At 67.5% G+C, this 115,343-nt stretch carries 83 protein-coding genes and 2 tRNA genes (2 of these 85 only partly in view); 38 read left to right on the top strand and 47 right to left on the bottom strand.

Annotated features, from left to right (window positions below):
• The 6 genes from EIK80_RS06555 to EIK80_RS06530 form a co-directional block, all read left to right on the top strand.
• Window positions 1-716, top strand: the 3' portion of a protein-coding gene (locus tag EIK80_RS06555; RefSeq protein WP_125156172.1) for an SDR family NAD(P)-dependent oxidoreductase. The gene continues 169 nt to the left of window position 1, outside the view; 716 of the gene's 885 nt are visible here — the last part of the coding sequence; its start codon lies off the left edge, out of view; its stop codon occupies window positions 714-716.
• A 48-nt stretch (window positions 717-764) separates the two neighbouring features.
• Window positions 765-1,985, top strand: coding sequence for an acetyl-CoA acetyltransferase (locus tag EIK80_RS06550; RefSeq protein ID WP_125156171.1), 1,221 nt, complete (start codon window positions 765-767; stop codon window positions 1,983-1,985).
• A gap of 2 nt (window positions 1,986-1,987) precedes the next feature.
• A complete protein-coding gene (locus EIK80_RS06545) occupies window positions 1,988-3,772 on the top strand; it encodes an AMP-binding protein (protein WP_125156170.1) in 1,785 nt (594 codons plus the stop codon).
• Window positions 3,773-3,866: 94 nt separating this feature from the next.
• The gene (locus EIK80_RS06540; protein WP_125156169.1) at window positions 3,867-4,676 is read left to right on the top strand and encodes a DUF1295 domain-containing protein; all 810 of its coding nucleotides are present in this window, start codon (window positions 3,867-3,869) and stop codon (window positions 4,674-4,676) included.
• Window positions 4,646-5,620 carry a nitronate monooxygenase family protein gene (locus tag EIK80_RS06535; RefSeq protein ID WP_233586460.1) on the top strand — a complete coding sequence of 325 codons (975 nt, stop codon included), beginning with the start codon at window positions 4,646-4,648 and terminating at the stop codon, window positions 5,618-5,620. The genes EIK80_RS06540 and EIK80_RS06535 overlap by 31 nt, the downstream gene beginning before the upstream one ends.
• 59 nt (window positions 5,621-5,679) lie before the next feature.
• Window positions 5,680-6,639 carry a helix-turn-helix domain-containing protein gene (locus EIK80_RS06530; RefSeq protein ID WP_125156168.1) on the top strand — a complete coding sequence of 320 codons (960 nt, stop codon included), beginning with the start codon at window positions 5,680-5,682 and terminating at the stop codon, window positions 6,637-6,639.
• Here EIK80_RS06530 and EIK80_RS06525 read toward each other — a convergent pair.
• The 3 genes from EIK80_RS06525 to EIK80_RS06515 all read right to left on the bottom strand — a co-directional run bounded on the left by EIK80_RS06525 (window position 6,636) and on the right by EIK80_RS06515 (window position 9,941).
• Window positions 6,636-7,067, bottom strand: a complete 432-nt coding sequence (locus EIK80_RS06525) for a limonene-1,2-epoxide hydrolase family protein (protein ID WP_125156167.1) — start codon at window positions 7,065-7,067, stop codon at window positions 6,636-6,638. The two genes, EIK80_RS06530 and EIK80_RS06525, sit on opposite strands and share 4 nt — an antisense overlap.
• 80 nt (window positions 7,068-7,147) lie before the next feature.
• Entirely contained in the window at window positions 7,148-7,579 is a 432-nt protein-coding gene (locus tag EIK80_RS06520; protein WP_125156166.1) for a nuclear transport factor 2 family protein, read from the bottom strand.
• A 58-nt stretch (window positions 7,580-7,637) separates the two neighbouring features.
• A complete protein-coding gene (locus EIK80_RS06515) occupies window positions 7,638-9,941 on the bottom strand; it encodes a TonB-dependent receptor (protein ID WP_125156165.1) in 2,304 nt (767 codons plus the stop codon).
• Between the two features lie 450 nt (window positions 9,942-10,391).
• On the opposite strand from EIK80_RS06515, the gene EIK80_RS06510 reads away from it, so the two are divergent.
• Window positions 10,392-10,802, top strand: a complete 411-nt coding sequence (locus tag EIK80_RS06510; RefSeq protein ID WP_125156164.1) for a limonene-1,2-epoxide hydrolase family protein — start codon at window positions 10,392-10,394, stop codon at window positions 10,800-10,802.
• A gap of 96 nt (window positions 10,803-10,898) precedes the next feature.
• Here the strand turns inward: EIK80_RS06510 and EIK80_RS06505 are convergent, their stop codons facing one another.
• From EIK80_RS06505 to EIK80_RS06495, 3 genes are read right to left on the bottom strand one after another with little or no spacing between them, the layout of a single operon-like run.
• On the bottom strand, window positions 10,899-11,300 hold the full coding sequence (locus EIK80_RS06505) for a nuclear transport factor 2 family protein (protein WP_125156163.1): 402 nt from the start codon (window positions 11,298-11,300) through the stop codon (window positions 10,899-10,901).
• A gap of 9 nt (window positions 11,301-11,309) precedes the next feature.
• Window positions 11,310-12,068, bottom strand: a complete 759-nt coding sequence (locus EIK80_RS06500; RefSeq protein ID WP_125156162.1) for an SDR family oxidoreductase — start codon at window positions 12,066-12,068, stop codon at window positions 11,310-11,312.
• A 16-nt stretch (window positions 12,069-12,084) separates the two neighbouring features.
• Window positions 12,085-13,563 (bottom strand): carotenoid oxygenase family protein, encoded by a 1,479-nt coding sequence (locus EIK80_RS06495; RefSeq protein WP_125156161.1) that lies wholly within the window; start codon window positions 13,561-13,563, stop codon window positions 12,085-12,087.
• Window positions 13,564-13,687: 124 nt separating this feature from the next.
• Here EIK80_RS06495 and EIK80_RS06490 point away from each other — a divergent pair, with 124 nt between their 5' ends.
• Entirely contained in the window at window positions 13,688-14,143 is a 456-nt protein-coding gene (locus EIK80_RS06490) for an SgcJ/EcaC family oxidoreductase (RefSeq protein WP_125156160.1), read from the top strand.
• 33 nt (window positions 14,144-14,176) lie between these two features.
• On the opposite strand, the gene EIK80_RS06485 is transcribed toward EIK80_RS06490, so the two are convergent.
• From EIK80_RS06485 to EIK80_RS06465, 5 genes are all read right to left on the bottom strand, one after another.
• Window positions 14,177-15,385 (bottom strand): acetyl-CoA C-acyltransferase, encoded by a 1,209-nt coding sequence (locus EIK80_RS06485; protein ID WP_125156159.1) that lies wholly within the window; start codon window positions 15,383-15,385, stop codon window positions 14,177-14,179.
• A gap of 192 nt (window positions 15,386-15,577) precedes the next feature.
• The gene (locus EIK80_RS06480; RefSeq protein ID WP_125156158.1) at window positions 15,578-17,887 is read right to left on the bottom strand and encodes a xanthine dehydrogenase family protein molybdopterin-binding subunit; all 2,310 of its coding nucleotides are present in this window, start codon (window positions 17,885-17,887) and stop codon (window positions 15,578-15,580) included.
• Window positions 17,884-18,372: a (2Fe-2S)-binding protein gene (locus tag EIK80_RS06475; RefSeq protein WP_125156157.1), complete on the bottom strand. Its 489-nt coding sequence runs from the start codon at window positions 18,370-18,372 to the stop codon at window positions 17,884-17,886. The genes EIK80_RS06480 and EIK80_RS06475 overlap by 4 nt, the downstream gene beginning before the upstream one ends.
• 7 nt (window positions 18,373-18,379) lie before the next feature.
• A complete protein-coding gene (locus EIK80_RS06470; RefSeq protein ID WP_125156156.1) occupies window positions 18,380-19,669 on the bottom strand; it encodes a cytochrome c in 1,290 nt (429 codons plus the stop codon).
• A 190-nt stretch (window positions 19,670-19,859) separates the two neighbouring features.
• Complete coding sequence (locus EIK80_RS06465; protein WP_125156155.1) at window positions 19,860-21,137, bottom strand: glycerate kinase; 1,278 nt, start codon at window positions 21,135-21,137, stop codon at window positions 19,860-19,862.
• 183 nt (window positions 21,138-21,320) lie between these two features.
• Between EIK80_RS06465 and EIK80_RS06460 the strand changes: the two genes are divergently transcribed.
• The 3 genes from EIK80_RS06460 to EIK80_RS06450 all read left to right on the top strand — a co-directional run bounded on the left by EIK80_RS06460 (window position 21,321) and on the right by EIK80_RS06450 (window position 26,833).
• Window positions 21,321-22,526 (top strand): helix-turn-helix domain-containing protein, encoded by a 1,206-nt coding sequence (locus EIK80_RS06460; RefSeq protein WP_125156154.1) that lies wholly within the window; start codon window positions 21,321-21,323, stop codon window positions 22,524-22,526.
• Between the two features lie 244 nt (window positions 22,527-22,770).
• Window positions 22,771-24,981: a TonB-dependent receptor gene (locus tag EIK80_RS06455; RefSeq protein ID WP_199743402.1), complete on the top strand. Its 2,211-nt coding sequence runs from the start codon at window positions 22,771-22,773 to the stop codon at window positions 24,979-24,981.
• Between the two features lie 61 nt (window positions 24,982-25,042).
• On the top strand, window positions 25,043-26,833 hold the full coding sequence (locus tag EIK80_RS06450; RefSeq protein WP_125156152.1) for an alkaline phosphatase: 1,791 nt from the start codon (window positions 25,043-25,045) through the stop codon (window positions 26,831-26,833).
• Window positions 26,834-26,893: 60 nt separating this feature from the next.
• Here the strand turns inward: EIK80_RS06450 and EIK80_RS06445 are convergent, their stop codons facing one another.
• From EIK80_RS06445 to EIK80_RS06420, 6 genes are all read right to left on the bottom strand, one after another.
• A complete protein-coding gene (locus EIK80_RS06445; protein ID WP_125156151.1) occupies window positions 26,894-28,522 on the bottom strand; it encodes an ABC-F family ATP-binding cassette domain-containing protein in 1,629 nt (542 codons plus the stop codon).
• Between the two features lie 129 nt (window positions 28,523-28,651).
• Complete coding sequence (locus tag EIK80_RS06440) at window positions 28,652-29,536, bottom strand: alpha/beta hydrolase (protein WP_125156150.1); 885 nt, start codon at window positions 29,534-29,536, stop codon at window positions 28,652-28,654.
• Window positions 29,537-29,550: 14 nt separating this feature from the next.
• Window positions 29,551-30,303, bottom strand: a complete 753-nt coding sequence (locus EIK80_RS06435; protein ID WP_125156149.1) for an SDR family NAD(P)-dependent oxidoreductase — start codon at window positions 30,301-30,303, stop codon at window positions 29,551-29,553.
• Complete coding sequence (locus EIK80_RS06430) at window positions 30,303-31,604, bottom strand: MFS transporter (protein ID WP_233586458.1); 1,302 nt, start codon at window positions 31,602-31,604, stop codon at window positions 30,303-30,305. The genes EIK80_RS06435 and EIK80_RS06430 overlap by 1 nt, the downstream gene beginning before the upstream one ends.
• Window positions 31,605-31,612: 8 nt before the next feature.
• Window positions 31,613-33,775: an alginate lyase family protein gene (locus EIK80_RS06425; RefSeq protein WP_125156147.1), complete on the bottom strand. Its 2,163-nt coding sequence runs from the start codon at window positions 33,773-33,775 to the stop codon at window positions 31,613-31,615.
• Between the two features lie 7 nt (window positions 33,776-33,782).
• Entirely contained in the window at window positions 33,783-35,969 is a 2,187-nt protein-coding gene (locus EIK80_RS06420; RefSeq protein ID WP_158624643.1) for a polysaccharide lyase 6 family protein, read from the bottom strand.
• A gap of 384 nt (window positions 35,970-36,353) precedes the next feature.
• Between EIK80_RS06420 and EIK80_RS06415 the strand changes: the two genes are divergently transcribed.
• From EIK80_RS06415 to EIK80_RS06405, 3 genes are all read left to right on the top strand, one after another.
• Complete coding sequence (locus EIK80_RS06415; RefSeq protein WP_125156145.1) at window positions 36,354-39,692, top strand: TonB-dependent receptor domain-containing protein; 3,339 nt, start codon at window positions 36,354-36,356, stop codon at window positions 39,690-39,692.
• A 124-nt stretch (window positions 39,693-39,816) separates the two neighbouring features.
• Window positions 39,817-40,560 carry a FadR/GntR family transcriptional regulator gene (locus EIK80_RS06410; RefSeq protein WP_125156144.1) on the top strand — a complete coding sequence of 248 codons (744 nt, stop codon included), beginning with the start codon at window positions 39,817-39,819 and terminating at the stop codon, window positions 40,558-40,560.
• A gap of 68 nt (window positions 40,561-40,628) precedes the next feature.
• A complete protein-coding gene (locus EIK80_RS06405) occupies window positions 40,629-42,578 on the top strand; it encodes a sialate O-acetylesterase (protein ID WP_125156143.1) in 1,950 nt (649 codons plus the stop codon).
• Between the two features lie 82 nt (window positions 42,579-42,660).
• Here the strand turns inward: EIK80_RS06405 and EIK80_RS06400 are convergent.
• Window positions 42,661-42,750, bottom strand: a tRNA-Ser gene (locus tag EIK80_RS06400).
• 152 nt (window positions 42,751-42,902) lie between these two features.
• Between EIK80_RS06400 and msrA the strand changes: the two genes are divergently transcribed.
• Complete coding sequence (msrA, locus tag EIK80_RS06395) at window positions 42,903-43,568, top strand: peptide-methionine (S)-S-oxide reductase MsrA (RefSeq protein ID WP_125156142.1); 666 nt, start codon at window positions 42,903-42,905, stop codon at window positions 43,566-43,568.
• Window positions 43,568-43,918, top strand: a complete 351-nt coding sequence (locus EIK80_RS06390; protein WP_125156141.1) for an MmcQ/YjbR family DNA-binding protein — start codon at window positions 43,568-43,570, stop codon at window positions 43,916-43,918. The genes msrA and EIK80_RS06390 overlap by 1 nt, the downstream gene beginning before the upstream one ends.
• On the opposite strand, the gene EIK80_RS06385 is transcribed toward EIK80_RS06390, so the two are convergent.
• Window positions 43,884-44,558: a TetR/AcrR family transcriptional regulator gene (locus EIK80_RS06385; protein ID WP_125156140.1), complete on the bottom strand. Its 675-nt coding sequence runs from the start codon at window positions 44,556-44,558 to the stop codon at window positions 43,884-43,886. The two genes, EIK80_RS06390 and EIK80_RS06385, sit on opposite strands and share 35 nt — an antisense overlap.
• A gap of 367 nt (window positions 44,559-44,925) precedes the next feature.
• On the opposite strand from EIK80_RS06385, the gene EIK80_RS06375 reads away from it, so the two are divergent.
• The 3 genes from EIK80_RS06375 (at window position 44,926) to EIK80_RS06365 (ending at window position 50,185) form a co-directional block, all read left to right on the top strand.
• Window positions 44,926-47,427, top strand: a complete 2,502-nt coding sequence (locus tag EIK80_RS06375) for a TonB-dependent receptor (protein ID WP_125156138.1) — start codon at window positions 44,926-44,928, stop codon at window positions 47,425-47,427.
• Between the two features lie 146 nt (window positions 47,428-47,573).
• Entirely contained in the window at window positions 47,574-49,445 is a 1,872-nt protein-coding gene (locus EIK80_RS06370; protein ID WP_125156137.1) for a glycoside hydrolase family 2 protein, read from the top strand.
• 158 nt (window positions 49,446-49,603) lie between these two features.
• A complete protein-coding gene (locus tag EIK80_RS06365) occupies window positions 49,604-50,185 on the top strand; it encodes a helix-turn-helix domain-containing protein (protein WP_158624642.1) in 582 nt (193 codons plus the stop codon).
• A 257-nt stretch (window positions 50,186-50,442) separates the two neighbouring features.
• On the opposite strand, the gene EIK80_RS06360 is transcribed toward EIK80_RS06365, so the two are convergent.
• A complete protein-coding gene (locus EIK80_RS06360; RefSeq protein ID WP_125156135.1) occupies window positions 50,443-52,017 on the bottom strand; it encodes a PAS domain S-box protein in 1,575 nt (524 codons plus the stop codon).
• A gap of 63 nt (window positions 52,018-52,080) precedes the next feature.
• Here EIK80_RS06360 and EIK80_RS06355 point away from each other — a divergent pair, with 63 nt between their 5' ends.
• Together EIK80_RS06355 and EIK80_RS06350 are read left to right on the top strand one after the other, a co-directional pair.
• Entirely contained in the window at window positions 52,081-52,704 is a 624-nt protein-coding gene (locus EIK80_RS06355; RefSeq protein ID WP_125156134.1) for a response regulator transcription factor, read from the top strand.
• Between the two features lie 119 nt (window positions 52,705-52,823).
• On the top strand, window positions 52,824-53,192 hold the full coding sequence (locus tag EIK80_RS06350) for a response regulator (RefSeq protein WP_125156133.1): 369 nt from the start codon (window positions 52,824-52,826) through the stop codon (window positions 53,190-53,192).
• Here EIK80_RS06350 and EIK80_RS06345 read toward each other — a convergent pair whose 3' ends face one another.
• The 6 genes from EIK80_RS06345 to manD all read right to left on the bottom strand — a co-directional run bounded on the left by EIK80_RS06345 (window position 53,193) and on the right by manD (window position 59,492).
• Window positions 53,193-54,080, bottom strand: coding sequence for a TauD/TfdA family dioxygenase (locus EIK80_RS06345; RefSeq protein WP_125156132.1), 888 nt, complete (start codon window positions 54,078-54,080; stop codon window positions 53,193-53,195).
• A gap of 53 nt (window positions 54,081-54,133) precedes the next feature.
• Complete coding sequence (locus EIK80_RS06340; protein WP_125156131.1) at window positions 54,134-55,765, bottom strand: glycoside hydrolase family 43 protein; 1,632 nt, start codon at window positions 55,763-55,765, stop codon at window positions 54,134-54,136.
• Entirely contained in the window at window positions 55,762-56,991 is a 1,230-nt protein-coding gene (locus tag EIK80_RS06335; RefSeq protein ID WP_125156627.1) for an MFS transporter, read from the bottom strand. The genes EIK80_RS06340 and EIK80_RS06335 overlap by 4 nt, the downstream gene beginning before the upstream one ends.
• A 139-nt stretch (window positions 56,992-57,130) precedes the next feature.
• Entirely contained in the window at window positions 57,131-57,655 is a 525-nt protein-coding gene (locus tag EIK80_RS06330; protein WP_125156130.1) for a low affinity iron permease family protein, read from the bottom strand.
• A gap of 33 nt (window positions 57,656-57,688) precedes the next feature.
• Entirely contained in the window at window positions 57,689-57,946 is a 258-nt protein-coding gene (locus EIK80_RS06325; RefSeq protein WP_199743401.1) for a hypothetical protein, read from the bottom strand.
• A gap of 334 nt (window positions 57,947-58,280) precedes the next feature.
• The gene (manD, locus tag EIK80_RS06320; RefSeq protein WP_125156129.1) at window positions 58,281-59,492 is read right to left on the bottom strand and encodes a D-mannonate dehydratase ManD; all 1,212 of its coding nucleotides are present in this window, start codon (window positions 59,490-59,492) and stop codon (window positions 58,281-58,283) included.
• A 175-nt stretch (window positions 59,493-59,667) separates the two neighbouring features.
• Here manD and EIK80_RS06315 point away from each other — a divergent pair, with 175 nt between their 5' ends.
• Entirely contained in the window at window positions 59,668-60,432 is a 765-nt protein-coding gene (locus EIK80_RS06315) for a FadR/GntR family transcriptional regulator (RefSeq protein WP_125156128.1), read from the top strand.
• Between the two features lie 6 nt (window positions 60,433-60,438).
• Here the strand turns inward: EIK80_RS06315 and EIK80_RS06310 are convergent, their stop codons facing one another.
• Window positions 60,439-61,740, bottom strand: coding sequence for an alginate lyase family protein (locus EIK80_RS06310; RefSeq protein WP_125156626.1), 1,302 nt, complete (start codon window positions 61,738-61,740; stop codon window positions 60,439-60,441).
• A 211-nt stretch (window positions 61,741-61,951) separates the two neighbouring features.
• Between EIK80_RS06310 and EIK80_RS06305 the strand changes: the two genes are divergently transcribed.
• The 3 genes from EIK80_RS06305 to EIK80_RS06295 all read left to right on the top strand — a co-directional run bounded on the left by EIK80_RS06305 (window position 61,952) and on the right by EIK80_RS06295 (window position 69,331).
• Window positions 61,952-63,115, top strand: coding sequence for a glycoside hydrolase family 105 protein (locus EIK80_RS06305; protein ID WP_125156127.1), 1,164 nt, complete (start codon window positions 61,952-61,954; stop codon window positions 63,113-63,115).
• 449 nt (window positions 63,116-63,564) lie between these two features.
• Entirely contained in the window at window positions 63,565-66,357 is a 2,793-nt protein-coding gene (locus EIK80_RS06300; protein WP_125156126.1) for a TonB-dependent receptor, read from the top strand.
• Between the two features lie 220 nt (window positions 66,358-66,577).
• Complete coding sequence (locus tag EIK80_RS06295) at window positions 66,578-69,331, top strand: M14 metallopeptidase family protein (RefSeq protein ID WP_199743400.1); 2,754 nt, start codon at window positions 66,578-66,580, stop codon at window positions 69,329-69,331.
• A 326-nt stretch (window positions 69,332-69,657) separates the two neighbouring features.
• Here the strand turns inward: EIK80_RS06295 and ggt are convergent, their stop codons facing one another.
• The 5 genes from ggt to EIK80_RS06270 form a co-directional block, all read right to left on the bottom strand.
• Window positions 69,658-71,415 (bottom strand): gamma-glutamyltransferase, encoded by a 1,758-nt coding sequence (gene ggt, locus EIK80_RS06290; protein ID WP_199743421.1) that lies wholly within the window; start codon window positions 71,413-71,415, stop codon window positions 69,658-69,660.
• Window positions 71,416-71,467: 52 nt separating this feature from the next.
• Complete coding sequence (locus EIK80_RS06285) at window positions 71,468-74,725, bottom strand: TonB-dependent receptor (RefSeq protein ID WP_125156123.1); 3,258 nt, start codon at window positions 74,723-74,725, stop codon at window positions 71,468-71,470.
• 119 nt (window positions 74,726-74,844) lie between these two features.
• Window positions 74,845-75,846 carry a FecR domain-containing protein gene (locus tag EIK80_RS06280; protein ID WP_125156122.1) on the bottom strand — a complete coding sequence of 334 codons (1,002 nt, stop codon included), beginning with the start codon at window positions 75,844-75,846 and terminating at the stop codon, window positions 74,845-74,847.
• Window positions 75,810-76,403 (bottom strand): RNA polymerase sigma factor, encoded by a 594-nt coding sequence (locus EIK80_RS06275; RefSeq protein WP_199743399.1) that lies wholly within the window; start codon window positions 76,401-76,403, stop codon window positions 75,810-75,812. Before EIK80_RS06275 ends, EIK80_RS06280 begins: the two co-directional genes overlap by 37 nt.
• Window positions 76,404-76,490: 87 nt before the next feature.
• Window positions 76,491-78,155 carry an MFS transporter gene (locus EIK80_RS06270; RefSeq protein WP_125156120.1) on the bottom strand — a complete coding sequence of 555 codons (1,665 nt, stop codon included), beginning with the start codon at window positions 78,153-78,155 and terminating at the stop codon, window positions 76,491-76,493.
• Between the two features lie 203 nt (window positions 78,156-78,358).
• On the opposite strand from EIK80_RS06270, the gene EIK80_RS06265 reads away from it, so the two are divergent.
• Window positions 78,359-78,976, top strand: a complete 618-nt coding sequence (locus EIK80_RS06265) for a peptidylprolyl isomerase (protein WP_370450199.1) — start codon at window positions 78,359-78,361, stop codon at window positions 78,974-78,976.
• 40 nt (window positions 78,977-79,016) lie between these two features.
• On the opposite strand, the gene EIK80_RS06260 is transcribed toward EIK80_RS06265, so the two are convergent.
• The 3 genes from EIK80_RS06260 to EIK80_RS06250 form a co-directional block, all read right to left on the bottom strand.
• Window positions 79,017-80,567 (bottom strand): tryptophan halogenase family protein, encoded by a 1,551-nt coding sequence (locus tag EIK80_RS06260; RefSeq protein WP_125156118.1) that lies wholly within the window; start codon window positions 80,565-80,567, stop codon window positions 79,017-79,019.
• Between the two features lie 9 nt (window positions 80,568-80,576).
• On the bottom strand, window positions 80,577-82,097 hold the full coding sequence (locus EIK80_RS06255; protein WP_125156117.1) for a tryptophan halogenase family protein: 1,521 nt from the start codon (window positions 82,095-82,097) through the stop codon (window positions 80,577-80,579).
• 165 nt (window positions 82,098-82,262) lie between these two features.
• On the bottom strand, window positions 82,263-85,343 hold the full coding sequence (locus EIK80_RS06250) for a TonB-dependent receptor (RefSeq protein ID WP_125156116.1): 3,081 nt from the start codon (window positions 85,341-85,343) through the stop codon (window positions 82,263-82,265).
• Window positions 85,344-85,993: 650 nt separating this feature from the next.
• Between EIK80_RS06250 and EIK80_RS06245 the strand changes: the two genes are divergently transcribed.
• Window positions 85,994-87,037: a LacI family DNA-binding transcriptional regulator gene (locus EIK80_RS06245; RefSeq protein ID WP_125156115.1), complete on the top strand. Its 1,044-nt coding sequence runs from the start codon at window positions 85,994-85,996 to the stop codon at window positions 87,035-87,037.
• 62 nt (window positions 87,038-87,099) lie between these two features.
• Window positions 87,100-89,382, top strand: a complete 2,283-nt coding sequence (locus tag EIK80_RS06240; RefSeq protein ID WP_125156114.1) for a beta-glucosidase — start codon at window positions 87,100-87,102, stop codon at window positions 89,380-89,382.
• 82 nt (window positions 89,383-89,464) lie between these two features.
• Here the strand turns inward: EIK80_RS06240 and EIK80_RS06235 are convergent, their stop codons facing one another.
• The 3 genes from EIK80_RS06235 to EIK80_RS06225 all read right to left on the bottom strand — a co-directional run bounded on the left by EIK80_RS06235 (window position 89,465) and on the right by EIK80_RS06225 (window position 93,609).
• The gene (locus EIK80_RS06235) at window positions 89,465-91,057 is read right to left on the bottom strand and encodes a fatty acid--CoA ligase (RefSeq protein ID WP_125156113.1); all 1,593 of its coding nucleotides are present in this window, start codon (window positions 91,055-91,057) and stop codon (window positions 89,465-89,467) included.
• Between the two features lie 93 nt (window positions 91,058-91,150).
• The gene (locus EIK80_RS06230) at window positions 91,151-91,867 is read right to left on the bottom strand and encodes a copper resistance protein B (protein ID WP_125156625.1); all 717 of its coding nucleotides are present in this window, start codon (window positions 91,865-91,867) and stop codon (window positions 91,151-91,153) included.
• Window positions 91,868-91,923: 56 nt separating this feature from the next.
• On the bottom strand, window positions 91,924-93,609 hold the full coding sequence (locus EIK80_RS06225; RefSeq protein WP_125156112.1) for a copper resistance system multicopper oxidase: 1,686 nt from the start codon (window positions 93,607-93,609) through the stop codon (window positions 91,924-91,926).
• A 63-nt stretch (window positions 93,610-93,672) separates the two neighbouring features.
• Between EIK80_RS06225 and ybaK the strand changes: the two genes are divergently transcribed.
• Both ybaK and EIK80_RS06215 read left to right on the top strand, forming a co-directional pair.
• On the top strand, window positions 93,673-94,149 hold the full coding sequence (gene ybaK / locus EIK80_RS06220; protein ID WP_125156111.1) for a Cys-tRNA(Pro) deacylase: 477 nt from the start codon (window positions 93,673-93,675) through the stop codon (window positions 94,147-94,149).
• Between the two features lie 50 nt (window positions 94,150-94,199).
• Window positions 94,200-94,276 (top strand) — tRNA-Met (locus EIK80_RS06215).
• A gap of 176 nt (window positions 94,277-94,452) precedes the next feature.
• Here EIK80_RS06215 and EIK80_RS06210 read toward each other — a convergent pair.
• Window positions 94,453-95,286 (bottom strand): SDR family NAD(P)-dependent oxidoreductase, encoded by an 834-nt coding sequence (locus EIK80_RS06210; RefSeq protein WP_125156110.1) that lies wholly within the window; start codon window positions 95,284-95,286, stop codon window positions 94,453-94,455.
• Window positions 95,287-95,384: 98 nt separating this feature from the next.
• On the opposite strand from EIK80_RS06210, the gene EIK80_RS06205 reads away from it, so the two are divergent.
• The 5 genes from EIK80_RS06205 (at window position 95,385) to EIK80_RS06185 (ending at window position 102,910) form a co-directional block, all read left to right on the top strand.
• Window positions 95,385-96,308, top strand: coding sequence for a LysR family transcriptional regulator (locus tag EIK80_RS06205; protein ID WP_125156109.1), 924 nt, complete (start codon window positions 95,385-95,387; stop codon window positions 96,306-96,308).
• Window positions 96,309-96,452: 144 nt separating this feature from the next.
• Window positions 96,453-97,088 carry a sigma-70 family RNA polymerase sigma factor gene (locus EIK80_RS06200; RefSeq protein WP_125156108.1) on the top strand — a complete coding sequence of 212 codons (636 nt, stop codon included), beginning with the start codon at window positions 96,453-96,455 and terminating at the stop codon, window positions 97,086-97,088.
• Complete coding sequence (locus EIK80_RS06195; protein WP_125156107.1) at window positions 97,024-97,959, top strand: FecR domain-containing protein; 936 nt, start codon at window positions 97,024-97,026, stop codon at window positions 97,957-97,959. Before EIK80_RS06200 ends, EIK80_RS06195 begins: the two co-directional genes overlap by 65 nt.
• 101 nt (window positions 97,960-98,060) lie before the next feature.
• Complete coding sequence (locus tag EIK80_RS06190) at window positions 98,061-101,339, top strand: TonB-dependent receptor (RefSeq protein ID WP_125156106.1); 3,279 nt, start codon at window positions 98,061-98,063, stop codon at window positions 101,337-101,339.
• 2 nt (window positions 101,340-101,341) lie between these two features.
• Window positions 101,342-102,910, top strand: coding sequence for an alkaline phosphatase (locus EIK80_RS06185; RefSeq protein WP_125156105.1), 1,569 nt, complete (start codon window positions 101,342-101,344; stop codon window positions 102,908-102,910).
• A gap of 139 nt (window positions 102,911-103,049) precedes the next feature.
• On the opposite strand, the gene EIK80_RS06180 is transcribed toward EIK80_RS06185, so the two are convergent.
• The 4 genes from EIK80_RS06180 to EIK80_RS06165 form a co-directional block, all read right to left on the bottom strand.
• A complete protein-coding gene (locus tag EIK80_RS06180; RefSeq protein WP_125156104.1) occupies window positions 103,050-104,186 on the bottom strand; it encodes a glycerophosphodiester phosphodiesterase family protein in 1,137 nt (378 codons plus the stop codon).
• Between the two features lie 14 nt (window positions 104,187-104,200).
• Complete coding sequence (locus EIK80_RS06175) at window positions 104,201-106,981, bottom strand: TonB-dependent receptor (RefSeq protein ID WP_199743398.1); 2,781 nt, start codon at window positions 106,979-106,981, stop codon at window positions 104,201-104,203.
• 83 nt (window positions 106,982-107,064) lie between these two features.
• On the bottom strand, window positions 107,065-108,006 hold the full coding sequence (locus tag EIK80_RS06170) for a DUF4880 domain-containing protein (protein ID WP_125156103.1): 942 nt from the start codon (window positions 108,004-108,006) through the stop codon (window positions 107,065-107,067).
• Window positions 108,007-108,083: 77 nt separating this feature from the next.
• A complete protein-coding gene (locus EIK80_RS06165; RefSeq protein ID WP_125156102.1) occupies window positions 108,084-108,668 on the bottom strand; it encodes an RNA polymerase sigma factor in 585 nt (194 codons plus the stop codon).
• 194 nt (window positions 108,669-108,862) lie between these two features.
• Here EIK80_RS06165 and EIK80_RS06160 point away from each other — a divergent pair, with 194 nt between their 5' ends.
• Window positions 108,863-109,276, top strand: coding sequence for a GFA family protein (locus tag EIK80_RS06160; protein ID WP_125156101.1), 414 nt, complete (start codon window positions 108,863-108,865; stop codon window positions 109,274-109,276).
• A gap of 24 nt (window positions 109,277-109,300) precedes the next feature.
• Here EIK80_RS06160 and EIK80_RS06155 read toward each other — a convergent pair whose 3' ends face one another.
• The 4 genes from EIK80_RS06155 to EIK80_RS06140 form a co-directional block, all read right to left on the bottom strand.
• Window positions 109,301-110,413, bottom strand: a complete 1,113-nt coding sequence (locus tag EIK80_RS06155) for a hypothetical protein (protein ID WP_125156100.1) — start codon at window positions 110,411-110,413, stop codon at window positions 109,301-109,303.
• A gap of 116 nt (window positions 110,414-110,529) precedes the next feature.
• Window positions 110,530-111,069 (bottom strand): DUF1993 family protein, encoded by a 540-nt coding sequence (locus EIK80_RS06150; RefSeq protein WP_125156099.1) that lies wholly within the window; start codon window positions 111,067-111,069, stop codon window positions 110,530-110,532.
• A gap of 43 nt (window positions 111,070-111,112) precedes the next feature.
• A complete protein-coding gene (gene hutC, locus EIK80_RS06145; RefSeq protein WP_125156098.1) occupies window positions 111,113-111,820 on the bottom strand; it encodes a histidine utilization repressor in 708 nt (235 codons plus the stop codon).
• A complete protein-coding gene (locus EIK80_RS06140; RefSeq protein ID WP_125156097.1) occupies window positions 111,817-113,193 on the bottom strand; it encodes a formimidoylglutamate deiminase in 1,377 nt (458 codons plus the stop codon). The genes hutC and EIK80_RS06140 overlap by 4 nt, the downstream gene beginning before the upstream one ends.
• Window positions 113,194-113,277: 84 nt before the next feature.
• Between EIK80_RS06140 and hutI the strand changes: the two genes are divergently transcribed.
• Both hutI and hutH read left to right on the top strand, forming a co-directional pair.
• Window positions 113,278-114,483 (top strand): imidazolonepropionase, encoded by a 1,206-nt coding sequence (hutI, locus tag EIK80_RS06135; RefSeq protein WP_125156096.1) that lies wholly within the window; start codon window positions 113,278-113,280, stop codon window positions 114,481-114,483.
• Window positions 114,468-115,343, top strand: partial view of a histidine ammonia-lyase gene (hutH, locus tag EIK80_RS06130; RefSeq protein WP_125156095.1) — the 5' portion only. It continues 666 nt past the right edge of the window; the window shows 876 of its 1,542 coding nt (coding positions 1-876); it begins with the start codon at window positions 114,468-114,470; its stop codon lies off the right edge, out of view. The genes hutI and hutH overlap by 16 nt, the downstream gene beginning before the upstream one ends.

The following is a 115,343-nucleotide window of genomic DNA, read 5'->3' as shown; positions in this document are numbered from 1 at the left end:
ACGAGATCCAGGCCCTCGGCGGCCGGGCGGTCGCCGACTTTGGCGAGGCCGAGAACCCCGAGACCGGGCGAGCCCTGGTCGACAGGGCGCTGGACGCCTTCGGTCGCCTCGACGCCATCGTTTCGAACGCCGGCGTGCCCCAGACCTGCCGCCTGCACCGCCAAAGCCCCGAAGCCTTCCAGTCGATTTTCGACATCAACTTCCAGGGGGCGCTGAGCCTCGTTCAGGCCGCCTGGCCGGTGCTGTCGGCAACGGGTTCTGGCCGTATCGTGCTGAGCGCCTCGTCGGCGGGGCTCTATGGCGGCGACGGCATGGCGGCCTACGCCTCGTCGAAGGCGGCGCTGATCGGACTGGTCCGGGGCCTGGCGGTCGAGGGCCGTCCGCGCGGCCTGCGGATCAACGCCATCGCCCCCTACGCGGCCACCGCCATGACCACGCCGCACCTGAGCAGCGCCCTGGCGCGTCGCATGGATCCATCCGACGTGGCCCCGCTGGTGTCCTGGCTGGTCAGCGAGGCCTGCGACGTGTCGGGCCAGACCCTGGTCTCCGGCGGCGGACGCCTGCGCGCGGCCTATTCGGTGGAGGGGCCGCCTGTGGCGCTCGACGACGACATCGGCGCGGCGGTGACCCGCGCCCTCACGGCCGAGCCGCGAGAAACCTATGGCGACGCCCACGCGGCCTTCGCCGCCTTCATGGACGAGCGGCCGACGGCCTGAACCCACAACAATCGGCGGCCCGCGAGCCGCCCCGGCGAGGAGACGAACATGGTCTACATACTTGGCGGCTGGCAGGCGGATTTCGCCGATAACTGGGCCCGAAAGGGCATGGACCTGGCCGACGCTTTCAGCCAGGTCGTCGGCAAGGGCCTCGACAGCGTTGGCCTGGATCCGAAGGACATCGAGACCGGACACGTCGGCAACTTCGTCGGCGAGCTGTTCGCCCGCCAGGGCCTGCTGGGCGGCTTCTTCGGCCTGGTGCATCCCGACTTCGACGGCCTGCCGACCGCGCGCCACGAGGCCGCCTGCGCTTCGGGCAGCGTCGCCATCCTCGCGGCCACCGCCGAGATCGAGGCCGGCCGCTACGACCTGGCCTGCGTGGTCGGGCTGGAGCAGATGCGCAATGTCGGCGGCCAGACGGCGGCCGAGTATCTGGGCGCGGCCGCCTGGACCGGTCACGAGTTTGGCGACGCCACCTATGTCTGGCCCCGGGCCTTCTCGGATCTGGCCGAGGAATACGAGCGCCGCTACGGCCTGAAGTACGAGCACCTGATGCGGATCGCGGAGATCAACTTCGCCAACGCCAAGCGCAATCCCAACGCCCAGACCCGGCAGTGGGCCTTCAACGAAAAGAGCTTCACCGCCGACGACGAGGCCAATCCGGTGGTCGAGGGCCGCACGCGCAAGCAGGACTGCGGCCAGGTCACCGACGGCTCGGCCGTGATCTTCCTGGCCTCGGAAAAGCGCGCCGCCGCGTACGCGGCCAAGCGCGGGATCCCGCTGGAAAGCCTGCCCCGGATCAAGGGCTGGGGCCACCGCTCGGCGCCGATCTCCTACTCGGCCAAGGTCCGCGCCAGCGCCGACCAGGACTACGTCTTTCCCCAGGTGCGCCGCGCCATTGAGGACGCCCGCCGCCGTGCCGGCGTCTCCGACCTCGGCCAGGTCGACGTGGTCGAGACCCACGACTGCTTCACCACCACCGAATACATGGCCATCGACCATCTGGGCCTGACCGCGCCAGGCGAGGCCTGGAAGGCGATCGAGGCCGGCGACATCGAGATCGGCGGCCGCCTGCCGATCAACCCCTCCGGCGGCCTGATCGGCCTGGGCCACCCCGTCGGCGCCACGGGCGTGCGCATGGCGCTGGACGCCTTCAAGCAGGTCACGGGCCAGGCCGGCGACTACCAGGTCGAGGGCGCCAAGACCTGCCAGACGCTCAATATCGGCGGCTCGACGACCACGACCGTCAGCCTGGTCGTCGGAGTCTGACCATGGACCAAGCCGTGCTCGACAAGACGCTGGCGCCGTTCCGCCCCGCCGAGCTGATGCCGATCGACCTGGACGTGACGCATCGCGACGATGGCGCGATCCTGATCGCCTCGCGCATCCCGCTGGCGGCGTACAACGCCAACCTGCCCGGAGCCTTCGCCGAGCGCGCGGCGACCAGCGGCGACAAGCCCGCCTTGGCCTTCCGCGAGGGCGAGGCCTGGCGCTACGTCTCCTATGCCGGCCTCAAGCGCGACATGGACGCGGCGACGCAGTGGCTGTTGGGCGCGCCCGCCGGGCCGGTGCTGATCCTGGCCCCGAACAGCGCCGCCTTCGCGGTGATGACCTTCGCCGCCCAGGCCTCAGGACGCGCGGTGTGTCCGGTCAGCGTCACCTACGCCGCGCTGGGCGGGGACTTCGGCCGGCTGGCCCACGTCATCACCAAGGTTCGCCCGGCCGTGATCTTCGCCGAGGACACTCGCGCCAGCGCGGCGGCGCTGCAGCACCTGGACCTGGGCGAGGCGGTGATCGTCACCACCAACCCTGACCAGCTCTCCAAGCCCTCGATCGCCTATGCCGACCTTCTGGCCACGGCGCCGACGCCGGCGGTGGCGGCCAGCATTGCGGCGCTGAAGCCCGACGACCGCGCGGCGCTGATGCTGACCTCCGGCTCGACCGGCCTGCCCAAGGTGGTGCCGATCACCTTCCGGAACCTGGCCGCCAACAGCATCCAATGCATGCAAACCATCGGCAAGGCGGCCGGCTGGGACAATGTCATGCTGGACTGGCTGCCCTGGCACCACGCCGCCGGGGCCTTCGTCCTGCGCGCCACCCTGCTGGAAGGCGGGACGCTGCATGTCGACGAGGGCAAGCCCGTACCGGGCCTGTTCGACGCCTCGGTGCGGAATCTTCGCGACGTCTCGGTCCGCTACTTCAACAATGTGCCCCTGGGCTACGCCATGCTGGCCGACGCCCTGGAGCAGGACGCCGTGCTGCGGAAGACCTTCTTCAAGGACATGCGCCTGATGCTCTACGGCGGCGCGGGCCTGTCCCAGACGGTCTATGACCGCATCCAGGCCATGGCCGTGCGCGAGACCGGCCATCGGATCATGATGACCAGCGGCTACGGCATGACCGAGACCGTTTCGGCCTTCATGGTTATCCACTTCGAGACCGACAAGGTGGGCCTAGGCCTGCCAGCGCCGGGCTCGCTGGTGAAGCTGCAGCCCGTCGGCGACCGCTACGAGGTCCGGGTCAAGGGTCCCCAGGTCACGGCCGGTTATCTGGACGAACCGGAGAAGACGGCGGCGGCCTTCGACGAGGAAGGCTTCTACCGCACCGGGGATCTCGCCCTGTTCCACGACCCCGGCGATCCGGCCCAAGGCCTGGTGTTCGCCGGTCGCGCGGCCGAGGAGTTCAAGCTCTCAAGCGGGACCTGGGTCTATGGCGGCGCGCTTCGCGACGGCCTGCTGAAGGCGCTGTCGCCGCATGTCACCGATCTGGTCCTGTGCGACGACGGCCGGCCCTATCTGGGGGTAATGCTGTGGGCCAAGCCCGACGCGCCGCGCGCGCTTCTCGAGGAAGGCCTGGCGGTCTTCAACCGGAGCCAGTCCGGCGGCGCGGCCCGCGTGCGCCGGGCCCTGGTGCTGCGCGAGCCGCCCAGCCCCAACGCCCACGAGATCTCCGACAAGGGCACCATCAACCGCCGGGCGGTCATCGACCGTCGGGCCGCCGAGGTCGACCGCCTGTTCGCCGACGATCCCGACGCCGAGGTGATGGTCGTTTCCTGACAAAACCGGCGGCGCGGGCCAGATGTCGCGCCGCCAATCACTTTCATAAAAAGATGCGAATGGCGCGCCGCGGCGCGCCGAACGGGGGAAGGCGATGCCTGACTATATTCTCATTCCGCTGGTGAACGCCGGGGTGATCCTGGCCGTGTTCGTGGCCGCCTGGGCCATCTGCGTGGCGATGCGCGACGTTACACCCGTCGACAGCCTGTGGGGCCTGGGCATGGGCGTCGTGGCGGTCGCGACCTACCTGCAGACCGGCGGCGGCACGCAGCGGCGGATGGTGATGACCGGAATCTGCGTCGCCTGGGCCCTGCGCCTGGGCGGCTACATGCTGTGGCGCTGGCGCGACCACGGCCCCGACGGCCGCTATGTGCGGATGCTGGCCAAGGCCAAGGAGGAACGCGGCTGGGGCTTCGCCCATGCCGCCTTCCGCATGGTGTTCATGCTGCAGATGCCGCTGCTGTGGATGGTCTGTCTGCCCGTCCAGTTGGGCCAGATCGCCGACACCCCGACGCAACTGGGCGTCCTGGGCCTTGTCGGCGCGGGCCTCGCGATATTCGGCCTGCTGTTCGAGAGCCTGGCCGACTGGCAATTGGTGCGGTTCAAGAAGAGCCCCGACAACGCCGGCAAGGTGATGGACAGGGGCCTGTGGCGCTACACGCGTCACCCCAACTATTTCGGCGACGCCTGCGTCTGGTGGGGCCTGTTCCTGATCGCGGCCGAGACGCAGCTAGGCCTGGTCTCGATCATCGGCCCGATCTGGCTGGTCTTCACCCTGACCCGCTGGAGCGGCGTTCCGACCGTCGAGGGCCGCATGCGCCGCCGCAAGCCCGACTATGAGGACTATATGCGCCGCACCTCGGGCTTCTTCCCATGGCCGCCCAAGCCGGCCAAGGCGGACTGAGCATGGTGCTGCCCCCTCACCTCCTCGATCGCCTGAAGGTTCCGGCGATCGCCGCGCCGATGTTCCTGGTCTCAGGGACCGACATGGTGCTGGCCGCTTGCCGGGCCGGGATCATCGGCTCCTTCCCCGCCAACAACGCCCGGACTCTGGACGACCTCGACGCCTGGATGAGCCTGATCGGCCGCGCGCTGCCGGCCGAGGCGCCGCCGTGGGCGATCAACATCATGGTCCACCGCTCCTACGCCCGGAAGGACGAGGAGCTGGAACTGGTGCTCAAGCACAGGCCGCCGATCGTCATCACCGCCCTGGGCGCGCCCACCGGCGTGGTCGACGCGATCCACGGCTATGGCGGCCTGGTCTTCGCCGACGTCAATTCGCTGACCCACGCCGAGAAGGCGGCGGCGGCCGGCGTCGACGGCCTGATCCTGGTTGCCTCGGGCGCCGGCGGCCACACCGGCCCGATCTCCGGCTTCGCCTTCGCGCCGGCGGTGCGCGAAATGTTCGACGGGACCCTCGTTCTGGGCGGCGGGATCGGCAGCGGCCGCGCGATCCTGGCGGCCCAGGCGTTGGGGGCGGACCTGGCCTATCTGGGCACCCGCCTGATCGCCTGCGCCGAGAGCATGGCCCAGCCGGCGTACAAGCAGATGCTGATCGAGGCGCGGGCCGAGGACATCGTCGCCTCCGCGGCCCTGACCGGCATCCCGGCCAACTGGCTGCGCCAGAGCCTGCTGGCGGCCGGCTACGATCCCGCTTCACTGACCGGCCGCGCCGAGATCCAGCTGGGCCGCCCCGAGGACTCGGCCAAGCGCTGGCGCGACGTCTGGGCCGCCGGCCACGGCGTCGGCGAGGTCAAGGCGATCGAGCCACTGGCCGCAATCGTCGAGTCCCTGGCCGCCGACTATGAACGCGCCCGCGCGACAGTGGGCGCCGGCCGGCGAGCTTGATAGAGAGGGCGGCGCGATGGCTATCGACCTTCCGCCGCCCTCGCCAGATACGGGACCTCATGGCCGAAGACAGTCCGCCGGAAACGATCTCCCCGCGCCCGCTGAACCAGTTGGTGCAGGCCAATTCGGCCACGCGGGCCCTGAACGTGGTGGGGGATCGCTGGACGCTGATGATCCTCTACCTGGCCTTCCAGCGGGTCCGGCGGTTCGACGATTTCCAGGCGCGCATCGGCCTGGCGCGCAGCCTGTTGACCGATCGGCTCAAGCGCCTGCAGGCGGCCGGCGTCATGGTCCGCACGCCCTATGCCGAGCGCCCGAACTGGTTCGAGTACCGGCTGACCGAGATGGGCCGCGACCTCTATAGCGTGGCGCTGGCCATCATCGGCTGGGAGAAGCGCTGGTTCTACGACCCGGCCAATCCCGGCCACCGCCTAGTTCATAGCTGCGGGGCGGAGTTCACCCCGGTGTTGGCCTGCGGCCATTGCGGCGAGGCTCTGACGGTCCGCAACGTCATCGTCGAGCCGGGACCCGGCGCTGGCTACGAGCCCTCGGCCCCGCCGCGCGCCCAGCGTCGGTCGATCGTCCCGTCGGAGGGGCTGAACAAGGGCAATCCGATGCTGGACCGCGCCTTCCAGGTGCTGGGCGACCGCTGGACCAGCCATGTGATCGCCTCGGCCTTCGCCGGCCGGCGGCGGTTCGGTGATTTCCAGGAGGCGCTGGCCATCGCCCCCAACATCCTGACCGACCGCCTGGGACGGCTTGTCGAGCTGGGCATCCTGCAACGCGTTCTCTATCAGACCCGGCCCGAACGCTGGGAGTACCGCCTGACCGACGAGGGCAAGGATCTGCACCCGTTGATCATCGAGCTGAACCGCTGGGGCGACCGCTGGCTGGCGACCGAGGCCGGACCGCCGACGATCATGCGCCACCGGACCTGCGGCGCCGTGCTTGAGCCGCGCATGATCTGCGATCAATGCGGGGGACCGGCCGATCTGACGACCGTCAGGCCGCCCGCCTAGCGCGCCACCGGCCGGCCGATCATTTCCTTGACCTCGGCCGAGAGCGGCTCGCCGTTCTTCATCGCCAGGCTGAGGCGGCCATCGAAATATTCGCGCCACTCGCAAACCTTGTCGCCCCGGAACTCCAGGCTGCCGGCATAGGGGATGGCGATGTGCTCGCCGGTGTGGAACCAGAACTCGTCGACGCCTTCCATGAACAGACGATGGCCGTTCTCGGCGTGGTCGAAGATCCGCCAGTGGTTGGTCTTGATCTTGGACGCCATGGCCACCAGCACCTCGCGCATGGCCGCCTTGCCGCGGATCGCCGGGGCGAAGCCGCCCGAGTTGCGCCAGATGATGTCGTCGGTGACGTGGACCAGCACGCCCTCGACATCCTGACGGCGCCAGGCGGCGATGATGGCTTCCAGGACCGGGTAGAGACGGGCCATGCCAGCGCCCTCCGCTGAAGTGATGGGAAGAAGGGCAAAGGCCGCGCCCAGGCCCACGAGATCGCGTCGCGCCAAGCCGCTCATCCGACGGCCTCCCGACCAATCAGAGCATCCACCTGGGCGGTGAACGGCTCGCCGGCCTTCTGCTGGCCTATGACGGTCAGGTCGACATAGTCGCGCCAGCCGGTGATCAGGCCGTCGCGGAAGTCGAGGACGCCGGCATAGGGCGCGGCGACGCGCCGGCCGTCGGTCGTGCGATAGTCGTCGACTCCCTCCAGAAACAGGCGGTCGGCCGTCTCGGCGTGGTTGAAGATCCGCCACTGGATGTCGTGCATGTCGCTCTGGAACTTCACCAGCAGCTTGCGCGCCGCGGCCCTGCCCTTGATCGGCGGCAAGGCCGGCGCGGCATAGTGCCAGACGATGTCCTCGGACATGTAGCTCAGCACCTTGTCGACATCCTTGGCCTGCCAGGCGGCGATGACTTCGGTCAAACGGGAGAACAAAGCGCCCATCGGCCCCTCGAAAAGAAGGCGCCGGACAGCCCAGGGCCGCCGGCGCCAGGATACGGAGTTAGAACTTGGTGGAGAGCTCGACGCCGAAGGTGCGCGGCGTCCCGAACGACGACACCGCATCCCCCAGGATGTCGATGATGTTGGTGCGGTAGACCTTGTCGGTCAGGTTGCGCCCCCAGACCGAAACCGCCCACGGCTTGTCCGCCGGCGACAGGCTGATGCGACCGTCCAGCAGGCCGTAGGGCTTCTCGTACTGGACCGTGTCGGGCGCCCAGAACATCTTGCCCTGCTTCTTGTAGGCCAGCTTGAAGTGCAGCGCGTCCTCCAGCCCGAAGGCCGCGGTCGTGTATTCGGCGCTGGCCGAGAGCTGGTACTTTGGCGTCCGCTGCATGAAGTTGTCGTTGTACGAGATCTTGGTCACGGGATCGACGAAGTCAGTGTACTTGGCGTCGAGGATCGAGCCGCCCAAGGACACGCGCAGGCCCCGCATGGGCGCGATCTGGAACTCCGACTCGACGCCCTTGATCTTGGCGGCGCCGGCGTTGGAAATCACGTTGCACAGGCAGGTGCCGTCGGTGCGCTGCACCTGCAGGTCGGTGTAGTCCATCAAGAACACCGAGGTGTTCCACCGCGCGCGACGGTCCAGGAACTCCCACTTGTAGCCGGCCTCGTAGTTGGTGACCGACTCTGGCCGGTAGGGTTGTTGCGCGGCGAAGGCGTTGGGCGCGTCGTTCTGGAAGCCGCCGCCCTTGAAGCCCACCGACACCGTGGCATAGGCCATGAAGTCCCCGTTCGGCGTCCAGGTCAGAGTGGCTTGCGGCGTAACCTTCGACCACTTCTCGCCATAGGGTGTGAAGAAGCCGTTCGGGTCGGTCAGCGGCGTCAGCGGGGTCTTGTCGTTGGGGTTCAGCTTGTCGCCCAGGGCGATGGCCCTGCCCTCCTGCGTGCCGCTCTTCTTGTCGCGCGTATAGCGGACCCCGGCTTCCAGCTTCACCGTGTCGGTGAACTTGTAACCAAGCTGAGCGAAGACGGCGATGTCGCGGTTCAGGCCGTGGTCATCCCAGTAGCTCTCGCCCGAAAGCGCGCCCAGGACGGTGCTCTCGCCCCAGAAGCGATTGGTCTGACGCACCTTGTTGTGCAGGTAGAAGCCGCCGACGATCCAGTCGAAACGACTGTTGTCGTAGTGCGAGGTCAGGCGCACTTCCTGGGTGAACTGGGCGATGTCCTCGACGAAGTTCACCGGCTCGGCGAACAGCAGCGGAGTGATGACGCCATAGCCGTTGGTCGGACCGACGCCCGACTGATCATACAGTGTGAACGCCTGGCCGCCGCGATAGCCGGTCACCGACGTGAAGCCGACATCGGGGAAGATGTCCTTGTCGACCTTCAGGATGAAGCTGGCGGACTCGTGCTGCACCCGCTGGCGGGTCGGGGCGGCGTCGCCCTTGAACTGCGGCCACACCGGCAGGCTCTCGCGGATCGAGAGACCGCCGCGCAGGGCGGCGATGGCCAGGCGGGCCTTGTACCACGGCGCGAAGCATTGGGTCGGCGTGGTGCAGGTCGTCTCGCCCATGCCCACGCGGTTGGGGCCGTTGCTGGTGTCCCAGTTGTAGTCGGCGATGAAGCGCACGCGCAGGTCGCTGCCTTCGGGCTTGTAGAGCAGCTGGCCGCGGATCTGCTTGGAGTCCAGGTCCTCCAGGTCGACGTCGTGCAGGATGTCCTTGGCGTAGCCGGAGTGGTTGATCGTCTGGAACGACAGGCGGCCCGCCAGATTGCTGGTGATCGGGCCGGTCACGTGGCCGGTGGTCTGTTGCAGGTTGTAGTTGCCAAAGGTCACGGCGACCTGGCCGCTGTAGTCGAACCGAGGCTCGGCCGAGATGACGCTGATGGCGCCGCCGGCGACGTTCTTGCCCAGCACCACGCCCTGCGGACCGCGGATCAACTCGACCCGGTCGATGTCGTAGAAGGACGTGTTCAGGTTGCCCGAGCGGCTGACATAGACGTCGTCGACGAAGGTCGAGACCGACTGGTCGGCGGTCGGGGCCGACAGGCGCGTATTGACCACACCGCGGATGTTCAGCTCCAGCGCCTGGGGCGAGTTCTGGGTGAAGGACAGGCCGACCGTGGCGTGGCCAAGGTCCTCGGAGTTCATGATCTTGTCGCGCGCCAGGGTCTCGCCGCCGACGGCCGAGATCGAAAGCGGCGCCTGCTGCAGGTTCACTTCGCGCTTCTGCGCGGTGACGACCAGTTCCTCGAGCGTGTTCTGCGGCGCGGCCTGATCGGCCGAAGCCGCGAGCGCGGGCGCGCCCAGTCCGACGCCCGCGATCAGCGCGATGATGGAAGCGGATCTGTTGAGATGCATGTCATTCCTCCCCGGGGACCTGCGCCGATCGATCGGTCTTGGAGTCCCTTGTGTTGACGACCGGGCGAGCCCGGGTGGTTACGGCGTCGAGGGGAGCGCGCTGAGGAGGCGACGTCGTGCTCGCGAGGGCCCGGACCGCCCGGCATTCGCTTGCATAACGAAAATGCATCTACTGGATCACGGCATCGCGGCAGCCAGCGCGACGACACCCATGAAAGCCCCCGCGAAGCGCTCCCTCTCCCTTTTCAAGGCTCTTGAACGGCCTATGGCGCGAGAATTGCCCTTTTAGTCTCGTAACGCAAGTGTCTATTTTTGGGCGGCGGAACGGCCTTCCCCAGCCTGAACCTCAGGGTCGACAGGGCGAGAGCTCACCATTAAGTACGATTATGAAAGTTCAAAAGAACAGCATCGGATCCGGTCAAGCTTGGAGCCGATTTCAGGGAGAAGACCATGTTGACCTATGAACAGAAAATCGCGCGCGGCCTGGAGATGGCCGACGCCTGGAAGCGCATGGACTGGCGCGCGATCGCCGACATGTTCACGCCCGATGGCGTCCTGCACTCGATGATGGTCGAGCCCATCGTCGGGCGCGAAGCGATCTACGCCCGCGTCTCGGCGCTGGGCGACGGGCTCGAGCGGATCGAGCTGAAGATCCATCACATCGGGGTCGTGGATGGCCTGCTGTTCATGGAGCGCAGCGACGAGTTCACGATCCGGGGCAAGTTCGGCTCGGCGCCGGTGGTCGGGATTCTCGAGTTCGACGGCGACCTGATCAAGACGTGGCGCGAATACTACGACCGCGCCCACCTGCTGAAGGCCATGGGGGTCACCCAGGACTTCGACCACGCGGGCCGCGACTAGAGCATTTTGCGATCCAGCCAGGCCAACAAGAAGGGCGGGTCCCGCGAAGGACCCGCCCCAGTCTGGCGGCCGAGTAGGAAAGCCGCGGATCTCGTCTTAACGACCGAACGGGCGCAGGGCCGCCGACTTGGCCGAGTCCAGATACTCGTCCAGCCGCGTGATCAGCCCGTTCTCGACCTTGACGACCACGCAGGCGTCCATCGCCCAGCGCTCACCATTGGGCAGGGTCGCCTCCAGCACGTGCTGCTGCATGAAACCGTCGGGCAGGGCCTCGACGCGCAGGACGCGATAGTTGCGGTCAGGCAGGGTCTTCACGAACCAGGCCAGCACCTTGAGGTTCTGGTCGACGGTCTGCTCGATATTGTCGGTGTTGTGCCACAGCTTGGCGTCGGGTGCGTAGAAGGCCCGGACGGCTTCACCGTCCCCGTCCTGGATGGCGGCCACGAAGCGCTTGGCAAAATCCACATAGTCCATTTTTGGGGTGTCGGGCTTAGACATGAACGCTCCTCAGCGGCCAGTGGTGACGCGCTCGCCCGCGAGCGACCGACGCATTTGAAGTTCGAAGCCCTTCGGATCGCGGGCTAGGTTGGCGCGCACGTCGATGGCCATGAAGTCGGTGTCGACCTCGTCGGCCTTGCGCTTGATGGCCTTCAGGCCAGCCTCGGCGATGGTCGCCGGCGTCTCCTTGAAGCCCTCGACATGGCTGGCCATGCGCGTGTCGACCGAGCCGACGATCAGGGCGACGACATTGGTGTTCTGGGGCGCCAGCTCGGCGCGCAGGCAGGTGCTCATCGCCCGCGCCGCGAACTTGGACGGGCTGTAGCCGCCCATACCCGGCACGGCCACGATGCCGCCAGCCGACAGCACATTGACGATGGCGCTCTCCGGAGCCTTGGCCAGGATCGGCGCGAAGGCGCGGCTCATGCCCAGGGGGCCGAAATAGTTGACCTCCATCTCCAGGCGCGCCGTCTCCAGGTCGGGCGCCTTGAGCAGGGTCTGCATGCCGAACTGGCCGGCGTTGTTGACCACGATCGTCACGTCCTGGCATTGCGCGGCGGCGGCGGTGATCGTTTCCGGCTTGGTGACGTCCAGCGCGATGGCCACGACCTTGCCACCGGCCTCATCGACCAGATGCTGGGCGCTGGCGACGTCACGCGCGCCGACATAGACCTTGGCCGCCCCCGCGGCGACGAAGGCGCGGACGAAGGCCTCGCCGATGCCCCGGTTGCCGCCGGTCACCAGCGCGACGCTGTTCTTGATATCCATCTGGAACTCTCCGATTTCAGGCGGCGCTGACACCGTCGCGGATGAAGGCCCGATCGGCCCAGACGCTGTGGGTGCCGCTGGACAGTTTGTGCGGCAGAGCGATGCGGACGACCGGCCCGTCCTCGAAGCGCTTGCAGTCGATCAGCACGCACTCGGAGGTCTGCTTGTTCTCGTCGATGATGAAGCTGACGAGATAGCCGTCGTCCTCGTCCACGGCCCCGATACGCGGCACGAACGGCGACTCGCTGGCGTAGCGCCCCTCCGGCAGGTTCACGCTCCAGGATTCGCCGGTCTCCAGGTCGTGCTTGACGAAGCCGGTGAACAGGAACCAGCCGGGCTTCGCCGTCGTGGAATAGGCGTAACGGTACGGCTTGCCGGCGTAGCGCTGGTTGAACATGCCGAACTCGAGGATCCGCTCGTCCAGATGCTTCTCGGTCGTCTCGCCGGTCTTCAGGTTGAAGCGCCAACGGTGCAGCTTGGGCCGGAAGGACTGCTCGTCCAGAAAGGCCATCAGGTGGCCCATGCCCTCGGGCGCGTCGGCCAGCGGCGGCGGCGTCGGATCCTCCTGGAAGTAGCCGTCCATGACGATCTCGTCGCCCTCCTCGTAGGCGTTGAGGAAGTGCAGGATGTAGGTCGGCGCGGCCTCGAACCAGCGGATCTCGTCGGAGCGTCCGTAGCGCGGGATGATCCCGAACCGCGACGGCAGGTCCCGATGGAAGCGCGTGGCGTGGATGTTGCGCTTCAGCAGTTCAGGGTCCCAGAAGACCGGCAGGTCGTTGAGGATCGAGTAGTTGGTCGTGAACACCATGTCGTGCGGCAGGCGCGGCCCGGGCAGGTCGATCGGCACGTAGTGCGTCGTCTTGCCGTGCCGGTCGACCACGCCGTAGTGCATGTAGGGCGCGTGCTTGGAGTAGTTGAAGAACAGCAGTTCTCCGGTGGCCTCGTCGATCTTCGGATGGGCCGAGACGCCGTCCAGCGGCCCCCAGCTGGCGACCCCGCCCTGCTCCAGCGTCTCCGGATCCAGCCAGTAGGCCTCGCCGCACTGATAGAAGGTCGAGACGATCTTACCCCCATGCACGACCACGTCGGTGGACGAGGCGTCCTTCATGCCGCCATGGCAGCCGAAGCCCGGCCGCGTCGAGACGCCCGGACCGTCCATGAGCCCGCCCCATAGCGAGCCGCCCGCCTCCTGCTCGGCCTGGAAGCCTCGCGTGCGGACGAAGCGGTTGCGGTAGTCGGCGCGCCCCTCGCGGATGCTGATCATATGAACCATGCCGTCGCCGTCGAACGGGTGATAGCGGCCCAGCGGACGGTGGACGGGGTTCTCGGTGTTGCGAATGTAGACGCCGTCGATGTCCGTCGGAATCGCGCCCTCCAGCACGGTCAGGTCGGTCGCGTTGACCTCTTCGTGCTGCGGCGTCCACGGCCCGGACATGTAGGGGTGATTGCTTTGCCCAAGCGTCGTCAGAACGGGGGGCAGGCGCTCCAGCTTCATCGAGACTCTCCCTGCTTCAAAGACGACGTGACCGCGCCTCTTGTCACGACCCTAGCACCATGGTCTTGTTATGCAAGTGATGTCGTAGCGTCATCCGGCGCATAAAAAATCACGGGAGGAAATCATGAAGATCGCAAGCCTGGTCGCGTCGCTGACGCTCGCCCTGGCCCTCGCCTCGCCGGCCTTCGCGCAGGACACCGACGCCAGCCGCCTGGCGGTGGCGCGCGACATGATCGCGGCCTGGAAGCATGCCGACTGGGGCAAGGTCGCCGACCTGTTCGCCGAGGACGGCACGCTGACGTCGATGATGGTCGCGCCGGTCAAGGGCCGCACGGCGATCTATGAGCGCATCGCCGCCCTGGGCAAGGGCGCGCCCGACGGCGTCACCCTGGACATCGCCCACATGGGGATCATCGACAATCTGGTGTTCATGGAGCGCGTCGACCGGTTCGTCTACAACGGTCACCCCGGCGCGGTTCCGGTGGTCGGCGTACTCGACATCAAGGACGGCAAGATCGTCGAGTGGCGCGAGTACTACGACCGCGCAAGCCTGGAAAAGGCGCTGAAGGGCGAACCGTGAGATTCGGGCCGGCGCGGGGCGTTCCCGCGCCGCCTACCCTGCCCGCTCGAGAACCATAGCCGCGCCGACCCCGACGCCGCCCGTCGCCACCACGAGGCCTGTCTCGACATCGAACTGAGCCATGTCGTCCAGCAGGGTCGTGGTCAGGATCGCTCCGGTGGCCCCCATCGGATGACCCATCGCCAGGTGCCCGCCATTGGGATTGAGGCGCTCCGGATCGAAACCGAAGTCGCGCGCGAACAGCACCGGCACGGCGGCGAAGGCTTCCATATATTCGACGACCCCGACTTCACCCAGGGCCATGCCCGCTCGACCGAGCGCCTTGCCCATCGCCACCGGGCCGGCCGTCAGCTGCAGGACATGATGGTCGGTCGCCTCGCCTAGCGCGCGGATCCTGGCGACCGGCGTCAGCCCCAGCCGCCGCCCCGCCGCGCGCGAGCCCAGCAGCACCAGCGCCGCGCCGTCCGAGATCGGCGGGCAATGAGCGATGGTGTGCAGGTGCTCGACCCTGCCGAGCTCGGGGAAGCTCTCCAGCAGGATGTCGTCATAGCCTTGCGCGCCGGTGGCGGCGAACACCGGCCCGAAGCGCTCCAGCGACTTGCCGTCGCCGTAGTCGCGGATGTTCTCGTCGCGATCCAGGGCCACCGTCTGGTCCTCATTCAGGATCGGCACGACCCGATTGTCATAGCGGCCCTCCCGCCAGGCCGCCGCGGCGCGCTGGTGGGACTTGAGGACGGCGGCGTCCAGTTCGGCCCGCGTCAAGCCCTCGCGCGTCGCCAACAGATCCGCCGCCAGCCCGACCGGCGCCCAGCCCATGCGCCTGGCCAGCGCCATGTCGGCATAGAAGTCGGCCTGGTCGGCCAGGAACGGCGTCTGTGACATCGACTCCGCGCCCCCCGCCAGGGCCAGATCGACCTCGCCGGCGGCGATCCGCCGCGCCGCGTCCGCGATCGCCGACAGACCCGAAACGCAGAAGTTGTTGATCGTCAGGCACGACATCGCATCGGGCAGCCCCGTCTGGATCCGTGACGCCAGCGCTAGGTGACCGCCCTGAACGCCGAACTGGGTGACGCAGCCCAGGGTGAAATGTTCGGCGGCATGGACCGCCTCGCGACCGTTCCTGGCCTCCAGGGCCCGCACGAGTTGCGCGACGAGCCCGGCCGGCTTGACCCCGGCCAACGAACCGTCCGGACGCCCCTTGCCCCGCGGCGTGCGCACCGCGTCAAAGATGTAGACGTCCATCCGGTCCCTCCCCAAAGTCAGTATTCGTTTAAAAGTCTTTTTAACGAAGTGACCTAGATCAGACCAGAAAGCAATCCCATCGTCGACGGATCGCGAGACGCCGGATGGACGCTTTGGGGTTGTGCGGAGGTTGCAGCCAGCGACCGGCGCCGCTTCCCGAGACGGGGCCGCGGCGCCATGCCGATGGGGCGATCAGGTCTGTTCCGCGAGCGCCTTCAGCACGGCGGCCGAGGTGATCGGGATGTGCCGCAGGCGCACACCGACCGCGCGGAAGATGGCGTTGGCGATCGCCGGGGCGACCACCGTCGTCGCCGGCTCGCCCAGGCCGACCGGCACCTCGACGCTGTCGACGAACTGGATGTCCAGCTCCGGCGTGTCGGAGATCCGAAGCGGCGTGTAGGTGTCTAGGTTCAGGTCCTTGACCTGGCCGTTCACGAACTCGGTCCCCTCGTGCAGGGCCATGCTCAGGCCCCACAGCGCCGCGCCTTCGGTCTGGGCCCGAGCGCCGTCGGGATCGACGATGGTGCCGGCGTCGGTCACCAGGGTCAGCTTCTGGACCGTGACCACGCCGCTGGCGCGGTCCACGTGGACACGGGCGACGCAGGCAACCCAGGTCGGCATGTCGCGTTCCTGGCCAAAGCTGGTCGCCAAGCCCAGGCCGGTGTCCTTCGGCAGCGGTCGCCCCCAGCCGGCGGCTTCCGCCGCGCGACGCACCACCTCGGCCTGGCGCTTGGCCCCGCCCTTGGTGCTGGCGTCGCTGCCCGCATTGGCGCCCGCGCCCGTCAGCAGCTTCAGTCGCAGGGCCACCGGATCGGTCTTCAGGTGATGGGCCGCCTCGTCGATGAAGCTTTCGCCGGCCCAGTTGGTCCAGCCCGGCCCCACCGACCGCAGCCAACCAGGTCGGAAGGTCTCGTTGGCCAGGTCGTTGTTGATGGCCCGCACCTTGTGGGCGCCGACCTCGTACCAGTGATCCGCGCCCGAGATGGCGAAGGGATCATAGGCCACGCCGTTCTTGCCCTTGGGCATCAGGGCCGGGGCGTTGGCCAGGGTCGGCCAGCCGGCGGCGGCGTGGTGTTCCTGGGCGAGAATATTTCCGGCCCCGTCGAAGGCCATCCGCACGGTCTGGACCGAGGGCGAGCGCACCGAGTCGAAGCGCACGTCGTCCTCGCGGGTCAGCACCAGCTTGACCGGCTTGCCCAGAGCCTTGGCCGCCAAGGCGGCCGGCACCGCGTAGTCGCCGTTCAGCCGCCGGCCGAAGCCGCCGCCCAGCATGTAGGTGCGCATGACGATCTGTGTCTCGGGACGCCCCAGGGCCTTGGCCAGGGTCGGCAGGATCAGGCTCTGCCACTGGTTGCCGGTGTGAATCTCCATCATCCCGTCCTTCTCGAAGGCCAGGGCGTTCAGCGGCTCGAGCTGGAAGTGCAGCACGGTGGCGGCGGTGTAGGTCTGTTCCAGCACCGACTTGGCGGCCTTGAAGGCCGGGGCGGTGTCGGCGGTCTTGTTCTCCAGCAGCGCGCCGCCATCCGGCTTGGCGATCAGGCTGGCGGCGTGGTCCTGCAGATCCTTTTCAGACACCTTGGCGCCCGGTCCAGCAGCCCATTTCACCTTGACCAGTTCCGACGCGCGCAGGGCGGCCGGATAGCTTTCGGCGATCACCAGCACCCAGCCGGGGACGGTGTCCGACGGATCCTCGATCGTCAGGCAGCGCAGGTAGCCCTTGATCTTCTTGGCTTCGCTGTCGTTGACCGAAAGCACCTTGGCCCCGTGGCGGGTCGGCGGCAGCTTGGGCCGCGCGAACACCATGCCCGGGACCTTGGCGTCGATGCCATAGATCGCCGCACCGTTGATCTTGGCGGCGATGTCCAGGGCCTTGCCCGGCTTGCCGATCAGCTTTCGCTCGGCCGCCGGCTTGATCGGCAGCTTGGCCAACTCCTCGGGTGTGAACGTCCGCGCGACGCCGCCGCGCTTGACGATATCGCCGTACGAGATCGACCTGCCGCCGACATGGACCACGCCGCCACGCGCCGTTCCGCCGACCGGCGAAACGTTCAGCAGCTTGGCCCCGGCCTCGACCAGGGCGATGCGCCCCGCCGCCCCGGCCTGGCTGAAGATAGGGAAGGTCTGCCACACCGACCAGCTGCCGCCGGTGACCATCAGGCCCCACTTGGGATCGCTGTCGACATGGACGATCCGCACCTTGTCCCAGGCGACGTCCAGCTCGTCGGCCAGGATCCGGGCCAGGGCGGTGCCGACATGCTGGCCCATCTCGGCGCGGATGATGTTGACGGTGACGATCCCCTCGCCGTCGATGGCGAACCACAGCGTCGGCTCGAACCGGGGCCCGGTCGAGGCTATCGGAACCCCGCCAGGCGCGGCCGGATCCATCGCCGCCTCGACCAGGGCGGAGAAGCCGAACGCCAGGCCCGCGCCCGTCGAGGCGATCAGGAAGTTGCGGCGCGACAGGAAGCCGCCGGACTCGCCTTTCGGCGGCAGGCGGCTCACGACTTAGCTCCCGTCGCGCTGGGCGCGTTTCCGCCCATCGCCTCGGCGGCCTGCTTGATGGCCGCGCGGATGCGGACATAGGTCATGCATCGGCACAGGTTGCCGCTCATGGTCGCGTCGATGTCCTGGTCGGTGGGCGCGGGGAAGTCCTTCAGCATGGCGGCGGCCTGCATGATCTGACCCGACTGGCAGTAGCCGCATTGCGGGGTCTGCAAGTCCAGCCAGGCCTTCTGCACGGGGTGCTGGCCGGCCGGATCGAGCCCCTCGATGGTGGTGACTTCCGCGCCCTCGACCGCGCTGATCGGGGTGATGCACGAGCGGGTCGCCCGGCCGCCGACATGGACGGTGCAGGCCCCGCACATGCCGACGCCGCACCCGAACTTGGTGCCGGTCAGGCCGATGTCGTCGCGGATCACCCACAGCAGGGGCGTATCCTCGTCGGCGTCGATGGAGACGGCCCGGCCGTTGATCGTGAACTGGGTCATGGCTGGCTCACTTTCCCTGCGCGCGGATCGCCGCGACCTTCTTCTCGAGGTTCGGCCAGGCGGGCTTGTCCGTACGGGTGGCGCGCAGATAGGCCGCCAGCTTGGCGACATCGGCGTCGCTGAAGCGGTTGAAGCTGGGCATCACCACGCCCGGCGCGCCGTCCCTGGCGCTGACGCCGTACAGCACCACCCGGATCAGGTTGGTCGGATCGTCCAGATTGACGGCGCTGTTGAGGGCTAGGTCCGGCCGCAACGGATTGGGCTGGCCCGCGCCGTTGTAGTGGCAGGAGGCGCAGGCCGCCGTGTAGAGCCGCGCCGACGGATCGTTCTGCGGCCCGACGTTCAGCCGGTCGGCGGCGGCGGCCCGTTGCAGGGCCGGCGCCAGGGTCGAGGACCGGCCCGCCGCGCCGTCGCGATCGGCGAAATAGACCGCCAGGGCCTGGATGTCCGCGTCCGGAAGCTTGACCAGGCCGTCGTGAACCACCGGCGCCATCGGGCCGGCGGCGACGCCGTGATAGCGGCTGAGGCCCGTGCGCAGGTAGGCGACGAGCTCGGCCTGGTCCCAGGGCGCGGGCGAGGGATTGGCGGCGGTCAGCGGCGGGGCGATCCAGTTGTCGATCGCGGCGCCGGCGAAGGCCTTGTCGCGTTTCTCCGCACCCAGGACGTTGCGCGGCGTGTGGCAGGCGCCGCAGTGGCTGACGCCCTCGGCCAGATAGGCGCCGCGGTTCCATTCGGCGCTCTTGGTCGCGTCGGGCTCGAAGCGACCAGGCTTGAAGAACAGCAGTTTCCATCCGGCCTGCAGGGCGCGGATGTTCAGCGGGAAGGGAATGCTGTTGTGCTTGGCGGGCGCGACCAACGCCGGCCGGGTCATCATGTAGGCGTAGAGGGCCGAGACGTCGGCGTCCGACAACTTGGTGAAGTGGTCATAGGGGAACGCCGGGAACAGGTGGCCGCCGTCGCGGGCCACGCCCTCGTGCATCGCCCGGCGGAAGGCCGCCTCCGACCAGGTTCCGATCCCGGTCTTGGGGTCGGGGGTGATGTTGGTCGAGTAGATCGTACCGAAGCTTGTCTTCATCGGGTAACCGCCCGCGAAAGGCTGGCCGCCCTTGGACGTATGGCAGGTCGAGCAGTAGCCCGCCCCGGCCAGAACCTCGCCGCGCGCGACCAGGTCCGGCGCGAAGCTGGACGGCGCGGGCGGCGCGATCTCGCCGATCGCAGGCCGCCAGGCGAAGGCCCCGAAGCCCACCAGGCCGACGACCAGAATCGCCAGCGTTCCGACGAGGAGACGTTTCAGCATGGAGGGCCCTCCTGGCGGTCCCGCGCGGACGCTCAACGCCCATCCGCAACAAGGCCAGATGCGGAGAGCTTGCGAGCAAACCCCGCCTCAGGCAAGGCATACGCACGTTCTGCGAGACGTTCGCAAAGCAACCACTTTCCTGCCGATCCCGCCGCCCGAAATCACGGCGATCACTGGTGGCCCCACCTGGTCATGTCGAGGTTCTGGAGGACGAGGCGTCGATCAGGATCGCCCGGAAGTCGTTGACGTTGGTGCGCGTGGGACCGGTGACCAGCAGGTCGCCGAGAGCGGCGAAGGCGCCATATCCGTCGTTGTCGGCCAGCCGCTCAGCGGCGTTCAGTCCCAGGGCCGAGAGGCGCGCCAGACTACCCGGAAAGAGGATAGCCCCGGCGTTGTCCTCGGAGCCGTCGACGCCGTCGGTGTCGGCGGCCAGGGCGTGAATTCCGGCACGGCCGTCCAGGGCGACGGCCAGGGCCAGCAGATATTCGGCGTTGCGCCCGCCCCGCCCGCCGCCCGTGACCGTCACGGTCGTCTCGCCGCCGGACAGCAGCACGCAGGGCGGTGCGACCTCGCCACGCCCGGCGGCGATCTCCAGGGCCAGTCGCGCGTGGTCGGCGGCGACGCTTCGCGCCTCGCCCTCGATCGCATCGCCGAGGATGACCGGGGTCAGCCCCCTTTCAGAGGCCGCCCGGGCCGCCGCGTCCAGGGCGTCGCGGGGACGCGCGATCAACGCCACTTTCGCATCGAGGACGGTCTTGGGCGTTTCGCTGCGGGGATCAGCCAGCCAGGCCCGGACGGGTTCGGGGATCGCGATGCGCCAGCGCTCAAGGATCGCCAACGCCGCCCGGCGCGTCGTCGGGTCAGGAACGGTCGGCCCCGAGGCGATTGTCGAGATGTCATCGCCGGGCACGTCGGATATGGCCAGGGTCACGACACGCGCCGGCGCGGCCAGCAGCGCCAGCCGGCCGCCCTTGACCGCGGACAGATGCTTGCGAACGCAGTTGATCTCGTCGATCGCCGCGCCGCTGCGCAGCAACTCCCGCGTGATGGCCTGCTTGTCCGCGAGGGTCAGTCCCGGCGCGGGCGCGGTGAGCAGAGCCGAGCCGCCGCCCGACAGCAGGCACAGCACCAGATCATCGGCGGTGAGGCCCTTCAGCAGCGCGATCATGGCGTCGGTCGCGGCCAGGCCCGTCGCGTCGGCGACCGGATGCCCGGCCTCGACGACCATGATGCGCTCGCACGGCGCGCCGTGACCATAACGGGTGATCACCAGCCCTTCGAGCGGGCCCTCCCAATGAGCTTCCACGGCGGCGGCCATGGCGGCGGCGGCCTTGCCCGCGCCAACCACGATCGTACGCCCCTTGGGCGGCGCAGGCAGATGCGGCGGCAGGCATAGTTCCGAGGAGGCGGCGGCGACCGCCGCCTGGAACATCGCCTTCAAGACCTCCTGGGCCTCCATGTCGGTCATGTTCGCCCCCCTCTCTCTTGGCCAGGTCACGCTCCGCCAACCCGTCAAAAGCACAAATCAGTTGAAACTCGATGCGGCGCCTTCAGGGTCGCCGCCCAGCCGGCGCGCGAGGGTCCCTTGCCGCCTATACTATGCGACGCGATCTCTTGAGGTTCGCGGGCGGGCTCACGCTATAGAAAAGTCATGACTTCAGGACCACCCGACGCCGCTCCCGCCCCCGATCCCCAGATCGATCGCCTGATCGAAGCCGCTCGGCGAGAACTGGCCCACGGCGGGCTGCGCGCGATGAGCTTCCGTCGGCTGGGCGACGCCGTGGGCGCGACATCGGGCGCCCTGGCCTATCATCTCGGCGCCAAGGCCGACATCCTCAGCGAGGTGGTCACGCGCGAACGGCTTCGCAACCGACGCTGGCACGACGAATGGCTGGAACGCCTGGATGGCCTCGAGCGCCTGGATCGCCAGGCCTTGGCCGCCATCCTGGAGCAGTATCTCGACGCCATGGTTCAAGGCGAGGCGCGCCTGACGCAACTGATCTGGATGGACCTGGCGCTACGGGCGCCGCGCGACGCCGAGGTCGCGGCCCTGGTGGCCCCGTGGCTGGCCGAGCGCAGGGCGTTCTGGGCGCGGCTGTTCGAGGGGCGGATCGAGGACGCCGCCATATGGGCCGGTCTAGCCGCCGCCTATGTTACGGACGAGGGATTCAACAGCCTAGTCGTGGGCGACGACCCGGACTACCGCCTGCTGCGCCGGATGGCGATCGACCGGCTGTCCAGCCGGCTGGGGCGCGACGGCCTCGGGCGCGAACCGCTGTTCTCGCGGCTGGTGCGGCGCATGGATCGGCGCTTGGGCCTGCCGGCGGGCGATGTCCCGGACGCCATGGGGCCAGGGCCAAAGCGCGACGCCGCCCTCGCCGCCTGCCATGTTCTGGTCGATAGCGGCGCCGAAGCGCTCACCCACCGGGCGGTCGCCGAGCGCGCCGGCCTGTCCCGTTCGGCCGTGGGCTATTATTTCAGGACCGCGGCGGATCTGTTCAAGGCGGCGATCAGCGGCGTCTATCTGATCGCCGACGGGCGCGGAGATCCGCCTTCGCCGCCACCCGGCGTTGACCCGATCCCGTGGCGCGGCCAGGCGGTCGCGCGCGGGGAACTGGCCGTGGTCCTGGCCGCCGCCCGGGATCCGGCGCTGTCTCCCTATGTCATCGACCAGCGCCGCTGGCGCGGCGTCAACTATGTCCGCCTCTTGAGATCCAGGGGCTATTCCGGTCTCGACGCCCTCGACGGCCAGACCGCTTCGATGATCGCCACCGGACAGACAATCCTATCCGGCGTGGACGGCGACGACCGCCGCGACCTGTTGGTGAGCTGGCTGATCGCGCGCCACAAGGACTAGACAACCGTTCGATCCCGTAAGGAGACGCTCAAGGCGCCTTGCCGTAAAAATTAGGACAACTGTTATGTTGACGTCATAATCGCCTGCGATTAAGCCCCCGCTCAATAACTTTTAGGGAGGGGCGCTTATGTCGACACAAGGAATTTTCTCGGCCTTTCGTTTGGCCCTCTGCTGCAGCGTCAGCGCACTGAGCGCTGGACAAGCGTTTGGGCAAGAGCTGCCTGCTCATGACGATGTCGCGACCGTGGGCGATATCATCGTCACGGCGCAGAAGCGCACCCAACGCATTTCGGAAGTGCCCATGTCGATCAGCGCCTACGACGGCGCGACCCTGGAGCGGCTGGGGGTGACGGAGCTGGACAGGATCGCCCAGCTGACGCCGGGCTTGGTCATCCAGCTGCAGGATCGCCTGCTGCCGGGGATTTCGCTCCGCGGCATCACCTCGGACGACACGTCGCCGGCGGCCGAGCCGCGGGTGGCCCTCTTCCAGGACGGCGTGCCGATCACGCAGATCGCTTCCGGCTATGGCGAGATGTTCGACGTTGACCGCGTCGAGGTCGAAAAGGGCCCGCAATCGACCCTGCATGGTCGCTCGGCCTTGAACGGTGGGATTTCCACTTTCCAGAAAATGCCGACCGACACGCTCGGCTTCGAGGTTCGCGCGGGGCTGGGCGACCATGGCCAACGCCTGGCGCAGGCCGTGGCCAATCTTCCGGTGAACGAGAAGTTCGGCCTTCGCATCGGGGCGCTGAAGCGCCAGCGAGACGGTTTCCTGAAGAACACCCAGGGCGGGACCTACAACAACGTCGACGGCCAGGCCTATCGACTGACGGCGCGCTACGCGCCCAACGACGCTTTCAACTTCCGGTTCTCGGGAACATACGACCGCGACGACACCGACAGCGGCGGCGCCTTCAAGTCCAACGTCTTCGTTCCCCGCAACCAGCAGACCGGCGCGGTCGAGGGCGACCTGCGCTTCTGGACGCCGACCCATCTGAGCACCTTTGGCGACATGGCGAAGGACTACAGCAGACGGAAGATCGTCGGGCTGAGCGGGACCGCCGACCTCGTTCTGAACGAACGCTTCGACCTGACGTCGATCAGCGGCTATCGCTGGTACAAGGCCTGTCAGGCTGGCGATATCGACGGCACGCCCACTAACATCATCGCCTATGATCTCTGCAATGACGGGGAGCAGTTCTCGCAGGAGCTGCGCCTCAACATTCGACGCAGCGGGGCGTTCGAGGGCTTCGTCGGGGCCAGCTATTTCAACGCCAGCAACGCCCAGCAGACGGACCTCGGCGCCGACGAGCGCGCCATGGCGTTGCTGTTTTCGGGTACGCTGCACCGATATGCGCCCAACGGCCTGACGAACAGCCAGATCAACGCGGCGCTCGGTTCGGCGGCGGCCAACTACAAGCCTTTCCACCTGGATCGCCGGCGACAGACGGCGGACATCGAAACCTATGACCTGTTCGCGGATGGAACGTTCCATCTTACCGACAAGCTCCAGGCCTTTGTCGGCGGACGCCTGACCTGGGACGACAAGGCGGTGTCCATGCAGGTCACGACGCCCAAAGGCGTATCCCGCCTGACCGGAGGCGCGCTGCTGATGACCCTGACGCCGGCCGGCGGGGTCGTCACGGGGGACCACGCCTCCAGCCTGGCCACGGGACGGGCCGGGCTACGCTATCAGGTGACGCCGACCGTGAATGTCTACGCGGTCTACGGGGTCGGCAAACGCCCGGAGAGCGTCGACCTGACCGCCTCCGGCGCCGTCAACATACTGCCCGCCGAAGAACTGGCGTCCGCCGAAACGGGGATCAAATATCGCCTCTTCAACGGCGCGCTGTTCGGCGACGCGTCGATCTACCACTTCAACTACTCCAATTTTCAGACCTTCCAGCGCAATGGCGACCGCCTGGAGCCCGTGAACGCCGGCAAGGCCAAGGCGACCGGTTTCGAGACCCAGGCGACCTGGCGACTGGCGGACGGTCTGTCGGTGTTCGGAAGCTACGCCTACAATCACGCGCGCTTCAACGGCGGCGCCTATGACGGCAACAGCTTCCGCAACAGCCCGGACAACAAGTTCGCGCTCGGCGTCAACGCCTCCGTTTCGACGCGCCTGGGCGAGCTGTCGCTCACCCCCGTCTACAGCTGGCAATCGAAGATCTTCTTCTCCGACGACAACGATCGCTCCGACCTTCAGGTCCGCTCGCGCGCGGTGTTCTCGGACAAGACGGTCGATGAATACCAGGACGCCTTCGGCCTCCTGAACATCCGGCTCGGCCTGACCCCCGCATCCGGCCCCTGGTCGTTCGCGGTGATGGGCGAAAACCTGTTGGACGAGAAATACATCGTCGACGGCGGGAACACGGGCGACTCCTTCGGCATGCCGACCTTCATCACAGGGCCCCGCCGCACCGTGCGCCTCGAAGTCAGCGCTCACTTCTGACACATCGGCGGTGACCGGAGCGTCGCGCGCGACGGTCACCGCCCTCCCAGGAAACAAAACCATGAAGCTTGATCGACGCGCCGCCCTCGGCCTCGTTGGCGCGGCCGCCTATGCGGCGACCGCGGGAAACGCCACCGCACGCTCCGAGGAGCCCGCGAATTTCCTGCACGGTGTCGCCTCCGGCGATCCCCTGCGGGATCGGGTCATTCTCTGGACCCGCGCCACGCCCTCGCGACCCGACGCCGCGGCGGTGTCCGTGGATTGGGAGGTCTCGACGGATGTCGATTTTCGGAAGGTGGTCCGACGCGGCACGGCGACGACCACCGCCGCCCGCGACTTCACCGTCAAGGTCGATGTCGCGGGGCTGCGGCCGAACACCGAGTATCGCTATCGCTTCCGCGTCGGCGACCGGATCTCCCCCGTCGGCGTCACGCGCACCTTTCCGGTCGGCTCCGTGTCGGAAATGGTCCTCGCCGTCGCCTCCTGCGCGCTCTATTCGACCGGATTCTTCAACGCCTACCGCGACATCGCCAACCTCGATCGCGTCGACGTCGTTCTGCATCTAGGGGACTACATCTACGAATACGGCGGCGCCCCCGACCAGCTCGGCATGAGCATCGGGCAGAAAATCGGACGCGCGCCCACCCCCGCGAACGAGGCCCGCACCCTCGCCGACTATCGGGAGCGGCACGCCTGCTACAAGCTGGACGCCGATCTCCAGGCGGCCCATGCGCGAGCGCCCTGGATCTGCGTCTGGGACGACCACGAAACGGCCAATGACTCCTGGAGCGGCGGGGCGCAGAATCATCAACGCGACGAAGGCGTCTGGAGCGATCGTCGCGACGCCGCCGTGCGGGCTTTCTATGAGTGGATTCCCATTCGGGATCCTGAACCGGGCGCATCGCCGCTGGCGATCAATCGCACCTTTGAGCTGGGCGATCTGGCGACCCTGATCATGGTCGAAAACCGGTTCCTCGGTCGCGACCGCCAGATCAATCTGCGCGACCCCAACGATGTGACCTGGAACGCGGTGGACCTGACCGTTCCGGACCAGCCGGTTCTGGTCACCGATCCCGAGCTCAAGCGGAAGATTCTGACCGCGTTCAGTCAGGGTCGGCCCGTGGCCGCGCCCTATGGCGTCAGGGTAGACGCCGATTCCATCCGCCGCTCCATGTCCCGGCCCGACCGCAGCGTCTACGGCCATGCGCAGGAGGCCTGGCTGCGCGATCGTCTGGCCGAGTCGGTCAAGGCTGGAAAGCGCTGGCAGGTGGTCGGCAATCAGGTGGTGATGGGGCACACGACGGGCGCCGACATCGCCGGCTTCCTGGGAAAGGAGGGCTGGGCGCGGGCCTTTGCGCAGGTGACGCCCCTCCTGCGTCCCTGGCTTGAGCAACTGGCGACGCTGCCGAGCGATGTTCCGTTCGAATTCGACGGCTGGGACGCCTATCCCGCCGCGCGTGAGCGCATGAACCGGATGTTCGTGGAGACGGGGAGCCGCCCCCTGGTGCTGTCGGGCGACAGCCACGCCTTCTGGGTCAATGAATTGCACGACGCCCAGGATCGGCGCGTGGCGGCCGAGCTCGGCGTCACGGCCATCACCAGCAGCAGTCTCGGCAACATGTTGGGCGACGTCGAGCTTGGGCCGGCCTTTTCAAAGGCCTGCCCGGAGGTGCGCTTCTGCCAGCATCTGACCAAGGGGTACGGGCTGGTCACCTTGCGGGCCGACGACGTCCGGATCGACCTGATCGGCGTGACCACGGTTCTCGAACGCAACTATGAGCGGTTCGTCCTGAAATCCTACCGGGTTCCCTCCAATCCGGCCGGCGGCGTTGGAGCGATGGAGGAAATCTAACCGCGGCGGGCGATCACGATCGATCGTGGACGAATGTGATCGCCCCGCACGGCCTCGCCGCTACCCGCCCGGATGCAGCCCCGGCGCTTCCTGGCCGGTGCGGGCGACATATTCGGTGTAGCCGCCGCCGTACTGATGGACGCCCTCGGGCGTCAGTTCCAGCACGCGGTTCGACAGGGCCCCCAGGAAGTGGCGGTCGTGCGAGACGAACAGCATGGTGCCCTCGAAGTCCGCCAGGGCCGCGACCAGCATCTCCTTGGTCGCCATGTCCAGGTGGTTGGTCGGCTCGTCGAGCACCAGCAAGTTCGGCGGATCGAACAGCATCTTGGCCATGACCAGACGCGCCTTCTCGCCGCCGGACAGGACGCGGCAGGGCTTTTCGACATCGTCGCCGGAGAAGCCGAAACACCCCGCCAGGGTGCGCAAGCTCCCCTGCCCCGCCTGCGGGAACGATCGCTCCAGCGACTCGAAGATCGTCTCTTCGCCGTCCAGCAGGTCCATCGAGTGCTGGGCGAAATAGCCCATCTTGACGCTGGCGCCGATGTGGACCGCGCCCTGATCGGGCTTGGTGTCGCCCGCCACCAGCTTCAGCAGGGTCGACTTGCCGGCCCCGTTGGCGCCGAGCACGCACCAGCGTTCCTTGCGGCGCACCAGGAAATCGAGGCCTTCATAGATCGGCCGGGCGCCGTAACCCTTGTGGACATTGCGCAGGCTGATCACGTCGTCGCCCGACCGCGGCGGGCTCTGGAACTCGAACTGAACCGCCTGGCGACGGCGCGGCGCCTCGACGCGCTCGATCTTGTCGAGCTTCTTCACCCGGCTCTGGACCTGGGCGGCGTGGGAAGCGCGCGCCTTAAACTTCTCGATGAACTTGATTTCCTTGGCCAGCATGGCCTGCTGGCGCTCGTACTGCGCCTGGCGTTGCGCCTCGCCCAGCGCGCGCTGCTGATCGTAGAAGTCGAGATCGCCCGAATAGGTGATCAGCGAGCCGCCATCGATCTCGACCACCTTGCCGATGATGCGGTTCATGAACGCGCGGTCGTGCGACGTCATCAGCAGGGCGCCGTCGTAGTTCTTGAGGAAGGCCTCGAGCCAGATCAGGCTTTCCAGGTCGAGGTGGTTGCTGGGTTCGTCCAGCAGCATGCCATCAGGCCGCATCAGCAGGATGCGGGCCAGCGCCACGCGCATCTTCCAGCCGCCGGACAACATGCCGACATCGCCGTCCATGCGCTCCTGGCTGAAGCTCAGGCCGGCCAGCACCTCGCGCGCCCGCGCTTCCAGCGCGTAGCCGTCCAGTTCCTGGAAACGCTCCAGCACCTCGCCATAGCGCTCCATGATGGCGTCCAGCTTGTCGGCCTGATCCGGATCGACCATGGCCGCTTCCAGCGTAGCCATCTCGGCGGCCAGGGCGCTCACGGGGCCGACGCCGTCCATCACCGCGGCGACCGCGCTCTGGCCCGACATCTCGCCGACGTCCTGGCTGAAATAGCCGATCTTCATGCCGGGATCGATCACGACCAGACCGTCGTCGGGCTGCTCCTGACCGGTGATCATGCGGAACAGCGTCGTCTTGCCGGCGCCGTTGGGGCCGACAAGCCCGACCTTTTCGCCCTTCTGGATACCCATCGAAGCTTCGATGAACAGAAGTTGGTGGCCGTTCTGCTTGGAGATGTTGTCGAGGCGGATCATGGGGCGGTCTGCTAACGCGGGCGGACGGAGAACACCAGCCTTGGCGCCACGCCAATTCCGCGTCTGGCGGCCTAAAGGATGGCGCGCGACACAGAAGGTCCCGCTCCGACTGGCCGGGCGGCTCCCGGCCTACCGGGCGCCGCGCACGCCGTTCGCCGCGAGAAAGTCCAAGACGTCGCGCTCGATGCTGTCCTGTTCCTCCTTCGGGAACTTGCCATGAACGCCGCCCGCGACGGAATGAAAGCGGTTGGGCACGCCGGCCTTGTCCAGGTCCGCCTTCAGCGCCAGCGACGCCTCGTAGGGCACGGTCGGGTCCGCGTCCCCATGGACGATGAAGACGGGGGGCAGTCCCGCGCGCACATAGGTCGCCGGCGCCATCGTCGTCCACAGCGTCTCCGGCCCGCCGCCGATCCACCGTGCGGTCGAAGGGCTCTTGAAGGCGCCGGGAAGGTTGGACCGCAGGTGATAGGGTCCGTAGAAATCGAGGATGGCCGGCACGGTCGGCTGGTCGCGGCAGGCCGGCAGGTCGATGTCGTTGGCCTTGGGCAGCATGCCGGCCATCAAGGCCAGGTGACCACCGGCCGAGGTGCCATACGGCACGACCCGCCTGGCGTCGAAGCCATAGGTCTTGGCGTTGGCCTTGACCCACGACAGGGCGCAGCGAACGTCCTGCACCGCCGCCGGCGCCGTGGCGACGTCACTCAGACGATACTCGACCGTGACGACCGAGAAGCCCGCCGCCAGATAGGCGCGGAAGCCGCCCCATCCCGCCGGCTTCTCGCCCTTCCACCAGGCGCCGCCATGAATATAGACCAGCACCGGGCGCGGACCCTTGAAGGCGGTGTTGCGATAGACATCGAGATGCAGGTCCTTGCCGCTGGCCTGCAGGTAGACGACGTCCTTGGTCGCCTCCGGCGCCGGGATCGAGACCGGGGGCGCGGGCTCGGTCGGGGCCTGGGCGGCGACGGACGTCGCGCCCAGCAGGGCGATGGCGGCGAGGGTCTGAGTGATCATCGATGTCTCTCCCGTCAGCTCATCAACAGGCCGCCGTTGATGTCCAGGCAGACCCCCGTGAGGAAGCTGGACTCGTCGCTGGCCAGATAGGCCACCGCGTCGGCGATCTCGGGCGCGCGGCCCTCGCGACGCAACGGGGTGCTGGCCGCGACCCGGGCGCGGACCTCGTCCTTTGAGAAGGTGTCGTGGAAGGTGGTGCCGATCATGCCGGGGCACAGAGCGTTCACGCGGATCCCGTTCGGCCCCAGTTCTTTGGCCATCGCCTTGGTGAAGGTCATGATCGCGCCCTTGGCCGTGGCGTAGGCCGTGGCGCCGGGACCGCCGCCATCCTTGCCGGCTTGCGAGGACAGGTTCACGATCGCCGAGCCGGCGGCCATGTGCGGGACGGTCGCCTTGGTGGTCAGGAACACCGAGTTCAGATTCAGATGCATGACGTGATCCAAGAACGCCTCGTCCATCTCGTCCAGCGTCTTGCGGGCGACCATGCCGCCAGCGACGTTGACCAGGGCGGCGATCGGGCCGCCGAAGGTCGACAGGGCCGCGTCGATCAGCGCCTGGACGTCGCTCGCCGAGGTCATGTCGCCCTTCAGGATCAGCGCGCGGCCACCGGCGGCCTCGATCTCGGCCAGGGTCGCCTTGGCGCCATCCTCGCTGCCGAAATAGTTGATCGCGACATTGGCCCCTTCGGCCGCCAGCTTCAGCGATACGGCCTTGCCGATATCGCGCGCGCCGCCGGTGACGATGACGGTCTTGTTGGTGAGGCGCATCAGGATTTTGCTCCGTTGGTAGTGCGGGCCGCGAGGGCGGGATCGACGAGGCGTTCGCCCCGGCCGCCCAAGAGCCAGATGGACAGGATGGAAAGGGGAACCAGGCTGGCGCCCATGGCGAAGACCGGGGCGTAGCTGACCTTGGTGGCGACCGGGACGATCCAGGTGGTGATCAGCACCCCGGCCACGGCGGCGGTGCCGCTGATCCCGGCCAGGGATCCGACCGACCGACCGGGCAGATAGTCGCTGGGCAGGGTCTGGATGTTGTTGATGGCGATCTGGAAGCCGAACAGGATCACCGCGATCAGCAGCACCGCGTGCAGCGGCGTGGAGGCGCCGATGGTCAGCAGCAGGGCCGGCAGCATGAAGAGGCCGCCCAGGGTGATGACCCACATGCGGGCCTTGACCGGCCGCCAGCCGCGACCGATCAGCCAGCCGGAGATCCAGCCGCCGAACAGGCTGCCCGCCGCCGCGCCGACATAGGGCACCCAGCCGAACAGGCCGATCTGCTTGATGTCGAAGCCGAAGCGTTCGGCCAGATAGATCGGCAGCCACGAGACGAACAGCCACCAGACCGGATCGATGAAGAAGCGGGCCAGGATCAGGCCCCAGGCCTCGCGGTGGCGAAGCAGGCCCAGCCATGTCGGACGGTAATCGACCTCGGCCTCGCCCGAGGTCGGGCGCTGGCCGGTGAGGATGTGCTGACGCTCCTCGTCCGACAGCCAGGGATGATCCTCGGGCGCGGCCCGGCAGATGATGGCCCACGGCACGACCCAGATCACGCCCAGCAGGCCGATGATCAGGAAGGTCGCGCGCCAGCCGAAGGTGAGGAACAGCCAGGCGATCAGCGGCGCGGAGATGATGGCCCCGACCGAGGCGCCGGCGTTGAAGATCCCCTGGGCGAAGGCGCGCTCACGGACCGGGAACCACTCGGCGTTGGCCTTGGCGGCGCCGGGCCAGTTGCCCGCCTCGCTGACGCCCAGGGCCGCGCGCAGCACGCCCAGCGTCAGGATCGACCGCGCGGCCGAATGCAGGGCGATCGACGCCGACCACGCCAGGATCGACAGCATGAAGCCGAGCCGCGTGCCCAGGGCGTCGAAGATCTTGCCGAAGATCGTCTGGCCGGCGGCGTAGGACAGCATGAAGCAGGTCAGGATGAGCGCGTACTCTTCCTTGCCGACGCCCATGTCCTTGGAGATCTGCGGCCACATCACCGCCAGCGCGTTGCGGTCGATATAGTTGATCACCGTGGCCAGGCCGACCATGCCGACGATCAGCCAGCGAAGCCCCTTGAACTTCATCTCGCGCCTCATTGTTCGGGGTTCGCCAGGCCGGAGAACCCGGTCCAGACGTAGGCGCCGCTGGGGGTCGAGACCCGATGGCGCTTGGCGGGATCGGGGTCCCAGGAGACGCCGATCGCGAGGCTCTTGCCCGAGTTCAGGCGAATGAGGACGAGGTCGGCGCCGTTTTCAGACACCCGCTCGACGGCCTTCACCGAGGCGATGGTGTCGCGGGCGTATTCCTCGGCGGCGCTGTAGGCGCCGTGCGGCTCCAGCACTCCCGCCAGCGTGAAGCTGTCCTTGTCATCGCCGCGCAGGATGAAGGCCCGCTCGTTACGAAGATTGTAGTTCGGGTCGTTGGCGCCCAGCTCGGTCAGGACGACCTGATCGACGTCGCCGGACGCGAACACGTAGTCGTAGAACCGCCCCCGGTCGAACCAGGAGACGCGCCCCCCGTCCTTGACCGGCGCGCGGCCGCGATCCCACAGGTGCTGATAGCCGTCGGCCTTGCCCAGCGGCTTCAGCTCGGTGGTCCCGCCCTGGAACTTCAAGCCGGAGTCGACGATCTGGCCGTCATAGTGCAGCGGCAGGTCGAAGCGGTGTTTGCCGCCCCCCTCCCCGCGCACCAGATCCAGGACGATCGGACGCCCGACCTCCGGCCGGTCGATCAGCGCCATGGCGCGGCGATAGCGCACGCCGGGCCAGGCGTCGTCGATGCTGGCGGCGGTCATCTGGACGCCGTCCTTGGCGCCGAAGGCCAGGATCGTCGGCCAATGCTTCTCGCCGATGTCGGTGTTGGCGCCGAACTGGCTCTTCTCGTCGACCACCAGGGTGTTGTGAGCGACCGTCTGCTGGGCCCAGCTGTCGTTCTCGGGCAGGTAGCGACCGCCGGCCTTGGCCTCGACATTCAGGAACCGCGCCGCGCCATAGTCGGTCACGACCTCCTGGCCTGCGTCGTAGAATAGCCAGGACAGCTTGTCGAAATGGCCGTGCCCCATGCCCTGGGACGTCGCCTTGAAAACCAGCGCCTGGTCCTTGGGCTTGGGACCCGACCGCAGCACGACCAGCGCGCCCTTGTCGCCCTTGGCCCCGTCGCGCAGCTTGATCGAGGCGAACGGGAACGGCCTGGCCTCGCCGCGCGCGATGGCGGCCGCGACCTCGCGGCCTTCGGGACTGAGCACCACCGAGCCCTGCTGGATGGCGATGGACAGCAAGGCCGGATCCTTCGATGCGGCATAGGTCACCGCCACCCCATGGACCAGCTCGGGCGTGTCGAGCCCCTTGTCCTTGATGGCGTCGTTGATCGGGAACAGCAGACCGCCGTAGCTCTCCTGGATGGTGGCGTAGACGGCCTTGCGCAGCACGCCGTCGCGGTAGTCGAGGATCTTGCGCGATGGGTCGTGGCGCTGGATCGACTGGGCCAGCAGCAGGAATGGCGACAGGGCATAGCGCTGATAGTAGGGGCCCTCGGCATAGTAGCCGTCGGGCGAGAACAGCTCTTCAAGCTGCTTGTAGAAGCCGGACTTGCCAGAACCGTCCAGGCCGTAGAGGGCTTGCTTGACCAGCCCCTGATCGCCGATCGCGTAACCGGTCATGCCGACCGCCGCCAGCGCCCAGGTGCCGTGGTTGTGGATGCTGTCGAAGGTCTTGGGCGAGCCCGTGGACAGGAACGCCGCCATCGGCCGGAATACGCCCGCCTCAATGGCCGCGCGGTCGGCGGCCGGGATGGCGTCCTTGACCGCCTCGTAGCCCTGGACCGAATTGACCAGCCAGACGCTGTCGTTCAGCACCTGCCAGAACAGCTTGCCCGGAACCTGGTTGGCGCGCTTGGGATGCAGCGGCAGGGACGGATAGAGCTTGGCGTAGTCCAGCAGCACCCGCCGCACGAGGTCGGCATAGGCCTTGTCGCCGGTCTGCCGGTACAGCATCCCCGCCTCGTAGATCAGGCGGTAGTTGTCCTTGTGGCGCTCGTGCGTGTAGCCGCCGCCCGCGTCGGCCGGGACCGGCACGTCGATGGTCTTGCGCAGTTGCGGATCCACGAAGGCCTTGCTCTTGGCCAGGGTGGCGGCGAACAGCGGCGGAAGCTGAGCGGAAGCGACTGGCGTGGGCTTGGCCGGCGCGGCGGCCTGGGCCGCCCCAGCCAGGGCCAGGATGGCTAGGCCGGCGAAAAGATGGACGCGGAACTTGGACATGGCTGGCCTATTTTCGCTGGTCGACGATCTCGAGCGCCGCGCCGGTGTTCCCGGTCTCGCTGAGATCGGGCGTGCCGACATGGATGGTGACGCGGGCCGGGGCCGCGCGCTCGAAGAGGTTGGAGTCGAGCTTCACGACCTGAACGCCGTCCAGTCGCATCGACGGCTGGCCCGGCGCGACGTCGTGAAACGCCGAGTCCTTGACCCGGACGCTGGGGCCGAAGGTGCTCTCGTCCGTCCCGCCCCGCTGAAGGTCGAGCACGGGTCCGCCCAGGCGCGCGAATAGGCTTCCGGTGATGTCGACCGTCTCGGCCCCGTAAAGGCCCGAACCGCCCGTCTCGCCGGCGAGGTCCAGCACCGCCCCGCTGATGTCGGCGAAGCGCGAACCGCTGATCGTCACATGGTCGGCGAAGGTGCTCTTCTCGCCCATCAGGACGGCGAACGCCTGGCCGCCCAGATGTGAGACCTCTGTGTCTACCAGTTCGACGGCGTAATTGCTCGGCGGATAGCCGGGGCTCACGCGGATCACGGCATTGCCGATGGCGTCCTGCGCCTTGGCGCCCGACAGGCGCAAGCCTTGCAGCTTCAGAGCGCCTTGGCCGACCAGGTTGAACAGGGTCATATGATCGAAGGTCACCAATGGTTCGGCGCCCGTCCCGGCGCGGAAGGTTAGAGGCTGGCCGACCTCGATGACCTGGCCCTGGACATAGTCGCCGGCCGCCAGCTCGATGATGTCGCCGGCCCCGGCCTTGGCGGCGGCGGCCGAGAGCTGGTCCCGCCCCGGCCTGACCTTGAGGATGCGGCCGCTGTCGAACGCGACGGTCTGGTCGCCCTTTGGATACCAGGCCACGCCGGTCTCTTCCCGCGTTAGCAGCTTCACCGGCGCCTTCAGGCCCAGGGCCTCGCGCACGGCGGCGTCCGGATAGATCCGGCCGTCCGGCAGGGTCTCGCGGCCGATCACCCTGGCCTCGAAGCCCGGAGCGCCCGCCAACGGCGCGACGCCGTCGATCACATTGCCGGCGAACGTCAGGCCATCGACCGGCGCCATAGCCTTGAACACCGCCTTGTCGCCAGAACCGAGGAAGACGTTGCCCGACAGCATGCTCCGGGCGGGCGCCAGGGTGCGCTCCTGGTCGGCGCCCGCGCCGAACAACACCGCGCTCACGTCGACGAAGACGTTCTTCTCGATGCGGGCGTCGAGCACCTGATCGTAGCGATTGAGCGGCGAGTTCGGGACGCCGTTCATCAGCACCAAGGCCGCGGTGAAGCCGTCGCCCCGCAGGCCCTGGAAGTAGTTGTCGCGCACCGTCTGGCCGGTATTGATGACACGCACGCCGCCGGTATGGGCCAGGCCGCCCCCCAGGAAGACATTGTCCTCCACCAGGTTGCCGTCACCGTGACGCAGGACCAGCGCCCCCTGCGAGCGGACGAAGACGTTGCGGCGATAGATGTTGCCGCCGGATTTGTTCGAGACGATCTCGACCTCGCCGCTGCAGCCTTCGAAATAGTTGTCCTCGACCACGGTCAGGGATTGGGCGCGCGAAAACGGGCTGGTCCCAACCCGGATCGTCTCGCCGCCATTGGACCCCAGCGGGGGGCGGGGGCCAAAATAGTTGTGGTCGATGCGGTGGTGATTCTGCTGGCTCTCCGCCGAGTTCAGCACCACCGCCAGGGTCACGCCCTTGTTCAGCTTGCCCTGCAGGTGATTGTGATCGAAGCGGTTGTTCTGGCCGTAGAGCCCGACCCAATAGTCCTCGGCGCCCCGGTCGGGTTTGTTGAACCCGTCGATCACCGTGTCGGTGACGCGGGAGTCGAACGCCAGCGCCTTGCCGTCCTGGCGAAACGCGATGACTTCGGACGAGGGGCTGAAGCCGTCCTTGAACGTCAGGCCCGAGACGACCAGGTGCCGGCCGCCGATGCGCAGGTTCGACTTGCCGGAAATCACCACCTTGCCCGGCGTCTGAGCCCGCAGCGTGATCGGCTGAGCGGCCGTCCCCTCGCCGACGAACACCATCTCGAAATCGCGCCAGACGCCATCGGCCAGCACCACGGCGTCGCCGGGCGCCAAAACCCGCACCGCCGCCTTGAAGGCGTCAGGAGTCCGCACCAGACGCTCGGTCGCATAGGCATGGACCGAGCCGGCCAGGGCGCCAAGGCCCAGCAGAGCGGCGAGGTTCGAGCGCAGGTTTCTCAATCGATGGTCTCCCCGCCCGAAGCTGTGACCGCTTCTCGCGTCCCATCGAACCAGCGCCATGCGAATTGCGCGTCGACCGGGACAGGACGCGTTAGTCCGACCATCTGGGCGACCAGCTGTCAACCAATTTGTAGACCAATTTACCCCGAGGCCACGTACATCGCCCGGAAATGCATGGTTTTACTGCGCTTTCGCGCCTGACCCCGCCCGTGTTGGGGAACGCCAGAACTCGGTGCTCGCCCGCCGCAGACCAACACCCCACCTCCCCAGATCGCTAAGCACATTGGGAAGACAGCCTAATTGGGAGTTGACATTCGTTCTCAGGGGGTCAACCAAATAGGTAAGCCAAATTTAGAAAATTGGTATTCGGGGAGGATGAGAACTATGGACACCCATCCACGGCGCGCCGGTGTGCGCGCCATGCTGCTCGCTTCGACGTGCCTGCTCATCGGCGCGGGCCATGGCCAGGCGTTCGCCCAGGAAGCGCCGTCGCCGCGGGACCAGAGCGCCGCCGAGGAGGCCCAGGAGGTGGAGGCCGTGGTCGTCACGGGCTACCGCGCGTCCCTGCAAAGCGCGCTGAATATCAAGCGGCAGTCGGACGTGATGGTCGACGCCATCAACGCCGAAGACATCGCCGACTTCCCCGACGCCAACCTGGCCGAGTCGCTGCAGCGCATCCCCGGCATCTCGATCGACCGCGACAACGGCGAGGGACGCACGATCACCGTCCGCGGACTTGGCGGCGACTTCACGCGGGTGCGCATCAACAACCTCGAGGCGCTGTCGACGGCGGGCACCAACGACACCAATTCCACAGCGATCAATTCCACCCGAACCTTCGACTTCAACGTCTTCGCCTCGGAGCTCTTCAACAGCCTGAAGGTCCGCAAGACCGCCTCGGCCGAGACCGACGAAGGCTCGCTGGGCGCTACCGTCGACCTGCAGACGGGCCGCCCGTTCGACTATCGCAAGGATCGCTACGCGCTCTCGGTCGAGGACGCCTACTATCAGAACGGCAAGCACCACAATCCGCGCCTGGCCGGCCTGTTCTCCAAGCGCTTCGCCGACGGCAAGATGGGCTTCCTGGCCTCCGCCGCCTATTCGGAGAAGGACTCCGAAACCGATCAGTACCGTCGCCAGATCGTGACGGGCGAATATGTCTATCGCTCCGCCACCTGGGCGACGCTGGAAAACCCGCGCCGCGCCGGTTTCTCCGCGCCCGTCGGCACGCTGTTCACCAATCGAATCTCGAATCCGACGGCGACCAATCCCGGCACGGTGTCATCCACGCCAGCCATCACCAATCCGGCCTATATCGACGCGGTGACCGGCTCGGATCCGACCGCCTACGCCCTGCTCCACCCCTCTCTGGACGGCTCGCAGATCATCTTCCCCGCCCTGGCCGGCCCAGAGCAGCAGGATCTGCATCAAAAGCGCCTGGGCCTCACCGCGTCCTACCAGTGGGATATTTCGTCGCGAACGCGGCTGACGATCGACGGGCTCCACTCGAACCAGAAGAGCATCTCGACGCTGAACCAGTTGCTGCCGTTCGGCCTGAACCGCAACAACACCAACGCCACCTACGCCACGGCCAGCGCCGCCACAGCCTTGAACTCCAAGCGCGGGCTCTATCCGGGGACCTGCAACTACACGGCCGGCGGGGCCTACGCCTCGCCGATCGACTGCGGCCAGGCGACCTATGGCGGCGCGCTGGTCGCCGGCACGAGCTTCTCCTACAACCCCAACAATCTCGACGTTTACGACTACTACAACTCGCCAGTCTCGCCCGGCTATGTGGCGTCGGCCGACGGCCTGGCCATGCGCGCCCAGCAGATCGGTCGCCCAGCGACGGACGTTCTGGCCGCCAATGTCACCAACGGGGTCGCCGACTACCTGCAGCTGCGGAACGTGGACTGGTCGGCGCGCGCCGACCAGGGCAGCTACAACACCACCTTCGACCAGCTCTCGTTCAACCTGACCCACGAGTTCAGCGACCGCTTCAAGGCCGACTTCACCTATGGCGCGTCGCGATCCAAGCTGAACTCCTACGGCAAGATGGCCGAGTGGGGTCAGTTCGATCAGCCCGCCACCTTCACCTATGACGAGCGCGGCGGCGGAGACATGCCGCTGTTCGACGCCGGCTTCAACGCCGCCGATCCCAGCCAGTGGACGATCCTGAAGGGCGTCTCCTTCCTGCGCTACCACAAGAAGGTCGTCGAAAACCGCTACAACTCGTGGAAGGCCGACTTCACCTGGGAGCTCAGCGACAACCTGACCCTGAAGTTCGGCGGCACCCAGCGCGACTATCGTTTCTCGACGTCGCAAACCGAGCGCCAGAACGTTCAGATCAACCCGACCGAAAAGGAAGCCGGCGTTTCGATCGCCAGCCTCGGGAAGGTGATCGACTTCGGCCAGGGCCTCGACGTGCCCGCCGGCACGACGACCTCGTGGTTCGGACCGGACATCCAGAAGTTCGATGATCTGTTCGGCTTCACCTGCGAGTGCATCAACAAGTGGGGCGACTGGCGCCTGACCCAGTTCCGTCAGCAGGGGCGCGAGACCTTCGCGGTGCGCGAGCAGACCGCCGGCGCCTATGGCCAGGTCAACTTCAACTACGATTTCTTCGACGGCTGGAACACCTTCGGCAATATCGGCGTGCGCTACGCCACGACCGACGTGGACTCGACGGGCCGCTCGACCGGCGGACGCACGGTGAAAGGCGGAAACTCCTATTCGGATGTCCTGCCGTCGTTCAACATCGCCATCCGCCCGCGCGACAATCTCTATTTCCGGTTCGGCGCGGCCCAGACCATGTCACGCCCGACCCTGCAGCAGCTGGCCCCTACCATCACCCAGCTGACGATCCCGGAGGGCGGGATGACCTCCGGCGCCACCCTGACGATCGGCAATCCGAAGCTGTCGCCGTTCCGCGCCAACAATTTCGACGCGGCCGTGGAATGGTACTACGCCGAGGGCGGCCTGATCTCCGTGGCGCTGTTCAAGAAGAAGATCGGCTCCTATCCGCAGACCGTGCGCTTCGCCGCGCCGCTGTCGACCTTCCTCGACGCCGAGGGCCTTCAGAGCCTGATCGAGCAATATGGCGCGAACAGCGACCAGGCCGCCTATATCCGCGGTGACTACGACGCCACCGCGCGCCAGTTCCGCGACGCCCCTGGCGGCGAGCTGAAAGGCTGGGAGATCAACTATCAGCAGGCCTTCACCTTCCTGCCGGGCCTGCTGAAGAACACGGGCATCCAGCTCAACGCCACCCATATCCAGTCCGAGCTCACCTACATCCTCGATCCGGGCACCGACACGACGCCGGCGACCCTGGGCAAGGCCCCTTGGCTCGGCGCCTCGCCCAACGCGGTCAACCTGACGCTCTATTACGAGGACAAGCGCATCAACACGCGCGTCTCCCTGGCCCAGCGCGACGGCTACTACACCACCTATCCGCTGGTGGCCGGCGCCTGCGCGCCCGGCGTCGTCGGCGGGGTGGCGTGCGATACGCCACTGATCAACGACTTCGGCGGATCCAAGGACACGCTGAACGTCGATTTCTCCTTCAGCTACAAGCTGTCGGACAGGGCGTCGTTCTCGATCGAGGGCTTGAACATGACCAACCAGGCGACCAGCCGATACTACTATGCCGACAATCCGGTGGCGGCGCTTTACGGCTCGCCCGGGCGGCAGTTCACCATCGGGTTTCGCTTCAGGAACTAGGCTTTGGCTGTCAGGGGTATACCGCTTTGGTTCACCCCTGATAGAACCATCCAATGTCAGCCCGAGTTGGGAAATCCGAGTCGTCTCAGGACGATCCGGACGAGAGGCAGCGGAGCATCGGCCGATGACCATGGACAGGCGTTATCAACAGGTCGCGAAGCAGATCATAGAGCTCATCGAGTCTGGTGAGTTCGCCCCGGGCAGCCGACTGCCGGGGGAACGCGAACTGGCCGAACGACTTGGCGTATCGCGCGTCACCGTGCGGGAGGCCGAGATCGCCCTCGAGGCGCAGGGCTATATCGCCGTCAAGACGGGTTCGGGCGTCTATGTCCGCCCCCGCCGGCCTGCCGATCTGTCGCCCCTGACCGAGGTCGACGCCTTCGAGCTGACGACGGTCCGCGCCGTCGTCGAAGCGGAGTCGGCGGCGCTGGCGGCGCTGAACATGACCCCCGAAGCCATGGTGCTCCTGGAAGACACCATGCGGGTGATGGCGGGCAATGACGAAGCCGCCGAAGAGGCCGACGAGCGCTTCCACCTGCTGATCGCCGAAAGCAGCGGCAGCCCGATCATCGAGCATTTCGTGCGGACCCTCTGGCGGATGCGCAACGAGGCCCCCCGCGTCGTGCAAGTCTACAGCAATGTCTGCAAGAGCGGGTTCGAAGACAGGATCGAGGAGCACCGGGCCGTGTACGACGCCATCCGCAACCGCGATCCGAACGCGGCGCGCCTGGCGATGCGCGAGCACTTCAGCCGCCTGTTCGAAGCCATGCTGGCGGCCGAGGAGACCGAGGCCATCGTCCAGCTGCGCCGCAAGGCCTTGCAGCATCGCGACCGCTTCAAGCTTTCGGTGCAGCACGGCGCCGCCTGACGCCCAACACCATACGGCCCACCGAGCCCTGGCGGACGAACCGGGCCGGCGACGATCGAGGAAACGGAATGAAACGCTTTTCCGCTCTGGCCTTGGCCGGAACCCTGTGGTGCGGTCCGGCCCTGGCCGAGGCCCCCCGCTTCACCAATCTCTTCGGCGATCATGCCGTTCTGCAGCGGGGCGAACCCGTTCGCCTCAGCGGCCGGGCCGACCCCGGCGCGGCTCTGCGCGTCGACATCGCCGATCAGAGCCTGACGACCACCGCCGACGCGAACGGCCGTTGGTCGGTGATGACCAGACCCATGAGCGCCGGCGGCCCCTACACGCTCTCCGTCTCCGACCGAGGCACGCGAACCGTGCTTAGCGACGTCATGGTCGGGGAGGTGTGGTTCTGCGCCGGGCAGTCGAACATGGGGCTCAAGCTGCAGGACGCCACCAATGGCGGCAACGAGGTCCGCGACTCGGAAAACCCGCGGCTGCGGTTCACCGACATCGGGCGGGATGTCGCCGCCCGCCCGCTCGAAGAGGCCAAGGCCGTCAGCGGCTGGGCCCTGGCGTCGCCGAAGAGCATCGGACCGGCTTCGGCCGCCTGCTACTTCATGGCCAAGGCGCTGCAGGCCCATTTCGGCGTGACGGTCGGCTTCATCAGCTCCACCTGGGGCGGTACGCAAACCCAGGCCTGGATCGGCGAGAACGGACTGAGGCCGCTGAAGACCTATGATGACGCCCTGGACCGTCTGGCCCTCTACGCCAAGGATCCGCAAGCCGGCGAGGCGCGGCAGGCGCGCTATTTCGAGGACTGGTGGGTGGCCCATGAACCGGACGCCAAGGCCAAGGCCGCCTGGGCCCGGCCCGATTTCGATGACGCCGGCTGGAAGCCGGTCCGTCCGACAAGGGTGTGGGAACGGCTCGGAGACCCGGAACTGGCCAGCTTCAACGGCGCGGTCTGGTATCGCGCCGACTTCACCCTGACCAAGGCCCAAGCCGAAGGCGCCGCGCGCATCGCTCTGGGCCTGATCGACGACAGCGACACCACCTTCGTCAACGGCGTGCGGGTTGGCGGCATCGAGGGTCGCACGACCCGCCGCGCCTACGCCCTGCCCAAGGGTCTGCTCGTGGCCGGTCGAAACGTCGTCGCGGTCCGCGTGCTCGACTCAGGCGGCTCCGGCGGGCTGTACGACACCGACGACCAGCGCTACCTGGCCATGGCCGACGGATCGAAACTCCCCCTGCCCGAAGCCTGGCGCTATCGCGTGTCGGCGCCCCTGGACGCGCTGGGCGATGTCCCGGTGACGCCCTGGGATCCGACCAAGGGCGCCGGCAGCCTCTATAACGGCATGGTCGCGCCCGTGACGGCCTACACCGTCAAAGGGGTCGCCTGGTATCAGGGCGAGTCCAACGTCTACGACCCACCGGCCTTCGGTCGCCTTCTGCCGGCGTTGATCCATCAATGGCGCGCGGCTTTTGGCGCGCCCGACCTGCCCTTCGTGCTGGCGCAGCTCCCGAACTATGGCCCGGTCAGCGACCGCCCGGGCGCATCGAAGACCGCCGAGGTGCGCGAGCAGCAGCGGCGGACGGCTCAGACCCTGAACCGCGTCGGCCTGACCTCGATCATCGACATCGGCGACCGCTACGACATCCACCCGGGCCAGAAGACCGTCGTGGGCGCCCGGCTCGCCTTGACCGCACGACGCGTGGCCTACGCCGAGACGGTGGCGCAAAGCCCCTCTCCCGTGACCGTGACGCGCTCGGGCGACGATCTGGTCGTGCGCTTCAGGGACACCGCGGACGGCCTGCGCACCTATAGCGGCGACACCGCCATCGGCTTCGAAGTCTGCGACGGTGATCGACGGTGCCGCTACGCCACGGCCGTGGCCAAGGGCGATCACGTGACCCTGGCCGGCGCCAACCGGCCCGAGATCCGCGCCATCCGCTACGCCTGGAGCGACTCCCCGTTCGTCAACCTGTTCAACAGCGAAGACCTGCCGGCAGGCCCCTTCGAAATCACGGTCGATTAAAAGCGGCCGAAGCGATCGCGTGACGGCGCCGTCGGCCGGAACCTGCCCAGGCGGAAATGGCGCGGCCGCGCCCACGAGGGCGTGGCGGTGAGAGAGGGATTCGAACCCTCGATAGAGTTTCCCCTATACACGCGTTCCAGGCGTGCGCCTTCAACCACTCGGCCACCTCACCAGCGCACACGAGTCGGGGGTGGTTGAGACCCCCGGCGCGGGAAGGCGCGCAATATACTCAGGGACCGACAGGTAGCAAGCGCGTTCCCGGATGAAACCGGCGAGGCGAGCGTTTATATCGAGGCGCAAGGATTCCCGCCTCGGAAGGCCGCCATGCCGTCGTCGACCAAGACCCCAGAGAAGCTGAGCGAGACACCCACCGCCGAGACGGCCCTGCCCGGTCGTCCGCAACCCATTCCGACGGCGGAGACGCACTTCGTCAACGGCCGTCCGCTCAAGGGTCCCTATCCGGACGGCCTGGAGACGGCAATCCTGGCCATGGGATGCTTCTGGGGCGTCGAGCGCGTGTTCTGGCAGGTCCCGGGCGTCTATGTGACCGCCGCCGGCTACGCGGCCGGGATCACGCCGAACCCGACCTATGAAGAGGTCTGCACCGGCCGCACCGGGCACGCCGAGGTCGTGCTGGTGGTGTTCGACCCGAGGATCGTCACCTACGAGGCGCTGCTGAAGACCTTCTGGGAGAACCATGATCCGACCCAGGGCATGCGCCAGGGCGGCGACATCGGCACGCAGTACCGCTCGGGCCTCTATGTCACCAACGACGCGCAAGGCTCCGCGGCCGTGGAGTCGAAGGAAGCCTATCAGCAGGCCCTGTCGGCCAAGGGCCTGGGGACCATCACCACCGAGATCGCCGCCGCCGGCCCGTTCTATTTCGCCGAGGACTACCACCAGCAGTACCTGGCCAAGAATCCGGACGGCTATTGCGGCATTGGCGGCACGGGCGTGGTCTGCCCAATCGGGGTGGGTGTTTCGGCCTGATGACCCCCGAAGCGTTCGACGAAGCGTGCTTGGCCCTGCCGGGCGCCACTATGTCCGTTCAGTGGGGCGACGATCATGTTTTCAAGGTGGGCGGCAAGATGTTCGCCGTCCGCGGCGAGGGTGTCACCCTGGGCGGCGGGATCTCGTTCAAGGCCTCGGACGTGGCGTTCGAGGTGCTGACGCAGACCGGTCGCGCCAGACCCGCCCCCTACCTGGCGCGCGCGCGGTGGGTGCATTTCGCGGAGCTGGGCGAGTTGGACGCCGACGAAGTGGCCGACTGGGTGAGGAGCGCCCATGGCCTGGTCGCCGCCAAGCTTACCCGCAGGCTTCGGGCGGAGCTGGGGCTTTAGGACCGGCCAGGCCCTTCATGGCCAGGGCTTCGATAGCGTCCAGCAGGCGCTGGTTGGTCAGGCCTGGCGTCCCCGGGGCCCACTTGGTCAGCCAGATCAACATGCCCACCATCAGCTGCACCACCAGAGCCGGCTCGCACGGCGCGATGGTGCCGTCGGCCATACCCTCTTCCAGAAATCGCTCCAGCCGCCTGGAAAGCCGCGCGGTCCAGGCCTCGATCGCTTGGCGCTGATCCTGGTCAAGATAGGAGCTGTCGCCAAAATAAAGCTGCGGCCCGTTGTCGACAGCGTCGTCCAGCAGGGCCTGCAGGAAACGCCGCAGCTTGCACAGGCCCGTGCCGCCGTCGGCGTCAACCTTGACCAGGATGGCTTCAAACCGCTCCAGCGACCGCTGATGGCCGGCATAGGCCAGGGCCTGCTTATTGGGGAAGTAGTAGTAGAGCGCCGCGTCCTTCAGATCGAGGGCGGCGGCGATATCGGTCATCGTGGCCGCGGCGAAGCCCTTGGCGTTGATGATCTCGATGGCCGCGCGCAGGATCGCCTCGCGCTTCTTCACCGACTTTTGGCTCTGCGCCATCGGCCTGATGTCGTCCCCAAGGCCCCGGGACGTCAGGGCCACAGGGTCTGCCCCCTTAGCCAACCGCTGTCTCTCCTCCACGGGCGCGCACGATTCTTGCGTCGAGCGACTACCGATGCCTTCCAGCATCACCCGAACCCGTTCTGCTGCAAACCGAAAATTCTAACTTGCGCTAGAATATCGAGGTCATATTAAAATCAGCGTCAGTTGCGGACGGATGCAAGCCGTTCGCGCTGGGGCGGAAACATGACGCAAAGCGTCTTCATCCTAGGCCAAGGGCTCGTGACCGCTCTCTGCGGTTCGCGCGGTCGGCCAGGATCGCCCTTCCCTCACGTCAACACGCCCGCTCTTCCCCAAAATAAATCCGCGATTGCTCGAGGCGGGATGGGAAGAAAAGCGGCCGATAATAAAGAAAAACAGGGAGTTCGTTATGAGAAACGTCCACATGCTAGGGGTCTCGGCCCTCGCGCTCGCCATCGCGGCGCCCGCCTACGCGCAAACCACCCAGGCTGACAGCAACTCGATCGCCGAAATCGTCGTCACCGCCACCAAGCGCGAACAGACTCTGCAGGACGTGCCGATCTCGGTCGCCGTCACGGGTCAGCAAACCATCGAACGGGCCCAGGTCCGCGACCTGATCGACCTGCAGTCGGTCGTTCCGTCGCTGAAGGTCCAGCAATTCAACGCCGCGGGCCAGACCAACTTCGTCATCCGCGGCTTCGGCAATGGCAACGGCAACGACGGCATTGAAAGCTCGGTCGGCATCTTCATCGACGGCGTCTATCGCAGCCGCTCCGCCGCCGCCCTGGACGACCTGCCCGAGATCGAGCGCGTCGAGGTTCTGCGCGGCCCGCAATCGACCCTGTTCGGCAAGAACGTGTCGGCCGGCGCGATCAGCATCGTGACCAAGAAGCCGCAGTTCGAGTTCGGCGGTAAGGTCGAAGGCACCTACGGCAACTACAACGCCCGCCAGATCAAGGGCACGATCACCGGCCCGCTCAGCGAGACCCTCGCGGTCCGCCTTTCGGGCAGCCTGAACAAGCGCGACGGCTTCTTCACCAACACGACGACCGGCAACGACGTCAACGACCGCGATCGCTGGTCGATCCGCGGCGACATGCTGTGGGAACCGACCGACAAGACCTCGTTCCGCGTCATCGCCGACTACAACAAGATCAACGAGACCTGCTGCGGCGTGACCTCGATCTACAACGGTCCGGCCACCCTCGCCATCGGCGGCTTGCTGAAGAAGCCGATCAGCGACACCACCAAGATCTTCGACCGCGACGTCATCTTCAACACCGACCCCGAGAACAAGCTGTCGGGCAAGGGCGTTTCGGGCCAGCTCGACCATGACCTCGGCTTCGCAAAGCTGACCGCGATCACGGCCTACCGGAACCAGAAGAACGCCTCGTTCCAGGACATCGACTTCACCGGCGCGGACATCTCCAACAACCGCACCGCCAACACCATCAAGACCTTCACCCAAGAAGTGCGCCTGGCGTCGAACAGCGATGGTCCGCTCAACTGGCTGATCGGCGGCTTCTACCAGAATGAAAAGCTGGATACCGGCCGCACCGTCACCTACGGCAACGACATCCGCGCGTTCGCCGAAGCCCTGTCGGGCCCGGTTCCGGCGGCGCTGCTGGGCGCCCTGCCCGCCACGCTCCGCCCGGCCCTGACCGGCCGGTCGAACCTGTACGCCCTGGAATTCCTGCAGAGCCTGGCGACGCCCACGCTGGTGCGCCCCGGCTTGACCTACTTCCAGCCCGGCCAAGGCATCAACGACTATTACAAGATGAAGCAGGAGTCGTACTCGCTGTTCAGCCAGTTCGACTACAAGGTCACCGAAAAGCTGACCCTGACCGGCGGCCTCGCCTACATGAACGACACGAAGAAGGCCCGTTCGAACGTCGCCCTGAACGACCCATTCTCTTCGCTGAACCTGGGCGCCGTGCCGCAGTTCCCCGCCCTGGGTCTGCCGGGCAACCTGTATAGCGCCCTCGGCGCCCTGCAGTTCTTCTACGGCAACGACCCGACCCACGGCCCGGTCAACTATCCGAACGCCGCCGAGTCCGGCCGACTGAAGGGCGACAAGGTCACCTACGCCGTTCGCGCGGCTTATGACTTCGGCGCGATCAACGCCTATGCCAGCTACTCCACGGGCTGGAAGGCCGGCGCCTTCAACCTGTCGTCCGACAGCCGTCCGCCGAACGCCAACGGCGTGGGCCGCACCGCCCAGCCGGAAAACGTCGACGTCTACGAACTGGGCGTGAAGGCCAGCTTCCCGGGCGGCTACGCCAACATCGCGGCCTTCAAGCAGTCGATCAAGGGCTTCCAGTCCAACGCCTTCACCGGCCTCGGCTACAGCCTGGTCAACGCCGGCGAGGAGTCGGTGAAGGGCTTCGAAGTCGACAGCGCCTGGCGTCCGGTGCAATGGCTGAACCTGGCCGCTTCGGTCACCTATCTCGATCCGAAGTATGACAGCTTCACCGGCGCGGCCTGCGTGGCTTACGACACGGTTCGCTGTCCGGTCGACCCGACCACCGGCCGTCGTCCGAACTTCCGCAATCTGACGGGCGACACCCCGGCCGGCATCGCCAAGTGGTCGTTCTCGACCTCGGCGACGATCAACCACGACATCTCCGAGAACTGGCAGGGCTATGCGCGCGTGGAATACGACCACAGCAGCAAGGTTCAGCTGACGGAAACCGTGTCGCCGGCCCTGGCCAGCTACGGCACCGATGTCGTCAACGCCAGCGTCGGCGTGATCCAGACCGCCGGCCAACTGGAAATCGGCCTGTGGGCCCGTAACCTGACCAACGACGAAAGCCTGATCTCGGCCTTCCCGACGGTGGCCCAGGACGGCAGCTATAGCGGCTATCCGAACGCGCCGCGCACCTACGGCCTGACGGTTCGCAAGAGCTTCTAAGCCGATCCGACGAGGGCGGCCGGGTCCGAGGACCTGGCCGCCCTTTTCTTTACGCAAAGTGGCCTGACCACTTTTCCTTGCGCCCTGGCCGCGGGCCATGCTTCAACCTCTGCGACAAAGCCGAACGGCTGCTGGAGGAACGCGTGATGGGAACGGGATTGAAGGCTCTGGTCGCCGCGGCGTGCGCTCTGGCCCTGCTGGCGCCGCTGGGCGCGTCGGCCTCCTCCCCCACTCTGACCCGGGCCGAGAATCGCGACGGCCAGGATCTCTCGGGGACCTGGCATTACTCGGTCGATCCCTATCGCGACGGCCTAGCCGGCTTCCACCGCGGCGCGCCCGGCGAGGGTCACCGCCGCTATGACGACGTCGATGTCGACGCCGTGACCAAGTCCAGGCCCAACGCCCTCTACGAATACGACATGGACCGCTCGCCCACGGCCACCCTGCCCCAGGGCTGGGTCGGGCACGATCCGAGCCTGCGCTACTACCAGGGTCTGATGTGGTACGAGCGGCGCTTCGACGCCCCGGCGCTGAAGCCCGGCCAACGCGCCTTCCTGCGCTTCGAGGCGGTCAATTACACCGCCAAGGTCTTCCTGAACGGCAAGGCTGTCGGCGAGCACGAGGGCGGCTTCACGCCGTTCTCGATGGAGGTCACCGAGACCTTGCGGGCCAGCAACAACCAGATCACGGTCGGCGTCGACTCCACACCCCAGACCGACGGCGTGCCGCCGCCGGTTACCGACTGGGAGAACTATGGCGGGATCACCCGGCCGATGCGCCTGGTCATCACCCCCGGCACCTTCGTCGACGAGGCTTGGCTGCGCCTGACCAAGGACGGAAAGATCGCCGCCACCGTGAAGCTGGACGGGGCCCAGGCCGCCAACCAGGAGGTCCATGTCCGCGTCGCCGAGCTGGGCCTCGACGTCACCGGCAAGACAGACCCCCAGGGCGTGCTCAACGCCTCGATCGCCGCGCCCAAGGGCCTGGTTCGCTGGTCGCCCGAGAAGCCCAAGCTCTATGACGTCGTCGTCCAGACGGGCGAGGACAAGCTGACCGACCGTGTCGGCTTCCGCACGATCGAGACCAAGGGCAGCGAGATCCTGCTGAACGGCAAGCCGATTTTCCTGCGCGGCGTCTCGGTCCATGAGGAGGAGTTCGGCGACAACCCGGCCCGGACCATCACCGAGGCCGGCGCCCGCGCCCTGCTCTCGGAGGTGAAGGAGGGCCTGCACGGCAACTTCGTGCGCCTCGCCCACTATCCGCACAGCGAGATCACCACCCGCATCGCCGACGAGATGGGCCTGCTGGTGTGGAGCGAAATCCCCGTCTACTGGCTGGTCGACTTCGGCAATCCGCGCACCCTGAAACTGGCGCGGGACATGCTGGCCGACAATATCCGCCGCGACCGCAACCGCGCCTCGATCATCATGTGGAGCGTGGCCAACGAGACGCCGATCACCGAACCGCGCAACGCCTTCCTCTACCAGTTGGTCGACGACGTCCGGGCGCTGGACGACAGCCGCCTGGTCACCGCCGCCCTGCTGACGGCGCGCAAGACCAATGACGGCCCAAACGGCAAGCAAGTCGAGATGGGCCTCAACGACCCGCTGGCCGACAAGCTCGATGTCCTGGCCGCCAACACCTACAACGGCTGGTACAGCGACGACACGCTCGACAGCCTGCCGGCCATGACCTGGAAGGCCACCGACAAGCCGATGGTGTTCTCCGAATTCGGCGCCGACGCCCTGTCCGGCTTCAGCGACCCTGTGCTGATGCGCAAGTTCTCCGAAGACTTTCAGAAGAAGTACTACGAGAAGACCCTGGCCATGGCCGCCAAGGCCTCGACCCTGCGCGGCATGTCGCCCTGGATCCTCAAGGACTTCCGCAGCCCCAGGCGTCAGCATCCGATCTATCAGCAAGGCTGGAACCGTAAGGGACTGGTCTCGCCGACGGGACGGCGCAAACCGGCGTTCTTCGTGCTGCGAGACTTCTACCGACAGAAGGAAGCAGGGCAGTAGGCCAGACGGCCGCGCGGCCATACTCAGGTATAGGTGCGACAGACCAACGCAGGTCCTGGCCAAGCCTTGGTTGAATGGTCCCCGAAGCGGGGATGAAGAACACTGATCGTCGAAACACGGAGCCCCTCTCCCCAAGGGGCGCAACGGAGATCGACGCCATGTCCTATCAACCCGCCGCCCGCAGCTTCGACACCGCCTCCAATCCCTTCGACGGCGTGGTCGCCGGCCAGATCCTGGACGATGAGGTCCGCGCGTTCGCGCCGAGCCTGAAAGACATACTGGCCCGCGCCGAACGCTCGATCGGCGGCGACCTGGACGCCACCCGCGCCCTGCTGGCTCGAGCCAACGCGATGATCGCCGAGGCGGTCGAGACGCAAGGTCGAACGCGCGAGGTCAGCCTGGGCGGTCTCGCCCCCTGGCAGGCTAAGCGGGTCAGCGCCCACATCGACGCCCACCTCGGCGACACCATCCCGGTCTCGCACCTGGCCCAGCTGGTCACACTGAGCGCCGGCCACTTCAGCCGCGCCTTCAAGCAGACCTTCGGCGACACCCCGCACGGTCATGTCATGCGCCGACGGGTCGAGACAGCCAAGGCGATGATGCTCAAGAGCGCCGAACCGCTCAGCCAGATCGCCTATCTGTGCGGCTTCGCCGACCAGGCCCACTTCTCGCGAACCTTCCGGAAGCTGGCCGGCGCGACGCCCCTGGCCTGGCGCCGAGCCCACTACGGGCGCGCCTGAGCGTCCATGCAATCGACTGCGCCCGTTTGTCGCACACATTCGGCAACCTAGACCGTTGCCATTCGCTCGGGACTCGACGAAGGTCCTCGGACTCGGCGCACCCCACCGCGTCCGACACCTTTTAAAGCCGGCTGGCCACGCCTCGCGCGAGACCAGCCGGCTTCATTTAAGGGCTCCCCGTTGGGTCTCGCCCCTGACGACAACGCCGGGACCGTGGGCCGACCATCATCGCGCACGTTCCCGTTGATCCCGGCTCTCTAGGCCGCGGGCAGGACCACCCGGAACAAGGCCCCACCATCCTGCGCGGTCTCCGCGGCGATGACGCCGCCATGCGCCTCGACGATCGACTTGCTGATCGACAGGCCCATGCCCATCCCCGTCGCCTTGGTCGAATGGAAGGCCTTGAAAAGGACTTGCGCGTTCCGCGCCGCCACGCCGGGGCCCGTATCGGCCACCTCCAGCACGACCCGATCGTCCGCGCGCCGCGTGGAGAGAGTCAGATCGCGCGCGCCGTCGCGTCCCGCCATGGCCTGAATGCCGTTCATGGCCAGGTTGATGACCACCTGCTGCAGCTGCACCCGGTCGCCCAGGACCTCGCCCACGTCCGGCGACAGGGCCAGGATCAGCCGCACGTCGTGCGCCGCCAGTTCGCGCTTCAGCAGCAGCGCGGCGTCCTCGATCGCCGCGTTCAGCGCCACCGGCGCGCGCTGCGGATCCTTGTTCGAGGCCAGGGCCCGGATGCGGCTGATGATGTCCGAGGCGCGCTGCCCCTCGACGATCATCCGCCCCATCGCCGCGCGGGCCTCTTCCAGGTCGGGCTCGGCGCGGTTGATCCAGCGCAGACCCGCCTCGCCGTTGGTGACGATGGCGGCCAGAGGCTGGTTGACCTCGTGGGCGATCGAGGCGGTCAGTTCGCCCAGGGTCGAGACCCGGGCGGCGTGGGCTAGGTCCGCCTCGGCCTTGCGCAGGGCGTCTTGCGCTGCCAGTCGGTCGCTGATGTCGACGATGCCGACCAGCACCGTGCCGCGCTTGACCCCGTCGCGCGGGTAGCAGGTGGTGAAGAGGGCGTCGAACTCCGTCCCGTCGGCCTTGCAGAACCGCGCCTCGGCCTCGTAGCTGTGCCGGCGCTCCAGGGCCGCGAAGACGCTCTCGGCGAACACCCTTTCGCTGGACCGAGGCCAGAACCGCGACACAGAGCCCAGCAGGTCCTCTCGCGGCGCGCCGAACAGGGCGACGGACTTGTCGTTGACGTCGACCACCCTCGAGACCTCGATCATCCGCCGGATCACCTCGGGATGCTCGGCGACATAGGCGCGGACGTCGGTCATGCCCTTGGCCTGCAGGTCGGCCAGCACCTCGCCCAGGTCGTTGAAGTCCAGCTCCCAGAACGACACCGCCATGGCCCGAAAGACGTTGCTGTAGCGATACTCGCTGTATTTCAGATCCAGCGCCGCCTTGCGGGCGGCGGTGACGTCGCGGCCAGTCTCCAACACCTCGATCGGCGTCCCGGCCGCGTCGCGACGCAGGGTCCAGCGGCCGTCGACGACCACCGTCTCGCCGGCGGCCGTGGTCCGGGTCAACTCGCCCTCCCAGTGGCCGGTCTCGATCAGCTGAGCCTTGATCGCCGCGATCTCGGCCGGATACCGCGTGGCGAGCAAGACGTCGGGATCCCCGCCCATGGCCGTCTCGCGCGCGTGGCCGTACAGCGCCGCGGCGCCGCGGTTCCAGAAGGTGATCCGACCCTCCAGATCGCTGACGAAGATGGCGTCATGCGCCGCGTCCAGCATCTCGGCCAGGTCCTGGCGCCGGCGGTCGACGTCTTCGGTGATCATGCGGCCCCCATCTCCGATTGCATAATTGACGAGGCCGCGCGTCTGGTCCAGCTAACGAGAACGATGGTCACCCAAACAGTCCATATCGTCGATGATGACGGCGCCCTGCGCGAGGCCCTGGACAGTCTGTTCCGCTCGGTCGGACTGGAGACCAAGGCGTTCGGCAACGCCCAGGAGTTCCTGCAGTCGGGCCACGCTCACGACGCCGGCTGCCTGGTGCTGGACGTGCGCCTCCCGGGCCTCTCCGGCCTGGATTTCCAAGAGAAGCTGGCCGCCGCCGACATCCGCATGCCCATCGTGCTGATGACCGGCCATGGCGACATCCCGATGAGCGTGCGCGGCATGAAGGCCGGGGCCGTCGACTTCCTGACCAAGCCCTTCCGCGATCAGGACATGCTGGACGCGGTCGCCGCGGCCCTGGAGCGCGATGCGACCGCCCGCGCCCAGCAGGGCGGCCTCGACGACCTGCGCGCCCTCTACGAGACGCTGAGCGGGCGTGAGAAGCAGGTCATGGCCCTTGTGGCCAGCGGGCTGATGAACAAGCAGGCCGCCCATCAGCTGGGCTTGTCCGAGATCACCGTGAAGATCCATCGCGGCAACCTGATGCGGAAGATGGAGGCCCGGAGCCTGGCGGATCTGGTCCGCATGGCCGAGATGCTCAAGCTGCGGCCCGAAGACCCCGCGTGACGGACCGTCTTGAACGATCCTCACGCAAGAGCACACAAACCTCCGTATAATTTCCGCGACCGCGGTTATCGGGCACTGATCGTGGCGCGACCCGCCGTCGCGCGTTCGAGGAAGCCCGCTTGTCCCCCTCCCCCCTCATCTGTGTCGTCGACGACGACGACTCGGTCCGCGTCTCGCTGGAGGGGCTGCTGCGATCCCTGGGTCATCGCGTCGAGGGGTTCGACAGCGCCACGGCGTTTATGGCCTCGGCCGCGCGCGGTCGGGCCGACTGCGTGATCAGCGACCTGCAGATGCCGGGCATGACCGGCGTCGAGATGAAGGAGGCCATGATCGCCGCCGGCGAGAACACCCCGGTCATCCTGATCACCGCCTTCGCCGACGACGCCCAGAGGCTCCGGGCCGAAAGGGCGGGCGTGACCTGCTTCCTGCCCAAGCCCTTCACCGGCGAGAGGCTCATCGACTGCCTGAACCGGGCTTTGATTGGCTGACTAGAACGGCTTGTCGCCCTTGATCGTCACGCGCTCGACGATCCGCTCCTGGGGCCAGTAGTCGAGGACCGCGTAGTGCTGCGTCGCGCGGTTGTCCCAGAAGACGATGGCGTTCGGAGTCCAGCGGAAGCGGACCTGATATTCGGGCGATTTCACCCGGTCCAGCAGGTCGGCCAGCAGCGTCTTGGCCTCGTCCTCAGGCAGGCCCAGGATCCGGGTTGTGAAGACCTTGTTGACGAACAGGTGCTTCTCGCCGGTCTCCGGATGGATGCGAACCACCGGGTGGATCATCGGCGGATACTCCGCGCGCAACGCCTGACGCTTGGCCTCGTCGACGCGGTAGCCGTAGCTCTGGATGATGTCGTGCTCGGCCGTGAGGGTCGCCAGTTTGTCCTTCAACGCCTGGGGCAGGTCGGCATAGATGGCGGCCGTGTCGGCGAACAGGGTGTCGCCGCCCAGGGGCGGCATGCGCCGCATCCGTAGCACCCCGCCCATCGACGGCGCCTCGCGGAAGGTGACGTCGGTGTGCCACTTGTTGGCGGCGCGGACGATCGGGACGATCTCCTCGCGCAGCTTCATGCCGTCGGCCGCCTCGATGTGCAGGATCTCCGGAAAGCCCGGCACATGGGCGGTGACCGGATGGCCCTCCAGCTCGCCAAAGTACCGGCCAAAGCGGACGTGATCCTCGTAGGAAATGTCCTGGTCGCGGAAGAACACCACCTTGTGGCGCAGCAGGGCCGCGCGGATCGCCGCGACGATCTCGGGGCTCAGTGGCCGCGTCAGGTCGAGCCCCGAGATCTCCGCTCCCAGCACCGTGCCGACGGGCTTGATGGTCAGGCCGGCATGGGGAGCCGCGTCGTGTTCGGAGATCGAGACCGGAGCGTTCATGGCGTCCTCCCTGGACTTTCCAGAACCCTACGATTGAACGCCGATCTCTCAATTCACAAATTCTGGGGCCGGTACGCCCGTTCCTCATAGTCGAACCAGTCGAAGTCGGCCGGCGCGGCGGCGCCGGAGACGTCCTGGCAGGCCATGCCGACGAAGGCGCCGGTGAAGTTGGGCGCGCCAGGGGCGCTGGCCTCATCGGACAGGATCGAGGCGTCGAACACCTCCGGCAGCCAGGCCCAGGCGCCCTCGCCCTGCCGGAATCCGAACCGCAAGCGCTCGAAGTCGACCTCGACGCGCAGCTCGACCGGGCCGGCGGCCAGCGGGATGGGCGCGGTGAAGCTGTCCGACTGCGGGCTGTCGGGACTGCAGCTCATCACCCGCAGATGCTTGCCGATCGCGTCGTCGTGGCTGACATGCAGATAGTGCAGCTTGGAGCCGTTGTAGTAGCAGATCAGCCCCGCGGCCTGCTGGAAGTGCTCGGGCTCGAAGTCCAGCACCGTGGCGGCCGAGTAGCAGTGGGCCTGCTGGCGTCGGGCGACCAGGGCTTGGCGGAAGACGCTGCCCACGCTCTCGCGGCCGTAGAGGCGCAAGAAGCCGGGCCTGGCGGTCAGGCTGAAGATCTCGTCCGGATAGGGCGTGCGCAGCCATTGGAAGTCGATCGGCAGGTCTGGACCGTCAAAGCTCGCGCGCGTTGGCGCCGCAGGCCAAAGCTGCTCGGGCAGGTCCGGCGCCGGGGTCTCCAGCGTCGGATCGCCCGAGCCGTCCAGCGTGCGCGGCCAGCCGTCCTCGCCCCAGACCAGCTTCTGGATCGCCGTCTCGCGCCCGAGCGTGCAGCGGCCCCGATTGGGAATCGGCCGGCCGATCAGATAGGCCGCGTAGGTCTCCCCGTCGGCGGTCTCGACCAGATCCGCGTGGCCCGCGCGTTGCAGCGCCACATGCGGCCGGTCGCGGGAGGTCAGGACGTAGGTGTCGGGGTGCAGTTCATACGGACCGGCGAGGTCGCGCGATCTTGCCATGGTCATGGCGTGACCCCAGCCGGTGCCGCCCTCGGCAGTGACCAGGTAGTACCAGCCGTCGCGCTTGTAGAGGTGCGGAGCCTCGGTCAGGCCGATCGGCGTGCCCTGGAAGATCACCTTGCGCTCGCCGACCAGCTTCCGCTCGGCGACCGAATATTCCTGCAGCACGATGCCGGCGAAGCGGTTCTTGCCCGGACGGTGATCCCACAGCTGATTGACCAGCCATTTGCGGCCGTCGTCGTCGTGGAACAGCGACGGATCGAAGCCCGAGCTGTTCAGATGGATGGGATCCGACCACGCGCCGTCGATCGTGTCGGCCGTGACCAGGTAGTTGTGGAAGTCGCGCAAACTGGCGCCGGACGCCCCGCCGACCGTGGTCCGGCCGTATCGCTTCACGTCGGTGAAGATCAGCCAGAACTTGCCGTCGGCGTGGGTCAGGCACGGCGCCCAGACCCCACAGCCGTCGGGGTCGCCGCGCATGTCCAGCTGGCTCGGACGGGTCAGCGGCCGGCCCAGCAAGCGCCAGTTCTTGAGGTCGCGCGAGTGGTGGATCTGGACGCCCGGGAACCACTCGAAGGTCGAGGTGGCGACATAGTAGTCCCGCCCCACCCGGACGATCGACGGGTCGGGATTGAAGCCGCGCAGGATGGGATTGGAAATCACGCTCATGCTTTTACCGTCTCGGATGTTCCATTTGGCGCGGCGCGGTCCTTGACGAGCGTCCACAGCAGAACGGCCCCGGCGATGTCCAGCACGCCCAGGGCCACGAAGAACGGGTCATAGCCGATCGTCGTCACCAGCCCGCCGATCAGCAGCGAGAACAGCAGCAGACCCAGATTGCCCATCATGCCGGCCAGGCCCGCCACCGTGGCGACCTCGTCACGGCGAAAGAGGTCGGAGGCCATGGTGATGACGGTCACCGACAGGGTCTGGTGCGCGAAGCCGCCCAGGCAGAGCAGCGCGATGGCCGCGTAGGCGCTCTCGACCTTGCCGACGAACACCATGCCCGTCATCAGGACCGCGCCCAGGGTGAAGGCGATGCGACGGGCGTTGATCAGCGAAACACCGCGCTTCTGCAGGAAGTGCGCGATCACCGGCCCAGCCAGGCAGCCCAGGTCGGCGGCCACGAACGGCATCCAGGCGAACAGGGCGATCTGCTTGAGGTCGAAGCCGCGGGTCTGCGACAGATAGAGCGGCACCCAGAACGACAGCGTCCCCCAGGTCGGATCGGCCAGGAAGCGCGGCAGGGCGATGCCCCAGAACTGGCCCTGCTTCAGGATCGAGATGATCGACGGCTTGGCTCCGGTGGCGGTCAGGTGCGCTTCCTGGCCCGTGGCGATCAGCGCGCGCTCCTCGTCGGTCATCGACGGGTGCCGCTCGGGCGAGCGGTAGAAGAAGAGCCACAGCACCACCCAGACCAGGCCGAAGGCGCCGGTCAATACGAAGGCCGCTCGCCAGTTCCAGGCCAGCACGGCCCACACCACCAGCGGCGGCGCCAGAACCGAACCGATCGAGGCGCCGATGTTGAACACCGCGCCGGCGAAGCCCCGCTCCCTCGCCGGAAACCAGGTCGCCACCGTCTTCATGCCGGCCGGCTGGGCCGAACCCTCGGCCAGGCCCAGGAAGGCGCGCAGGAAGGCGAAACCCTGCCAGTTATGAACCAGGCCATGGGCCATGGCGATCAGCGACCAGGCCGCCGCGAAGACCGCGAAGCCTGTGCGCAGGCCCAGGGTGTCGAGCACATAGCCGCAGACCGGCTGCAGCATGATCCCCAGCTGGAAGGCGCCCGTGATCCAGGAATACTCCTTCACGGAGATATCCAGGTCCTTCATCACCGTCGGGGCGGCGATGCCCATGGTCGAGCGGGTCAGGTAGTTGACGATCGCGCCCAGCATGACCAGGCCGATGATCCACCAGCGCAGGGCTTTCAATTTCGGCAAGGCGGCTCTCCCCGTTGGGCGCGCTCAAGCCGGCCCATTAAATGGTACCGCTATCGCCGATAAGATCTGACGTCCACCCTGTCGTGGTCTGATATCACCCGGCCTTCTTCCGGGACGGATGACCGGCCGACAGGGCCTTGGCGCGGCTGGCGGCGCGGGTCGAGGCGGACGGCGCCGTCTTGGCGGATTTGGCGGCGCCCTTGCTCTTGGGCCGGGCCTTGAGACGGGCGTCCCTCTCGGCCGCCAGCTTCTGGAAGGCCCGCACGTGCCTGTCCGCCCGCTGCTTGCAGTGGGCGTGCATCACCTCGAGTTCCTTGTCGGTCAGCTTCTCGATGCCGATGAAGTCGTCCTCGGCCTCGGTGGTGGCGCGGATCAGCTCGTCAAGCTTGGTCTGCAAGGCCAGGCCGTCGCGGTTCTGCGTATTCTGGATCAGGAACACCATCAGGAAGGTGATGATCGTCGTGCCGGTGTTGATCACCAGCTGCCAGGTCTCGGAGAACTTGAAGATCGGCCCCGTCACCGCCCACAGCACCACGAGGGCGACGCAAATCAGGAACGCGGGCGGACTGCCCGTGGCACGGGCCGTGACGTTGGCGAATTTGGCGAACAGCTTGTCCACGAGACGATCTCCTTGCGATCGCCCCGGTAACGCTTAGACCGCCGCGGAAGCTCCGCGCCGCGGCATCGGCTGATGCAGAGCCTGGGCGCCGCGCCGCGCGACCTCGCCCACGAAGCGGTCCTTGCCGTCCGCCGCGGCGGCCGATTCCCAGACGAAGACACCGACGCAGTCGTGCGCCGCCGCGACCTCGGCCGCCAGTTCCAGGGCGTCGACATCGCCCTCGGCGGTGTTGGCGATGAAGGTCAGGGACACGCCGTCGGCGCGCCGTGGGTAGAAGAGGTACGTCGGCATGATGTGAACTCCTGCCTTTCGAGCGGGAGTGAAGCCTGGGCTTCGTCTCTCGGTCATCGGCGCTCGAGAGGACCGTGCCGATGATGACTAGAGCTTAACACCCCGATTTGGGGATATCGAGCAAATACAGCCAAGTGGAAAAATAAACATAAGTCGTGAACCCGACATTCATGTGTCGGCGATTTCTATAAACCATCGAAATACATGATAAATACGAAGTACTCGATACGCGCTACCGGCGGCGTCATAGATTTTGAATCGACGACGAAGGCCTCTGCACCAGCGACCACAAGCACCGCCGCCGGCGGCGGAAGAGGCCGCGCAACGAGTGGCCTTACCAGTTGAACATGGTCCCGTCCTGAAGACGGTTCACCGGCAGGTAGGCGCGCTTGTATTCGTACTTTCCGGCCAGATCCTCGTCGATGTCGACGCCCAGGCCCGGCTTGTCGCCCGGGTGCAGCATGCCGTCATCGAAGGTATAGGCGTGCGGGAACACGGCGTCCGTCTCCGGCGTGTGGCGCATGTATTCCTGCAGGCCGAAGTTCGGGATCGACATGTCGAAATGCAGGGCCGCGGCCATGGTGATCGGCGACAGATCGGTAGCGCCGTGGCAGCCGGTCTTGACGTGGTGCAGGTCGGCGAAGGCGGCGATCTTCTTCAGATTGCTGATCCCGCCCGCGTGCAGCACGGTCGCGCGCAGATAGTCGATCAATTGCTCCTCGATCAGTTGCTTGCAGTCCCAGACGTGAGCGAAGATTTCGCCGACGGCCAGCGGCGTAGTGGTGTGCTGGCGGATCAGGCGGAAGCCGGCCTGGTTCTCGGCCGGGACCGAGTCCTCCAGCCAGAACAGGCGATAGGGCTCCAGGTCCTTGCCCAGGCGGGCGGCCTCGATCGGGGTCAGGCGATGGTGGACGTCGTGCAGCAGGTGGACGTCCCAGCCCAGGACCTCACGCGCCTTCTCGAACAGTTTCGGCACGTGGTTCAGGTACTTGGCGGTCGACCACAGGTTCTCGGTGGGCAGGTTGCCGTCGGCCGGCTCGTAGAACATCTTGTCGCCGGAGACGCCGTAGGTGCTGGGCAGGCCGGGCACGCCCGTCTGCAGGCGAATGGCCTTGTAGCCCATGGCCTTGTACTTCACCGCCTCGGCGATGGTCTCGTCGATGGTCTCGCCGTTGGCGTGGCCGTAGACGGTGACGCCGGTGCGGCACGCGCCGCCCAGCAGCTGATAGACCGGCAGACCCGCGACCTTGCCCTTGATGTCCCACAGAGCCATGTCGACGGCCGCCAGGGCGGTCATGGCCACCGGACCGCCGCGCCAGTACGAGCCGCGATAGAAGAACTGCCAGATGTCCTCGATCTGGTGGGCGTCGCGGCCGATCAGGCTGGGGATCATGTGATCCTGCAGGAAGCCCACCACCGACAGTTCGCGCCCGTTCAGGGTGGCGTCGCCGACCCCGGTGACCCCGTCCTCGGTCGTGATCTTCAGCGTCACGAAGTTGCGGCCGGGGCAGGTGACGATGACCTTGGCGTCGATGATCTTCAGCATGGACCTGGAATAGCTAAGCGGGGCCTTAAAGTGGCCTGACCACTTCTAGCGACTTATCCGACAAGAAGCTAGTGACCGCGCCCTTCCATCGCCCTCAAGCCCGGTAGCGCGAACATCGGCCATACAATAGGCTAGGCGCGCGCCGACGCCGCGTCGGCTCGATCAGCGAAAACACATGACCACTTCGACGGCAGAAACCCGCAAGCTCTACCAACAGGTGGCCAACTCGATCGCCGACTCGATTCGCGACGGCACGCACCGCCCTGGCCAGCGCCTGCCGTCCGAGCGGGATCTGGCGGAAGACTACAAGGTCAGCCGTCCGACCGTCCGCGAGGCGATGATCGCCCTGGAAATCCGCGGCCTGGTCGAGGCCCGCCACGGCTCGGGCGTCTATGTCACCGAAGCCCCGCGCGCCGAGGTCACCGCACCCGAACTGGACATCGGCGCCTTCGAGCTGACCGAGGCCCGCCGCCTGATCGAGGGCGAGGTCGCGGCCCTGGCCGCCGCCACCATCACCGACGAGGAACTGGCCGAGCTGGCGACGATCATGGACGACATGGTCGTGGAGAACGACAGCGACCCGCGCGGCGGCGAGCGCGCCGACCGCCGCTTCCACGTGACCATCGCCCAGGCCAGCCGCAACAGCGCCCTGGTCACCGTCGTCGAGAACCTCTGGGACCTGCGCTACAAGTCGCCCCTGTGCCGCGCCATGCTGGAGCGCGCCCGCCAGGTCGGCGTGCGCCCGCTGATCGACGACCATCAGGAGATCCTGCGGGCCCTGAAGCAACGCGACCCCACCGCCGCCCGCAACGCCATGCGCGAGCACCTGGGCCGAGTGATCGACAACCTGCTGACCGCGACCGAGATCGACGCGCTGGAACGGGCGCGGAACGAAGTCGCGGCTCGGCGAACCGAGCTGGCGAGAAGGTCGGCGATCTAAAGCGGCCTACTTTCGATACGCCCCGATCGTCAGCCGGCTTTGCGCCGCAGGGTCCTTCTTGGCGATGAAGCCGGCCTTGGCCGCGAAGCTCGCGTCGCCGTAGGCCGCCGCCGCCAGATCATACAGCGGCAGAGCCTCTTCCGTGGCGTCCTGCGGCTTTAGTTCCTTGAACGGGAAGGCCGCCTCGTCGCCGACATACGGGGCAAGGTAGTCGAAGGCGGCGCGGATGCCCTGCCCCCTCGGCCCCTTGTAGCCCCACAGGTCGACGCCGACGCACGGCCCCAGCTCGGCCATGCCGACCAACGGTTCCAGGGCGAAATAGCTGTAGTGCAGGCCCCTGGTGCGGGCCAATTCCTTGGGCATCTTGCCGTCGGGGTCGATCTGCGGATCGACGCGGGTCTTGCCGGCCTCGGCGATCACCGTCCTGGCCAGGTCCGGCCGACGCGCGAACAACGAGAAGGTCGCCAGCTGGTAGTCGTACCAGATGCCGTGGTTGTTCTGGGCGGCGCGTTCTTCCTTGGCGGTCGGCCCTGTTCCCAGCCAGGCGACGTAGTCGCCGAACCAAGCCTCCAATCCCTTCTGCTCCGCCGGCGCGAGCGCCTTGGAGGGGGCCAGGAGCCCGATCGACTCGACCACGCGCAGCAGTCTGAAGGTGTCGAGCACGCCCTCGGCGCGGCCCGGGGTGCGGCCAGGCACGCCCTGGGCGTAGCTCATGGACGGGTTCATGCGCGTGGCCGGATCCAGGAACCACACGCGCAGCAGTTGGGCGGCCTTGGTCGCGTACTTGGCGTCGTCGGTGAAATAGTAGGCCAGGGACAGAGCCTCGACGGCGCTGGCCATGCTGTCCATGCGCACGGCGTCGAAGGCGTTGGTGTTCCTTTCCGGATTCACCTCGCCGTCCCTGCGGATATAGGGCTCGCCGGTCGGCTGGGCCGGATCCGGCCACCAGTACGGGCCCATCGAGATATAGTCGTGCTTGTCGCCGCTGGGCGGGACGCGGGTCTTCTCGGTGACGGCGTAGGACGGGCCGTCCAACGCCTTTTCCGCGCGGGCCAGCAGGGCCCTGTAGGCCAGTGCGACGGACGGATCGGCGAGATCGGCCTTGACGGCCTTCAACCACTGCGGCTTCCAGCGGAAGGTGCGGCGGCCGTCGAAGTCGGCGGCGTAGCCCTCCTCGGCCTTGCAGACGGGGCCAGCGGCCAGGGCCGGCACGGCGGTCGAGAGCGCGCTAGCGGCGGCGGCGCTCAGGACCAGGGTTCGGATTGTTGAGCGGATCGTTGCGTCCTCCCACTCCTCGCGCCGCGGCATCAAGGCTGCGGGCCTGCGTCATCCAGAAACCGGCGCCAAAACTGCTACACCGCAACCAGGCGACCAGACAAGCGGACTGGCATGACCAATATTCCGAATCGGCCATACGATTTGCCCAGGGGCGACAGGATCAGGTAAGACAACTTGCGACGGATCCATAGGCGCACCGCCGACCAGCGCCCGGCAGAGGCGCGCCCCGGGGAGGTTTCGGATGCGCGTACGGTTCGCGACGGCTGTGATCTGCCTGACCTTGAGCGCCCTTCCCGCCGCCGCACAGCCCCCGAAATCGTCCAGGCCCGCCACGGCGACCGCCGACCTTTCCGCCGCCGCCCTGACCCTGGGCCGCGCCGTCGCCTACTGGCAGCTGCGCCACATGGACGGCCAATTCGACTATGTGAAAACCCAGCACGCCAAGACCCAAAATCCGCGCGGCTGGATCCAAGGCGCCTTCTATGCCGGCCTGGCCGCCTTCGCCGAGCGGACAGGGGACCGAGGTTACGCCCTGGCCCTGCGCGCGCACGGCACCCAGGAGGGCTGGGGCCTGGGCTCGCGCCCGTTGCACGCCGACGATCACGTCATCGCTCAGTCGTGGATCTGGACCTACGGCCGTGATCCGGACCCCGCTCAGATCGCGCCGGTGAAGGCCCGCTTCGACGCCATCCTGGCCGATCCGCCCAAGGCCGACCTGACCTTCATCGACGGCGCGGAAGACCAGCCCTGTCAGGCCCGCTGGTGCTGGAGCGACGCCCTGTTCATGGCGCCGCCGACCTGGATCGCCCTGTCGGCCGCCACTGGTGACCCCCGCTACGCCGCCTATGGCGACCGGGAGTTCTGGGCCGCCACCGACTGGCTGCTGGACAAGCGGGAAGGCCTCTATTTCCGCGATAGCCGATACTTCGACAGGAAGGACGACCAAGGTCGCAAGATCTTCTGGAGCCGCGGCAATGGCTGGGCCTATGCGGGCGTCGTCAACATCCTGAAAGCCCTGCCCGCGAACCATCCGTCTCGCCCGCGCTACGTGGCGCTGTTCAAGCAGATGTCGGCCCGGCTGACGGCCCTGCAGAAGCCCGATGGCTACTGGCCCGTCTCGCTGCTGGCGCCCGAGCACAGCCCGCCGGAAAGCAGCGGGACCGGCTTCTTCGTCTATGGCCTGGCCTGGGGCGTGAATAACGGACTGCTGAAGGCGCCGAAATATAAAGCCGCCGCGCGCCGGGGGTGGAACGCGCTGGCCCAGGCCATGCGCCCGGACGGCAAGCTGGGCTGGGTGCAGCAGGTCGGCTATGCCCCCGAACACGTCGAAGCCGACGACACTCAACTGTATGGCGCCGGAGCGTTCCTGCTCGCGGCCTCGGAAGTGTCGCGCGGCCGCTTCTAGCGGCCCGCATAGCCTTTGGACTCAACTCAAGATCTGGCGGCGTCGCGCGACTAAGCTCGCGCGCGACGCCGCGCGACTTTGCGCGAACCTAAATATCGCTATTCGACGAACGGCTCGATTATTATCTACACTAAAAACGCTACATAGAGTTCATCGTTCTTCGAACGGCGAGTTTTCGGCGATATCGAGAAGCGATATTTATAATTTTCCGTAATGTTTCGCCGACGATATAGGACTGTCTTATTGCCGCCCCAATTCACCAAAGTCGTGTCCTTATAGATACAGCTTAAAGACAATTCGATTACAGCAAGTGCCTCACGATTGACCATCCGGGCCCGAAGCTCCTAAGGCGCCGACAACCGCCAGATCGCGGCGGGAAACACATCTTGCATCGGGCTGTAAGGACGGCGGCGCGCGCGCCGACGAGGGCGGCCCGGAAGGATAAAGACATGAACTATCCGTTTACCCGGGGCCGCTTGCTCGCGACCTCGATGATCGTGGGCGTGGCCACGCTGGCCGGCTTCGCCGCGAACGCCCAGACCACCGCGCCGGCCGCTCAGTCGGCCGCCCAGGACAACGAGGTCGAGGCCGTCGTCGTCACCGGTTCGCTGCTCCGCCGCACCGACACCGCCACCCCCTCGCCGGTCCAGGTCCAGACCAACGAACAACTCAAGGCCCAGGGCATCACGACGGTGGCCGACGCCATCCGCAGCCTGTCGGCCGACAACTCGGGCTCGGTGCCCGCCGCCTTCGGCAGCGGCTTCGCCGCGGGCTCGACGGGCGTTGCCCTGCGCGGCCTGACCGTCAACTCGACCCTGGTGATGATCGACGGCCTCCGCAACGCCAGCTACCCGCTGGCCGATGACGGCCAGCGCTCGTTCGTCGACCTCAACTCGATCCCGTTCAACGCGGTCGAGCGCATCGAGACTCTGAAGGACGGCGCTTCGTCGCTGTACGGCGCCGACGCCATCGGCGGCGTGGTCAACATCATCATGAAGTCGAACTTCCAGGGCATGGGCGCTGACCTGTCGGTCGGCACGTCCGAGCACGGCGGCGGCGACCAGTACCGCTTCAACGGCGAGGTCGGCTATGGCGACCTGAACACCGACAAGTACAACATGTACCTGGACGTCGAGTACCAGCTCGACAAGCGCATCCGCATCGATCAGCGCGGCTATCCGTACGACACCTTCGACCTGTCGGGCATTCCGGGCGGCAGCAACGACAACCCGGGCGCCGGCGGCAGCACCTACTACGGTCAGGTCAAGCGCGCGAAGATGGGCACGGCGGGCGACATCTCGACCGGCGTCGCCCTGGCCGATCAACTGTGGCAACCGCTGCGCACCTGCGCGGCCGACGCCCCGCTGACCACCTCGGCCGGCGGCGCGTACTGCGCCCAGAACGTCGCCAAGCTGGGCGACGTCCAGCCCAAGCAAGAGCGCGTGGGCGCCTATGGCCGCTTCACGATCAAGCCGAACGACAACTTCCAGGCCTATCTGTCGGCCAGCTTCATGCAGTCGAAGACCTCGACCCGTGGCGCTGAACGCTCGATCTCGTCATCGACGCCGCACAACCTGTCGAACATCGTCCTGCCGGCCCTGCTGTCGAACGGCCAGCTGAACCCGAACAATCCGTTCGCGGCCGAGGGTTATGACGCGCTGATCCGCTACCGCTTCAGCGACATCCCGTTCTACGCCAACTACACCAACCGCATGGCCCGCCTGGTCGGCGGCGTCGAAGGCTCGGCGGCCGACTGGAACTACAAGGCCAATCTGGTCATCGCCCACGGCTGGCTGGAGAGCGCCAACCACGGCTACATCAGCTACAACGCGCTGATCGACGCGGTGAACAACGGCACGTACAACTTCCTCGACCCGTCGAAGAACAGCCAGGCTGTCCGCAGCGCCCTCGCCCCGGTCCTGGCCAAGACCTCGACCAGCGACCTGGACTCGATCAACTTCCAGGCCTCGCGCGACGTCTTCAACCTGCCGGGCGGCCCCGCCCAGCTGGGTCTGGGCGGCGAGTTCCGCTACGAGGCGGTCAACGACCCGGCCCTGAACCCGACCAACGACGCCCAGGGCCTTGGCAACGCCCGCACCATCGGCAACCGCACGGTCGCCTCGGCCTTCGCCGAGCTGGGCATGCCGGTGCTGGACAATGTCGAGGTCAACGTCTCGGGTCGCTATGACCACTATTCGGACTTCGGCGGCAACTTCTCGCCGAAGATCGGCGTCAAGTACACGCCCATCAAGACGGTCGCCCTGCGCGCCACCGTCTCGAAGGGCTTCCGCGCGCCGTCGTTCTCGGAATCGGGCGACTCGGCCAGCCAGGGCTTCACGAACTTCTCGTTCGCGAACTACCCCGACTTCGTCGCGGCCCACGGCGGCAGCGAGTATACCAAGACCTACTCGCTCTCGAGCATCACCGCGGCCAACCCGGACCTGAAGCCGGAGAAGTCGACCAGCTACACCATGGGCGCGGTGTGGGCCCCCACCCGCAACTTCAGCGTCTCGCTGGACTACTACCACATCAAGAAGACCGACGTGATCGCGCAGGCCAGCGCGGGTGACGCCATCGCCGCCTACTACGCCGGCGAAGCCATCCCGGCCGGCTACGTGGTGACCCCCGACCTGCCGGATCCGGACGCCCCGAACGCCCTGCCGCGCATCCTGTCGGTGGCCTCGCCGTACATCAACGCCGACTCGCTGCGCACCAGCGGCATGGACCTGAACGTCCAGAACACGATGTACCTGCCCGCCGACGTCAAGTGGACCAGCGAGCTGAACGCCACCGTGCTGTTCGACTTCAAGTACACCCAGGGCGGGGTGACCTATAACTACGTCGGCAAGCAGGCCCCGTACGTCCTGTCGTCGGGCGCCGGCACGCCGAAGTACCGCGCCTCGTGGAGCAACACCTTCACCCGCGGTCCGGCCACGATGACCGGCACCCTGAACTATGTCAGCGGCCTGCGCTCGATCGACGAAAGCTATGTGGGCGACCAGACCTGCCTGTACGGCGACGCCGACTTCAAGTGCCACACGAAGGACTTCATCTCCTTCGACCTGACCGGCGGCTACGACGTCACCGAGCACACGACGGTCTATGCCGACGTGCTGAACCTGTTCGACGCCGGCCCGATGTTCAACCCGGCCAACTACGCCGCGGTGAACTGGAACCCGACCTACTCGCAGTCGGGCGCCGTGGGCCGCTACTTCCGCTTGGGCGTTCGCCTGAAGTACTAGTCGTCACCTGATCTCGCGTACGGACCGCGTGAGTAGGGTCCGATGAGATGGAGGGGGTCGTCCGCGAGGGCGGCCCCTTTCCTTTTGGGCCTTGTCCTCGCGCGGATGAAAAAATGGGCTGGCCCCGCCGTTGCGGCGGGTGCGGAAACGCCCTCCACTTACGTCAGTCTAAAGAGGGGCCGACGCACCGTTGCGTCCGCCAAGCGCAACGGGGTTGGAAATGACGCGAAGCGGAGCAATGGCCGGGGCGGCCCTCGGCGTGGTGCTGGCTTTCACGGGGCTGGGCGGCGCGATCGCCGCCGACATCACCCCACCGGACAAGGCCTTCGCCCAGCCGGTCGGCAGCGATTACTTCCTGGCCGACTACACGGCCTATGAAGCCTATCTGAAGACCCTGGCCAGCCAGTCGGACCGCATGAAGCTGGTCGACATCGGCAAGACCGAGGAAGGCCGCACCATGTGGGTGGCGATCGTCTCCTCGCCGGCCAACCTGGCCAAGCTGGACCACTACAAGGCGATCGCGCGCAAGCTGGCCAAGGCCGAGGGCGTCAAGGAAGACGAGGCGCGCAAGCTGGCGGCCGAAGGCAAGGCCGTGGTCTGGATCGACGCCGGCCTGCACGCCAGCGAGACGATCACCTCCCAAGGCCAGATCCAGGTGCTGCACCGGATGCTGACCCAGACCGATCCCGAGACCCTGCGGATGCTGGACGACACCATCATCCTGTTCGGCCAGGATAATCCGGACGGGATGGAGATGGTCTCGGACTGGTACATGCGCAACCAGGATCCGAAGAAGCGCGAGTTCGGCTCGCTGCCGCGCCTCTATCAGAAGTACGTCGGCCACGATAACAACCGCGACAGCTTCATGTCGGCCATGGCCGAGACGACCAACGTCAACAAGCAGCTGTTCCGCGAGTGGTATCCGCAGATCATCTACAACCAGCACCAGACCGGCCCGAACGGCATGGTGGTCTTCGTGCCGCCGTTCCGCGACCCGTTCAACTTCAACTACGACCCGCTGGTCATGACCGAGCTGCAGGAAGTCGGCATGGCCATGCACAGCCGCCTGGTGGCCGAGGACAAGCCGGGCTCGGGCGCCCGCAGCGCCGCGCCCTACTCCACCTGGCACAACGGCATGGAGCGGTCGGTCGCCTATTTCCACAACTCGATCGGCCTTCTGACCGAGATCATCGGCGGCCCGACCCCGACGACGGTCAATCTGGTGCCGGAACTGCAACTGCCGGGCAACGACCGCCCCGCCCCCATCGCGCCGCGCGAATGGCGCCTGCAGGACTCGCTGGACTACCAGTGGACCATGAACCGTGCGGTCATCGACTACGCCGCCCGCAACAAGGAACGCCTGCTCTTCAACATCTGGAAGATGGGCGACAACAGCATCAAGCGGGGCAGTAAGGACAGCTGGACCATCACCCCGACCCGCGTCGAGGAACTGCAAGCGGCCGGCAAGGACAAGCCGGGTCCTTACGGCCAGGCGGTCGATCCCAAGCTCTACAAGACGGTGCTGCAGACGCCCGAGGCGCGTGATCCGCGTGGCTATGTCATCCCGTCCGACCAGGCCGACATGCCCACGGTCGTGGCCTTCCTGAACGCGCTGATCAAGACCGGGGTCGACGTGGACAAGGCGACCAAGCCCTTCACGATCGGGGCCAGGACCTATCCGGCCGGCTCCTACGTCGTGCGCGCGGCCCAGGCCTATCGCCCGCACATCATGGACATGTTCGAGCCCCAGGATCACCCGCACGACCTGGAATATCCGGGCGGCCCGCCCAAGGCCCCGTACGACGTCACCGGCTACACCCTGGCCTACCAGATGGGGATCAAGTTCGACCGCATCCTGGACGGCTTCGAGGCCCCGACGACCCGCGTGCCCGACCTGATCGCGGTGACGCCGGGCGCGGTGAAGGGCGCGGGGAGCGCGGGCTGGCTGGTCAGCCACGAAACCAACGCCAGCTTCACCCTGACCAACCGCCTGCTGAAGGCCGGCGCCAAGGTCTATTGGGTCAAGGACGGCGCCAAGGCCGGCAAGACCGCCTTCGGCCCCGGCGCCATCTGGGTCCCCGCCTCGCCCGCCGCCAAGGCGGTGATCGACAAGGGCGTCAAGGACCTGGGCATCGACGCCTACGCCGTCGGCGGCAAGCCGTCGGGCGCCACCATCGCCCTGAAGCCGATCCGCGTCGGCCTCGTGGACGTCTATGGCGGCTCGATGCCCTCGGGCTGGAACCGCTGGATGTTCGAGAAGTTCGAGGCGCCTTTCCAGGTGGTCTACCCGCAGCGCCTGGACGCCGGCGACATCGCCAAGGACTATGACGTGCTGGTCTTCCCGGACGGCGTCGTCCCCGCTCCCGCCGATGGCCCGTTCAAGGCCGGCCGTAGCGGTCCGCAGCCCAAGCCCGAGGACATTCCCGCCGAGTACCGTCCGTGGCTGGGTCGCGTCAGCGACGACAAGACGCTGCCGCAGATCGCCGCCTTCGTGAAGGGTGGCGGCTCGGTGGTCGCCATCGGCGCCTCGACGCGCCTGGCCACGGCCCTGGGCGCGCCGGTCGACGTCGCCACCGCCAAGATGGAGAACGGCCAGTTGAAGGCCTTCACCAACCGCGAGCTCTACATCCCCGGGTCGGTGCTGCGCGCCAAGGTCGATCCCAAGCAGCCCCTGGCCTATGGCGCTGGCGGCGAGGTCGACGTGTTCTTCGACCGCAGCCCGGCCTTCACCGTGAAGGCCGACGTCAAGGGCGTGTCGCGCGTGGCCTGGTTCGACACCGACAAGCCGCTGCGTAGCGGCTGGGCTGTCGGCCAGGAAAAGCTGAAGGGCTCGACCGCCATGCTCGACATCGACGTCGGCAAGGGCAAGGTTTTCGCCTTCGGGCCGGAAATCACCCAGCGGGCGCAGTCGTACGGAACGTTCAAGTTCCTGTTCAACAGCCTGCTGTACGGGCCGGCGGTCAGCGGCAAGTAGATCGGGCTTCTCGCGTTCAGCGCGGGAACGAAGAGACAAAATCGGCGCCGGAGGGGAATCCGGCGCCGATCTCACTCGGGACCACTGGGGGAGCCGCCCCGAGAGCACCAACCGTCCGACGCCAACTGGCGACCGCGTCGGACGTCGAGAGCGGACGAGACGCCGGACCGCAGCCCCTCGCCGACCTCGAAACGCAGCGTGCGCCACGTCTGGGGCGGCGACGTTGATTCAACGCAAAAGCCGAAATGAAATCGGCGCCGGGAGGGCAGTCCCGGCGCCGATGGATCGCATCCCAAGAGATCTCTCAGGTGGGGGGAGGATGACCTCTAGGGCGCGATCGCCTCGGCTCCGGGACGACGCGGGTCCGCGCCGCCCAGGAAGAGACCTTTTTCGATCATGATCGACTGGGCGGAACCCATGGTCTCGTCCGAGGACAGGGGGTGGCCCATCGCCTTGAGGGCGGCCACCGTGTCGGGATTGAAGTTGGGCTCGACGCGCAGATTGTCGCTGGCGTCCTGGAAAATGCGCGGCTGGTGGGTGGCCTCGGCCACGTTCAGCTTGAAGTCGACGACATTGACGATGACCTGCAGCACCGTGTCGATGATCGTGCTGCCGCCCGGCGTGCCGGTGATCAGCCATGGCTTGCCGTCCTTGAAGATCATGGTCGGCATCATGGTCGACAGCACCCGCTTGCCCGGCTGCAGGGCGTTCGGCGGCAGGGGACGGCCGCTCTTCTGGGCCCGCCACGCCGCGGCGTGGGCGTAGTTGTTCATCTGGTTGTTCAGCACGAAACCCGCCCCGGCGACCATCACGCCCGAGCCGAAGTCCGCGCCCAGGGTGAAGGTGTTGGAGACGGCGTTGCCGTCCGCGTCTGCCACCGAGAAGTGCGTGGTGTTGTGGCTCTCGAACGCCCACGGATCGCCGACGCCCAGCTCCTTGGCGCTCTTGGCCCTTTCCGGATCGATCAGCTTAGCGCGCTCGACGCCGTAGGCCTTGGACGTGAAGCCGGCCAGCGGGACCTTGACGAAGTCGGTGTCGCCCAGGAACCGCGAACGGTCGGCGTAGCCGAGCTTCATGGCCTCGGCCATCAGGTGCAGCGACTTGGCCGAGCCGGGCCCCGAGGCTTTCAGGTCGAACTGTTCGAGGATGTTCAGCATCTCGAGCAGGGTCGCGCCGCCGGCGCTGGCGGGCGGCGAGGTCTTGACCGCGAGGCCGCGATAGCTGCCCTCCAACGGCTGGCGGATCACGGCCTTGTAGGACGCCAGGTCCTCGGCGGTGATCAGGCCGCCGTGGGTCTTCATGTCGGCGGCGAAGCGCTGGGCGATCTCGCCTCGATAGAATGCGTCGGCGCCCTTGTCGGCGATCTGGCGCAGCGACCAGGCCAGGTCCGGCTGCCTCAGGATCTCGCCGGCGCGATAGAGCTCGCCGCCGGGCTTGTAGAACGCCGCCTTGCCGGCCGCGCTCTCGGACAGGCGCTGCTTGCCCCAGCTGAACACGAAGGCCTCGTCGGGCGACAGGGCCACGCCGTCGCTGGCCAGCTTGAAGGCCGGCTCGACGACCTGCTTCCACGGCAGCCTGCCGTACTTCTGGTGGGCCAGGTAGAGGCCCGCCACCGTCCCTGGCACGGTTGGGGCGCGGTAGCCGCGGGAGGCGACGTCGTCCATCTCCTTGCCGTTCTCGTCGACGAAGGTCTCGAGCTTGGCGGCCCTGGGGGCGATGCCCCGATAGTCGATGAAGACCGTTTCCTGGGTCTTGGCCATGTAGACCATCATGAAGCCGTCACCGCCGATATTGCCGGCGCGCGGCAGGGTCACGGCCAGGGCGAAAGCGGTGGCGACCGCGGCGTCCACGGCGTTGCCGCCCTGGCGCAGGATGTCGACGCCGACCTTGGTGGCGATGGCGTTCTGGCTGACCACCATCCCCTTCTCGCCCACGACCGGCGAGTGGATGCTGGGATATTCCAGCAGCTGCTTCTTCTGGGCCAGGGCGCCGCTCGAGGCGATCGGCGAGAAGGCGAGCGCCAGGGCCGAGGCGGCCGTCGCGAACAGGCGGAAGGGTTTCAAGGTCGAGCCTCGCAAGACGATACGCGCGAAGAGGAACGGGGCGGCCCAGCAAGGCCGCCCCGTCCGGGATGTCCTAGAACTTCTTGGACAGGTTCATGTACCAGTAGCGGCCCGTGGCGTTGTGCAGGGCGCCCGAGTAACCGAAGTTGGACGCCGACAGCGGCGGGTCCTTGTCGAACACGTTGCGCGCGCCGATACGGATCGTCGAACCGCCGAACATGCCGTCCTTGAAGGCGTACTGCCCGTACAGGCTGACCGTGGTCCAGTCCTTGATCGGGAAGTACTGGCCGTTCACCTGGGCCGGGCCGGTGTCGTACGCTTCGCCGACGTATTGCACGAACGCGCCCGCGCCCCAGCCGTTGTTACGCCAGGTGAAGCTGGCGGTGCCGCGGAACTCGGGGTAGCCGTCCATCTTGATCTGATTGCCGGCCGACGAGATCGTCAGGCCCGGCAGTTCGCCAGAGGCGACGGCGGACTGCAACAGCGACTCCAGCGGGCTGGGCGACTGGTCGTACTTCAGCAGCTTGGCGACATTGACCGACAGGCCGAAGTCGCCCCAGGGGGTGTCGTCCAGGTCGTAATCGACGCTGAAGTCGGCGCCCTGGACCATGCGCGGCTGCAGGTTCTGATAGGTGTCGTTGATATAGGCGATATTGCCGACCGTGGCCGAGCCGACCGGGGCGTCGCGGACGACGTTCGGGTTCGACGAGCCGTGCAGGCGCAGATAGTAGTCGTAGGCGATGGCGTTATAGCCGCCCACGACGCCGATGACGCCTTTCTCGCGGATCGACCAGAAGTCGGTCGTCAGGGTCAGCTTGCCGTATTGGGCCGGAATGAAGGTCGGCTGATAGACGAAGCCGACCGTGGCGTTGTCGGCCTCTTCCGGCTTCAGGTTCTTGTTGCCGCTGCGCGACTCGATCGTGCTGGCGGTCGCGCAGGTCGTGCCGTTGAGGCGGCAGGCGGCGTAGTCGATGCGGTTGTTCGAGACCGTCGCCCCGTCGCTGTAGAACTGCGGCAGGTTCGGCGCGCGGAAGCTCTGCGAAACCGACCCGCGGAAGGCCAGGCCGTAGCCGACCTTCCAGTAGATCGCGCCCTTGGGCTTATAGACGCTGCCGAAGTCCGAGTAGTCCTCGCCGCGCGCGGCGATCTGCAGGCTGATCTCCTCGACGAACGGGATGTTCATCTCCGGCGAGATGACCGGCACCGCCAGTTCGAAGAAAGCCGAGGTGACCGAACGGCTGCCATGCACGTCCGGCGCGCCCGAGGCGCCCAGGACGTCGGTGTTGTAGGTCATGCCGGTGACGCTGTTGGTGTACTTGATCTTGCCGTCCAGACGGTCGTCGCGGTTGTCGTCATAGGTCTCGCGACGCCACTCGACCCCGGCCGCGAAGCCGACGTCGCCGCCGGGCAGTCGGAACAGGTCCTTCTTGGAGACCTTGAAGTCGGCCAGGGCCAGCGAGGTCTCGCTGATCCGGTAGACGTTGATCAAGAACGCGTTGATCGTGTCGCGGCTGTTGGGCGAGGTGTCGCCCAGCGAATAGTTGTCGAGATTGCCGCCGTTGAACGGGTTGTAGGCCGACGCGTCGGTGCGGTTCAGCGCCTGCTGGAACAGGGTGTTGCTGATCGCATTGTGCGTCATGTCCTTGGTCCGGGCCTTGGAATACAGCGCCGCCGAATCCCACTTCCAGCCGTTCCACGAGCCCTTCAGGCCGCCCAGCAGGCGGTAGCTGTCGTCGGTCACCGTGTAGGTGCGCGGGCCGGTGTCGACCACGCGATAGGTGAGGATGTTCATCGCCGCGCCGCCGGTCGGCACGCCGGTCAGGTTGGCCAGGCGGTTGACGCTGCCCACGGGACCGAAGGGGTTCCAGTAGGCGTTGGCCGCGATGGTGATGGGCGCGGTGCTCAGCGGCGCGGACTGCTCGCGGCTGCCGGTGAACAGGGCGTGATAGTAGCCCGCCTCGCCATAGGCAGTGATGTCGCCGAAGTCGTGCTCGACGGTCGAGAACAGGTTGGTCCGCTCGAGGCCGCCCTTCAAGGTGCGGTCGGGATTCTCGTCATAGCGCAGCACGCGGTCGTTGGCGCCCGTGATGGTGCCCGACTTGATGCAGAGGCCGCCGGTCAGCACGGTGCTGGAGCAGCCGGCCGCCGTGTTGCTGACGGGCTCGATGTGGAAGACGCCCGAGGTCGTCAAGGCCGTCGTCCCCTGGCGCACCGTCGTGGTCGACGGGATCAGGGTGAACGAGCCCCACGGGCTCGAGGTCGAGCGGCTGTCGAAGGTGGTGTTGTCCACCCACGGGGTGTCGGCGACCTGCGGGCGGTGATCCTCGCTGGCGGCATAGTCGCGCTCGGAGGCGTTCAGGCGGCTGCGGCCGGTGTAGTTGCCGAAGAAGGTCAGGCGCGTGCCGTCTTCCAGGCGCGTGCCGGCTTTCACATTGAACGAACCTTCGCGGTAGCTGGTGCCTTCGGAACCGCCGTACTGGGCTTCCATCTTCAGGCCGCGGAACTTGGTGTCGAGCACGGTATTGACCACGCCGGCCACCGCGTCGGTGCCATAGATGGCGGCGGCGCCATCGCGCAGCACTTCAACCCGCTTGACGCCCGCGACCGGGAACGAGTTGGTGTTGACGGTCTGGACCGGCACCAGGTTCTCGGTCTGCGTGCCCGGCGCCAGCACGGCGCGGCGGCCGTTCAGCAGGGCCAGGGTGTTGCCGGTGCCGAGGCTGCGCAGGTTCAGCGAGGCCACGTCGCCACGCGCGTCGTTCAGATTGCCCGTGGTGCGGGCTTCCTGGAACTGGACGTCGCCGGCCTGCGGGATGGCGCGGAACAGTTCGTCGCCCGAGACCGCGCCCGTCGCGATGATATCGTTCTCGCTGACCACGGTCACCGGCAGGGCTTCGGTGGTGCGGGCGCCTTCGATCTGCGAACCGACCACCACGATGGCTTCGACCGTCTGGGCCTCTTCACTCGTCGCGCCGGCCCCCGCGCTCGATGACTGGGGGGAGACGGCCGGCGCCTGGCGCAGCGTGATCGTCTTGCCGTCGTCGGAGGCCACGACCAGGCCCGCGGCCTTGGTCAGGCGCGCCAGGGCGTCGGCGTCGGCGACGTCGCCGGTCACCGCCGGCGTGGTCTTGCCCGAGGCGGCCTCGAACGGGAACAGCACCTGCTTGCCCGATTGCTTGGCGAAGGTCTGCAGCGCGTTGACCGCGTCGCCGGCTGGAATGTTGAAGCTGTGCCGGGCCTCTTGCGCGAGGGCCGGACCGGCCAGGACGAGCACGGCGGCGGACGCCATCAGGAAGCCGCGGACCGTGCGGCGGCGTGTGTCGATCGACATTTTCTTTGGTAACCCCTCGGGGCGTCATCCATCCCCATGGGAAGACGCCTTCAGCCCTACCGACGCGAGGGCTCTCCATTTCCGCCACTCGGCCGGAAACTTTTTCAGCCCACTTTTTCTCAGCCGGTCTTTTCGGAGACCACGCGGCGCGTGAGGCGGATGGCCCCGTCAGAGCCCGCGGCGGCGCGCACCGGGAAGGCGCTGGTCACCGCGCTGACGAAGCTGTTGGGTTCGGTCGTCTGAAAATAGCCGGCCAGGCGCAGGCCCGAGATCGACGGATCGGCGATGCGGATCTGCTGCCTGTTGTAGCGGTTGAACTCGGCCACCGCTTGCTCCAGCGACTGACCGTTAAGGGCGATCGCGCCCTGTCGCCAGGCCAGGGCCCGGTCGATCTCGCTGTCCGACACGGCGCGCGAACGGCTGCCGGCCGAGCTGTAGATGGCGGTGACGCCGGCCGTCAGACGCAGATCATCCTTGCGCTCGGTCGGGGCGGGGTCCAGGTCGACCGCCCCGCGCTTGACCGTCACGGCCGCGCCGTCGGAGCGCAGGCGCACGGCCATCTCGGTGGAGCCATCGGCCTCCATGACCGCGTGGGCGGCCTTGATCACGAACGGGCGGGCGTCCCTGGCGGCCTCGAACACCGCCTCGCCCCGGATCAGCTTCACCTCGCGCACGCCCTTGCGATAGCGGACGACGACCTTGCTGTCGGTATTGAGCTCGATGCGGCTGTTGTCGCTGAGCACCACGACCCGACGCTCGCCGATGGCGGTGGCGTAGGCCGCGCCGCCGTCGAACGTCATCGTGCCGGCCACGACCAGGGCGATGGCGGCCGCGGCGGCCATGCCGCGCGCCCACGGCGTCCGCGCTACGCTCGGGCGGCGCTCGGCCAGCAGGTCGCGATCCGGACGCTCCATGCCCGGACGCAAGGCGCGAAGGCGCTCCAGCCGCGCCCAGGCGGCGGCCTCGCGCTCATAGGCGGCCTCATGCTCGTGGCTGTCGTCGCGCCAGGCCTCGAAGGCGGCGCGATCGGCGGCCGAGCACGAAGGATCGTCAAGCCGGACCACCCAGAGGGCGGCCGCCTGTCTCACCGCTTCGCGTCGTGATCCCGTCTCGCGCTCCATGAGCGTCCTTCGTCGACCTTACTCTTGCGTCCGATACGACGTCCCAACTTGTCGGAACAGTACCGAAGGCCCTTCACCAGATGCTTCTCAACAGTAGAGACGGATAGCCCGAGCCGAACCGCTATATCCTCGGGCGAGAGGCTATAAACTTTTCTCAACGTAAAGACGCGTCGGCATTGCGTCGGAAGTTCGGCGATCGCGCCGGCCAGCAGCCGCAGCTCCTCGCGTGATTCGAGCATCATCTGCGCGGTGGGCGCTTCGTCGATCGGTTCGATGCGGTCGAAGTCGGCGACGGCAGTGATGGTCAGGACCTTGCGGCGGCGCAGCGCGTCGAGCGCGCAGTTGCGCAGGATGCGGGTGGCGAAGGCCCCCGGATTTCCGATCTCGCGCCAAGTCTTGCAGGCGATCGCGCGGGCGAAGGTTTCGTGGACCAGGTCCTCGGGATCGGTCTGGCCGTCACGGCAGAACTGCCGCGCATAGGCTAGCAGATCCGGCTCCAGCGGCAGGATCTCGCGCCTGAACCAGGCGCGACGGTCTTCGTCTTCTTGCGCCATCAACGCTCCCCTCGGCGGCCAACCAAGCGGATTAAGAGCTCGAAGGCAACCCGGCGGCGGCGCGGCCGCCGGGTCGCGGAAGGCGGCTGCCTAATCGTCGATCACGTTGTGGCGCGTGTCCTTCAGGAACAGACCGCCGATAACGGCGGTCACCGAGGCGATGATCACCGGGTACCAGAGGCCCGAATAGACGTCGCCCGTCGCCGCCACGATCGCGAACGAAGTCGTGGGCAGGAAGCCGCCGAACCAGCCGTTGCCCAGGTGGTAGGGCAGCGACATGGCCGTATAGCGGATCCGGGTCGGGAACAGCTCGACCAGCATGGCCGCGATCGGGCCGTAGACCATGGTCACGTACAGGACGAGCAGGAACAGCAGGCCGATGACCTTGGGCTTGTCGACCAGGGCGCCGTCGGCCTTGGCCGGATAGCCGGCGACCTTCAGCTGGTCGCCAAGGTCGGCCTCCCAGGCCTTGCGCTCGGCGGCGAAGGCCTTGCCGGTCGCGCCCTTTGCATCGAAGCCCGACAGCGTCACGCCGCCGACCTGCACCGTCGTCGGCGAGCCGGCGCCCCCGTCGTGCACCGAATAGGTGACGCCGGCCTTGGCCAGATAGGCCTTGGCGACGTCGCAGGCGGTGTTGAACTTGGCCTTGCCGACCGGGTCGAACTGGAAGGCGCAGGTGGCCGGATCGGCCGACACCGTCACCGGCGCCGAGGCTTCCGCTTGGGCCAGCAGCGGGTTGGCGTAGGTGGTGATGGCCTTGAAGATCGGGAAATAGGTCGCCGCCGCCAGCACGCAGCCGGCGATGATGATCCACTTGCGGCCGATCTTGTCCGACAGCCAGCCGAAGAACACGAAGAACGGCGTCCCGATCAGCAGGGCGCTGGCGATCAGCAGATTGGCCAGGGCCCCGTCGACCTTCAGGGTCTTTTCCAGGAAGAACTGGGCGTAGAACTGGCCGCAGTACCAGACCACCGCCTGGCCCATGGTCAGGCCGAACAGGGCCAGCAGCACGACCTTGAGATTCTTCCACTGGCCGAAGGCCTCGGCCAGCGGCTTCTTGGTCCCCTTCCCCTCGGCGATCATGCGCTGGAAGGTCGGGCTCTCGTGCAGCTTCAGGCGGATCCACAGCGACACGCCCAGCAGCAGCAGAGAGACCAGGAACGGGACGCGCCACCCCCAGGCCTTGAAGGCGTCCTCGCCCAGCTGGGTGCGGACGATCAGGACGACCAGCAGCGACAGGAACAGGCCCACGGTCGCCGTGGTCTGGATCCAGCTGGTGTAGAAGCCGCGCCGCCCCTCGGGCGCATGCTCGGCGACATAGGTCGCGGCCCCGCCATATTCGCCGCCCAGGGCCAGGCCCTGAACCAGGCGCATGACCACCAGCAGGATCGGCGCGGCGATGCCGATCCGCTCGTACGACGGCAGCAGGCCGACCACGAAGGTCGAGACGCCCATCAGCAGCATGGTGATCAGAAAGGTGTTCTTGCGGCCCCAGATGTCGCCCAGCCGTCCGAAGATCACCGCCCCCAGCGGCCGGATCGCGAAGCCGGCGGCGAAGGCCAGCAGGGCCAGGATGAAGCCGGTGGTCTCGTTGACGCCCGAAAAGAAGTGGCTGGTGATGATCACCGCCAGCGAACCGTAGAGATAGAAGTCGTACCACTCGAACACGGTGCCGAGCGAAGACGCCCCGATCACCAGCGCGTCGCGCCCCTTGCCCGGCTTCGGCGCGGGCGCGGCTTGGCTGTCAGCCCCCATTATGCTTGTCCCTTCCCTCGATCACGCCGCGTGTCCCCCGCGGTCGCCCCAAACCTAACTCCAGGAGAGCCTAGCCCAGAGAACGGGATTCTTAGATCAGGCTTTTTCGGTAGCGCTGCCATCAATTTGCCAGGGGCGGTCTCCCGGTCGACTTCGGCGCTCGCCATCGGCTAGGGTCCGCGCGAGCCTTTGAGGGGATTCCGATGAACCAGATCGTCCGCCGCGCCGTGATCGGCGCCGCCCTCGCCTTCCTGGCCTCGACCTCGGGACTTGTTACGTCTGCTTGGGGCGCCGCCGGCAAGCCGCGCGTGGCGATCGAGACCGACAAGGGAACCATCGTCGTCGAGCTGGAAGACAAGAAGGCCCCGATCACGGCCGCCAACTTCCTGACCTATGTCGATCGCCACCGCTTCGACGGCGGCCAGTTCTTCCGCGCCAACCGCGCAAAAGGCGCGCCGGGCGCCGGCTCGATTCAGGGGCAGCCCAAGCCCTATTCCCGCCGCGCCCCGCCGATCGCCCACGAGAGCACGCTGAAGACCGGCCTGCGTCACACGGCCGGCGCCATCTCGATGGGGCGCGACGCGCCCGGCTCGGCCACCGCCGACTTCTTCATCTGCGCCAGCGCCCAGCCCTATCTCGACGCCAAGCCCGGCAAGAGCGACGCCGCCCAGGGCTACGCCGTGTTCGGCAAGGTCGTGCAGGGCATGGACGTCGTGAAGAAGAGCCTGGCCGGCCGCACCGACGGCCCGACCAACGTGCCGTCGATGAAGGGCCAGATCCTGAACCCGCCGGTGAAGATCATTTCGATGAAGCGGGTCTGATCTCCCTCCGCCCCCCGTTTCACGGGGAGGAGAAACTTCCTTATGCCACCGTCTTGAACGGCGCGGCCACCGGTTCCGGCGGCGGCGCGGGGCAGTTCTGGGCCAGGAATTCGCCATGACTGGGCAGGCCCGCGACCTGGGCGGCCAGCATCGGCTTCGACTGGTCCAGGGTCCGTGAAATGACCTCGTAGGGCGCGGTGTCGACCAACTGCTGGTAGCGCCGCGGCCGCACGCCCATGCCCTCCATCACCGACTGCCAGGACGGGTTGCGGAACATCTCGTCGACGCCCTCGCGCAGCACGCCATGAGCCTTGAAGAGCTCCATGCGGGCCTTGAGGCTGTCGGGGACCGGGGCCTGGCGGACATCACGCCAGAACGGCGTGTCGTCGCGCTGGGTCGTGCAGTAGTGCAGCACGATGAAGTCGCGAATCTCCTCGTAGTCGGCTGTCATGCGCCGGTTGTACTCGGCCGCCAGCTCCGGGCTGAAGTCGCGATCGGGGAAGAACCGCAGCAGGAAGTCCATGCCGCGATAGATCAGGTGCAGGGCCGTCGACTCGAGCGGCTCGATGAAGCCCCCCGCCAGGCCCACGGCCACCACGTTCTTCTCCCACAGGCGCTGGCGCATGCCGGTCTTGAAAGGGATGAACATCGGCTCCATCAGCATCGGGCCCTGGACGTTGCGCACCAGGGTGGCGCGCGCCTCGTCGTCGCTGAGGTGCCTGGAGCTGAACACATAGCCGTTGCCGGCCCGGTGCTGCAGCGGGATGCGCCAGCGCCAGCCGGCGTCCTCGGCCTTGGACAGGGTATAGGGGTGCGGTTCGCCGACGTTCTCCGTCTGCACCACCACCGCGCGGTCGCACAGCAGCATGTCCGACCAGTCGTTGAACGGCACGTCCAGGGTCTTGCCGATCAGCAGGGCGCGGAAGCCCGAGCAGTCGATGAACAGGTCGCCCTCGACCTCTTGGCCGTTCTTCATGATCACCTTGGCGACCGAGCCGTCCGGGTGCGTGACCACGTCGGTGACGATGCCTTCGGTGCGCTTGACGCCGCGCGCCTCGGCGAAGCCGCGCAGGACCTTGGCGATCAGGCGCGCGTCGATGTGCAGGGCGTAGCTGGCCCCGGCGATCAGCGACCGCTGGGCCTTGAACGGCAGCATGAACTTCCACTGGTCGGCCATCACCGTGCCGGGCGCGAAGTCCTGCAGTTCCGACGGATGGCCGTTGGCCTTGGCCCGCAGCCAGCACTGATAGAACTCGTGCGGACCGATCGGGCCGCCGATGGCGCCGAACGGATGGTAGTAATGCTGGCCCTTCTGTTTCCAGTCCTCGAACCGGATGCCCAGCTTGAAGCTGGCCTGGGTGGCCTGGATGAACTCCCGCTCGTCGATGCCGAGGCTGGCGATCAGTTGCAGGAACGGCGGGATAGTCGACTCCCCCACCCCGATCGTGCCGATTTCCTCGGATTCGATCAGCTCGACCTGACAGCCGCCCTTCTCGAAATAGTGGGCCAGCATCGCCGCCGAGATCCAGCCAGCCGAGCCGCCGCCGACGATGACGATCTTCTTGATGGCGTTGGGATTGGTGTTGGTCATGGGGGCGTCCTATTCCGCAGCCATGGCGGCGGATCGGCAATATTGGTCGAGGAAAGCCGCGTGCGGCGGAGCGTTGGCCACCACCTCCCGCACGGCCTTGCGCATTTCGGCGAGCGGGGCGCTCAAGGTCCTAGGATCGATACCGTCGAGCGACGGATCCACCGTCTGCGGCAGCAGCTCGAAGCCGGCATAGATCGCCATCCAGCTGGGCGGGGCGAACATCTCCCAGCGGTAGCGGACGAAGTGGCCGCGCGTGAGGAACAGGTCGACCTTGCGCCGCAAGGCCTCGGGCAGGACGACGTCATTGCAGTCTCGCCAGAACGCCGTGTCGCCCCTCTTGTTGGCCCAGTAGTGTAGGACGATGAAGTCGCGCACGCGCTCCATCTCGCGGCGGGACCAGTCGTTGAACTCGTCGACGATCTCGGGCGCGAAGTCCTTGTCCGGGAACAGCGCCTTGATCTTCTCGATGCCCGTCTCGATCAGAGCGATAGAAGTGCTTTCCAGCGGCTCCAGGAAACCGGACGCCAGACCCAGGGCGATGACGTTCTTGTTCCAGACCTGCTTGCGGCGGCCGGGATTGAAGCGGATCAGGCGCGGCTCGTGCAGCAGTGGATCGGGGATCGCCGCCTTCAGCTCGGCCAGGGCGTCCTCATCGCCGATGTGGCGCGAGGAGAAGACGTACCCATTGCCGTAACGGTGCTGCAGCGGAATGCGCCAGCGCCAGCCGGCGGTGTGGGCGGTGACGTCCGTGTACGGCATGGGATCCCCCACGCCCTCGCTCTGCGCCGCCCAGGCGCGGTCGCAGAACAGCATGTCGTTCCAGTGCTCGTAGCCGGTCTGGAGGGCTTCCTCGATCAGCAGCCCCCGGAAGCCCGAGCAGTCGATGAAGAGGTCGCCTTCCACGGACTCGCCGGTGTGCAGATCCAGGGAGGCGACGAAGCCGTCCTCGGGACGCAGATTGACCTTGGTGACCCTGGCGTCGACGCGGCGCACGCCGTTCTCCTCGGCCACCCGGCGCATCAGCTGGGCGAACAGGCTGGCGTCGAAGTGCAGCGCCCAGTCGAAGACCGACAGGGTCGAGGCCGGGTTGCGGCTGGGGGCCATGAACTTGCCGGCCCGCGCCAGGGACGCGCCCAGCGAATAGTCGGCGATGTCGGTCGGCTCGCCGGCCTGGGCCAGCTTGCGCCAATAGTGGTGGAACGCCACGCCGCGCAGATCCTGGCCGAAGTGGCCGAACGGATGGATGAACGATTGACCCTCGCGGACCCAGCCGTTGAAGCGGATGCCCAGCTTGCAGGTCGCCTGGGTCGCCCGCATCACTTCGATGTCGGTCAGGCCCAGCTGATTGTAGAAGGCGCGGATGGTCGGGATGGTCGCCTCGCCCACCCCGATCGTGCCGATCTCTGAGCTTTCGACCAGGGTGATCTCGAGCGGGCCACCCTGGAAGTGGCGCCGCAACGCGGCCGCCGCCATCCAGCCGGCCGTGCCGCCGCCGACGATCACGAGCTTGCGGATTCGATTGTCCTGCATGGGCTTGCTCCCGACTTCCCGGCGTCTCCGTCCGGTTAGGCTCCAGGCTATCGGCTCGCGCGTGGGCCGGACAGACCCAAGCCCTCCCAAAAAGAATGGGGCTCTCAAAAAAAGAAAGCCGCCGTGGGGTTCCACGGCGGCCGCAGGAGGTGAGAGGGATCTTGGTTACCAGCGCGCGCGGACACCCAGCGTATAGCGGGGCTCGAACTCGTTCTGGCGGATGTACTGGGTCTTACCCTTGGCGAAACGAGCGTAGTAATCCTCGATCTCGCTCGTGACGTTCGACCCGTTGAAGTAGACGGTGATGTTGTCGCGAACGTTGTAGCTGACGTTCACGTCCACGTAGCCCGTGCTCTTTTGATAGATCGGGATGTTGTTGCTCATCACCTCGGCCAGACGGTCGGTGCGATAGTTGTAGGCGACGCGCGCCTGCAGCTTGGCGTCCTGGTACCAGCCGATCAGGTTGAACTGGTGCTTGGAGTTGTCCTGGAAGGGCAGCTCTTCGCCGTCCAGACCCGTGCGCGACTCCTTGCTCGGCGAGTAGGTGTAGTTGGTGTCGACACCGAAGTTCGAGAAGAAGCCGGCGTCGTCGAAGAAGTCGCTGACCGCGAGCTTGGCGCCCACTTCGACGCCCTTCACCTCGCCACCGTCGCCTTGGATCGGCAGGGTGACATTGACCGTGCGGCGGATGACGCCGTCCTGGTCGGGGAAGCGGCCGGTGGTGACGCCGTTGGTGACGAAGCTGTCGATCTTCAGCTTGAAGGCCGAGATGTTGAACATCGAGGCGCGGCCGACATAGTACTCGATGGCGCCGTCGAAGTTCTGCGAGCGCCACGGGTTCAGCATCGGGTTGCCCGAAGATTCCGCGCTCGTGACGCAGCGGACGTTCGGCAGAGCCGCGCCGCAGTCGGCGGTGTTGATCTTCAGACCGCCGCCATAGTTGCCCAGGTCGAGAGGCTGCATCGTCTTGGAGTAGGCGAAGCGGAACTTCAGGTTGTCGTTGAAGTCGTAGCTGACGTTCAGCGAGGGCAGCCAGTCGGTGTACTTGCGCTGGGTCACCTGGTCGCCCGCGTCGGCGTTGGTGTCGCCGTAGTTGCGGGTGTCGCCGGTCAGGTTCTGCTTGACCGTCAGTTCGGTCTCGATGACGCGCAGGCCGAAGTTACCCGACAGGGCGCCCGCCGCGAAGTTCATCACGCCGTAGGCGCTCTGCTCGTTCAGGCGAACGTCGTAGGTCTGGCCGGGAACCTGCACGCGGATGGCGCCGCCGAACACCTTCTTGTGGAAGGCTTCCGCGTCGTCGAAGTCGCGCGGATCGATGGCCCAGAAGCCCGGGATGCCGCTGGTGACGCCGCCCAGGTCGTCGACCCAGACCACGTTGTTATAGGTCGAAAGGCCGGTCGGCTGGTTGACCGTATAGCCCTGGAACACCGGCAGGCCCGTGACGGGATCGGGCACGAACTCGCCCGCCTGGCACTGGTTCTGGTTCATGACGACGTCGATCGCCTTCCACTGGGCCTCGCAGCCGCCGGCCGGGACCGGCTGACCGTTGGCCTGCACCGCGCCCGGCGTGCCGCCGTAGAAGCCCGAGAACAGGTGGAACTGTTCGACCTCGACCGTGCGCTTGCTCTGGCGGACGCCCGCGTCGATCTTGGTGATGAAGCCCAGCAGCTTGTCGTCGAACTTGTAGTGGCCGTCAGCGCGGAACACGTTCATGTCCGAATTGACTTCGTTATTGCCTTCCGACGAGAAGGCGCCGATGGCGTAGCTGTCCTTGTTCGCCATGTAGTCCTTGAGGGACTTGCCAGCGCCCAGGCCGCCGACCAGCGGACGATCGAAACCGCTCCACACCGGGTGATCGCCGGCGATGTTGTAGTGCAGTTGCGGATTGGCGCCGTAGCCCAGCGGGTTCGGATCCAGATAGCAGCCGCCGGCGCTGCCGGTGACGGCGTTGGTGCGCCGCGCGGACCCGAACTTGTCGCAGATGGCCTTCGGGTAGAAGGTGCCGCGCGTGCGGTCGGCGGGGTCGCGGAACAGGTTGAAGCGACCGTCGGCGTAGCGCCAGTTGGACAGATCGCCCTGGGCTTGGCCGTTCATGCTGAGACGGTCGCCGTCAGCGCGTATGGCGCGGGCCTCGAAGGTGAACGGACCGCCGTTGTCGTAGTCGAGACCCAGGTTGAAGTTCTTGGTCTTGGACTTGGTCGTGCGGTTGACGGTGAAGGAGTTCACCCACCACGCATTGATGTCGTACTCGTCGACGGCCAGCCAGTTGCCGATGCCGACCGGGGTCGAGACCGTCGGCTGGTTCCAGGTGCCGAAGGCGCCGCCGTCCCAGCGGTTGGAGATGTTGATGCCGACGGCGCGGTTGTACTCGTCCAGCTTGGCGTAGAAGCCCTCGGCGATCAGGGTGAAGCCTTCGCCCAGGTCGGCCTCGAACGCGGCGTTGACGCCGAGGCGCTTGCGCTCGACCACGCGGTTGAAACTCTCGTAACCGTGGGGCGAGATGTAGCTGTTGGCGAAGCCGCCGCCCCAGTCGTTGTTGCCCGACAGGCCGACGGTGCCCGAATAGTTGTTGCCGAGGTTGGACTTGCTGCCGGCCGCGCCGATCATCAAACCGACCCGGTCGTTGCGCCAGTTGACGACGCCATTCAGCAGATAGTCGTCCTTCTTGGTGCGGTCGCCGCGTTGGGCTTCGGCCGCGCCGGTGAAGGTCAGGCCTTCACCGAACTGGAACGGACGACGGGTGCGCAGGTCGATGGTGCCCGAGATGCCCGACAGGGCGTTGTTCGGGTTGGTCGACTTGTAGACCAGCACCTGGTTCATCAGCTGCGACGGCACGTCCAGCAGGTCCGGCTGGGCCGAGCCCATGTTGCCGGCGCTGAGGTACTGTTCGCCGTTCAGCAGGGTGATGACCTGGCGCAGACCGCGGATGTTGACGGTCTTGCCTTCACCGGCGTCGCGCTGGATCTGGATGCCCGAGATGCGCTGCAGCGAGTCGGCGATGGTGACGTCCGGCAGCTTGCCGATGTCTTCCGCCGAGATGGCGTCGACGATCGAGGCCTCGCGGCGCTTCACGTCCACCGACTTGATCTGAGAGCCGCGGACGCCGGTGACGACGATTTCCTCGACCTGGGTCTGACTGGCGTCCTGGGCGAAGGCCCCGGTGGCCAGAGCCAATTGCGATGCGCCGGCGACCAGCGCCAACGTCAGGCCGCGCTTGAGCACGGCTTTCCTTGCTTCCTGTGACAATTCCTCGCTCCCCAAAATAAGTCGTTCTTATTGGCCGCCCGCCCGCTGCTCGCGCCGCCGCTCTTGTCGACGGCTTTCGAGAAGCGTTTGAGGCTTTTGCGAACCCGCCCGTCGCGTGTGTGTCGCGATCGGACAAGATCCCCGGCGACCCCGGCGCCCGGATTTTCGACTCCGGCCCCGCGCCTTCGTCGAACGCCGTCACATTCCTCAAATGTCCCGAGCAAGTCAACAACAATGTCAACGTTGTCATTCCCAGGAAACAAGGGCTTTGACCGGCCGACACACCTAGCGTGGCCCCACGCCGTGGAGCCGTTCGGCGCCTGAAGCCTTACGGCCGAACATAAATATTCCTTGTTTTAACTTGTCTTTCCCGGAAGGAACGGCGACGCCGCACCCAGCATTACAGCGGCGCTACATTGCTACCAACTCGTCGGAAGCACCTTGGGAAACAGGCAGCGGACACGACCCTACCCGCTCGAAATGTCCCGATAATGTCCTGTCGACCAGCCATTTTTGACCCATTTTTGTCCCAACGACATGACATCCAAGACAAGATGGACTAAGGCTCCAAAGGTTCACCGCCTTGTGGACGCCGCCTTTCGCTGCTGGGGTGGCCAGGACAAGCTTGGCGGTTGGGGATACGGGGACCCATGACGACGATCACCGACGTGGCCGAGCGGGCGGGCGTTTCGCCCAAGACCGTCTCCCGCGTTCTCAACGATCACGACAGTGTCAGCGCCAAGACGCGCGACCGTGTCCGCGCGGCCATGGCCGACCTAGACTATCAGCCCAGCGCCGTGGCCCGCAGCCTGCGCTCGCTGGGCTCTGGTTCCGTGGGCGTGCTGATGGGCGATCCGTCTGGCGGCTACCATACCCGCGTCCATCACGCTCTGCTGCTGGCCTGCGTCGAGACCGGCCGCCACCTGTCGGTCGATCTGTCCGAGGGACCGATTCCCGGCTGGGCCGACCGTGTCCGCGCCTTCGTCCGCGACGGCGGCATCCGCGAAATGATCCTGCTGCCGCCGGAATGCGACTTCGGCCCGATGAAGGAGCTGATGCGCGAACTGGACGTGCGCTGCGTGCTGATCACGCCCACGACGCCCGATCCGCAGTTCCCGGCCATCGGCATGGACGACCGCGCCGCCGCGCGCGAGGTGGTCGAGCACCTGTTCTCGCTGGGCCACACCCGCATCGGCCACATCGCCGGCCACCCGGACCACGCCGCCAGCACCCACCGCCGCAACGGCTTCTTCGAGGCCTATGCCGCGCGAGGCCTGCCGCGCCCGCCGCCCGAGCTGATCGTCGGCGGCGAGTTCACCTTCAAGACCGGTCTCGACGCGGCCCGCCAGTTGCTGGACATCGACGAGCCGCCGACCGCGATCTTCGCCGCCAATGACGACATGGCCGCCGCCACCTGCATGGAAGTCCAGCGCCGCGGCCTGCGGATCCCCGACGACGTCTCGGTGGTCGGCTTCGACGACGCCCCGATCGCCGGCGTCATCTGGCCGACCCTGACCACGATCCGCCAGCCGTTCGATCAGATGGCCCTGCGCGCGATGCACACCTTCGCGGCGTGGAGCGCCAACGAGGGCGCCGGCAAGACCAACACACCCTTCCTCGCGCAGCACAGCCTTGTGGTGCGCGAATCCACCGGTCCAGCCCGGAGCGGCGCGCCGCCTCGGCGAAAGACTTGAACCCCTCCCCCAACCCGGCCCGAGGCCGCGCGGGGGCGCAAGAAGAAGACGACGGAGGAAACATGACTCGGACGACCTGGCGGGGCCTGCGGCTCGCCCTGCTGATCGGCGCTTCCGCCTCGGTGCTCACCGCCGCTCCGGCCCTGGCCGACACCGCCAAGAAGCCGGCGGCCGCCCCGGCCCATCCCTGGCTGAACGCCAAGCTCAACCCCGACGCCCGCGCCGACCTGGCGCTGAAGGCGATGACCAACGACGAGAAGTTCACGGTCATCTTCGGCTACTTCGGCTCGGACAAGAAACCGAAGTACACGCGTCACAAGGACTCGCACGACGCCTCGGCCGGCTATGTCGCCGGCGTGCCGCGCCTGGGCATTCCCGGTCAGTGGCAGACCGACGCCGGCGTCGGCGTCGCCACCCAGGGCAGCCACCAGGACCTGCGCGCCCGCACCGCCCTGCCCTCGGGCCTAGCTACCGCCGCCACCTGGAACCCCGAGCTGGCCTTCAAGGGCGGCGCGATGATCGGCAAGGAGGCCCGCGACTCCGGCTTCAATGTCCAGCTGGCCGGCGGCGTGAACCTGATGCGCGAGCCGCGCAACGGCCGGAACTTCGAATATGGCGGCGAGGATCCCTGGCTGGCCGGGACCATGGTCGCCGCCCAGATCAAGGGCATCCAGTCCAACCACATCATCTCGACGATCAAGCACTATGCGCTGAACGGCCAGGAGACCGGCCGCTTCGTGGTCAGCTCGAATATCGATGACGCGGCCGCCCGCACCTCGGACCTGCTGGCCTTCCAGTTCGCCATCGAACAGTCGGACCCGCACTCGGTGATGTGCGCCTACAACCGCGTCAACGGCGACTGGGCCTGCGAAAACGACTGGCTGTTGAACACCGTCCTGAAGAAGGACTGGGGTTACAAGGGCTATGTCATGTCGGACTGGGGCGCCGACCACTCGTCGGCCAAGGCGGCCAACGCCGGCCTCGACCAGGAATCGGCCGGCGAAGCCTTCGACAAGGAACCGTTCTTCGGCGCGCCGCTGAAGGCCGACCTGGCCGCCGGCCGGGTCAGCCAGGCCCGCATCGACGACATGGTCCGCCGCGTACTGCGCGCCATGTTCGCCAGCGGCCTCGTCGACCATCCGGTCGTCAATCCGGCCCCGGTCGACCTGCCGGCCGCCACCCTCGCCGCCCACGCCAAGATCACTCAGGCCGACGCCGAGGAAGGCGTCGTCCTGCTGAAGAACGACGGCGATCTTCTGCCCCTGGCCAAGACTGCCAAGACCATCGCCGTGATCGGCGCCCATTCGGACGTCGGCGTGCTGTCGGGCGGCGGCTCCTCGCAGGTCTATCCGGTCGGCGGCCGCGCGGTGAAGGGCCTGGAGCCGGCGACTTGGCCGGGCCCGGTGATCTACTACCCGTCCTCGCCGCTTAAGGCGCTGCAGGCTCGCTATCCGAACGCCAAGGTCGTCTATGACGATGGCGCCGATCCCGCCCGCGCCGCCAAGCTGGCCGCCGACAGCGACCTGGCCGTGGTCTTCGCCGACCAGTGGACCACCGAGTCGGTGGACGTCGTCGACCTGAACCTGCCGCGCAACCAGGACGCCACGATCGACGCCGTAGCCTCTGCCAACAAGAAGACGGTGGTCGTGCTGATCACCGGCGGCCCCGTGGTCATGCCCTGGCTCGACAAGGTCGGCGCCGTGGTGGAGGCCTGGTTCCCGGGCACGGCCGGCGGCGAAGCCATCGCCCGCGTCCTGACCGGCGAGGTCGACGCGACCGGCCGCCTGCCCGTCAGCTTCCCCAAGAGCGTGGCCGACCTGCCGCGTCCGAAGCTGGACGGCGTCGGCAAGGCCGAGGGGGAACTCTTCGACGTCGACTACAACCTTGAAGGCGCCGCCGTCGGCTACAAGTGGTACGACCTCAAGAAGATCGAGCCGCTGTTCCCGTTCGGCCACGGCCTGTCCTACACGAAGTTCGCCTATTCGGGCCTGACCGCCACGGCGACGGGCGACAAGGTCACGGTCAGCTTCGACGTCAAGAACGTCGGGGCCCGCGCCGGCAAGGACGTGCCGCAGGTCTATGTCGCGCCCAAGGCCGGAGGCTGGGAAGCGCCCAAGCGCCTGGCCGGCTTCAAGAAGGTCTCCCTCGCCCCCGGCGCGACGCGGCGCGTGACCCTGACGGTCGACCCGCGCCTGCTGGCGGTCTGGGACGGCAAGGCCCATGGCTGGTCGATCGCGGCCGGCCAGTACGATATCGCCCTGGGCTCTTCGTCCCGGGCTCTCTCCTCCACCGTCCAGGTCACCCTGGCGGCCCGGAGCCTGCCGGTTTCGCCGGCGGGCAAGTGAGGGTTGCGGGGCTTTTCTGCCCCTTGCCCCGCATCCGTCAGTCTCTTCCCTTCTCGGGGCGTCGTTCGCGACGCCCCTTTTTTTAGTTCACCTGCCGCTCGCGCCCTTCCCAGTAGGGCGCCCGCAGTTCCCGGCGCAGGATCTTGCCCGACGCGTTCCTCGGCAGGGCGGCCACGAAGTCCACGCTCTTCGGCGCCTTGAAGCCCGCGATCCGGGTGCGGGCGAAGGCTATGATATCGGCCGCGTCCGGCGTCACGCCCGGCTTGGCCGCGACCACCGCCTTGACCGCCTCGCCCCATTTCTCGTCCGGCACGCCGATCACCGCCACCTCGGCCACATGCGGGTGACCGTAGACAGCGCTCTCGACCTCGGCCGGATAGATGTTCTCGCCGCCCGAGATGATCATGTCCTTCACCCGGTCGTGGATGAACAGATAGCCGTCCTCGTCGAGGTAACCGGCGTCGCCGGTGCGCAGCCAGCCGTCGGTGTCGACGGTCTTGGCGGTGGCGTCGGCCAGTTTCCAGTAGCCGGCCATGTTGGCCGGGGAGCGGACGGCGACCTCGCCCACCGCGCCGGTCGGCACGCTGTTCCCGGCCTCGTCGATGACCTTGATCTCGACGCCGGGCATCGGCAGGCCCGCCGCCCGCATGCGCTTGTTCCCCGCCGGATCGTGGTCCTCGGGCGGCAGATAGACCACCGTGCCGGTCGTCTCGGTCATGCCGTACTGCTGGACGAAACCGCAGCCAAACACCTCCATGCACTCGCGCAGCAGGTCCAGCGGGATGGGCGCGGCGCCGTATAGGATGTGGGTCAAGCGCGAATAGTCGACCTCGCGGGCCCGGGGCTGGCGCACGACGATCTGCAAGGCCGCCGGCACCATGAACATCTTCGAGACGTGATCCTTCTCGATATAGTCCAGCACCTTGAACGGATCGAACTCGCGCGCCACCACGCCCTTGGCGCCGTTCAGCAGGCCCACGAGCCCCCAGCCGGTGCCGCCGATATGGGCCACCGGCATCGCGACCAGGCTGACATCGTCCGGCCCCCACTGGTTCCAGGCCAACGGATCCTTGGCCGCCGCGCGCCGCATGACCAGCAGGTTGTCATGGGTCAGCATCGCGCCCTTGGGCCGCCCCGTGGTGCCCGAGGTGTAGAGCTGGATGGCGATGTCCGACGTCGCGATCGACTTGTGGGCGTCGGCGTCGGACTGGGCGTCGCGCCAGGCTTCGAAGGTCGGATGCTCGCCCGCGCCGTCGGCCTCCATGGCCACGACCACCGGACGGTGGGTCAGTTCGGCGGCGACGCTCTCGATGTGGCCGATCAGTTCGGGGCCGACGAAGACGATCTTGGCCTCGCTGTCGGCGACGATGTAGGCGATCTCAGCCGCCGCCAGCCGCCAGCCGACCGGCGTGGTCACCACCCCGGCCTTGGCGGCCCCGATCAGCAACTCGAAATAGTGGTCGCTGTTCTTGCCGACATAGGCGACGCGATCGCCCGTCGACAGACCCGCCGCTATCAGGGCGTTGGCGACCTGGTTCGAATGACGGTCGAAATCGGCGAAGGGGGTGTCCCGCCCCTCGAAGCTGAAGGCGACCTCCTCCGGCCGGACCTCCGCGTGATAGCGGGCGACGTCGCCCAGGGTCCGCATGCGGTCGAAATCGATCGCTTCCGCCATCGCGCCTGTCTCCCTCGTTGTCCGGATCTACGTCCGGTCAAACGGATGTTGGGCCAGGCTTGCGATCGCGGCAAGCTGTCTATGTCGATAGGGTCAACGCCAGGCGCGAACGCCGATCACCACCGCCGTGCTTCCCGCCCGCTCGCCGGCGACCACGGCCGGCCCGAACGCCCGCTCGCGCACTAGGCCGACATAGGGCGCGAACTCACGCGTGATCTGGTAGCGCAGGCGAAGACCGCCCTCGAGCTTGGCCGCGCCCGCCTCGGCGAGGTCGGCCTCGACGCGCGGCTGCAGAATCAGTTTCTGGGTCAGGCGCAGGTCGTAGGACGCCTCCCCGCGCGCGGAGACCTTGCCCTGATCGGACAGGTAGGCCGTCCCCTGCACCTCGAACCAATAGGGCGCCAGGCCCTCGAAGCCGACGGCCGCGTAGGATCGCCCCTTGGGCGCCAGGTCATAACGAACCCCGGCCTGAAGATCGAAATACGGCCCGACGGGCCAGGCCTTCAGCACCTCGGCCTCGCCCGTCTCCCAGCCTTCGCCGTCGGTGCGCTCGCCGCGCGCCTTGACGACCCACTTGGACGCATCGCCGCCCCACCAGGCTTCGCCCTCGAAGGCCTGGGCGTCGGCGCCGTCGCGCGAGCGGTATTCCAGCTGGTCGGCGCGGACGGTCCACGCCGTCGCCCCGCCATGCTCCTTCATAAGCTGGGCTCGGGCGGCGGCCATGACGCCCGGGCTGTAGAAGCGCTCGGCCGCGTGGTCGGTGGGGATCGCCGGCGGCTTGGCCTCGGCGGCGGGCTTGGCGGCCTCCATCTGGTGGCCCGCGTGCGGGTCGACGGCCTGATGCTGCGCGTGCTGGAGATCGACGATCACGCGGCTTCCCCATCCAGCGGCCGCACGGTGACGACGTTGAACATGCCCGCGTGCATGTGCAGCAGCAGGTGGCAGTGGAAGGCCCAGTCGCCGGGCTCGCTGGCCGTCAGGTCGAAGGCGACCTTGCCGCCCGGCGCCACATTGATCGTGTGCTTCAGCGGCTGGCGATCCTGGCCGTTGACCAGCTCGAAGAAGTGGCCGTGCAGGTGGATCGGATGAGCCATCATGGTGTCGTTGATCAGCACCACTCGCGCCCGTTCGCCCCGCTCGAAGGCGATCGGCTTCTTGATCGGCCCGAACGCCTCGCCGTCGAACGCCCACATGAAGCGCTCCATGTTGCCGGTCAGGTGGATCTCGATCTCCCGCCCGGGCGGACGCGCATCGGTCGGCGGATGCAGGCTGGCCAGGTCGGCGTAGCGCAGCACCGTGTGGCCGACGTCCTCCAGACCCTGCGGCGGCTCGCTCATGCGATCCATCGGCATCGGCGAGATCGTCTGCACGCCCGGCGTCAGCGGCACGTTGGGCGCGTTGGCCTGGGAGCGCATCGACATGTCCATGCCGGGCATGTCCATCCCGTGACGCATGTTCCCCATGCCCATGTCCTTCATGGTCGCCAGGGGCCGCGTGCGGAGCGGCGGAACGGCGGCGGACACCCCCAGGCGCGGCGCCAGGGTTCCACGCGCCAGGCCCGAGCGATCCGAAGCTTCCGCGACCAGGGTGAAGGCCTTGTCCTCGATCGGCCGGACGATGACGTCGAAGGTCTCGGCCGGGGCGATCTGGAACTCGTCGACGGCGACCGGCGACACCGGCTGACCATCCGCCGCCACGACCTCCAGGGAGAGGCCCGGGATCCGGACGTTGAAGATCGTCATGGCCGCGGAATTGATGAAACGCAGCCGTACCCGCTCGCCCGGCGTGAACAGGCCCGTCCAGTTGTCGCCCGGACCGTGGCCGTTGACGAGATAGGTGTAGACCGAGCCCGTGACGTCGGCGATGTCAGTGGGGTCCATCCGCATCTTGGCCCACTCGACGCGGTCCTTCAGCGGCTGGTCCCGACCGGCCAGCAGGCCCGCCACGGTCTGCTTCTGCATGTTGAAATGGCCGGCGTTGACCTTCAGCTTCCGGAACAGCTCGTGCGGATGCAGGAAGCTCCAGTCCGACAGCATCACCACATGCTCGCGGTCATAGGGAATAGGATCCTCGCCCGCCGGGTCGATGATCATCGGCGCGTAGAGGCCGACCTGCTCCTGCAGGCCCGAATGGCTGTGCCACCAGTAAGTCCCGGCCTGCCGCACCGGGAAGTCGTAGGTGAAGGTCTCGCCCGGCTTGATGCCCGGGAAGCTGACGCCCGGGACGCCGTCCATCTGGAACGGCACCAGCAGCCCGTGCCAGTGGATGGAGGTGTCCTCGTCGGCCAGCGCGTTGGTCACGGACAGGCGGACGTTCTGGCCTTCCTTGAGCCGGATCAGCGGGCCGGGGATCGAGCCGTTGACGGTGACGGCGTGGCCCGAGCGACCGTCGATCCTCGCCATGGTGTGGCCGACGGTGAGCTTGATCTCATCACCCGACAGCGCGGCGGGCGAGCGACCGGCCTCGCCTGCCCGCGCCCAGGACGGCAGCAAGCCCACAGCGCCCAGCGCCAGGGCGCCGCGCAGCAGAGTCCGTCGATCTAAAGCCGTCATCGCGTGTCCGTATTCCAAGCCCAGATATTCCAACGGGGGCCGCAGTTAGGTATCACCCGGATCATGTCCAAGAGCACCCCCGCCACGATCGCACTGACCAAGGCCGGCGTCGCGTTCAACCTGCATACGTACGACTACGACCCGGGCTCCGAGCGCGTGGGCCTGCAGGCGGCCGAGGCGCTTGGAGAAGACCCTCGTCGGGTGCTCAAGACCCTGATCGTGATGCTTGACGGAAAGCCCGCCTGCGCCATCCTGCCCTCGGACAAGGAGGTCAGCATGAAGAAGCTGGCCGCCGCCCTCAAGGGCAAGTCGGCCGCCATGGCCCCCGTCCCCGATGCGGAGCGGATCACGGGCTACAAGGTCGGCGGCGTCAGCCCCTTCGGCCAGAAGAAGCGTCTGCCAACGGTGATGGAGGAAGCCGCCCTCACCGAGCCCTACGTCTTCATCAACGGCGGCCAGCGCGGCCTGCAGGTAAAGCTGGCGCCCGCCGACGCCGTGAAGGCCCTGGGCGCGGTGACGGCGGCGATCGTCTCCGAATAGGCGCCGCTTGAAATGCCGCGCGGTTCTCGCCTATAAGCCCCGCCTCCTGGGGCTGGGTAGCTCAGATGGTTAGAGCGGTGGATTCATAACCCACAGGTCGGCGGTTCGATCCCGCCCCCCGCCACCAGGACGGTTTCCCATAACAGTCTGGTTTTCTTGCGCTTTCTTCAGCGCGCACTGAAGAACAACGTCGGAGTCCGACCTTGGATCAGGTCCAGGAAACTCGACGTTCAGTCGTGAGCCCTCGTATGAAATCCCGATCAGCCGCGGCGCCAAGCCGACGCCACGGCCCTCCTGGACGCTTTAGGCCTCCGGGAAATCGGTGCTGATCGTGAGGTCCTCCCAAATCCCGATCTCCGCCTCGACCGCCGCCAGCTTGGCGCGCGCCCGGCGCAGGGCGTCGGAGCCGAGCAGGAGGTGCAGCGGCGGATCGGGCGCGTCGACGATGCGCAGCAGGGCCTCGGCCGCGCGATCCGGATCCCCCAGCTGCTGGCCGGCCATCGACGAAAAGGCCGCGCTGGCCTTGCCGACCGTGGCGTCATAGCCCGCCGCGCGCGTCTCGCTCAGCCGGATCGAATGGGCCGAGAGGAAGTCCGTTCGGAAGGCGCCTGGCGCGACGGCGGTCAGCTTGACGCCCAGCGGCGCGACCTCCTGATGCAGCGACGCCGTCAGGCCCTCCAGGGCGTACTTCGCCGCTGCGTAGAGCGCGGACGCGGCGCCCGGCGCACGGCCGGCGATCGACGTGATGTTGAGGATCCGCGCCTCGCCCTGGGCCCGCAGCCTGGGCAAGGCCGCCCGGATCACCTTGAACGGGCCGAAGACGTCGGTGGCGAAAAGGCGCTGAGCCTCCTCGTCGGTCGCATCCTCCAGCGCGCCCAGCAGGCCATAGCCGGCGTTGTTGACCACGACGTCCAGCCGTCCGCCGGCCAGGCGGAAGGCCTCGTCTACGGCTCGGTCGATGGCCGCGCCGTCGGTGACGTCCAGGGTCAAGACGTGCAACGTCCCCGCCCCGGCCTCGATCGGCGGCGCGCCCGAGCGGACCGTGCCGACCACGGTGTCGCCCCGCGACAGCGCCGCCTTGGCTAACGCCAGCCCCAGACCGCGCGAGATTCCGGTGATGAACCAATGCTTCGTCATCGCATGCTCCTTGTGAGGCGCATCTTGTGCGCCCTCGGGAGAAACTTCAGAATAGAACCATATCTGCGTGAGCTTGTAAGACCGGCTAAACAATGACGATGAGCATCGAACCGATGCTGAGCGGCGGCGACTTCGCCCACCTGCGCGCCTTCGTGGCCGTGGGCCAGGCGCTGAGCTTCACGCGCGCCGCCGAGACGCTGGGCGTCACGCCCTCGGCTCTCAGCCAGGTGGTGCGGACCTTCGAGGACCGGATCGGGGTGCGCCTGCTGAACCGCACCACCCGCAGCGTTTCCCTGACCGAGGCCGGCGAGACCCTGCTGCGCCGCGTCGCTCCGGCCGTCGCGGAGCTCAGCCAGGCGGTCGGGCAAGCCCGCCTCTATCAGGAGCGTCCGTCGGGGACGGTGCGGGTCCACGTGTTTCGCTCGGCCGCCGATCTCTACGTTCAGCCGATCCTGCCCGCGTTCCACCGCGCCTATCCGAAGGTCGTTCTGGACATCACCGTCGACGACGAGGTGGTCGACACGGTGGCGGCCGGGTTCGACGCCGCCATCCGCATCGGCGAGGTGATCGAGCGCGACATGATCGCCGCACCGCTGGAGCCGCCCGTGAGGCAGATCCCGGTCGCCGCGCCGAGCTACATCGCCGAACGCGGCCTCCCCGCCCATCCCCGCGACCTGCTGGGCCACGACTGCATCCGCTGGCGCTGGCCGGGCCGCGCCCAGCCCTACCGCTGGGAGTTCTTCGAAAACGGCGCCTGGTTCGAGGTCGAGGTCGACGGGCCACTGATCGTCAACAGCAAGGACATGGCCCTGAAGGCCGCCATCGACGGCGTCGGCATCGCCTTCGCGGTCGAGCGCACCGCTCGCCAGGCCATCGCCGACGGCCGGCTGGCGCCGATGCTGGAGGCCTGGTGCGAGCCGTTCCCGGGCCATCACCTTTGCTTTCCCCGGCAACGACAGATGAGCCCGGCCCTACGCGCCTTCATCGACACGGTGCGTGAAGGCGCTTCGGCCGCCGACTGAGCTTGTCGGCTGGCGGCGGATAACCGCCATGGACAGGCCTCAGACCTGTCCAGAGGCGCGCCATTCTGGGCCGTCTCGAGCCCGTCGTCACAAGACCTTCAAGCTTAACCTCTAGGGACGTCCGCCACCGAAGTGGACAGGCGGATGTTTCGAGTCGATCCAGACAGGACCCGATGGTTCTTGCGGTGCGTGCTGCCGCATGAACCCGCGTTACGCGCTTGGCTGTCCTCGAAGCGCCGGCTCGGCGTCGATGTCGACGACATCATTCAGGAGACCTACACGGCCCTGGCCGCCAAGGAGACCGTCGAGGATATTCAACACCCCCGAGCCTACATCTTCCGGATCGCGCACATGCTGGTCGTCCGGCACGTGAGGCGCGCCAGGATCGTTTCGATCCAGGTGAAGGAGGATCTGGAGTGGGGCGATGACAGCCCCTCGCCCGAGCAGACCCTGATAGATCGCGATGTCCTCAAGCAGGTGAACGAAGCGATCTCGGCCATGCCCGGTCAGGCGCGCACCGCCTTCGTCCTGCGGCGGATACATGGTCTTTCCCAGAGAGAGATCGCCCAGCGGATGAGGCTTTCGGAAAACACGGTGGAAAAACACATCAGCCGAGGGCTACGATTCCTGCTCAATCGCCTAAGGGATGGCGGAAACACCCCACTTCCCGCCTCTAACAGCTCAGACGCTTCTCATCAGGATCCCGCTCCCCTCGATGGCCGATCGCCAAACCAGCCAGAGCATCGACGACGACGCCGCGACGTGGGTGGCGCGTCGTGACCGCGCGCCGCTGACTCCGGCCGAGCAGGCGGCGTTCGACGCGTGGCTCGCGGGGGATGAGCGCAGGCCCGGCGCGCTATTGCGCCTGCAGGCCATCGACCTGGCCAGCCGCGCCGCCGGCGACGAGCGCGGCGAGCTGCTTGCCCCCCCGCTCTCGCGCCGCCGGGTGCTGTTATGGGGCGGGGCCAGCGCTGCCGCCGGCGTGGCCGGCCTCGCCGTGGCCTTGCACGCGCCGCGCGCCCAGGCCACCCAGCGGGGCGAGATCCGGCTGATCCCCCTTCAGGACGGCTCGACCATGACGCTGAACACGGACTCCGCGGCCCGTGTGCGCTATCGCGACGATCGCCGACTGATCGAACTGATCCGCGGCGAGGCGTTCTTCTCGGTGGCGCGCGACGCGCTTCGCCCGTTCGAGGTCGAGGTCGCCGGCCATCGCCTCAGCATCGACAGCGGCGCGTTCCGCGTCAGTCGCCTGAACGCCGCGCCAGTCCAGGTGACGGTGCAGCAGGGGCAGGTCGACCTCGCGGACGGCCTTCGCGACCGCGTTCGCCTCACGGCCAACAGCAGGCTCGAACTCGTCGACGGCCGTCCGCCGGCCGTGCTGCGGATCTCGGCGCGCGAGGTCGAGCGCGACCTGGCCTGGCGCGAGGGCAAGATCGCCTTCAGGGGCGATTCCCTCGCAGACGCCGCCCGCGCCTTCGCCCGCTATGGCGATCCGCGCGTGATCGTCGCCGACCCGGCCCTGGCGCGCGAGCCGATCACCGGCCTGTTCGCCGCCAACGATCCGGCCGGTTTCAGCCGGACGGTGGCCTTCGCCCTCGACGCGACGGTGACCCGCCGCGGCGACGAGATCGTGCTCTCCCGCCCCTGATCGACATTAAAGTTTTGTGACGGCTGGCGGAGAATTTCCGTCGTCGCCTCTTTAGCCGCGAAACGCCGATTTCATGTCATGGCGTACGGGGCCCGAGAACGATGATCGCCTACAAGACCTTGCTTCACTGCGGCGCGGCCGCCGTGGCCTGCGTCGCCGCGCAGGCGCATGCCCAGGCCCGCCGGTTCGACATTCCCGCTCAGCCGGCGGTCACCGCCATCCCCGAGTTCGCCGACCAGGCCCAGGTCCAGATCATCGCGCCCGCCCGAGACCTCGCCGGCGTCAACACTCAGTCGGTCATGGGCGAGATGGACGTTCGCGCCGCCCTGCGCCGGCTGATTTCCGGCACGCCGTTGCGCATCGCCCGCGACGAGGGCGCGATCATCACCCTGCGCTCGACCACTCGCGCTTCGGCCGGCAAGATGGGCGCGCTTTCGGGCCGCGTCCTGGATCCGCTGACCGGCCAGTACATGGCCAACGCCACGATCCGAGTGGTCACGGCCGATGGCGAACACCGCGCCGACGCCGCTGGCGAGCGCGGCGAATACCGCCTGATCGACCTTCCCGCCGGCGAGGCCCAGGTGACGGTCAGCTTCACCGGCTTCGCCGATCGGACCGTGCCCGTCACCATCCATTCGGGAACGACGGCGCAGCTGGACGTCGAGCTGGCTCGTTCGGGCGAACCGGCCGCTACCCAGGTTAGCGAGGTGATCGTCACCGGCGGCTTTCGCGACGGCGACGCCCGCGCGATCATGAGCCAGCGCAACGCCATGGACATCAAGAACAGCCTGTCCTCGGAGTCGTTCGGTTCCATCTCCGAGGGCAATGTCGGCGAGTTCATCAAGTGGATGCCCGGTGTCGACACCGAGGGCGAAGGCGACGACACCGTGCGCTACGTCCGCCTGCGCGGTCTGCCGCCGGAATACACCTCGATCACCGTCAACGGCGTCAGCCTGGCCGCCGCCGACGGCAACGCCGGTTCGTCGACCTCGCGCGCGTTCAGCTTCGAGCAGGTGTCGCTCAGCAGCATCGACGCCATCGAGATCTCCAAGACGGTCAGCGCCGACGTCGACGCCAACGCGCCGGCCGGCATGATCAATCTGCGCACCAAGCGCGCCTTCGACCGCAAGGGCCGCCGCATCGTCGCTCAGGTCAGCGCCGTCACCCATTCCGACCTCTGGAACGACAAGATCACCGGTCCCGCCGATGGCCGTCGCGACGGCAAGGCGCTGCCGAACGGCCAGCTCGAATATTCGGACGTTTTCTTCAACCGCCGCCTTGGCGTGGTCGCCAGTATCAGCCAGTCCAAGACCTATTCGGAAATGGAACAGGCTTACTATCCTCGCAGCTATGAGCCGAACGCCGTCAGCCCGGATCCGCTGGCCGTAACGACCATCAACGCGCACATGCGCGCCCAAGAGACCTCGCGCTTCGCCAGCTCGCTGACCTTGGACTTCAAGGCCACCGACAACCTGATCCTGTCGCTGGCGACGATCTACAACACCGCCTACCTGTGGTCGGGCCAGCGAACGGAGGTCTTCACGACCGGCGCGCGGACCTACGGCGTGATCGGCGACGCCGCGACGGATTTCACCACCCGGCGTCCCGACACCAGCATTGGCGTCACAGCCCAGTCCAACATGATCTCCAAGCGCGGCGACGGCCTGACCATCGTGCCGAGCTTCGAGTACCAGGGCCGCCGCTTCGTGCTCGACGGCAACATCTCCTATTCCGACTCCAATAGCCGCTACGACCCGCTAGGCGACGAGAGCTCGATCTTCAGTCTGGTGAACTCCCCGGCGGCAGGGGGCAACTTCACCGCCAAGCGCGACGGACTGGGCAAGCAGAACTGGACGATCGTCCAGACCAGCGGCGATGACTGGAGCAATCCGGCCAGCTACACCCGCCAGACGGCGGCGATCGTCATTAACAGCCAGGACGGCCGCTCCGCGCGCACAGAACTGGGCGGCGGCGCGCTGAATCTGACCGTGAAGGCGCCGTTTGACTTCGCCTCGGTCACCTTCAAGACCGGCCTCAAGGCCAAGCGCGCGGTCTACGACTACAAGAATGAGCGCGTCGCTCACCAATATCGTTATGTCGGCCCGCTGAGCGTGGCCCAGTTCATGACCGAGAATAGCACCCCCAACGAGCTGAGCTTCGACGGCCTCGATATCCACTATGCGTCCAAGTCGGGCTCGCCGAAGCTGTACATGCCCAGCAACGCCAAGATCGGCCGGCTCTTCCTCGACCACCCCGAGCAGTTCCAGCACACCATCACGGCGGCGAACTACTATACCGCCTTCATCGAGAACACGCGTCACTTCGAGGAGGACACCAACGCCGCCTATGGCATGGCGACGGCGGAACTGAACGACCGCCTCACCGTCCGCGCCGGCCTGCGCTGGGAGGAAACCAAGACCCGGGCGCGGGAATGGAACCCGCTGACCGCCGACGAGACCCGGGCCGCCGGATTCGCCGTGTCGGCGACCACCGGCCGGGCCACGACGATCGACGGCCTCAAGTATCAGTATCAGTCGCGCCCACAGATCGAGCGCAAGGGCTCCTACGACTACTTCTTCCCCAGCGCGTCGATGAAGTTCGCCATCAATTCCCAGACCGACCTGCAGATCGGCTACAGCCGCACCATTCGCCGCCCGGAGGTCAACGTGCTGGCCGGCGTCTGGTCGATCAACGACGAGGCCATGCTGGTCACCGCCCCCAACCCGGGCCTGAAACCCGAAATCTCGGACAACCTGTCGATCCGGGTGGCGCGCTATTTCGAGCCCGTCGGCCTGATCGCCCTGAACTACTTCCAGAACGACGTGAAGGGTCTCTTCCAATCCGAGGACCTGACCGCCGAGGAGTTCGGCTACACGGGCGACGAGTACGCCAACTACACGTTCAGGACCACGCGGACCGTTTCGGGAGACTCCATCAAGATCCGGGGCCTGGAGGCCGAGTTCACCCACGCCCTCGATTACCTGCCCTCTCCGCTGGACGGCCTGACTGTGCGCGGCTCCTACACCTACCTGGATCCCGAGGAGCCCATTCCGCTGTCGGCCAAGAACCTGGGCTCGGTGGTGCTGGCGTATAAGAAGGGGCCGTTCAGCCTGAACCTCAACACGCTGTGGACGGGGCGGAAGCTCAACAGCGTCTCGACGGGCTCGTACATCGCCCCGCGCGTCGACATGTTCGTCTCCGGCGCCTACGCCATCCGCAAGGGCTGGTCGGTGTTCTTCTCGGCCCGCAACCTGTTGAACGAACCGACCGACATCATGCTGCCGGGCGTCCAGACCTCGGCCGGCGCGGTTCCGGATCACGCTGGCGACTACCGTCACTACGGCAAGACGGCCACGCTCGGCCTGCGGGCGGTGTTCTAGTCATGACCATCTTCGACAAGCGCGAGCTTCTGCGCGCCGTCGCGGGCCTGACCGTGGCGGGCGGGCTTTCCCCGCTGGCGGCCTTGGCCCAGCCGCCGAAAGAAGATCCCTTCACCCTGGGCGTCGCGGCTGGCGATCCCGCGCCGGACGGCTTCGTGATCTGGACGCGCCTGGCGACGCGGCCGCTGGAGTACGGGGGCGGCCTGCCGATGCGGGCCATTCCGGTGCGCTGGGAGGTGGCCGAGGACGAGGGCTTCGGCCGGGTCGTCCTGTCCGGCGAGGCCGTCGCCCGCCCGGAACTGGGTCACGCGGTGCATGTCGAGTTGGCTGGTCTGCGGCCGGCGGCGCGATACTGGTACCGTTTCCACGCCGGCCAGGCGTCCAGCCGGATCGGCCGCGCCCGCACGACGCCCGCGCCGGGCGCCGCACCGGGCCAGGTGCGGCTCGGCGTGGCCGGTTGCCAGCACTACGAGCAGGGCCTCTACACCGCCTATGCTCATCTGGCGGCCGAGGGGGAGCTGGACGCCGTGTTCCACTACGGCGACTACATCTACGAAGGCCGATCCGGCGTCGCCTGCTTGCCGATCAACGGCGACAAGACCTGTTTTCGCCAGCACGCGGGCGACGAGATCTACAGCCTCGACGACTATCGGCGACGCTACGCCCAATACAAGACCGATCCCGACCTGCAAGCGGCCCATGCGGTCGCGGCGTTCATCCCGACCTTTGACGACCATGAGGTCGACAACAACTGGGCCGGTCGCGCCGATCAGGATGGCGCGCCGCCCGAGATCTTCGCCCTGCGCCGCGCCGCCGCGCTGCAGGCCTGGTACGAGAACATGCCAGTGCGACGGGCGCAGTTCCCGGACCGGGGCGCGATCGTGGCTCATCGCCGGATCCAGTACGGCGATCTATTGCGCATCCATGTGCTGGACACCCGCCAGCACCGCTCAGGCCTGGTCTGCGGCGGCGGCAAGCCCACCGCGCCGTGCGAGCCGATCGGGACCCCAGGCTCGATGCTGGGCGCCGCCCAGGAAGCCTGGCTCGCCCGGGGCCTAGCCCAGCCGACCCGTTGGAACCTGCTGGCGCAACAGGTCATGGTCATGCCGTTCCTCTACCCTGCCTCCCGCCCCTCGGGCCGCGCCAACGAAGACTCGTGGAGCGGCCGCCCGGACGCTCGCCAACGTCTGATCCGCGCGATCCAGGATCGCGGCCTTACCAATGTCGTGATCTCCACCGGCGACGTGCACAAACATCATGCCGGCGTGGTTCCCAGCCGCGAGGGCGCGTTGGACTCGCCGCCGGTCGCCACGGAATTCGTCTCGACGTCCATCAGTTCGGGGGGCGACGGCTACGATATGCCGCCCGGTTGGGAGGGCGTCGCGGCCGACAATCCGCAATGTCGCCTCAGCAACGGCCGTCGCGGCTACCAGGTGTTCGACATCCGACCTGATGCTTGGACGACCGACCTGCGCGTGATCGACAAGGTCAGCGCGCCGGGCGGGCGGGTCTCCACCTTGGCGCGGTTCGTGGTCGAACCAGGTCGCCCGGGGCTGCATGTCTCGCGGTGAAGACCTGGGCGCGCATTCGCCGCCGCTGTGTCGCCAGGGACTGGACATCCCGGCCGCCGCGCCGCGAGCAAGATCGCTCCGAAGCGGAAGTCCGCCGAAGCCCGCCCCTCGAGTCGACTCGTTCCAGGAGGCGAACCTTCTACTGTCTGGAAGCGCACGAGCGGCCCGCCTCAGCCTTTCTGCTCCAGGCCTCCGGCCCTTCGGCCCGCACCTTGACCAGCATATCGGGAGCGTCGCTGAAGGCGCCGTCGATCCCTCGCGCGAAGAGCCGACGCGCTTCGGTCTCGACGTCGCCAAGCCGATGACCGAATCCCGGTGACGAGGGATCGCCGCAGCGTAGTTCGACGGGCAGGTCCAGGTTTTCCGGATTGACGCTCCAGACGTGAACCTTCAGGCCCGCGGCATGGGCGTCGGCCACGAAATCGCTGGCGGGCAAGCTGCGCCCCTCGACGTCGCGCGGCAGGATGATCTGGGTCTCGGGCCCGACGATGTCGGCGAAGCTCGCGATCTTCCTCAGGCCGTCGGGCGACCAGACGTCCGACCATCGGGCGATGTGGTTGGCGGCCAGGATCGCGGCCGGCGGCGACTGGCTGTTGACCAGGAACATCAGCTTGATCGGCGTCATGCTCCGTAGGGCGATCAAGGCCGACGGGAAGAACGACTGGATAATCACCGGCGCGTCGGCGGTGTTGAGGCCGTTGGCCGCCAGCACGTCGATCAACGCCTTCTCCATCGGCAGGCCGACGCTCCGGAAGTAGTCCGGGTTCTTCAGCTCGACATAGAGGCCCACCGGCCGGCCGCGCGCGGCGGCGCCCGCCTTGGCGATGTCGATGATCTCCTGCAGCGTGAACACGGACTCCTGGCCGTCGTACCGGGCGCTTTCGGGCCGGGCGTCGGGCCGGCGCTCGCGCGACCTCAAGGTCTTCAGCTCGGCCAAGGTGAAGTCCTCGACGAACCAGCCGGTGAAGGTCTCGCCGTCGATGGTCCGCGTGACCTTGCGGTTGGCGAATTCGGGGTGGCGGGCCACGTCGGTGGTGCGGCCGATCTCGTTCTCGTGCCGGGCCACCAGGACGCCGTCCCGGGTCATGACGAGGTCCGGCTCGATGAAGTCAGCCCCCATCTGAATGGCCAGCTTGTAGGACATCGCCGTGTGCTCGGGCCGGTAGGCGCTGGCGCCCCGATGACCAATGACGATAGGCGATGCGGCCGGCGTCGCGGCCCTGGCGGGGTCGGTCAAGGCCAGCAGGAACGCGGCCGACAGCAGAAGACGTCGCATGGTCTTTCCCCCCGTCAGCGATGGATGGTCAGGCGCAGGCCGTAGACGCGCGGTTCGCCCAGCACGTTGGTCGGCAGGCCGATCGACTTGCCGGCGCTGCCCGCGCCCTTGCGATAGATCTCGTCGGTCAGGTTGCTGCCGAAGGCCTCCACCTCCCAGTTGCCCCGGTCCGGCGCGTAGCTGATCCGTACGTTCAGCAGGCCGAAGCCGTTCTGGAACTCGTCCTGGCCGGCGTCGGGCACGAGCAGGCCCGCTTGCAGCTCGGGCCGATCGTTGTCGTCGGCGAAGAAGATCTTCGAGCGCCAGGCATAGGTCGGGCGAAGGTCGAACTTACCGCCCAGCCCCGTCCAGCGCATCGAAGCGCCCAGCGACACCATGTGGTCGGGCGAGCGGGCGAAGTGGTTGCCCTCATAGGCGCCGCGCGTGAAGCGGGCGTGGTTGTAGGCGTAGGTGGCGAAGAGATCGAAGTCCGGCGTCGCGGCGAAATCGGCCTGCCCTTCGAAGCCATAGGCTCGCGCCGTGCCGGCGTTGGTGGTCACGAAGGTCGATCCGCGCTGCTCGCGGGTCTGGAAGTTGTCGTAGTCATAGGAGTAGAGCGAGGCGTCGACGCGCAGGCGTTGGTCAAGAAGGTCGGCCTTGATCCCCGCCTCATAGGCCTGAGCCGTCTCGGCGGGAGCGACGGCGAAGGTCGGCGTCCCGTCCGGAGCCCCCGGCGCGCCGGCCGAAAGCACGGCGGGCCGGCGGCCACGCGAATAGCTCGCATAGACATTGGCGATCGGGCTGAGAGCGTAGCGACCGGTCAGACGCCAGGTGACGCCGTGATCGTTCAGATCGCGGCCGGTGAGGTCGCCATTGTGGGCCGTGGGCTGGGCCGAGACCCCGAACAGTGGAAGCGGGCCGTTGAGCGTAGCGCCGTAGGCGGTCATGCCCTGGATCAGGGCGCGGGCCGTGGCGACGGCGGTCGGCGTTCCGGCGGCGGCGATTCCGGCCGCGCCAATGGCGCCGCCCAGGATGCTGCGGCCCTGGACCGAGCTTCCCCAGATCGTGGTCTTCTCGTCGCGGCTGTAGCGCAGGCCGCCCGACAGCTCGAAGCGGTCGGTGACGTGGAAGGTCATGTCGCCGAACAGGTCGTAGGAATCGAGGTCGGACTCATTGCGCGAGGTCTCGACGTGGTGCGGGTCCAGACGCGCGGCCAAGGCGGACGCTTCGGCGCTGGTCAGCACCAGATTGCCCTTGCTGGACTGGGCGACCAGCCCCTGCAGCAGCGCGCCGGTGAAGGCGGTGTTGTCGAACAGCGCGGCCGGCGCCGGCGTGGTCTTGGGCAGGCCGGTGAACGGTCCGCCGTTCAGCATGCCGCTCGCCTGGGCCAGTAGCATCCGCTCGTCGAAGCGGACGTCGACACGGGCTTTGGAGCGCTCGCGGTAGTAGTTGGCGCCGGCGAACCAGGACACGCGGCCGCCGTTGTCGTAGTTCAGGCGCAGCTCCTGGCTGAACTGCGCCCCCCCGACATCCTCCATGTTGGTGAACAGCGGCAGCGACGTGCCGTCTGCGTCATAGACCTCGGCCGCATCGATGTCGCGGTAGCTGGTCGTGGCGTTCAGGGTCAGAGCGTTCGTGACCTTGTACTTCGCCAGCGCCATGACGCCGTTCTGGCGCTGGTCGACGCCCAGGTGATGGCGCGGCGCGAAGTCGGTGGGCTTCGAGAGCCAGACAGGATCGTTCACCCGCGTCCCCGCCAGCACCTTGCCCGTCGCCGGGTCGGTGGGACTGACGTACATGGACTTGAAGCCCGTGCCGTTCGTCTCGTCGTCCTGGTGGTTGTAGATCAGATCGGCGCTGAAGCGATCGTTGGGCTTGAAGCTGAGCGCGATCCGGTAGGCGTTGGTGTCGATGGCGTTCAGGTCGCCGTCGGCGTTGGGATCAAGGTTCTTCTGGTAACCGTCGCGGCTTTTGCGACGACCGGCCACGCGCAGCGACACGGTATCGGACAGCGGCAGGTTCAGCATGCCGTCGATCTGGTAGTAACCCAGGTCGCCGCCTTCGGCCGCCAGCGACCAGTCCAGGTCCGGGCCGGCCTTGTTCTGGATCACGTTCAGGGCGCCGATCAGGGCGCCCCGGCCGAACAGTGTCGACTGCGGTCCCTTGGCCACTTCCACGCGGGCGTTGTCGTAGAGCTCGATATAGGAGCCGCGCGACTTGGAGATCGACACGCCGTCTTGGAACACCGACACGCGGGGTTCGGTGAACGAGTCGCCGCCCGAGGAGGTGATGCCGCGCATCACAAAGATGGGATTGTTGGGCGACTGGTCCTCGACCATCAGCCCCGGCACGTGGGTCGCCAGCTCGCGGAAGTTCGTCACCCCCAGCCGCTCCAGAGCCTTGCCGCTGTACGCGGTCAGGGCGAAGGGAACGTCGATGGTCTTCTGTTCGCGCTTCTGGGCGGTGACCAGGATTTCGTCCAGGGCGATGGCGGTCTCCCGCCGCGCCGGGCGCAGCGAGATCGTGCGGCCGTCGTCGGCGGCGATCTCCAGGTCGCCGGCGCTCAGCAGGCGCGACAGCGCGGCGTGAGCGGGCAGGACGCCCTTGATCGCCGGAGCCTTGCGGCCCGACAGCTCGGCCGATGGAAAGAAGATCTGCACGCCGGCCTGACGCGCGAAGGCGTTCAGTGACGCGGTCAGGTCGCCCGCCGGGATGTCAAAGGCCACGGCCGGAGTCTGGGCGAAGGCGGGCGCGTGGATGGCGAATGCCGCCGTCGCGGCCAACAGGGCCGCGTAGCTGATGTCCTTGGAAGTCATCGAATATCCCCGAAAGCCTCGCGCCGTGGCGCGGTCGATGGGGAGACGCTCAGGCGCGCCGCCACCGCCAAGTTCGGAGGGATTTATTTCGCGCGGGTCAGGATCACATCGTCGCCGACCCGGCGCGCGGTCACGCCGAGGCTCGCCGACAGGGCCTGCAGGAAATCGGCCGGGTCCGACGACGTGAAGCGCCCTCCCACCCGTACGGCGGCCAGCTGCGGGTCGACGATCATCAGCTTGCGGCTGAGGTAGCGGTTGTACTCCTCGACGGCGACCGACAGAGGCTCGTCCTCGAACACGACCTCCCCGCGCGGCCAAGCCTCGATGGATAGCAGTTCGGGCGCGGCCGTCGGGCGGGTCAGGGCGCCGCTTGCCGTAAGGGTCAGGTTGTAGGCCGACATGGCGGAGACCGAAGATGTCATCGCCCGCCCGCTCAGCACCGTGACGTCGATCACCGGGCCGCGCATGCGGGCGTTGTATCGGCCTCTCGGCTGTAGGCGCACGGTCTCAGCGCTCGCGCGCAGTACGAAGGGCCGATCGGCGGGCGTCAGGCCGACCTCACCCCGCTGCAGCCATACCTCGACGCGATCGCGGTGTTCACGCCAGCGCACCTCGGTGTCGGTGTTCAGGGTCATGATCGCGCCGTCCGCCAAGTGGCGGTTCAACCGCTGGCCGACGGCGCTGACCAGTCTCTGGCGGGCGAAGGCTCGCGTGGCGGCGCCGCCGCCCAGCACCGTCACGGCGCCAATCCCCGCCGCCTCAAGCAGCCTCCGGCGCGACAGCCGGGGCCCGGGCGCGGGGACCGACGCAGGCTGATCCAGGGCGCGCCCAACGCGCGCTAGATCCGACCAGAGCGCCGCGGCCTTGGCGAACGCCACGGCATGACGCGGATCAGCGTCGCGCCATCGCTCGAACGCCTCCTGGTCCGCCACACCCATGTCCAGGCGCGTCAGCCAGGACGCGGCCTGGGCGGCGATATCGTCCGGAGCATCGTCCAACGGTGAAGGCGCGGAGGAATCAGGCAAGGGAGGGTCTCGATCGCGGTTTCACCCTAGAGACGCTCGAACCGCGACGCACCTCCACTTTGCGTGTCTGATCCCGCCTATTCGCCGTTGGTGCGCCGACGAGGCCCGCTTTTCGAGGCCGCCGCGGGCGCTCCCACCGTGGAGCGCGCGTCCGCGTCCATCGCCTGAGACAGCAGAAACATGCCCCGCGCCAGACGTTTCTCAAGGGTCGAGAGGCTCAGACCCAGCCGGCGGGCGATCTCTTGCGGCGACAGCTCCTCGAAGCGACGCATGACGACGACTTGGCGACAGCGATCGGGCAGCCGTTCCACGGCCTTCAGCAGGCGGCGCAGCTGCTCGCGCGCGATGGTCTGGCTCTGGGCGTTCGGCGTCTCGTCGGCCAGATCCGCGGCGTCGAGACCAGCGATCTGACGTATGCTGACCACCCGTGCTCGCCGCATCTTCTGGATGGCGAGGTTGCGGATCATGGCGAGCGTATAGGCCTTGGGACTGGCCAGATCGCGCCAAGTCTCCAGTCCAAACAGCTTGGCGTAGGCGTCTTGAACAAGGTCGGCCGCATCATCGGCGTCCCCACAGAGCCGTCGCGCATGCGCCAAATAGGCTGGCTCGTGCGGCAAGACCTCCTCGATGAACCAGCGGTCCTGGTCGCGCAAGTATGACATGGGAGAGTCCCGTCGGCCGTCGCGCCGCCGCTTTAGGCCCGCCCCATGTCAGCGATGTGAAGGTCGTCGGGTCGCCGCGGGCCTCGGGCTGGAGCCCGACATGCGCCAGACCCGGCCCCGCCACGAGGATGAAGCGCATTCCGGGGGTTCCATACGGGCTTGCCGCCGCGACGGACCGGCTTCACTCTCCCGCCATGGTCGAGACCATTTTCAAAGGCGGCTGCCTTTGCGGCGCTCTGCGCTGGGAGGCCGATCGCGCGCCGGACTTCATGGGCCTGTGCTGCTGCGCCGACTGCCGCAAGGCGTCGGGCGGGGGCTTCATCCCGTTCATGGGGTTTTCGGCGTCGGCCCTGACCATAAAAGGCCCGGCGCGACAGTACCGCAGCCGGGCCTTCCGAGGGGGCGAGGCCACCCGCAATTCGTGCCCCACTTGCGGGGGCCTCGTCTTCGGCGGCGAGCATGGGCTGAGTGACAGCCACACGATCTACGCCGGCAGCCTGGACGACCCGAACCTGTTCAAGCCGTCCATGGTCCTGTTCAACCGCGACCGTCCGGACTGGGTGATCCCGCCGGAAGGCCTGACGGTCTTCGAGACGATGCCCGACTAGACCAAGCCCCCTAGACGAAGTCGCCTAGACGAAAGCCCCGGCGTCGTGGTGGTCGGCCGGCTGGGCGATCAGGGCCACCGTGTCGATCGAGGCCGGGATGCTCGCCTCGGCCGGCGCCTTGGCCGCCACGAGGGCGCCGCCATAGCTGGCCTTGCCGTCATAGGCGTCGGTCAGGAAGGCCTTGGTCGCCTCGGCATAGGACCCAACGCCGGCGTTCATGCCGGCGTACATCACGAAGCCGGCCATGGCGGCCTTGGCCCCCAGGGCGTCGTGGCCATAGGCGGTGAAGTAGTTCTGCTGCGAGACGATGTAGTCGACGGCCGCCGCGACGTTGATCCCCGCCGCCCCGGCCTTGGCGTTGCCGATGATGGCGTCATAGGCCTTCACCACCGCGTCGCGGAACGACAGGCTGTCATAGGCGGTCTTGAACGCCGCCGCGCCCGCGCCGCTCATCGCCTGGTTGACCGCGAACTCGATATATTTGTTGCCGGTGTTGTAGATGGCGTAGGCGTAGTCGGTCAGGTCGGTGGTGTTGGTGGCGCTGTCGATCAGGTCGTTCAGCGCCGTCTGGCTGGGCGTTTTGCCGGTGAAGAAATTCATCGCCTGCAGCGCCAGGGCCGAGGTGTCGACCGAGTAGCCGACCAGCTTGTCGATGAAGACCGCCTTGGTGATCTTGTTGGCGATCACGTCGGCTTGCAGCTGCGCCAGCTCCTTCATCTCGGCGTAGAAGGCGTTGGCCACCTTCTCGCCGTTCGGGCCGCTCAGATATTCCGAAAGCGCCTTCGACGAGCTGGCCGAGATGCCGGCCAGGGCCTTGTAGGCGTCCTGGATCTGAGCCTCGGTCAGCACGATCGGATTGGCGACCGTGCCGGTGCCGCCCGTCCCAGAGCCGAAGGCCACGCTGAGCGGCGTATCCAGGGGATATTTGCTCAGAGCCTCCTTGAAAGTCTGGATGCCGAGATTGATCAGGGCCGGATTGGCTTCGACCAAGGCCAGGGCGGCGTCGACCTCCGGCGTCAGCACCCCAACGCTCTTCAGAAGCGGCCTCAGGTCGACGAACTTGAAGGTCGCCTGGATGAAGCCGCTGTCGACCAGCTGGATCAGGAATTGGAAATCGCGAAGTGTCGGTTCGGCCATGACGGATCCCTCGGGGACCCTCGCCGCACCACGCGCCACACTCGGTCCCCGAACGCCGTTCTACGTTTCCGGCGCCCGGGACCGACATCCCCCGAACGGGGGGTAGCCAGAAGGACTCAACCTCCAGGCAGCGTGCCGGGACGGATATAGGCGAACATGTGCGGCACCCAGTCGGGCTTGCCCAGCGGGACGCCCTGGTTGCGCAGGATCGCGTAGGCGGTCGTGACGTGGAAATAGAACTGGGCCAGGGCCCAGTCCCGCAGGAACTGCTCGCCGGTCAGGTCGAAGACGATACCGTTGGGCATCTTCAGTTCGATCGGCTTTTCGGCCGCGCCGTCGAAGGCCGAGGCCGGGGTCGCCTCGATCCGCGCCACGGCGTCGGCGAGTTGCGCCCGCAGGCCGGCGAAGTCGGTCGCGTCCTCGGCCGGAGCGAACGACTCCGCGCCCGTCAGATGACGCAGCAGGTCGCTGGCCTGGACGCAGACGAAACGGACCTGGGTCGACAGCGGAAACATGTCCGCCGCCAGCCGCGCCCCGATCAGGCTCTCCGGCGCCAGGCCGTGCTCAGCGGCGTGAACCTCGCCCTTGGACAGCTGGGCCGACAGGCCTTTCAGCATGTGGGCGTAGGTCGGGATGGCGATCGCGTGCAGGTCCATGGGCGTCCTCCGATTTGGCATGGGAGGTAAGCCGGACTCGGCGTCAGGCGCCAGGCCCGAACCGCGCCACCAGATCGTAGGCCTCGCCAGGGAAGACCTGGCGTACGCGAGTGACGTGCTGGCCCTCGCGCCAGGTGCGGCGGTCGACGACGAGGCAGGCCGCGCCCTCGTCCAGGGCCAGCAGGCGGGCGTCGTCGGCGTCGGCGTTGACCGCGCTGATGCGGCTCTCGGCCTCGGTCCAGGCGACGTGCTCCAGCAGCCAGGCGCCGGGCGGGACCCGTGCGAAGTCGGCGGCTTCCATCTCGGGCGCGGCCTTCAGGGAGACCAGCCGCCGCTCCAGGGCGAACGGCCGGCCGCCGGCGTCGTGGACCCCCTCCAGCGCCAGAAGCTTGCCGCCGGCCGCCAGCTCGACTTCCTCGGGGGCGTCGCGGTCGGCCGTCCGCACCGCCCGGGCCAGCAGGCGGAACGCGTAGGTCTCGCCGCGCGCGACGATCTCGGACTGGATGTCGGGGATGTTCAGCACCGGCGCGTGAACCTTGGGTCGGGCCACGAACGAGCCGGCGCGTTTGCGGCGCACGATCAGCCCGGCCTCGACCAGGGCGGTCATGGCCTTGTTCACCGTCATCCGCGAGCAGCCGTACTCGGCCAGCAGCTCCGCCTCGGTCGGCGCGCGATGGCCGGGGGCCCATTCGCCGGAGCGGATGCGCGCCTCGATGTCCGAGCGGATGCGCTGGTGCAGCGGTCCCGTCACGCCAGCAGGGCCTTCAGGGTCTGGACGTAGCGCGCGGTGATCGCCTCGCGGGCGTGGTGGCGGCCGCCCGAGACAAGTCGCTTGCCGTGCCGCCAGACGGTGTCGATCCCGCCGCCAACGAAGACCAGGCTGTCGATCAGCGTGTCGCCGGAACGGCCGACGATGTTCGGATGGTTCGCGTCCAGCGTGATGAAATCAGCCGGCGCGCCACGGCGCAGGCCGCCGCGTCCGACGCCCAGCGCCTGCGCCCCGCCCAGCGTCGCCGCGCGCCACAGGTCGCCGCCAGTCGAGCGCTGGGGGCCGCCCGCCAGCACGTTGCGGGCGCGGCGGGTCAGGCGCTGGGCGTATTCCAAGGTCCGCAACTCCTGGGCGGCGTCGATCACGATGTTGGAGTCGGTCCCGATTCCGAAACTTCCGCCAGCGGCCAGGTAGTCCGGCGTCGGAAAGATCCCGTCGCCCAGATTGGCCTCGGTCACCGGGCACAGGCCGGCGGTCGCGCCGCTCTTGGCCAGGCGCTCGGTCTCGGTGGCGTTGATGTGAGTGGCGTGGATCAGGCACCACTGCTTGCCCACCTCGGTGTGGTTCATCAGCCAGCGGACGGGACGCTGGCCGGTCGCGGCCAGGCAGTCGTCGACCTCCTTGGTCTGCTCGGCGACGTGGATATGGATCGGCCCGCCGGCGGCCAGCGGGACGATAGCGTCCAGCTCCTCGGCCGTAACCGCGCGCAGGCTGTGCGGGGCGACGCCGACCACCGCCTCGGGCAAGTCCGCCACGATCGCGCGACAGGCCTCGACCAGCCGCGCGAAGCCGTCGAGGTCGTGAATGAAGCGCTTCTGGCCGTCGGTCGGCGGCAGGCCGCCGAAGTTGCTGTGCGCGTAGAACACCGGCAGCAGGGTCAGGCCGATGCCGGTCTCCTCGGCCGCCGCCGCCATACGCGCGGCCATCTCGGCCGGGTTGTCGTAAGCGCCGCCGTCGGGCGCGTGGTGCAGGTAGTGGAACTCGCCCACCCGCGTGAAACCGCCCTCCAGCATCTCGACCTGACCCATGGCGGCGATGGCCTGGGCCATGTCGGGATCCAGCCGCTCCAGGAAGCGGTACATGACCTCGCGCCAGGTCCAGAAGGTGTCGCCGGTGTCGCCGCGCGTCTCGGCCAGACCCGCCATGGCGCGCTGGAAGGCGTGGCTGTGGACATTGGCCAGGCCCGGCAAGGCGGGGCCGAGACGGACAGCGTCGCCCGCCGACGTATCGGTGTCGATACGGGCGATACGGCCATCGGTGATGGTGAACTTCACACCCCGCGCCCAGCCGTCCGCCAGCAGGGCGCTCTCGCACCAGACCACCGTGGAAGACTCGGAAATGTGCGCGTCGGTCACTGGACAAGCCTCATCGTTCGCAAATATGTCTATACATATTGAAGCGGCCCGCAAGAGACGGTCCGCGTTGGCGGAGGCAGGCTCATGCGCTGTGATCGGGTGTGGATCAACGCCCGTCTCGCGACCCTGGCCCCGGATCGCGAAGGCCTTGGGATCGTCGAGGACGGCGTCGTCGCCAGCCTGGACGGGCGCATCGCCTATGCCGGCCCGGCGGACGATGCGCCAGCCTTCGAAACAACCGAAACCATCGATGTCGACGAGCGCTGGATCACCCCCGGCCTGATCGATCCCCACACCCATCTGGTCTTCGCCGGCGACCGCGCCCACGAGTTCGAGCTGCGCCTGGCCGGCGCCTCATACGAAGAGATCGCCCGCGCGGGCGGCGGCATCGTCTCGACCATGCGCGCCACCCGCGCGGCCTCCGAGAGCGAACTGGTCGCCGCCGCCCTGCCCCGCCTGGACGCCCTGATCGCCGAGGGCGTCACCACGGTCGAGATCAAGTCCGGCTACGGCCTCTCCCTCGACGACGAGATCAAGAGCCTGCGCGCCGCCCGCACCCTGGCCGACATCCGGCGCGTCGGCGTCAGCACCACCTTTCTGGGCGCCCACGCCCTGCCGCCGGAATACCGCGACGACAAGGACGGCTATGTCGCCCTGGTCTGCGAGAAGATGATCCCCGCCATCGCCGCCCGGGGCCTGGCCGACGCGGTCGACGGCTTCTGCGAGGGCATCGGCTTTTCACCCGACCAGATCCGCCGCGTGTTCGAAGCGGCCAAGGCCCATGGCCTGCCGGTCAAGCTGCACGCCGAGCAGCTGTCGAACCTCGATGGCGCCGCCTTGGCCGCCGCGTTCGGGGCGCTGTCGGCCGACCACCTGGAGCACCTGGACACGGCCGGGATCGCCGCCATGGCGGCCTCGGGCACGGTCGCGACCCTGCTGCCCGGCGCCTACTACTTCACGCGCGAAACCCGCGTCCCGCCGATCGCGGCTCTTCGGGAAGCGGGCGTGCCCATGGCCCTGGCCACCGACTGCAACCCCGGCACTTCGCCGCTCACCTCGCCGCTGCTGGTCATGAACATGGCCGCCACCCTCTTCCGGATGACCGTCGAGGAGTGCCTGGCTGGCGTCACGCGCGAAGCCGCGCGGGCCCTGGGGCTGCTGCACGATCGCGGGACGCTGGAGGCCGGCAAGGCCTGCGATCTCGCCCTCTGGGACATCGAGCGTCCCGCCGAACTTGTCTATCGCATGGGCTTCAATCCGCTCCATGCGCGCGTGTGGAGAGGCCAGTGACCAAGCTTGTTCTGAACCCCGGCGACGTGCCGCTGGCCGACTGGAAGGCGATCTATCGCGGGGCCTCGGCGCGCCTGGCCGAGAACGCCTGGCCAGTGATCGCGGAGAGCGCGGCGGCGGTCGAACGCATCCTGGCCAAGGGCGAGCCGGTCTACGGCATCAATACCGGCTTCGGGAAACTGGCCAGCGTCCGCATCGGCGACGCGGACCTGGAGACCCTGCAGCGCAACATCGTCCTGTCCCACGCCGCCGGCGTCGGCGAGCCGTCGCCGGTTCCGGTCATCCGCCTGATGATGGCCCTGAAGCTGGCCAGCCTGGCGCAGGGCGCCTCGGGCGTGCGCGTCGAGACCGTGCGGATGCTGGAGGAGATGCTGCTGCAGGGCCTAACGCCGGTGATCCCGTGCCAGGGCTCGGTCGGCGCCTCGGGCGATCTGGCGCCGCTGGCGCACATGGCCGCGACCATGATCGGGGTCGGCGAGATCTTCGTCGAGGGCGAGCGCAAGCCGGCCTCCAAGGCGCTGAAGAAGGCCGGCCTCGCGCCCCTGACGCTCGGCCCCAAGGAAGGCCTGGCCCTGCTCAACGGCACCCAGTTCTCGACCGCCAACGCCCTGGCGGGCCTGTTCGAGGCCGAGCTGCTGTTCCAGTCAGCCCTGGTCACCGGCGCGCTGTCGACGGAAGCCGCCAAGGGCTCGGACACCCCGTTCGATCCGCGCATCCACGCCCTGCGCCGCCATGCCGGCCAGATCGAGACCGCCGCCGCCCTGCGCGGCCTGATGGCGACCTCGGAGATCCGCGCGTCGCACCTGAAGGCGGACGAGCGCGTCCAGGACCCCTACTGCCTGCGCTGCCAGCCGCAGGTG

Source organism: Caulobacter sp. 602-1 (genome assembly GCF_003931565.1).
In the GTDB taxonomy this organism is placed as follows: Bacteria; Pseudomonadota; Alphaproteobacteria; order Caulobacterales; family Caulobacteraceae; genus Caulobacter.
This window is presented reverse-complemented; position numbering and strand designations above follow the sequence as displayed.

Excerpts from the sequence above, each read along its gene's own strand:
- EIK80_RS06550 (WP_125156171.1), top strand. The coding sequence starts at position 765 with ATGGTCTACATACTTGGCGGCTGGCAGGCGGATTTCGCCGATAACTGG.
- EIK80_RS06545 (WP_125156170.1), top strand. The coding sequence starts at position 1,988 with ATGGACCAAGCCGTGCTCGACAAGACGCTGGCGCCGTTCCGCCCCGCC.
- EIK80_RS06540 (WP_125156169.1), top strand. The coding sequence starts at position 3,867 with ATGCCTGACTATATTCTCATTCCGCTGGTGAACGCCGGGGTGATCCTG.
- EIK80_RS06535 (WP_233586460.1), top strand. The coding sequence starts at position 4,646 with ATGGCCGCCCAAGCCGGCCAAGGCGGACTGAGCATGGTGCTGCCCCCT.
- EIK80_RS06530 (WP_125156168.1), top strand. The coding sequence starts at position 5,680 with ATGGCCGAAGACAGTCCGCCGGAAACGATCTCCCCGCGCCCGCTGAAC.
- EIK80_RS06525 (WP_125156167.1), bottom strand. The coding sequence starts at position 7,067 with ATGGCCCGTCTCTACCCGGTCCTGGAAGCCATCATCGCCGCCTGGCGC.
- EIK80_RS06520 (WP_125156166.1), bottom strand. The coding sequence starts at position 7,579 with ATGGGCGCTTTGTTCTCCCGTTTGACCGAAGTCATCGCCGCCTGGCAG.
- EIK80_RS06515 (WP_125156165.1), bottom strand. The coding sequence starts at position 9,941 with ATGCATCTCAACAGATCCGCTTCCATCATCGCGCTGATCGCGGGCGTC.
- EIK80_RS06510 (WP_125156164.1), top strand. The coding sequence starts at position 10,392 with ATGTTGACCTATGAACAGAAAATCGCGCGCGGCCTGGAGATGGCCGAC.
- EIK80_RS06505 (WP_125156163.1), bottom strand. The coding sequence starts at position 11,300 with ATGTCTAAGCCCGACACCCCAAAAATGGACTATGTGGATTTTGCCAAG.
- EIK80_RS06500 (WP_125156162.1), bottom strand. The coding sequence starts at position 12,068 with ATGGATATCAAGAACAGCGTCGCGCTGGTGACCGGCGGCAACCGGGGC.
- EIK80_RS06495 (WP_125156161.1), bottom strand. The coding sequence starts at position 13,563 with ATGAAGCTGGAGCGCCTGCCCCCCGTTCTGACGACGCTTGGGCAAAGC.
- EIK80_RS06490 (WP_125156160.1), top strand. The coding sequence starts at position 13,688 with ATGAAGATCGCAAGCCTGGTCGCGTCGCTGACGCTCGCCCTGGCCCTC.
- EIK80_RS06485 (WP_125156159.1), bottom strand. The coding sequence starts at position 15,385 with ATGGACGTCTACATCTTTGACGCGGTGCGCACGCCGCGGGGCAAGGGG.
- EIK80_RS06475 (WP_125156157.1), bottom strand. The coding sequence starts at position 18,372 with ATGACCCAGTTCACGATCAACGGCCGGGCCGTCTCCATCGACGCCGAC.
- EIK80_RS06470 (WP_125156156.1), bottom strand. The coding sequence starts at position 19,669 with ATGCTGAAACGTCTCCTCGTCGGAACGCTGGCGATTCTGGTCGTCGGC.
- EIK80_RS06465 (WP_125156155.1), bottom strand. The coding sequence starts at position 21,137 with ATGACCGACATGGAGGCCCAGGAGGTCTTGAAGGCGATGTTCCAGGCG.
- EIK80_RS06460 (WP_125156154.1), top strand. The coding sequence starts at position 21,321 with ATGACTTCAGGACCACCCGACGCCGCTCCCGCCCCCGATCCCCAGATC.
- EIK80_RS06450 (WP_125156152.1), top strand. The coding sequence starts at position 25,043 with ATGAAGCTTGATCGACGCGCCGCCCTCGGCCTCGTTGGCGCGGCCGCC.
- EIK80_RS06445 (WP_125156151.1), bottom strand. The coding sequence starts at position 28,522 with ATGATCCGCCTCGACAACATCTCCAAGCAGAACGGCCACCAACTTCTG.
- EIK80_RS06440 (WP_125156150.1), bottom strand. The coding sequence starts at position 29,536 with ATGATCACTCAGACCCTCGCCGCCATCGCCCTGCTGGGCGCGACGTCC.
- EIK80_RS06435 (WP_125156149.1), bottom strand. The coding sequence starts at position 30,303 with ATGCGCCTCACCAACAAGACCGTCATCGTCACCGGCGGCGCGCGCGAT.
- EIK80_RS06430 (WP_233586458.1), bottom strand. The coding sequence starts at position 31,604 with ATGAAGTTCAAGGGGCTTCGCTGGCTGATCGTCGGCATGGTCGGCCTG.
- EIK80_RS06425 (WP_125156147.1), bottom strand. The coding sequence starts at position 33,775 with ATGTCCAAGTTCCGCGTCCATCTTTTCGCCGGCCTAGCCATCCTGGCC.
- EIK80_RS06415 (WP_125156145.1), top strand. The coding sequence starts at position 36,354 with ATGGACACCCATCCACGGCGCGCCGGTGTGCGCGCCATGCTGCTCGCT.
- EIK80_RS06410 (WP_125156144.1), top strand. The coding sequence starts at position 39,817 with ATGACCATGGACAGGCGTTATCAACAGGTCGCGAAGCAGATCATAGAG.
- EIK80_RS06405 (WP_125156143.1), top strand. The coding sequence starts at position 40,629 with ATGAAACGCTTTTCCGCTCTGGCCTTGGCCGGAACCCTGTGGTGCGGT.
- msrA (WP_125156142.1), top strand. The coding sequence starts at position 42,903 with ATGCCGTCGTCGACCAAGACCCCAGAGAAGCTGAGCGAGACACCCACC.
- EIK80_RS06390 (WP_125156141.1), top strand. The coding sequence starts at position 43,568 with ATGACCCCCGAAGCGTTCGACGAAGCGTGCTTGGCCCTGCCGGGCGCC.
- EIK80_RS06375 (WP_125156138.1), top strand. The coding sequence starts at position 44,926 with ATGAGAAACGTCCACATGCTAGGGGTCTCGGCCCTCGCGCTCGCCATC.
- EIK80_RS06370 (WP_125156137.1), top strand. The coding sequence starts at position 47,574 with ATGGGAACGGGATTGAAGGCTCTGGTCGCCGCGGCGTGCGCTCTGGCC.
- EIK80_RS06365 (WP_158624642.1), top strand. The coding sequence starts at position 49,604 with ATGTCCTATCAACCCGCCGCCCGCAGCTTCGACACCGCCTCCAATCCC.
- EIK80_RS06360 (WP_125156135.1), bottom strand. The coding sequence starts at position 52,017 with ATGATCACCGAAGACGTCGACCGCCGGCGCCAGGACCTGGCCGAGATG.
- EIK80_RS06355 (WP_125156134.1), top strand. The coding sequence starts at position 52,081 with ATGGTCACCCAAACAGTCCATATCGTCGATGATGACGGCGCCCTGCGC.
- EIK80_RS06345 (WP_125156132.1), bottom strand. The coding sequence starts at position 54,080 with ATGAACGCTCCGGTCTCGATCTCCGAACACGACGCGGCTCCCCATGCC.
- EIK80_RS06340 (WP_125156131.1), bottom strand. The coding sequence starts at position 55,765 with ATGAGCGTGATTTCCAATCCCATCCTGCGCGGCTTCAATCCCGACCCG.
- EIK80_RS06335 (WP_125156627.1), bottom strand. The coding sequence starts at position 56,991 with ATGCTGGGCGCGATCGTCAACTACCTGACCCGCTCGACCATGGGCATC.
- EIK80_RS06325 (WP_199743401.1), bottom strand. The coding sequence starts at position 57,946 with ATGCCGACGTACCTCTTCTACCCACGGCGCGCCGACGGCGTGTCCCTG.
- manD (WP_125156129.1), bottom strand. The coding sequence starts at position 59,492 with ATGCTGAAGATCATCGACGCCAAGGTCATCGTCACCTGCCCCGGCCGC.
- EIK80_RS06315 (WP_125156128.1), top strand. The coding sequence starts at position 59,668 with ATGACCACTTCGACGGCAGAAACCCGCAAGCTCTACCAACAGGTGGCC.
- EIK80_RS06310 (WP_125156626.1), bottom strand. The coding sequence starts at position 61,740 with ATGCCGCGGCGCGAGGAGTGGGAGGACGCAACGATCCGCTCAACAATC.
- EIK80_RS06305 (WP_125156127.1), top strand. The coding sequence starts at position 61,952 with ATGCGCGTACGGTTCGCGACGGCTGTGATCTGCCTGACCTTGAGCGCC.
- EIK80_RS06300 (WP_125156126.1), top strand. The coding sequence starts at position 63,565 with ATGAACTATCCGTTTACCCGGGGCCGCTTGCTCGCGACCTCGATGATC.
- EIK80_RS06295 (WP_199743400.1), top strand. The coding sequence starts at position 66,578 with ATGACGCGAAGCGGAGCAATGGCCGGGGCGGCCCTCGGCGTGGTGCTG.
- EIK80_RS06285 (WP_125156123.1), bottom strand. The coding sequence starts at position 74,725 with ATGTCGATCGACACACGCCGCCGCACGGTCCGCGGCTTCCTGATGGCG.
- EIK80_RS06280 (WP_125156122.1), bottom strand. The coding sequence starts at position 75,846 with ATGGAGCGCGAGACGGGATCACGACGCGAAGCGGTGAGACAGGCGGCC.
- EIK80_RS06270 (WP_125156120.1), bottom strand. The coding sequence starts at position 78,155 with ATGGGGGCTGACAGCCAAGCCGCGCCCGCGCCGAAGCCGGGCAAGGGG.
- EIK80_RS06265 (WP_370450199.1), top strand. The coding sequence starts at position 78,359 with ATGAACCAGATCGTCCGCCGCGCCGTGATCGGCGCCGCCCTCGCCTTC.
- EIK80_RS06260 (WP_125156118.1), bottom strand. The coding sequence starts at position 80,567 with ATGACCAACACCAATCCCAACGCCATCAAGAAGATCGTCATCGTCGGC.
- EIK80_RS06255 (WP_125156117.1), bottom strand. The coding sequence starts at position 82,097 with ATGCAGGACAATCGAATCCGCAAGCTCGTGATCGTCGGCGGCGGCACG.
- EIK80_RS06245 (WP_125156115.1), top strand. The coding sequence starts at position 85,994 with ATGACGACGATCACCGACGTGGCCGAGCGGGCGGGCGTTTCGCCCAAG.
- EIK80_RS06240 (WP_125156114.1), top strand. The coding sequence starts at position 87,100 with ATGACTCGGACGACCTGGCGGGGCCTGCGGCTCGCCCTGCTGATCGGC.
- EIK80_RS06235 (WP_125156113.1), bottom strand. The coding sequence starts at position 91,057 with ATGGCGGAAGCGATCGATTTCGACCGCATGCGGACCCTGGGCGACGTC.
- EIK80_RS06230 (WP_125156625.1), bottom strand. The coding sequence starts at position 91,867 with ATGGAGGCCGCCAAGCCCGCCGCCGAGGCCAAGCCGCCGGCGATCCCC.
- EIK80_RS06225 (WP_125156112.1), bottom strand. The coding sequence starts at position 93,609 with ATGACGGCTTTAGATCGACGGACTCTGCTGCGCGGCGCCCTGGCGCTG.
- ybaK (WP_125156111.1), top strand. The coding sequence starts at position 93,673 with ATGTCCAAGAGCACCCCCGCCACGATCGCACTGACCAAGGCCGGCGTC.
- EIK80_RS06210 (WP_125156110.1), bottom strand. The coding sequence starts at position 95,286 with ATGACGAAGCATTGGTTCATCACCGGAATCTCGCGCGGTCTGGGGCTG.
- EIK80_RS06205 (WP_125156109.1), top strand. The coding sequence starts at position 95,385 with ATGAGCATCGAACCGATGCTGAGCGGCGGCGACTTCGCCCACCTGCGC.
- EIK80_RS06200 (WP_125156108.1), top strand. The coding sequence starts at position 96,453 with ATGTTTCGAGTCGATCCAGACAGGACCCGATGGTTCTTGCGGTGCGTG.
- EIK80_RS06195 (WP_125156107.1), top strand. The coding sequence starts at position 97,024 with ATGGCCGATCGCCAAACCAGCCAGAGCATCGACGACGACGCCGCGACG.
- EIK80_RS06190 (WP_125156106.1), top strand. The coding sequence starts at position 98,061 with ATGATCGCCTACAAGACCTTGCTTCACTGCGGCGCGGCCGCCGTGGCC.
- EIK80_RS06185 (WP_125156105.1), top strand. The coding sequence starts at position 101,342 with ATGACCATCTTCGACAAGCGCGAGCTTCTGCGCGCCGTCGCGGGCCTG.
- EIK80_RS06180 (WP_125156104.1), bottom strand. The coding sequence starts at position 104,186 with ATGCGACGTCTTCTGCTGTCGGCCGCGTTCCTGCTGGCCTTGACCGAC.
- EIK80_RS06175 (WP_199743398.1), bottom strand. The coding sequence starts at position 106,981 with ATGACTTCCAAGGACATCAGCTACGCGGCCCTGTTGGCCGCGACGGCG.
- EIK80_RS06165 (WP_125156102.1), bottom strand. The coding sequence starts at position 108,668 with ATGTCATACTTGCGCGACCAGGACCGCTGGTTCATCGAGGAGGTCTTG.
- EIK80_RS06160 (WP_125156101.1), top strand. The coding sequence starts at position 108,863 with ATGGTCGAGACCATTTTCAAAGGCGGCTGCCTTTGCGGCGCTCTGCGC.
- EIK80_RS06155 (WP_125156100.1), bottom strand. The coding sequence starts at position 110,413 with ATGGCCGAACCGACACTTCGCGATTTCCAATTCCTGATCCAGCTGGTC.
- EIK80_RS06150 (WP_125156099.1), bottom strand. The coding sequence starts at position 111,069 with ATGGACCTGCACGCGATCGCCATCCCGACCTACGCCCACATGCTGAAA.
- hutI (WP_125156096.1), top strand. The coding sequence starts at position 113,278 with ATGCGCTGTGATCGGGTGTGGATCAACGCCCGTCTCGCGACCCTGGCC.